This window comes from Flavobacterium sediminilitoris, from assembly GCF_023008245.1.
GTDB classification, from domain to species: Bacteria; Bacteroidota; Bacteroidia; order Flavobacteriales; family Flavobacteriaceae; genus Flavobacterium; species Flavobacterium sediminilitoris.
On record NZ_CP090145.1, the window covers coordinates 2,133,845 to 2,249,187 of the forward strand.

Annotated in this window: 111 protein-coding genes and 1 tRNA gene (1 of these 112 cut by a window edge); 57 read left to right on the plus strand and 55 right to left on the minus strand. The window is 28.4% G+C overall.

Annotation, left to right across the window (positions count from 1 at the left end; all coding sequences use genetic code 11):
• Positions 1-90 precede the first annotated feature (90 nt).
• From LXD69_RS09585 to LXD69_RS09605, 5 genes are all read right to left on the minus strand, one after another.
• Positions 91-450, minus strand: coding sequence for a nuclear transport factor 2 family protein (locus LXD69_RS09585; protein WP_045967798.1), 360 nt, complete (start codon positions 448-450; stop codon positions 91-93).
• 117 nt (positions 451-567) lie between these two features.
• A complete protein-coding gene (locus LXD69_RS09590) occupies positions 568-906 on the minus strand; it encodes a VOC family protein (RefSeq protein WP_246914903.1) in 339 nt (112 codons plus the stop codon).
• Between the two features lie 221 nt (positions 907-1,127).
• Entirely contained in the window at positions 1,128-1,964 is an 837-nt protein-coding gene (locus LXD69_RS09595) for a sigma-70 family RNA polymerase sigma factor (protein WP_246914906.1), read from the minus strand.
• A gap of 403 nt (positions 1,965-2,367) precedes the next feature.
• A complete protein-coding gene (locus LXD69_RS09600) occupies positions 2,368-2,586 on the minus strand; it encodes a hypothetical protein (RefSeq protein WP_045967802.1) in 219 nt (72 codons plus the stop codon).
• 15 nt (positions 2,587-2,601) lie between these two features.
• A complete protein-coding gene (locus LXD69_RS09605; RefSeq protein WP_200894130.1) occupies positions 2,602-3,099 on the minus strand; it encodes a DinB family protein in 498 nt (165 codons plus the stop codon).
• Positions 3,100-3,401: 302 nt separating this feature from the next.
• On the opposite strand from LXD69_RS09605, the gene LXD69_RS09610 reads away from it, so the two are divergent.
• The gene (locus LXD69_RS09610; RefSeq protein WP_045967804.1) at positions 3,402-4,364 is read left to right on the plus strand and encodes a helix-turn-helix transcriptional regulator; all 963 of its coding nucleotides are present in this window, start codon (positions 3,402-3,404) and stop codon (positions 4,362-4,364) included.
• Between the two features lie 77 nt (positions 4,365-4,441).
• Here LXD69_RS09610 and LXD69_RS09615 read toward each other — a convergent pair whose 3' ends face one another.
• Entirely contained in the window at positions 4,442-5,410 is a 969-nt protein-coding gene (locus tag LXD69_RS09615; RefSeq protein ID WP_246914909.1) for an alpha/beta hydrolase, read from the minus strand.
• An 86-nt stretch (positions 5,411-5,496) separates the two neighbouring features.
• Here LXD69_RS09615 and LXD69_RS09620 point away from each other — a divergent pair, with 86 nt between their 5' ends.
• The 11 genes from LXD69_RS09620 (at position 5,497) to LXD69_RS18085 (ending at position 29,991) form a co-directional block, all read left to right on the plus strand.
• Positions 5,497-6,327 carry an AraC family transcriptional regulator gene (locus LXD69_RS09620; protein WP_246914912.1) on the plus strand — a complete coding sequence of 277 codons (831 nt, stop codon included), beginning with the start codon at positions 5,497-5,499 and terminating at the stop codon, positions 6,325-6,327.
• Positions 6,328-7,424: 1,097 nt separating this feature from the next.
• Complete coding sequence (locus LXD69_RS09625) at positions 7,425-8,090, plus strand: response regulator transcription factor (protein WP_045967808.1); 666 nt, start codon at positions 7,425-7,427, stop codon at positions 8,088-8,090.
• 363 nt (positions 8,091-8,453) lie between these two features.
• A complete protein-coding gene (locus LXD69_RS09630; protein WP_246914915.1) occupies positions 8,454-9,119 on the plus strand; it encodes a response regulator transcription factor in 666 nt (221 codons plus the stop codon).
• A 302-nt stretch (positions 9,120-9,421) separates the two neighbouring features.
• Complete coding sequence (locus LXD69_RS09635) at positions 9,422-11,641, plus strand: hypothetical protein (protein ID WP_246914918.1); 2,220 nt, start codon at positions 9,422-9,424, stop codon at positions 11,639-11,641.
• A gap of 5 nt (positions 11,642-11,646) precedes the next feature.
• Positions 11,647-14,925, plus strand: coding sequence for a hypothetical protein (locus LXD69_RS09640; protein WP_246914921.1), 3,279 nt, complete (start codon positions 11,647-11,649; stop codon positions 14,923-14,925).
• A 21-nt stretch (positions 14,926-14,946) separates the two neighbouring features.
• Positions 14,947-15,585 (plus strand): hypothetical protein, encoded by a 639-nt coding sequence (locus tag LXD69_RS09645; RefSeq protein ID WP_246914925.1) that lies wholly within the window; start codon positions 14,947-14,949, stop codon positions 15,583-15,585.
• 3 nt (positions 15,586-15,588) lie between these two features.
• Positions 15,589-16,137 (plus strand): 3'-5' exonuclease, encoded by a 549-nt coding sequence (locus tag LXD69_RS09650; RefSeq protein WP_246914928.1) that lies wholly within the window; start codon positions 15,589-15,591, stop codon positions 16,135-16,137.
• A 236-nt stretch (positions 16,138-16,373) separates the two neighbouring features.
• Positions 16,374-22,631 (plus strand): hypothetical protein, encoded by a 6,258-nt coding sequence (locus LXD69_RS09655; protein ID WP_246914930.1) that lies wholly within the window; start codon positions 16,374-16,376, stop codon positions 22,629-22,631.
• A gap of 7 nt (positions 22,632-22,638) precedes the next feature.
• Entirely contained in the window at positions 22,639-28,617 is a 5,979-nt protein-coding gene (locus LXD69_RS09660) for a hypothetical protein (protein WP_246914934.1), read from the plus strand.
• Between the two features lie 17 nt (positions 28,618-28,634).
• Positions 28,635-29,561, plus strand: a complete 927-nt coding sequence (locus LXD69_RS09665; protein ID WP_246914936.1) for a hypothetical protein — start codon at positions 28,635-28,637, stop codon at positions 29,559-29,561.
• 349 nt (positions 29,562-29,910) lie between these two features.
• Positions 29,911-29,991, plus strand: coding sequence for a hypothetical protein (locus tag LXD69_RS18085; protein WP_394799755.1), 81 nt, complete (start codon positions 29,911-29,913; stop codon positions 29,989-29,991).
• A gap of 379 nt (positions 29,992-30,370) precedes the next feature.
• Here the strand turns inward: LXD69_RS18085 and LXD69_RS09670 are convergent, their stop codons facing one another.
• The 4 genes from LXD69_RS09670 to LXD69_RS09685 form a co-directional block, all read right to left on the minus strand.
• A complete protein-coding gene (locus LXD69_RS09670; RefSeq protein WP_246914938.1) occupies positions 30,371-30,544 on the minus strand; it encodes a helix-turn-helix domain-containing protein in 174 nt (57 codons plus the stop codon).
• A 351-nt stretch (positions 30,545-30,895) separates the two neighbouring features.
• Positions 30,896-31,342 (minus strand): hypothetical protein, encoded by a 447-nt coding sequence (locus tag LXD69_RS09675; RefSeq protein WP_052705148.1) that lies wholly within the window; start codon positions 31,340-31,342, stop codon positions 30,896-30,898.
• 301 nt (positions 31,343-31,643) lie between these two features.
• Complete coding sequence (locus tag LXD69_RS09680; RefSeq protein ID WP_052705150.1) at positions 31,644-31,856, minus strand: hypothetical protein; 213 nt, start codon at positions 31,854-31,856, stop codon at positions 31,644-31,646.
• Between the two features lie 279 nt (positions 31,857-32,135).
• Positions 32,136-32,209: transfer RNA gene (locus LXD69_RS09685), tRNA-Met, on the minus strand.
• A 148-nt stretch (positions 32,210-32,357) separates the two neighbouring features.
• On the opposite strand from LXD69_RS09685, the gene LXD69_RS09690 reads away from it, so the two are divergent.
• Both LXD69_RS09690 and LXD69_RS09695 read left to right on the plus strand, forming a co-directional pair.
• The gene (locus LXD69_RS09690) at positions 32,358-32,750 is read left to right on the plus strand and encodes an START-like domain-containing protein (RefSeq protein WP_045967892.1); all 393 of its coding nucleotides are present in this window, start codon (positions 32,358-32,360) and stop codon (positions 32,748-32,750) included.
• A gap of 52 nt (positions 32,751-32,802) precedes the next feature.
• The gene (locus LXD69_RS09695; protein ID WP_246914941.1) at positions 32,803-33,645 is read left to right on the plus strand and encodes an aminotransferase class IV; all 843 of its coding nucleotides are present in this window, start codon (positions 32,803-32,805) and stop codon (positions 33,643-33,645) included.
• Here the strand turns inward: LXD69_RS09695 and LXD69_RS09700 are convergent.
• The 5 genes from LXD69_RS09700 to LXD69_RS09720 form a co-directional block, all read right to left on the minus strand.
• Entirely contained in the window at positions 33,638-34,198 is a 561-nt protein-coding gene (locus tag LXD69_RS09700; protein WP_045967896.1) for a YqgE/AlgH family protein, read from the minus strand. The genes LXD69_RS09695 and LXD69_RS09700 overlap by 8 nt on opposite strands.
• A 105-nt stretch (positions 34,199-34,303) precedes the next feature.
• A complete protein-coding gene (locus tag LXD69_RS09705) occupies positions 34,304-34,579 on the minus strand; it encodes an HU family DNA-binding protein (protein ID WP_045967898.1) in 276 nt (91 codons plus the stop codon).
• A 177-nt stretch (positions 34,580-34,756) separates the two neighbouring features.
• Positions 34,757-35,704, minus strand: coding sequence for a methionyl-tRNA formyltransferase (gene fmt, locus LXD69_RS09710; RefSeq protein ID WP_246914944.1), 948 nt, complete (start codon positions 35,702-35,704; stop codon positions 34,757-34,759).
• Entirely contained in the window at positions 35,704-37,593 is a 1,890-nt protein-coding gene (locus LXD69_RS09715) for a RecQ family ATP-dependent DNA helicase (protein WP_246914947.1), read from the minus strand. The genes fmt and LXD69_RS09715 overlap by 1 nt, the downstream gene beginning before the upstream one ends.
• A gap of 38 nt (positions 37,594-37,631) precedes the next feature.
• Positions 37,632-38,171 (minus strand): AAA family ATPase, encoded by a 540-nt coding sequence (locus LXD69_RS09720; protein ID WP_045967904.1) that lies wholly within the window; start codon positions 38,169-38,171, stop codon positions 37,632-37,634.
• Between the two features lie 129 nt (positions 38,172-38,300).
• Between LXD69_RS09720 and LXD69_RS09725 the strand changes: the two genes are divergently transcribed.
• From LXD69_RS09725 to LXD69_RS09740, 4 genes are all read left to right on the plus strand, one after another.
• Positions 38,301-38,585 (plus strand): DUF493 family protein, encoded by a 285-nt coding sequence (locus tag LXD69_RS09725; protein WP_200894132.1) that lies wholly within the window; start codon positions 38,301-38,303, stop codon positions 38,583-38,585.
• A 2-nt stretch (positions 38,586-38,587) separates the two neighbouring features.
• Positions 38,588-39,286 (plus strand): DUF4290 domain-containing protein, encoded by a 699-nt coding sequence (locus LXD69_RS09730; protein WP_045967908.1) that lies wholly within the window; start codon positions 38,588-38,590, stop codon positions 39,284-39,286.
• A gap of 4 nt (positions 39,287-39,290) precedes the next feature.
• Positions 39,291-40,601, plus strand: coding sequence for a UDP-N-acetylglucosamine 1-carboxyvinyltransferase (murA, locus tag LXD69_RS09735; RefSeq protein WP_045967910.1), 1,311 nt, complete (start codon positions 39,291-39,293; stop codon positions 40,599-40,601).
• 76 nt (positions 40,602-40,677) lie between these two features.
• Positions 40,678-41,445: a sulfite exporter TauE/SafE family protein gene (locus LXD69_RS09740; RefSeq protein ID WP_045968298.1), complete on the plus strand. Its 768-nt coding sequence runs from the start codon at positions 40,678-40,680 to the stop codon at positions 41,443-41,445.
• Positions 41,446-41,504: 59 nt separating this feature from the next.
• On the opposite strand, the gene LXD69_RS09745 is transcribed toward LXD69_RS09740, so the two are convergent.
• From LXD69_RS09745 to LXD69_RS09760, 4 genes are all read right to left on the minus strand, one after another.
• A complete protein-coding gene (locus LXD69_RS09745; protein ID WP_246914950.1) occupies positions 41,505-41,927 on the minus strand; it encodes a hypothetical protein in 423 nt (140 codons plus the stop codon).
• Positions 41,928-41,981: 54 nt separating this feature from the next.
• A complete protein-coding gene (locus LXD69_RS09750) occupies positions 41,982-44,444 on the minus strand; it encodes a DUF5686 and carboxypeptidase regulatory-like domain-containing protein (protein WP_246914953.1) in 2,463 nt (820 codons plus the stop codon).
• A gap of 117 nt (positions 44,445-44,561) precedes the next feature.
• On the minus strand, positions 44,562-44,975 hold the full coding sequence (gene aroQ / locus LXD69_RS09755; RefSeq protein ID WP_045967915.1) for a type II 3-dehydroquinate dehydratase: 414 nt from the start codon (positions 44,973-44,975) through the stop codon (positions 44,562-44,564).
• Positions 44,976-45,051: 76 nt separating this feature from the next.
• Entirely contained in the window at positions 45,052-45,594 is a 543-nt protein-coding gene (locus LXD69_RS09760; RefSeq protein WP_045967917.1) for a porin family protein, read from the minus strand.
• 559 nt (positions 45,595-46,153) lie between these two features.
• Between LXD69_RS09760 and LXD69_RS09765 the strand changes: the two genes are divergently transcribed.
• The 4 genes from LXD69_RS09765 to LXD69_RS09780 all read left to right on the plus strand — a co-directional run bounded on the left by LXD69_RS09765 (position 46,154) and on the right by LXD69_RS09780 (position 50,231).
• Complete coding sequence (locus tag LXD69_RS09765; protein ID WP_246914956.1) at positions 46,154-46,741, plus strand: outer membrane beta-barrel protein; 588 nt, start codon at positions 46,154-46,156, stop codon at positions 46,739-46,741.
• Between the two features lie 146 nt (positions 46,742-46,887).
• Positions 46,888-47,661, plus strand: coding sequence for a hypothetical protein (locus tag LXD69_RS09770; RefSeq protein ID WP_246914959.1), 774 nt, complete (start codon positions 46,888-46,890; stop codon positions 47,659-47,661).
• An 80-nt stretch (positions 47,662-47,741) separates the two neighbouring features.
• Entirely contained in the window at positions 47,742-48,641 is a 900-nt protein-coding gene (xerD, locus tag LXD69_RS09775) for a site-specific tyrosine recombinase XerD (protein WP_045967924.1), read from the plus strand.
• Between the two features lie 87 nt (positions 48,642-48,728).
• Complete coding sequence (locus tag LXD69_RS09780) at positions 48,729-50,231, plus strand: PAS domain-containing sensor histidine kinase (protein ID WP_246914962.1); 1,503 nt, start codon at positions 48,729-48,731, stop codon at positions 50,229-50,231.
• Positions 50,232-50,303: 72 nt separating this feature from the next.
• Here the strand turns inward: LXD69_RS09780 and LXD69_RS09785 are convergent, their stop codons facing one another.
• The 4 genes from LXD69_RS09785 to LXD69_RS09800 form a co-directional block, all read right to left on the minus strand.
• The gene (locus LXD69_RS09785; protein ID WP_045967927.1) at positions 50,304-50,915 is read right to left on the minus strand and encodes a porin family protein; all 612 of its coding nucleotides are present in this window, start codon (positions 50,913-50,915) and stop codon (positions 50,304-50,306) included.
• A gap of 48 nt (positions 50,916-50,963) precedes the next feature.
• The gene (rny, locus tag LXD69_RS09790) at positions 50,964-52,526 is read right to left on the minus strand and encodes a ribonuclease Y (RefSeq protein ID WP_045967929.1); all 1,563 of its coding nucleotides are present in this window, start codon (positions 52,524-52,526) and stop codon (positions 50,964-50,966) included.
• 206 nt (positions 52,527-52,732) lie between these two features.
• The gene (locus LXD69_RS09795) at positions 52,733-53,026 is read right to left on the minus strand and encodes a cell division protein ZapA (RefSeq protein WP_045967931.1); all 294 of its coding nucleotides are present in this window, start codon (positions 53,024-53,026) and stop codon (positions 52,733-52,735) included.
• Positions 53,027-53,031: 5 nt separating this feature from the next.
• Positions 53,032-53,322: a hypothetical protein gene (locus LXD69_RS09800; protein ID WP_045967933.1), complete on the minus strand. Its 291-nt coding sequence runs from the start codon at positions 53,320-53,322 to the stop codon at positions 53,032-53,034.
• Between the two features lie 193 nt (positions 53,323-53,515).
• Here LXD69_RS09800 and LXD69_RS09805 point away from each other — a divergent pair, with 193 nt between their 5' ends.
• The 3 genes from LXD69_RS09805 to LXD69_RS09815 all read left to right on the plus strand — a co-directional run bounded on the left by LXD69_RS09805 (position 53,516) and on the right by LXD69_RS09815 (position 58,523).
• Positions 53,516-55,204 (plus strand): M23 family metallopeptidase, encoded by a 1,689-nt coding sequence (locus LXD69_RS09805; protein WP_045967935.1) that lies wholly within the window; start codon positions 53,516-53,518, stop codon positions 55,202-55,204.
• Between the two features lie 12 nt (positions 55,205-55,216).
• On the plus strand, positions 55,217-57,676 hold the full coding sequence (locus tag LXD69_RS09810) for a TonB-dependent receptor (RefSeq protein ID WP_246914965.1): 2,460 nt from the start codon (positions 55,217-55,219) through the stop codon (positions 57,674-57,676).
• Positions 57,677-57,803: 127 nt separating this feature from the next.
• Positions 57,804-58,523 (plus strand): hypothetical protein, encoded by a 720-nt coding sequence (locus LXD69_RS09815; protein WP_045967939.1) that lies wholly within the window; start codon positions 57,804-57,806, stop codon positions 58,521-58,523.
• 6 nt (positions 58,524-58,529) lie between these two features.
• On the opposite strand, the gene LXD69_RS09820 is transcribed toward LXD69_RS09815, so the two are convergent.
• The 5 genes from LXD69_RS09820 to LXD69_RS09840 form a co-directional block, all read right to left on the minus strand.
• Entirely contained in the window at positions 58,530-59,231 is a 702-nt protein-coding gene (locus LXD69_RS09820; protein ID WP_045967941.1) for a hypothetical protein, read from the minus strand.
• A 76-nt stretch (positions 59,232-59,307) separates the two neighbouring features.
• Complete coding sequence (locus LXD69_RS09825) at positions 59,308-61,137, minus strand: ABC transporter ATP-binding protein (RefSeq protein ID WP_246914968.1); 1,830 nt, start codon at positions 61,135-61,137, stop codon at positions 59,308-59,310.
• Positions 61,137-62,864, minus strand: a complete 1,728-nt coding sequence (locus LXD69_RS09830; protein ID WP_246914971.1) for a phospho-sugar mutase — start codon at positions 62,862-62,864, stop codon at positions 61,137-61,139. The genes LXD69_RS09825 and LXD69_RS09830 overlap by 1 nt, the downstream gene beginning before the upstream one ends.
• A gap of 88 nt (positions 62,865-62,952) precedes the next feature.
• Complete coding sequence (locus tag LXD69_RS09835) at positions 62,953-63,897, minus strand: glycosyltransferase family 2 protein (RefSeq protein ID WP_045967947.1); 945 nt, start codon at positions 63,895-63,897, stop codon at positions 62,953-62,955.
• On the minus strand, positions 63,898-64,428 hold the full coding sequence (locus LXD69_RS09840) for a DUF4199 domain-containing protein (RefSeq protein ID WP_246914975.1): 531 nt from the start codon (positions 64,426-64,428) through the stop codon (positions 63,898-63,900).
• A 231-nt stretch (positions 64,429-64,659) separates the two neighbouring features.
• Here LXD69_RS09840 and LXD69_RS09845 point away from each other — a divergent pair, with 231 nt between their 5' ends.
• The 4 genes from LXD69_RS09845 to LXD69_RS09860 all read left to right on the plus strand — a co-directional run bounded on the left by LXD69_RS09845 (position 64,660) and on the right by LXD69_RS09860 (position 68,022).
• Positions 64,660-64,914 carry a type B 50S ribosomal protein L31 gene (locus LXD69_RS09845; protein WP_045967951.1) on the plus strand — a complete coding sequence of 85 codons (255 nt, stop codon included), beginning with the start codon at positions 64,660-64,662 and terminating at the stop codon, positions 64,912-64,914.
• A 115-nt stretch (positions 64,915-65,029) separates the two neighbouring features.
• Positions 65,030-66,205: a GlmU family protein gene (locus tag LXD69_RS09850; RefSeq protein ID WP_045967953.1), complete on the plus strand. Its 1,176-nt coding sequence runs from the start codon at positions 65,030-65,032 to the stop codon at positions 66,203-66,205.
• Between the two features lie 256 nt (positions 66,206-66,461).
• Positions 66,462-67,616 carry a histidine decarboxylase gene (locus LXD69_RS09855; protein WP_045967955.1) on the plus strand — a complete coding sequence of 385 codons (1,155 nt, stop codon included), beginning with the start codon at positions 66,462-66,464 and terminating at the stop codon, positions 67,614-67,616.
• A gap of 49 nt (positions 67,617-67,665) precedes the next feature.
• A complete protein-coding gene (locus LXD69_RS09860) occupies positions 67,666-68,022 on the plus strand; it encodes a hypothetical protein (RefSeq protein WP_152640709.1) in 357 nt (118 codons plus the stop codon).
• An 8-nt stretch (positions 68,023-68,030) separates the two neighbouring features.
• Here LXD69_RS09860 and LXD69_RS09865 read toward each other — a convergent pair whose 3' ends face one another.
• Positions 68,031-68,297, minus strand: a complete 267-nt coding sequence (locus LXD69_RS09865; RefSeq protein WP_045967959.1) for a hypothetical protein — start codon at positions 68,295-68,297, stop codon at positions 68,031-68,033.
• A gap of 27 nt (positions 68,298-68,324) precedes the next feature.
• Positions 68,325-68,597 carry a hypothetical protein gene (locus tag LXD69_RS09870; RefSeq protein WP_246914979.1) on the minus strand — a complete coding sequence of 91 codons (273 nt, stop codon included), beginning with the start codon at positions 68,595-68,597 and terminating at the stop codon, positions 68,325-68,327.
• A gap of 158 nt (positions 68,598-68,755) precedes the next feature.
• On the opposite strand from LXD69_RS09870, the gene mtaB reads away from it, so the two are divergent.
• Positions 68,756-70,084 (plus strand): tRNA (N(6)-L-threonylcarbamoyladenosine(37)-C(2))-methylthiotransferase MtaB, encoded by a 1,329-nt coding sequence (mtaB, locus tag LXD69_RS09875; RefSeq protein ID WP_246914982.1) that lies wholly within the window; start codon positions 68,756-68,758, stop codon positions 70,082-70,084.
• A gap of 98 nt (positions 70,085-70,182) precedes the next feature.
• On the opposite strand, the gene LXD69_RS09880 is transcribed toward mtaB, so the two are convergent.
• Positions 70,183-70,656 (minus strand): hypothetical protein, encoded by a 474-nt coding sequence (locus tag LXD69_RS09880; RefSeq protein ID WP_246914985.1) that lies wholly within the window; start codon positions 70,654-70,656, stop codon positions 70,183-70,185.
• A 453-nt stretch (positions 70,657-71,109) separates the two neighbouring features.
• On the opposite strand from LXD69_RS09880, the gene LXD69_RS09885 reads away from it, so the two are divergent.
• The gene (locus LXD69_RS09885; protein WP_246914988.1) at positions 71,110-71,442 is read left to right on the plus strand and encodes a hypothetical protein; all 333 of its coding nucleotides are present in this window, start codon (positions 71,110-71,112) and stop codon (positions 71,440-71,442) included.
• 55 nt (positions 71,443-71,497) lie between these two features.
• Entirely contained in the window at positions 71,498-71,764 is a 267-nt protein-coding gene (locus tag LXD69_RS09890) for a hypothetical protein (protein WP_045967966.1), read from the plus strand.
• Positions 71,765-71,789: 25 nt separating this feature from the next.
• On the opposite strand, the gene LXD69_RS09895 is transcribed toward LXD69_RS09890, so the two are convergent.
• A complete protein-coding gene (locus LXD69_RS09895) occupies positions 71,790-72,146 on the minus strand; it encodes a winged helix-turn-helix transcriptional regulator (RefSeq protein ID WP_045967968.1) in 357 nt (118 codons plus the stop codon).
• 103 nt (positions 72,147-72,249) lie between these two features.
• Between LXD69_RS09895 and LXD69_RS09900 the strand changes: the two genes are divergently transcribed.
• Positions 72,250-72,987 carry an SDR family oxidoreductase gene (locus LXD69_RS09900; RefSeq protein WP_246914992.1) on the plus strand — a complete coding sequence of 246 codons (738 nt, stop codon included), beginning with the start codon at positions 72,250-72,252 and terminating at the stop codon, positions 72,985-72,987.
• 63 nt (positions 72,988-73,050) lie between these two features.
• On the opposite strand, the gene LXD69_RS09905 is transcribed toward LXD69_RS09900, so the two are convergent.
• The 10 genes from LXD69_RS09905 to LXD69_RS09950 all read right to left on the minus strand — a co-directional run bounded on the left by LXD69_RS09905 (position 73,051) and on the right by LXD69_RS09950 (position 82,118).
• Entirely contained in the window at positions 73,051-73,992 is a 942-nt protein-coding gene (locus LXD69_RS09905) for an AraC family transcriptional regulator (RefSeq protein WP_246914996.1), read from the minus strand.
• A gap of 172 nt (positions 73,993-74,164) precedes the next feature.
• Positions 74,165-74,356 (minus strand): hypothetical protein, encoded by a 192-nt coding sequence (locus LXD69_RS09910; protein ID WP_045967974.1) that lies wholly within the window; start codon positions 74,354-74,356, stop codon positions 74,165-74,167.
• 350 nt (positions 74,357-74,706) lie between these two features.
• Positions 74,707-75,492 (minus strand): hypothetical protein, encoded by a 786-nt coding sequence (locus LXD69_RS09915; protein ID WP_246914999.1) that lies wholly within the window; start codon positions 75,490-75,492, stop codon positions 74,707-74,709.
• Positions 75,493-75,567: 75 nt separating this feature from the next.
• Positions 75,568-76,131 carry a Crp/Fnr family transcriptional regulator gene (locus tag LXD69_RS09920; protein ID WP_246915002.1) on the minus strand — a complete coding sequence of 188 codons (564 nt, stop codon included), beginning with the start codon at positions 76,129-76,131 and terminating at the stop codon, positions 75,568-75,570.
• Between the two features lie 201 nt (positions 76,132-76,332).
• A complete protein-coding gene (locus LXD69_RS09925) occupies positions 76,333-76,485 on the minus strand; it encodes a carboxymuconolactone decarboxylase family protein (RefSeq protein WP_246915005.1) in 153 nt (50 codons plus the stop codon).
• Between the two features lie 344 nt (positions 76,486-76,829).
• Positions 76,830-77,174 (minus strand): hypothetical protein, encoded by a 345-nt coding sequence (locus LXD69_RS09930; protein WP_246915008.1) that lies wholly within the window; start codon positions 77,172-77,174, stop codon positions 76,830-76,832.
• 832 nt (positions 77,175-78,006) lie between these two features.
• The gene (locus LXD69_RS09935; protein WP_246915011.1) at positions 78,007-78,558 is read right to left on the minus strand and encodes a hypothetical protein; all 552 of its coding nucleotides are present in this window, start codon (positions 78,556-78,558) and stop codon (positions 78,007-78,009) included.
• A 1,076-nt stretch (positions 78,559-79,634) separates the two neighbouring features.
• Complete coding sequence (locus tag LXD69_RS09940; RefSeq protein ID WP_246915014.1) at positions 79,635-80,675, minus strand: hypothetical protein; 1,041 nt, start codon at positions 80,673-80,675, stop codon at positions 79,635-79,637.
• Complete coding sequence (locus tag LXD69_RS09945; protein WP_246915017.1) at positions 80,659-80,994, minus strand: helix-turn-helix domain-containing protein; 336 nt, start codon at positions 80,992-80,994, stop codon at positions 80,659-80,661. Before LXD69_RS09945 ends, LXD69_RS09940 begins: the two co-directional genes overlap by 17 nt.
• 143 nt (positions 80,995-81,137) lie before the next feature.
• Positions 81,138-82,118: a hypothetical protein gene (locus LXD69_RS09950; protein ID WP_246915020.1), complete on the minus strand. Its 981-nt coding sequence runs from the start codon at positions 82,116-82,118 to the stop codon at positions 81,138-81,140.
• 99 nt (positions 82,119-82,217) lie between these two features.
• Between LXD69_RS09950 and LXD69_RS09955 the strand changes: the two genes are divergently transcribed.
• Positions 82,218-82,451 carry a helix-turn-helix domain-containing protein gene (locus LXD69_RS09955; RefSeq protein ID WP_246915023.1) on the plus strand — a complete coding sequence of 78 codons (234 nt, stop codon included), beginning with the start codon at positions 82,218-82,220 and terminating at the stop codon, positions 82,449-82,451.
• On the opposite strand, the gene LXD69_RS09960 is transcribed toward LXD69_RS09955, so the two are convergent.
• Positions 82,448-83,599, minus strand: coding sequence for a site-specific integrase (locus tag LXD69_RS09960; protein WP_246915026.1), 1,152 nt, complete (start codon positions 83,597-83,599; stop codon positions 82,448-82,450). The two genes, LXD69_RS09955 and LXD69_RS09960, sit on opposite strands and share 4 nt — an antisense overlap.
• A gap of 228 nt (positions 83,600-83,827) precedes the next feature.
• Between LXD69_RS09960 and LXD69_RS09965 the strand changes: the two genes are divergently transcribed.
• The 3 genes from LXD69_RS09965 to LXD69_RS09975 are packed head-to-tail and all read left to right on the plus strand — an operon-like array spanning position 83,828 to position 89,619.
• On the plus strand, positions 83,828-84,826 hold the full coding sequence (locus LXD69_RS09965; protein ID WP_246915029.1) for a Hachiman antiphage defense system protein HamA: 999 nt from the start codon (positions 83,828-83,830) through the stop codon (positions 84,824-84,826).
• Positions 84,819-87,488 carry a DEAD/DEAH box helicase gene (locus LXD69_RS09970; RefSeq protein WP_246915032.1) on the plus strand — a complete coding sequence of 890 codons (2,670 nt, stop codon included), beginning with the start codon at positions 84,819-84,821 and terminating at the stop codon, positions 87,486-87,488. The genes LXD69_RS09965 and LXD69_RS09970 overlap by 8 nt, the downstream gene beginning before the upstream one ends.
• A gap of 37 nt (positions 87,489-87,525) precedes the next feature.
• On the plus strand, positions 87,526-89,619 hold the full coding sequence (locus LXD69_RS09975; RefSeq protein ID WP_246915035.1) for an RNA-directed DNA polymerase: 2,094 nt from the start codon (positions 87,526-87,528) through the stop codon (positions 89,617-89,619).
• A 232-nt stretch (positions 89,620-89,851) separates the two neighbouring features.
• Here the strand turns inward: LXD69_RS09975 and LXD69_RS09980 are convergent, their stop codons facing one another.
• From LXD69_RS09980 to LXD69_RS10030, 11 genes are all read right to left on the minus strand, one after another.
• Positions 89,852-90,409, minus strand: coding sequence for a hypothetical protein (locus tag LXD69_RS09980; protein WP_246915038.1), 558 nt, complete (start codon positions 90,407-90,409; stop codon positions 89,852-89,854).
• Between the two features lie 2 nt (positions 90,410-90,411).
• Positions 90,412-91,155, minus strand: a complete 744-nt coding sequence (locus tag LXD69_RS09985; protein ID WP_246915041.1) for a SinI family restriction endonuclease — start codon at positions 91,153-91,155, stop codon at positions 90,412-90,414.
• 39 nt (positions 91,156-91,194) lie between these two features.
• On the minus strand, positions 91,195-92,457 hold the full coding sequence (locus tag LXD69_RS09990) for a DNA cytosine methyltransferase (RefSeq protein ID WP_246915044.1): 1,263 nt from the start codon (positions 92,455-92,457) through the stop codon (positions 91,195-91,197).
• Positions 92,458-92,544: 87 nt separating this feature from the next.
• A complete protein-coding gene (locus LXD69_RS09995; protein ID WP_246915047.1) occupies positions 92,545-93,180 on the minus strand; it encodes a hypothetical protein in 636 nt (211 codons plus the stop codon).
• Positions 93,170-94,171: a cyclic GMP-AMP synthase DncV-like nucleotidyltransferase gene (locus LXD69_RS10000; RefSeq protein ID WP_246915050.1), complete on the minus strand. Its 1,002-nt coding sequence runs from the start codon at positions 94,169-94,171 to the stop codon at positions 93,170-93,172. Before LXD69_RS10000 ends, LXD69_RS09995 begins: the two co-directional genes overlap by 11 nt.
• An 11-nt stretch (positions 94,172-94,182) precedes the next feature.
• On the minus strand, positions 94,183-94,827 hold the full coding sequence (locus tag LXD69_RS10005) for a Cap15 family cyclic dinucleotide receptor domain-containing protein (protein ID WP_246915053.1): 645 nt from the start codon (positions 94,825-94,827) through the stop codon (positions 94,183-94,185).
• Positions 94,802-95,032 (minus strand): DUF2188 domain-containing protein, encoded by a 231-nt coding sequence (locus tag LXD69_RS10010; RefSeq protein ID WP_246915056.1) that lies wholly within the window; start codon positions 95,030-95,032, stop codon positions 94,802-94,804. Before LXD69_RS10010 ends, LXD69_RS10005 begins: the two co-directional genes overlap by 26 nt.
• A 534-nt stretch (positions 95,033-95,566) precedes the next feature.
• The gene (locus LXD69_RS10015) at positions 95,567-96,604 is read right to left on the minus strand and encodes a hypothetical protein (protein ID WP_246915059.1); all 1,038 of its coding nucleotides are present in this window, start codon (positions 96,602-96,604) and stop codon (positions 95,567-95,569) included.
• Positions 96,605-96,672: 68 nt separating this feature from the next.
• Positions 96,673-96,984 carry a hypothetical protein gene (locus LXD69_RS10020; protein WP_246915062.1) on the minus strand — a complete coding sequence of 104 codons (312 nt, stop codon included), beginning with the start codon at positions 96,982-96,984 and terminating at the stop codon, positions 96,673-96,675.
• A 3-nt stretch (positions 96,985-96,987) separates the two neighbouring features.
• Entirely contained in the window at positions 96,988-98,157 is a 1,170-nt protein-coding gene (locus tag LXD69_RS10025) for a site-specific integrase (RefSeq protein WP_246915065.1), read from the minus strand.
• Between the two features lie 173 nt (positions 98,158-98,330).
• A complete protein-coding gene (locus LXD69_RS10030) occupies positions 98,331-99,278 on the minus strand; it encodes a hypothetical protein (RefSeq protein WP_246915068.1) in 948 nt (315 codons plus the stop codon).
• Positions 99,279-99,359: 81 nt separating this feature from the next.
• On the opposite strand from LXD69_RS10030, the gene LXD69_RS10035 reads away from it, so the two are divergent.
• Positions 99,360-99,593, plus strand: coding sequence for a helix-turn-helix domain-containing protein (locus tag LXD69_RS10035; protein WP_088400787.1), 234 nt, complete (start codon positions 99,360-99,362; stop codon positions 99,591-99,593).
• A 282-nt stretch (positions 99,594-99,875) separates the two neighbouring features.
• On the opposite strand, the gene LXD69_RS10040 is transcribed toward LXD69_RS10035, so the two are convergent.
• Positions 99,876-100,232 carry a hypothetical protein gene (locus LXD69_RS10040; RefSeq protein WP_246915071.1) on the minus strand — a complete coding sequence of 119 codons (357 nt, stop codon included), beginning with the start codon at positions 100,230-100,232 and terminating at the stop codon, positions 99,876-99,878.
• A 130-nt stretch (positions 100,233-100,362) separates the two neighbouring features.
• On the opposite strand from LXD69_RS10040, the gene LXD69_RS10045 reads away from it, so the two are divergent.
• The 19 genes from LXD69_RS10045 to LXD69_RS10135 all read left to right on the plus strand — a co-directional run.
• Positions 100,363-100,614, plus strand: a complete 252-nt coding sequence (locus LXD69_RS10045; protein WP_246915074.1) for a hypothetical protein — start codon at positions 100,363-100,365, stop codon at positions 100,612-100,614.
• 67 nt (positions 100,615-100,681) lie between these two features.
• Entirely contained in the window at positions 100,682-101,266 is a 585-nt protein-coding gene (locus LXD69_RS10050) for a response regulator transcription factor (RefSeq protein ID WP_246915077.1), read from the plus strand.
• On the plus strand, positions 101,266-101,742 hold the full coding sequence (locus LXD69_RS10055) for a hypothetical protein (protein WP_246915080.1): 477 nt from the start codon (positions 101,266-101,268) through the stop codon (positions 101,740-101,742). Before LXD69_RS10050 ends, LXD69_RS10055 begins: the two co-directional genes overlap by 1 nt.
• A 145-nt stretch (positions 101,743-101,887) precedes the next feature.
• The gene (gene dnaG, locus LXD69_RS10060) at positions 101,888-105,241 is read left to right on the plus strand and encodes a DNA primase (RefSeq protein ID WP_246915083.1); all 3,354 of its coding nucleotides are present in this window, start codon (positions 101,888-101,890) and stop codon (positions 105,239-105,241) included.
• A gap of 12 nt (positions 105,242-105,253) precedes the next feature.
• Positions 105,254-106,090: a DNA adenine methylase gene (locus LXD69_RS10065; protein ID WP_246915086.1), complete on the plus strand. Its 837-nt coding sequence runs from the start codon at positions 105,254-105,256 to the stop codon at positions 106,088-106,090.
• 4 nt (positions 106,091-106,094) lie between these two features.
• On the plus strand, positions 106,095-106,328 hold the full coding sequence (locus tag LXD69_RS10070; RefSeq protein WP_246915089.1) for a hypothetical protein: 234 nt from the start codon (positions 106,095-106,097) through the stop codon (positions 106,326-106,328).
• 41 nt (positions 106,329-106,369) lie between these two features.
• Positions 106,370-106,630, plus strand: a complete 261-nt coding sequence (locus tag LXD69_RS10075) for a hypothetical protein (RefSeq protein ID WP_246915092.1) — start codon at positions 106,370-106,372, stop codon at positions 106,628-106,630.
• 115 nt (positions 106,631-106,745) lie between these two features.
• Positions 106,746-106,967 carry a hypothetical protein gene (locus LXD69_RS10080; protein WP_246915094.1) on the plus strand — a complete coding sequence of 74 codons (222 nt, stop codon included), beginning with the start codon at positions 106,746-106,748 and terminating at the stop codon, positions 106,965-106,967.
• A gap of 379 nt (positions 106,968-107,346) precedes the next feature.
• Positions 107,347-108,513 carry a DNA (cytosine-5-)-methyltransferase gene (gene dcm, locus LXD69_RS10085; RefSeq protein WP_246915097.1) on the plus strand — a complete coding sequence of 389 codons (1,167 nt, stop codon included), beginning with the start codon at positions 107,347-107,349 and terminating at the stop codon, positions 108,511-108,513.
• Between the two features lie 143 nt (positions 108,514-108,656).
• Positions 108,657-108,896 carry a hypothetical protein gene (locus LXD69_RS10090; protein ID WP_246915100.1) on the plus strand — a complete coding sequence of 80 codons (240 nt, stop codon included), beginning with the start codon at positions 108,657-108,659 and terminating at the stop codon, positions 108,894-108,896.
• A gap of 130 nt (positions 108,897-109,026) precedes the next feature.
• A complete protein-coding gene (locus LXD69_RS10095; protein WP_246915102.1) occupies positions 109,027-109,383 on the plus strand; it encodes a hypothetical protein in 357 nt (118 codons plus the stop codon).
• Between the two features lie 63 nt (positions 109,384-109,446).
• Positions 109,447-110,250 (plus strand): tyrosine-type recombinase/integrase, encoded by an 804-nt coding sequence (locus tag LXD69_RS10100; protein WP_317236288.1) that lies wholly within the window; start codon positions 109,447-109,449, stop codon positions 110,248-110,250.
• Positions 110,251-110,362: 112 nt separating this feature from the next.
• On the plus strand, positions 110,363-110,542 hold the full coding sequence (locus tag LXD69_RS10105; protein ID WP_246915106.1) for a type II toxin-antitoxin system HicA family toxin: 180 nt from the start codon (positions 110,363-110,365) through the stop codon (positions 110,540-110,542).
• Between the two features lie 36 nt (positions 110,543-110,578).
• The gene (locus LXD69_RS10110) at positions 110,579-110,968 is read left to right on the plus strand and encodes a type II toxin-antitoxin system HicB family antitoxin (protein WP_246915109.1); all 390 of its coding nucleotides are present in this window, start codon (positions 110,579-110,581) and stop codon (positions 110,966-110,968) included.
• A gap of 505 nt (positions 110,969-111,473) precedes the next feature.
• On the plus strand, positions 111,474-111,929 hold the full coding sequence (locus LXD69_RS10115) for a hypothetical protein (RefSeq protein WP_246915112.1): 456 nt from the start codon (positions 111,474-111,476) through the stop codon (positions 111,927-111,929).
• Positions 111,930-112,004: 75 nt separating this feature from the next.
• Positions 112,005-112,469, plus strand: a complete 465-nt coding sequence (locus LXD69_RS10120; protein ID WP_246915114.1) for a hypothetical protein — start codon at positions 112,005-112,007, stop codon at positions 112,467-112,469.
• 76 nt (positions 112,470-112,545) lie between these two features.
• Complete coding sequence (locus LXD69_RS10125; protein WP_246915117.1) at positions 112,546-113,886, plus strand: S49 family peptidase; 1,341 nt, start codon at positions 112,546-112,548, stop codon at positions 113,884-113,886.
• 6 nt (positions 113,887-113,892) lie between these two features.
• Positions 113,893-114,903 (plus strand): hypothetical protein, encoded by a 1,011-nt coding sequence (locus LXD69_RS10130; protein ID WP_246915120.1) that lies wholly within the window; start codon positions 113,893-113,895, stop codon positions 114,901-114,903.
• An 11-nt stretch (positions 114,904-114,914) separates the two neighbouring features.
• Positions 114,915-115,343 carry the 5' portion of a hypothetical protein gene (locus LXD69_RS10135; RefSeq protein WP_246915122.1) on the plus strand. 108 nt of this gene lie beyond the right edge of the window, so 429 of the gene's 537 nt are visible here — the first part of the coding sequence; it begins with the start codon at positions 114,915-114,917; the stop codon falls past the right edge of the window.

Below are 115,343 nucleotides of genomic sequence, written 5' to 3' on the forward strand. Positions count from 1 at the left end.
TGCACATAAAAGATCTGAGATGAAAGCAAGGATTATAATGAAAAAACAATTTTATGATTTGTTTTTTCATTATAATCTATTATTTTGGGCTTAATCAGTTACAACGATTTTTGGAATGTTGCTGATAACTTGCCATTGACCATTTTCAAACACACAAACTATGGTTGAATTGAATTTTAATTGGTCGCTTTCCAGCACTGTCTTTGCAAAGGCGATATTTTCTATTTGATGAATATCTTCGTACTTGATTGTTCGAGGATGACCACCGAATTTTTTAGTTCTAACCAAATCAATGTATTGTTCTTTTGAAAAAACAAAAATTCCTGTTTGCTCAAAATGTCCATCTTGAATGTTTTGGTAATTTGGATGCAATATTTGGTCTAGAAGTGTTACATCGTTGTTGTCGCCGCCTCTTACAAAAGTTTCGATAGCGTTTTTAATTTGTTCCATGAGTTACTTATTTAAAATTATTGTATTTCTTTATTAATCTTCGGGCATAAGTTTAGTATTGTAGACAATTTCCCAAAGATGTCCGTCAATATCTTGGAAATAACCTGCGTAACCACCTCAAAAAGTATTTGAAGCAGGTTTAATGATTTTTGCTCCTGCCTTTTCAGCAAGTTCCATTATCGTATCCACTTCATCTTTACTCACTACGTTATGTCCTAAGGTAAATTCCAAAGCAGAAGGATTTTGTTGAGGAATACCTGTGTCGTTTTCCATGCTTTTTCTTGACCAAAGTGCTAATTTTAAACCACTATGCATGTCAAAAAATGCGACAGCTCCATTTTCAAATTCTGTTCCTATAATCCCTTTTGTTGTTAATCCAAGTCTGTCGCGATAAAATTCAACTGACTTTTCTAAATCTGAAACTCCTGATGTTAATACTGATATTCTTGGTTTCATATTATATGTTTTGTTATAAGACAAAATCATGGACTGAAACGTGACAGTATAGTAAGATATATTTCTTTTTCGATGGTTTGTTCTATACTTTAATTAGGAAGAAATCAGGCATGTTTCAAATGGCTTTCTCAAAAAAAAAAGAATTGGCATATTAGTAGTAATCGCATTTGGTAAACCTAAGAGAGTAGTAGTAAATTATTTTTTGCATTCAGGAGAAAAAATCAATTTGGCAGTAATTTATCAGGATCAACGACCGAAAAAATGTTGATTATTTTTCCGTCTTTATTTAACTCAAAGACCTGACAATTCATTAATAGTGTATCATCATAGAATAAAAGTGCTGGTTGATGATTAATTTTATCAATCTCTATTCTAAAATCTTTTTGGTAGTGTTCAAAAACATACGTTATTAGCTTTATAGTATCGTTTATACCCGAGGTCAGTTGAGCAACTACATTCACTTTGGTTCCACCATCTGCCAAAACCTTCACTTCTTCCGAAAGCATTTGCTCCAAGGTTATGACATCTCTGTTTCGTATCGCTTCTATATATTTTCCTAAGTATATTCTATCTCTTGAAGTGGTTGTTACAACATTGGGCTTATTTTGTTTTAATTTTTTTTTAGCTCTGGATAGCAGTTTTCTTGAGTTTTCTACGGATACGGACAAGATGTTTGCAATTTCTTCGTGGTCGTAATCAAATGCTTCCTTTAGTAAAAAAACAGCTCTTTCCTTGGTGTTTAATACTTCGAGCAAAACAAGCATTGAATAGTTGAGAATTTCCTCAATTTCAATTTTGCTTTCTCCTTGATTGGTTATAATGGGTTCGGGAAGTGAGATTCGTTGATTTCTTTCTCTGTCGTTTTTCTTTTTCAGGTTTATAGCCTGATTAATAACCGATTTAATCAAATAGGCATTATGATTTGAAATTGAACTTGTTTCCTTTTCGTTGAATTTTATCAAAACATCCTGAATTACATCTTGGCTATCTGCGATATTCCCCAAGATGTTATACGCATAAGGAAACAATTTTTTAGTAAGTGTTTCTATATCATCCATTATTTCATTTTATCATTAGACAATTTTGCAATAGGAAATGTGACATAGTTTTCTTTCTATTATTTTTTGGTTAACTATCTTCTTTTTGCTTGTCGTTTATTTAGGCTTTAAATGATATTTTTTGAAGTTTAAGGTAATTAGGCATCAGGTGAATGACTCACTTTTTGCAAAATAGATATTGTTATTATTATTTAAATTGTGCAAATCAAAATCACTACTTGAGCTATACTTCCAATAGGTGTTTCAGGGGTCAATATTTCGTTTGTTTCAGCTATACATATAGACATTGTAGCAATCATTACAATCTAAAGCGATTATTAATTAAGGCTAATAATAACAATTAATACTGAATCAAAACAGACAACAATAGGTTTATTATTAATCACTTTTTTCAAGATTAAATTTAATACAATTCTTCACAATAAAAACCTTGGTTGTTTAATATTTTGCATATTGAGTCTGCTTTTAGTTCTTGGGTTTCAACTCGGAGGATGTTGTCACAATCCTCCAAATCAAAATTCCAATATTCATTTTTAGTAATTAGATTATTTAAAAATGGTTTTACTGTTTTAATATGACTTTTTTTAGAAATAGAAGTTTTAAATACTAAAACTGTTTTCATGATGTTTATAATTTGTTAGCGTTCGTAAAATGCAGGTGGTTCAATGCCTAATGAGCGTAAATAGACATAACCTTGTCCTCTGTGGTGTATTTCATTGTCTATAAAATAGAATATTGAAGAATATACAGTTCCTTCATATTGTCCAAATATTTTTATATTTTGTTGAAACTGTTCTGGTTTAATTTGAGCCCAATATGTGTCAATTTCTTTTGTTGCTTCATCCCATAATTCAAGTATTTTAGCTTTTTTGTTGCCATGTTCAAAATGTTCATTAAGAGGAGCTGATTTTCCTGTAGCGATTTCTTTGATACCTGGTCCGGCAATACCTAGAAGTTCCATAATCATTTCAGAGAATGGTCTCATTCCACCTATAGTGTGTTTAAAAAAAGCTTCTTCAGGAAAAGCTTCAATAGTTCTTCTCGTTAAGCCTCTGTGTCCTTGCCAGTGATTAATTAAATCTGTTGGCGTAATTACTTCATGTGATTTCATGCTTTTGTTTAATGTAGTGTCCATAATTTTTTGATTTTTAATTCTAATACAAAATTAGGATGGGTAAGTGACAGCCCTTTGTCAACAGTGAAAAATATTTTATTTTTTATTTGTAATTCTTTGTAAATCATTGTTTTATGTTTAAAAAAAATAGAAGTGTATATTAGAAAGGATTTTATTGTTGACATAGGGTTGTCATATTCAATGCTTTACTTTGTTCTATATTTATTTCATCACTAATATTGGATATTATGAATAAATTGAAGTCAAAATTTGATTTATACTTTTATTTTAAATCCTATCTTTGGGAGATATGTTATGCCATTATGAGTTTAGATTCAGTAAAGCGTTTTGATCGTATTGTAGCAATTTTGGTACAATTACAGTCGAAACGAATTGTTAAAGCGCAAGAATTAGCTGATCGATTTCAGGTAAGTTTGCGTACTATTTATAGAGATGTAAGAACATTAGAAGCTTCTGGAGTACCTATTGTTAGTGAAGCTGGAGTAGGCTATTCTATTATGGATGGTTATCGATTACCTCCAGTGATGTTTACTCGTGAGGAAGCTGGAAGTTTTGTTGCAGCAGAGAAATTTATGCAAAAATTTGTAGATAAATCTTTAGGTAGTTATCATGAATCTGCTATGTATAAAGTAAAATCAGTGTTGAGAGGAAGTGAGAAAGATTGGATTTCAGCATTAGAATCGCAAATAATGGTTGATCCGTCTCAAGAACTTTTTAATAAAGATTTACCAAATGCTTTAGAAATTCTTTTTGAGAGTATAGCGGAGAAAAAACAAGTCTTTTTAAAATATCATTCTTTGAATAGTGAAATGCCTTCTGAGAGAAAAATTGAACCTGTTGGATTGTTTCATGAAAATGGTTTTTGGTATGTACTAGGCTATTGTCTTTTTAGAAATGATTACAGACAATTTAGAACAGATAGAATGTTGCAGATTAATAGAACTCATACTCAATTTACTATGGAGCATGGTACTATTGACGAGCATAGACAGAAAAAGGAAACGTGTGAGAATACGAAGGTTGTTGTTTTAGTAGATAAAAGTGTAGCACGATATATAAATGGAAGTAGAAAGCATTATGGTTTTATTTCAGAAAAGATTAAAGGGAATAATGTAGAAATGACTTTTATGACTTCAGATTTGGAAAATGGTTTTCCAAGATGGTATCTTATGTTTTGTGATTATGCTACAATTATTGAACCCGAAAGTTTGAAACATCGCATTAGAGAGATATTGAAAGTTGGAGAATCGAAACTTTTAATTTAAGAGAGGTTTTTAAGCTCTTTTTTCTGTTACTTTAAAGTAATTTTTAGGTCTGTTTAATTCCTTGGATATGGTTTGTATTAATAATTTGTTTCATTTAAAATTGTATTGAATAACTCAACTTGTTTTTTATAAAAGTCATTTGATAATTTACAAGAAAAAAAATCAAAAGCATGTACGGCTCCTTTTATTTCTAATAGATTAATTGAAACACCTGCTTCTTGCAATTTTAAAGCATAATCCTTTCCTTCATCTTTAAGTGGATCAAATTCGCAAACTACAATAGTTGCAGGAGGTAAGTTTGTAAAGTTTTTTTCTAATAACGGAACAGCATATTTTAGAGGTTTTTTTATATTTTGTTTTAGGTAATGTTTCCACATCCATTTTGCACTTGTTCTGGTTTGCATAGGAGCATTTGCTAATTCTTTCATAGATGAGGTTTTTAAGCGATTATCCACAGGTGGATATAATAAATATTGATGCTGTATTTTAACGTTTTGATTGTCTCTTGCTAAATGACTAATAGAACTTGCAATTGTGGCTCCTGCACTGCTTCCGCCTATTAGTATATTGTTTTTATTTCCGCTTAAATTGTTTCCATATTCCGATAGCCATAAAAGTGCATCATATCCATCTTCCATTGCTGCAGGAAAAGGATGCTCAGGAGCCAGTCGATAGTCTACAGAAACGATTAAAGTGTTAATGTCTAATGATAGTTTGAAAAATATAAAGTCATATTGTTCAGGAGTTCCATAGATAAATGCACCTCCATGAAAATAAAGTAATATGGGTAATTTTCTTTTCTCTTTGGGTTTGTATATTCTTAATCTGATTTTTCTTGACTTATCAGAAGAAGGAATATAAATGTTTTCAACGTCAAGTTGCTGTGGAATATTAAGTGATTCGTCTATTAATGATGAATCCATTTCTTCTTTCCTTATTTTCACAGGATCATTTGCTAATAAGTTTTCATAATCAATATTATTAAAAGGACTATTTGTAACAGCTTCCCATAGCTCTTTATCTATATTTTCGATTAGTTGTTGCATAGTTTTATAATTTTATTTAGCAAAAATAGACTGATAAAAAACTAAAAAACAGGTACAATTAAAGGGTGTTTAGGTATTTTTGCAGTATGAGAGAAAATTTGTATCAATCGCTTGAGGTATTTTATGAAAGAGTAGATGAATGTCCATTACGAGATAGACAGTTTAATTTTTTTGAATTGGTTTATGTCATATCTGGTTCTGGAAGCTATTCTGTAAATGGAAATAAAGTGATTTATGCTTCTGAGGATTTATTTTTAACTACGCCCAATGATTGTCACGAATTTAACTTGGATGGGATGTGTGAGTTTATAGTAATTCGTTTTGGTGAAAATTATATTAAAGAATATCAGTGGAAGAGTATAGACCATATTGAATGTTTGTTGTATTATGCATCTCATTTATCAGGTTCTATTTTAGTTAACCATGATGATAAACAAATGGTTAATAAGTTAATGCAATATTTACACTGGACTATTGCGCATAATGCAATTTATAATGAAGACTTAAAACGGCATTTGGTAAACGCAGTTATTGTACTTGCAGCAAGAAATATAGCAATTATTAAACCTCAAAATATTTCTCCAAATGTAGATATGCGAATTTTAAATATTTTAGATTATATTCAAGAGTATATACGTCGCCCAGAACTTTTAAAGATTCCTATAATAGCTGAAAAATTTGGATTGTCACCCACTTATCTCGGAAGTTATTTCCGTAAACAATGTGGTGAAACTATTCAGCACTATATTTCTTCCTATAGAATTCGACTAATAGAACATCGATTGCATTTTAGTGATAAAAGGATTCATGAGATTGCAGATGAATTTGGTTTTTCAGATGAAAGTCATATTAATAAATTTTTCAAAAGACATAACACGATAAGTCTTAAAGCTTATAGAAATCAAAAAAAGAATTGAAAATGTTCTTTGTTAGAGTTTTAATATGATGATTTTTCCAAAATAAATATGATTCTTCGTTTTAGTCTTTATAGCTTTTGAAAAGGAGTAAGTTGTATGTGTGTTAATATTCGTTTATAATATTTGGCTTATAGTTGTTGCATGAATTTATAGCAAAAGATTAGAAGTATAAAATTCCTTGTAGAATTTTCGGAATCCTAAGTAAAACAGACAGACGAAGTAAAATTCAAAAATACAAGTAAAAACTAGCAATCGTAACGTTTGTTGGCAGATAATTTTATTTTTAGAAAAGTTGTGACAATTCTTTTTTATTTTTTTTGTTTTGTCACAAAACTGTGACAAAATTATTTTGATGAACATGAATTGTCACAGTTTTGTGACAAAATTATTTTAAGTTAATTGCTTTGTCACAGTTTTTGATTGGATATAATTTAGTAGCATTTAACTTATATAGTGAAAAGAGTATTATGATCGGATGGATTAAAAGCTTACTTACTATGCTAAGAAAATGTCAAGATTTTAAAGTAAAATAGTAGAACCTGTATTAGGTACATTGATTAACTTTCTTAGTATGAAAAAAATAAAGAGTAATCGCCCAAGTTCTATCTGTAAAGAAAGTAAAAGCAACTACTTTTCTAAAAACACAATTTTACAAGTTAAAAACTGCTTTTTTAAGCTATCCTATTTTTATGAAATTATACTTAACTAAAGTTTTGTGCAATGAGTATTTTTACTCAATATAGTTAAAAAAGTCACAAATGATGTCAATTGGAGGCTAACAAAAACTTTATTTTAATGTGGATGTTAATATAAGTTAAAATAGAGTGTTTTTAGGTTTTTTATCATAAATTGCTTTGTCTCTTTAACATTTTAAAGTATAATATATTCCTAGACTAAGCGTTTTATTTTTAAGATTAAACTCTTTTTATAAACGAGTTGATCTTTTCTAATTTATTAGATTACGGTAAAAAATATAATACATTTTAATACTATTAATTTAGTTTTCTTATTGGATTAGGTTTGTATGATAATATTTAATAAAGATAAGTATAGGGAGATTAAGAGTTATTGACCAAGATTTTTATTTACTTAATATTATGATTAAAATTGCTTTAATTGATGATCATGAACTTTTTAGAAAAAGTTTGTCTACACTATTGTCTTTTTCAACGAATTTCAATGTTGTTTATGATACAAACGATGGGCTAGCATTTTTAGAATATATAAAAGAGAATGATGTAGATATTATTTTGTTAGATATTCAAATGCCTATAATAAATGGCTTTGAGTTGTGTAAAATATTGAAAAGTATACAACCAGAAATTAAAATTTTGATTGTTTCACAACTCAATTCAAAAGAAGTGACACATCATGTTATGACATGTGGTGCGAACGGATTTTTTAGTAAAAATTCTTCTCCAAATCTTTTAGAAAATGCTATTGAAAACATAATGGAAAATGATTATTATTTTGATGATGAATTAGGGATTGTTATTAAAGATGCAATTTTATGGGAAAGAAGAGAGGGTTATACATTAGATTTCTCGGAATCAATTTATTTGTCTGATAGAGAGATTGAAATTATTAATATGGCTTGTGTTGAAATGAGTAGTAAGGAAATAGCAAATAAGTTGTGTATTAGTACTCGAACGGTTGAAAATCATAGAAAGCGTATAATGGAAAAAACCCGTGCCAAAAATTTTATTGGAGTCATCTTGTTTGCTTTAAAGATTAACGCTATTACTTTAGATAATTTTAGTTAATGGTTGTTCTTCAATGTACAATTTTATAATTAAAAGAGGAAATAAAGATTAATTTTTTTTAAATATAAATATCAAATTAGGTATAAATACTCATTGATTTTTAATTATAAAATATATAGTTTTGGAAGAGTCATATTAATAAATAAGTTGTTTTTTCCATGAAAAAAGTATCGCAATTTTTTTTCAAACTAAGCATACATAAAAAAATAAACTTATTCAAACACTTTTTATAGTCGCTTGAAAAAACTGATTTTTTTACCTACTAAATTAAATAAAGGTACGAAAATTGCAATAAAATTCATTACAATAAATTTTTATATAGTGTACTAAAAATTACTTCAATATTAAACCAAATAGCCTCTCATGATTAAAATTGCAATCGTAGACGATCATCAAATAGTTAGACAAGGACTTAAAAATCTATTAGAAGTAAGTAAGGATTTTGAAGTAATTACTCAGGCAGCTAACGGATTAGAGTTTTTAAAAATTTTGGCAACGGATGCAATACACCCTGATGTGGTATTGTTAGATTTACAAATGCCTACAATGGATGGATATGAAACTAGTATAAAGCTCAAAGAAAAATATTCTCAAATTAAAATTATTATTTTATCACAGCGTGAAACAAAAGAAAGTATAAAAAAAGTCTTTTTAGCAGGAGCTAATGGTTACCTTACAAAGGATACAGATTTTACATCTTTACATCTTGCTATAAATAGAGTTTACAATGAAGATTTTTATTTTGATATGAAATTTTCTAATGTTATAAGAGAGGCAATGGTAATTAAAGGAGAAATGTTAAATATTAATCACTTAAAGAAAAGTAGAGAAAAAATACTTTCAGAAAGAGAGATTGAAATTGTAGATTTAATTAGTAAGGAATATAATACTGGTGAAATTGCAGACAAATTATGCTTGAATTATAGAACGATTGAGTCACATAGAAAAAGAATAATGACTAAAGTAGGTGCTAAAAATTTCATTGGTGTCATTATCTTTGCAATTAAAAATGGTTTAATTACTATTTAAAGATTATATAGCTACTAATAAAAAGGTAACGATTATATAACTATTTTATTTGATAAGCGATTAAAGTCAAATCTATAAATTATAAGAGCAACTTATATTACTCTAAATTTTTCACAAAGCATTAAAACTAAAATGTAAATTCCATTAAATGTTTTTTCTTATTTTAAACCACCTTTTTGGTGGTTTTTTTATGCTTTATTTTTATGTATTACGTGTTTACACGTAACGCAAAATTCCGTGTAAATACGGATTGACAGGAATCATAATAGAAGTTAAATTTACTAATCTTTAAAATTCAATTCATGGCAGAAGTAATTTCCAATACACAAGGGCAAAATTTAACCACTTCCAATCAAGGAACCAATGTAAGAGCTGTGATTCAACCCGTTTCACATTTTGTTTTGCAAACCACTTCTGGAGCCATAACAATTTCTGAAAGTAACAGTTTTGGAGCGGTTAATCCAACACAATTTCGAACTACTTCAAAAATTACTTTTACGGGAAGCAAGAAAGTATATGCTTTGTGCCAAGGTCAGGTTTTGGTACAACCACAAATAGGAAATACGAGCAAAGTGAATCTTATTCTAAAGCCTTTTGCCCAACCTATTAAAGATTTAGGAATTAAATATATCATATATAGAGGACTAAATAAGAGTGATTTTGTTGCCAATGATGTGATTGTAGGAGATGAAAATAATGGTACAGAATTTATAAAACACATTTGGAAAGAATTCAATCAGTTTTATAGTACTGAAAATACAAACCAACCCAAGCCTACTTTTGCGGCTAATTTTATAGGTTTTCCCACAACAACAAACCCTCAAACCGATTTATCTGTTTTAATAGACACTTTTTTTTACAAATTATCTGAAACATTAGTAGATACTGTAACTGGAGAAGCTACTGAACCAAAAGAAAAAGCCTTTGAGTTACCTATGGTAAAAAGAGGCATGTATTTAGGAGATATTACAGGAGAATTAGGAATTGATATTGTTCTTAATTCTGGAGAATATTACATTGAAAACGATCCAACTCCTTTTAAATTCGATTTAAACTATGCAAGAGCTACAGATTTTATGCTAGATCTTGCCAGCGCTACAACTCCTTTTCAAGAAAAATTACTCAAAGAAGTTTGTACAAAATTTATTGATATAGTAGCATTCTATGGTTTACATGCTAACGGAAGTGGAAAAATATATGTAGATGAAACGGCAACACCTTTAACCACTAAAGACACTATCTTTGGTTTACTCACAAGTTTTTATACTAAAAATACACAATACATTTATTTGCAAGCAAACCGACAAAGAAGTTATAACTTTTATGAAAATTATAAGTATTCTGAAGACAATGCAAACAATATAAAAATTGGCACTACTTTAGCTAATGGAACAGAAACCATCTTTGGTCATGCAAGTTGGCCTATACATAAAGTAGCTAATAATGAAAACCTTTATATACAACTTACTACTGACAATTACAGTGAAGCCACTTTATATGTAAAGTTGGGCAACCTACAAACTAGTCATGAAAACAACTTTGTAAGAAATACAAACTTGTTGCAGCCAGCTTCTGAAGACCCTTCTATAACAATCGATTATAATTATACCCAAACTATTGGTTTTCAATTTGAAAAATCAGGTACAGAAGTTATAGCATCTATAGTACAACTCATTTATGAAGGTAAACAATTAACCGTTTCTGAATACATTGCTCCACCCATAGATCCTAATGCGGATCCTATTGTGCCGTCTATCTTTTATTTAAAAGACATAGACGACATTTTTGGATTATTAAATGCTAAGTCATTCATAGCTACTAAAAATGAAAACGAATTACCTTCAGTAATAGAAGAAGAATTGCAACTTATTCATTTTCCTAATGCGCTTAAAAAAACTGATGTAGCGGCTGTAAAAGTAAAAAAAATAGAAGATTTTATTAAAATTGATGAAGATAGCGATTTGCAAAGGGTAACTTTTGAAACGTTGTTAGTAGATTCTGATTTTGACGAAAGTACTTATATTAAAAACAATACGTCTTTAAAAGAAGGAAATACAGCAAAAACGATTAGTTATAGTAAAGAGCAAAATAATTATTACCAGCCTAAAAAACCTTTTTCATTTTCAACTGTATTATTTACCGATTCAGGAAGTACAATTACAGGAGTAATCTTAGAACAAGAACAAGGAAAACTACCAGCAAAAAAGATTTTAGGTATAACGAAAGAGGAATACCAACAATTAATTGCTATAATTGGGTCTAACAATTTAATAAATCCTAAAATTTATTTTAGAAACCTATTAGAAAATGAGGAAGATTATTTCCTTTCGATAGAAGATGTTCAATACAAATCATACACTTTGGATGTGATAGCTGAAAATGCTACAGGTGAATTGTTTTTGTTTTGTTTAAATGAAGATGTTAGATTATATAGTGTTGATGATAGGATATATGCATCAAAAAAGTATAGTGAAAGTATACCATTTACTAAAAATAAAAATATCTCTTTAGATTTAATATAAAACTTATGAAACAAGCTACAATTTTAAAAAATGGAGATGTTGTAACAACAGAAAATATTGTCCAATTACATTTTTATTCATCTGGTCATTTAGCATCTTTTAAAACAAAAGATACAAATATAGTTTTTCATCATTTTGTCGATTTTGATGGAATTGAAGAAGGATATTACGAAAAAGAAAAATATTTAGATTATAAAGCGGAAATTATTAAAGACAAATCAAAAATCATTAAGTTTAAAGATTGGGATTATGCAAATTATGGAGATGAAATTGTCTTAAAAAAAAGAGTTGTTTCTTATGTGGGCCAAGACTTGATTTCAAATAACACTTATTGTTGGAATGAATACAAACTGTTGTATTCTGAAAGTCATTTTTTCACTAATGATGAAATTAATATTGCTATTTTCGCAATAAATCCTTCAAATTCCTTTTGTAATTTCAATTCTATAACTCAAACGGGAGCAATTACATTAACTGCTTATAATTTTTTTGTAAACAACATTATTAATTCTAATATAGATGATTTTGAATTAATTAATACTATTGCAAATATAACCCAAATGATTAATAATATTGATGAAGAGATTTATGAAGCCTTTAGTTCTACGGATTTTGATGACAGTTTAAAGCAACATCAAAAAGATAAATGGGAACTTTCATTAATTATAAATCCTACCGATTATCAAGCCATAAGGAATTATTATACGGGCTATTATGCTGATTTAAAGAATTATTATAGTTCAGTATCAAATTATCTAAATTATATTAGTGACGGTTCTGATATAATTAAGGCTATTGCTTTGGCTTCATCATTACATCCAATAACTCTACAACAAATTGATGTAAATAAAAAAATTGAGATGCTCCATTTTATTGCAGATGAATTTTTAATTGTAGATGATATAATTGAACATAACAGTGCTTTTTATGATACTAATGGCAAAAGAGGTTATTTGTCAGAAACTGCTATTCAAAACTTTATAGTGAATCTTACCTATTCATTTGGTTCTAATGACCTTCAAGTTGACCAAAGTGGTGAATCAGCTGTCGATTATTTTCTTCAAGAGTTACTAAAAGATAAAAAAGATGGAATAATATTTAAAGAATCAATAACTCTTTATGAGGTAATATATAAAAATTTAAATCAATCCTATAATATAACAGAAGGTATAGTAGGAATAACAAATTGGGTTTTTGAAACTAATTACAAGCCCAATAATACTAGAGGAGCTTTTGTTCAAGGACTCTATTTTTTGTGGCAATTTAGTAGATTTAATCCTTATAATGAAAATGATGAAATAAAACCTGGAACATTAGGGTTTAAAATATTAGACGATTCAGAAAATTCAATAGCTAAATTTTATATTGATGATGATGATTTAGGTAATATAGGCTGTTTGTTTTATTACACAAGCGAAATAGGTTATGAAACTTATAAGGTAACAGAAAGTTTAACTATAGGAGATGTTCAAGAATTTACATTATACAAGCAAAAATACGAGAATGCTTCACCAATCGTGTTGCCCTATGAATCTCATAAGCTATTTGGTATTTTTAATGATAATTTTAATTTTAATTTTGAAGGAAAAAAAATAATTGCCACCCAGAATAAACCAACGGATACAAATTATAATAATGATTGGAATTCAAATTATAGAACTTATAGTAATCTAATTTATGGTGTTTATGATCTATACCAACCTGTAACAATTGTTAATACTGATATTGATACAAAATCACCTTTATTAACAACGTCAACAAATGAAACTCAAATAATAAATGGTCAAGCAATCAATTCATTAATTCCTGTTTTTGTTTTGAAATATATAGATGATGCAGGAGATCAGAGTGATGCTGAAAACATGCTTGGTTATTTAATTGATGGCATATTAACTTTTTCAGGAATAGGTAATTTAACCAAGTTGAAACACTTACGTTGGGCAGCTTTAGCTGAAGGGCAAATTGGTTTATTTACTAAGCAAGGATTGCGAGTGGTTTTTGGTGGAATTGAGTTTTCGTCTGGAGTAATAGGTTTTTTTGCAAACTTTGTCTCTTGTGACCCACCAAATGTACCAGAAGATAGTACCAATCCTGATGATATTGAAGCTTGGGAAAATTACAGGTTTTGTAAAAGTATGAAGACTTTCATCACTGTTTTTCAATTTGCCACTCTATCGATTACTGTGGGCGATACAATTACTAGTTTAGCATTAAAGAAGCAAGCCGCAAGAGTTATTAAAAATGCTGGCGGAGGTGTTGATGAAGTCGCTATAAAAAATAATTTACAAAATAGGCTTGAAAATGTATCACCTAATGCTACTAATTTAGATGAAGTAGCAGAAGTAATGACAGAAACTGGTAAAGCCAAATACTTAAATGCTGCCGCTGATCTTTTAATTAAGATTGATAAAATTTATGATAAAATCCAACCGAAGATTTTAAATCGAATTAGTAATGGTAATGGTGTATTTAATAAGAAGTTTTTTAATTTAAATTTTGATGAAAATAATTTAAAAATAATTATACAAGATTTTATTCAAAATGGAATAAATGATCAAAAAATAATAGAAGACTTTGTTATATTTGCATGTAGAGTTGATCAAAAAATAATAGACCCAGTTACTGGACAGCTTGTGGGTAAAATTATTAAAGGTTATACTTTTACTGAATCAAGAATTATTATTAATTACTACGCAAATGTAATTTTAAAAAGAGGATTCGTAACAGGTTTTTACAATTTGCAGGATTATAAATTATTCTCGCAGAAAGCAAAAGTTTTTTTAGATGATTTTTGTAAAAAAAGAGGGATTTCTAATGCAAAGTATGAAGTTCAAGGTTCGGTACAATTTAAATCACATGATTTAGATCCTAATGTAAATGATGTTCCAGTTTTAACAAGAGATGGTAATATCATTAAACCAGATGATTTTGATGGTAGAATATATATATCGAAACATCAAGCCAATATTTATTTAAAAGGTCTTGAAAGAGATTATAGAAAGCAGTTAAGATTAGAAAATCCTACATGGAATTCCAAAAACATTGAAAAAGAAGTTAATACAATTTTAATTAATGTAAAAAAAGGAATAAAAAAAGGAATGATTAGGAAAGATTATATTAAACCAGATGGATTTTTAGATGATTTAAAACAAGCCGTAAAAAGAGACGATGGAACGCATATTTTTTATATAAAAAACAGTGCTGATGAAACTGAAATTGGATTTTCAATTATTATCAAAGGATCTCCTTATGATGTTGATCCAGTAATGTCTTTAAAATATTAACTAATTTATACACAAAAGAAAATGAGTACATATAAAGAATTTAAAAATACTGACGGAATTTTAATTACGCCTCAACAAGCAAGTCAATTAGATGATTATAAAGAAATTGCTTTTGAGAATAATCGTATTAAAAAATCCATAAATTATTGGGACAAAGAAGTTCAAAATATAGATATATATATATATCCTGATGAAGATTTAAATACTGAACTCAGTAAACTAGACAATAATTTAACTTATACTATTGCAAAAGATTTAGAAATAATAAACGGTTATAAAGTTTGGAAATTTTATGAATATAAAAATGGAGTTTTAGGTCCTTTAATATTAACAGAAGTTATAGATATTAATAACAGATGTGTTGCCTATAAATCTGAAGAAAGTTCGGTTAGTATTCGTAAAGTTTATTATTTAGAAGGTAAACATGTGGTAAATGTTGAAGAAGAGTTGGATTTTGTTTATGAAGAAGACGATGAAATATTTTTTGATTTTGAAAACGGGAATTTAACGATTAACGTTTCTCATAATGTTGCAGAAGGAAATTTTACTAATATAAATTTATTTTACGGCACATATTATGAAAGATTACCTTTTATGACACCAGAAATTTTAGCATATTTTACAAATCCAGAACCTCTGGTTCCTCCAATGCAATTATAAATCATGGCAAAATTATTAGATAAAATAGTAGTAGTAGATATAGAAGCCACCTGTTGGGAAGGTAAAAACCCAGAAGGAATGGATAATGATATTATTGAAATAGGGGTATGTTTGTTAGATATAAATACTGGAGAGATAACAAATAACAGAGGTATTTTTGTTAAACCAGAACGTTCAGTTATAAGTTCATTTTGTACACAACTTACAACAATAACATCAGAAATGATAGAAAAAGAAGGAGTCACTTTTCAAGAAGCACTTCGCATTCTTAAAAAAGAATATGATACTCAAAGCAGAGCGTGGGCAAGTTATGGCGCGTATGATCTGAAACAATTTCAAAGACAATGTACCGATTTAGGCAAAGGTTATCCATTTAGTCCATCACATATTAATGTAAAAACGCTTTTTGCTTTAAAACAAAAATTACCTCATGAATTAGGTATGGACGGCTCACTTCAAGAATTAGGAATTCCATTAGAAGGTACTCATCACAGAGGTAAGGATGATGCTAATAATATTGCGAAAATTTTAAGGGAAATTCTAAAAAACTAAGTTTATAACTTTAAAACAATACTAAACCGCAAATCTCTTTTGGCTTTGCGGTTTTTGTTTAGTAGTATTTCATCTATTTAAAAGAATAGTAATTCACCATAAAAAGAGTGTTTTATATAAATATTACGTGTTTACACGCAATGTAAAATTCCGTGTAAATACGGATTGACTGGCAATGAATTTGGCGTTAAATTTACAAATGAATCTTAACATGATATTCATGTGGTTTTTACAAAATGAACACTATTAAGATTCTAGAAGCAATTAATTTTCGAAATATGCCAAATACACAAACACCTTCTGTTGCCGTAACAAAAAGATATTATCCTACTTTATCCACAATTTTGAATGAAGAAGATATTCCAGAAATATTAGGTTTCATAAAAGAAGGTTTAGTGGGTTTGCTAGGTAAAATTCACTATAAAGATTTACAATATACTAAAAGTCCTAGAGGAGATGCTGCGTTTTATAGCTTGAATATTGTTTCTCCAAAAAGATTAGCTATAGAATTACCAGGTTCAGGAATTTCATTAGTATTGAATCCAGATGTAACTGGAAATGATTTTAGCATTTCTTCTTTCCCTATTACAGTGGAGTATCAATGGAAAGTATTAGGTTATTTACGCTCTTTTAATATTGACTCCTTTTCATTCGCTCCCCAAGAGTTATTTGAAATGGCATTGTTAGTTCTAAATATATCAGAAGAACAAGTACTAGCAAACTTTATAAATTTATTTGTTACTCCATCAGATGCAAATATTACACCTTTGCAACAGTTTGTAATAGATATAAATGCAGAAACAACTATTGTTTTATCACCACCAACCAATAATACAACTCTCACAGAAATTGTTCAAGAAATATATACTCAAGGAGGCAATCAATATGCTTCTTTAACCGCTTTTGGTGTTTATCTACTAGATGATGATTTAAATACTACATTAAGTAGAGTTAAACTTTTTTTTAAAAGCTTTATACCTGATGATTTAGACGCGTTTATTAAAGATATTTTAATACCAAAATTTAGAGCAACACTAACACTTATAGCAGGAGTAGAATTTCCAAGAAGTTTACTACAACCAGTATATGATGAAAATGGTGTAAATCCATATAATCCAAGTGATGTTGCAAGCCCAAATAGCACGAGAGGACTGTCTGTAATACCAGCAGATGCAAATGGGTATCCAAAAGTGCTTTTTACTTTTGTAGAAGCCTTATTCTATGCCGATACTGAAAAGGGATTTGGTTACAATATGGAATTAGTTTTAAACACCATTGTTCCAGCTCAAATAGGAAATACTGGATTAATTATCAATATTCAAAATCTTAAATTAGACCTAAGTAAAGAAAATAATATCATAGAAGCTGAAGCGGATGGAAGACCAGATGATTTTATGGGGTTCTACAGTGATAAAATTGATATTTATTTACCAAAAAAATGGTTTTCAAAGGATAATTCCATTCAGCAAACAGTAAAACTAACAGGGAAAAGATTGTTAGTAGGAACAGGTGGAATTTCAGGAATTATAGGATTGGAAGCAGTAGCTTTGGGTAACCCAATAACAGAAAACGATTATTTCTGGTTCATAATTGGATCAGAAACTACAGGTTTCAAAATAGGTTTTAGTAAATTCGACATCACTTTCAAACAAAATCTTGTAACCAGTTCTAATATAGCAGCTGCATTAGAAATACCAAAATTAAAATTTCCAGATGATCATCCTGTTTCTCCAGGAGCACCTTTTAAAATAGATGTTTTAGGGCATTTAGACCATGAAGGTGATTTTAATTTAACTGCTGCTGCAAATGGTGGGATTGTTCATGCTCGCATAGGAGATTATGTAGATTTTAATTTTCTTTCCCTAGAATTAGGAAAACAAGATACTAATTTTTATGTTGGCACTTCAGTAGAAATAAGCTTCCCAAGTGGTTTAATAAACGAACTTTTAGGAGATCAAAAAATTATAATTCCAAGGCTTCGTTTTTATAGCAATGGTAAATTTGAAATTGTAGGAGGTAATGGTTTTTTACCTGTAAATATTAATTTGCCTTTAGGTCCAGTTAATGTTTCGGTTACAGGAATTCATATGGGTTCCATTCAAAGAGAGCATCAAGGAATACTGCGTAGCTACAATTATATTGGTTTTGATGGAGCCATTAGTGTAGACCCTTTTGCCTTAGATGCAAGAGGAGAAGGAATAAAATATTATTATACCAACGACGATGATGAAAATGGGGGTAATGGACATTCTTTTTTACACATTCAAACCATAGAGATTGATTTAGTAGTACCTGCAAAAACAAAAGCAGTTTCGTTACACGGTTTATTATCCATTCCAGAACCTGGAGCTTCTCAAGAATATGTAGGAGAAATAGATTTCAAATTAAAAAAAGGAAATATAACGGGACGAGCAGCTATGAAACTAGCTCCAAAATTCCCAGCTTTTATTGTAGATGCAGAAATAGAGTTACCAAAACCTATTCCGTTAGGTTCTTTTGCCATTTATGGTTTTAGAGGATTAGTAGGTTTTAGATATGTAGCAGAGAAGAAAGCAATTCCTGCTTTACCTCCAACTGCAACGTGGTACGATTATTATAAATTTCCTCCAAAAGGAATTCATGTTTCTAAATTTAGTGGCCCTTATCAATCAGAAGGCTATAGTAATCCTTTTTCTTTTGGTGCAGGAGCAGTTTTAGGAACCAGTTTCGATAGTGGAACTGTTTTATCGATGCGTGCGATGGTTTTGCTTTCTATTCCTTCTTTGTTTATGATTGAGGCAAGAGCATCACTTATTAGTTCAAGATTAGGTTTAACAGATAGTAAAGAACCTCCTTTTTGGGCAATGGTCGCTTGGGGCGATAATACAATTGAAGCAGGAATGGGGGCCGATTTTAAAATGCCAACTGCAACTGGAAAGGTATTGACGTTAAATGCTAATGTTGAAGCCTTATTTCCGCTAAATAATTCAAGACATTGGTACATAAATATTGGTACAAGAGAAAAACCAAACACTGCAACATTATTTAAAGATGTTGTTAATCTAAGAGCGCTTTCTTATTTGATGATAGCATCTGAAGGATTAGAATTTGGAGCTAGAATGGATTATGAACTGAAGAAGAACTTCTTTGGTATTAAAGTCAGGTTATGGGCTTTTGTAGAAATAGGAGCAAAAATAAGTTTTGAAAGACCACAATTTGGTGGCTATATTCATTTAGGAGGAGGAATAGAGGTCAATGTTTGGAGAGTGCTTTACATTGGTTTTTCATTAAACGCTTATTTATCAGGTGAAGCTGTAAAACCTTATTTGATTTATGCTCAATTACGCTTCTCAGGAAGAGTTAGAGTGTTACGATTTTTAAAAATTAGATTTAATATAAGTTTACAACTCAAATGGGAAAAAAATAGAGAAGTAGACACCTCTCCAATACCTGTTTTATCTGATGGAACTGCTGGAACGCCAAATATTTTAAATGATTTGGTTAAAGGAGTTCATATGCTGACCAATGAAGAGTTTAAAATTAAATATTTTAATACTGAGCCGACAATTGCTTTAATAGAAGATGTGATTCCTTTAGATACTTTTATTGATATTAAATTTAGTAAAGGAGTTGTACCAAATTTGGTTACATCAAAAATAGGTGGGCATACTTCAGGTGCAGAAAATTTTGTTGACTTAATTCCACCTCAAAAAACTGTTCGAGGTGGACATGTATTACGTCAAGTAAAACATAAATATTCCATTGAAAGTATTGCGATTAAATGTTGGAACGGTACAAGTTGGATAGATTATCATCCAGTAGAAGCTTTGGATCCAAATGTTCCAAGTTCAAGTTCAAAAAAAATAGGTTATTGGCAACGATCAGGAAATCAATATGACATGATTCGTATATTAGGAGGTGATCCATTTAGTTATACAGAACAAGGAGAACCAGGTTGGTTTATTCCAGAACAATATGGAATTACTGCTTCTAATTTATTTTGTGCTAATACTTCAAATGTTTGGCATTCCTCAAACGTATTGAATAAAAATATTGGTCATATATATCCGCTAACAGGTCAGCAAAATGGGCATTTTATTAATGGAGCTTATTTTTCTGCTATAGGAGAATTTGGAGCGGATCCTTATATTCCAAATTCCATTCAATATAATAATTTAGTAGTCTCTGATGTGCAAAATTCTTTTGGATTTGCAAAATCTTTAGTTTTTAATAACTTAAATGGCTTTATGATTTTGTTGCCAGAAGATGCTCCAAAAGTAAATTTGAAATTAAATAGTTATGCAGGTTTAGTTGTAATTAATTATTACAAAACGGTTATAGTTCCTAATTCTAGTTTTATTGGATATGAATTGGTTGAAACGAAAACCAAAACCGTACAAGAATTAGAAACAGAAGTTGTTTTTGATAATATAAACAATCCTATTTTAAAAATTGAAATAATTCCAGTTACGCCTCAATATGATGAAATTTTAGCGATTCAAGAAGAAATAGAAGCTTTGTTTACAGATACTTATGAGAGTTCTGATGATTATGTTAATGTAACATTGCCTAACGATAGAACTCAATATGATTATTTGATTCGTCAATTGGATCAATTATTAGAAACAGGTTGTGTTCAAATAAATTGTGAAGATAGAGATAATCTATTATGCGAATTATATGATAGTTTAATTGCTTTAGGGTGTTTTGAAAGAGTAGTTACAAGTTCTGCAGACTTGAATATGGAGTGTTATTGGAATTTTGTGAATCTTATCAAAAATATGATGGGTCAGTTTGCTTATATCCATCAATTAATTAGGAAAGACTATTATGATCCATGCTCTATTTTATTAAATTCATTACAAAGTGCCATTACTAATAATTATTCAGAGAATGAGATTTTATCTATTTATTCAAATTTAAATAATGCAGTAACTGTGTTATTGAATTTTTTACTTGAAGAAGGGAAATGTAAATGTAAAAAACAAAACTGTACTACTTCTTTCCAACAAGTGAGTTGGAAAACAGTTCTGGAATATGAATTTGAGGCAACCATCCCAAATCAAGCGGCTCAAGAAGCAGAAAATCAAGCTTTAATTGAATCGGTTTTAAATACAGTGCAACCTATATGGAGACCCAATACTAATTATTATATTTCTTTTAAACTGAAAGATGAGGTTAATAATGATGCTACTACTACTAGTTCAAAAGAATATTACTATGGATTTAAAACCGCAGGACCTTTAGGGCATTTCCATGATGCTGATGGTGTAAAATATGGAAATGAATATCAAAATGGAACTATTACTAATAGAAAAAATAAAGATGCAGTAGTTTCTTTACATGGGAAATTAATCAATCCAGATAAATACAGTTTAACAAGTTTAAGAAAATACTTAGATTATAATAAATCATATCCTAACATCGATGGGAATTTAATTTTGGCTAAACCTATTTATTATGAAAATAATCAATGTAAAATAACTTTGAATTTTGTGAAACCACTAGCTTTTCATATGTTCAAAAATTGGTCTTCTTATAAAGGTTTAACCGAAATAAAAGGAGCATTAAACATCCAAATAAAAGATCCAGTTACAGAGTTATTACTCAATTATCCATTAGCTATAACTGAGACAACTACTGAAGTTGTTCCTCAAACTACAACTAGTGAAGGACAACCAGAGTGGGTGGGCAATAATGATCCAAGATTACCATTAAATATTCAAATTTTACAAAATTTAATTGAAAACGGATCGATTCCTTGTAATTTCGAAGTAGGCCAACCACTAGTTCCTAAAAGTTATTCTTATTCCGTTGAGGTAACAGATTTAAAACCACAAAAATTATATACAGCAATCATAAACAACGCTTTTGATGTAAATGGAGATGGTAATTTTACGGATTACTTAAATACAACTAGAAATATTGGGGTTAGTGAAAACAAAGAAGTTCACAAATTTGTATTTCAAACTTCTCGTTATGGAAATTTCAAAGAACATATCGAAAGTTATATTCTTCATGAAGAAGAAGGAAATGTTGTTAAAGCGATTTATAAGCTAGAACATGATTTTTCTCAGCAAATGCTTAATGAGGCTTATGCAATTGTGTCTAATTTAAACGTAGATATAAATACAAGCATTTTAGGCTATACTGATTTATTTGATAGGGTCATTGAAGGCGTCTTTAAGTTGAAGCCTTTAGATCCAGCCCAAACTACTGAATTTAATATTCTAAAAGATTTAAATGGAGCAACAGTGGGGCTTTTAATTAGAAGTACAGAGTCATTTAATAGCCCAAATTTTGAAGCTTCGTTTTTAGAAGACACCATCTCAATTTTAAATAATAATAGTATCGATTATTCCATATTATATGCCAAAGATTATGCTTCCTGTTTAATTATGAAAAATGGCATTTTTATCGATGAAACAACGCTAGATATTAAATTCAAATATTTAGGTTGGAGCGGAACGCAACTTATGGAATTGGCTGTAGAAACAATTAGTATTGATTTATAAAAAAAGAATGATGACATTTATTAATAGATATACAAAACCCGATGCATTTAATTATTACTATTCAGAACAATTTTATGAGTATGGTAATTCATTTGTTTTAGCAATTGGTAAAACTAAAAATGAAGGACTAATTACTAAAGTTAATTTATCTGGAAATATAATTTGGGAAAAGACTTTTAATGCAGAAGGTTCATCTTCTTTTGAATGTAAAAAAATAATTCAAATTGAAGATCTTACTAGTGAACTTAAAACTATTTATGTTTTAAATGTAGTAATTGACAACATTAATTCCCTAATGGCTATTGATGCTTCTTCTGGGGAAATAATGTGGACAAAACTTTTAAACTGGAAAGATAGTGATGCTATTTGCAATCTAGTTACAACCAAAGAGGAAACTTCTTTTTATGTAGTGATTTCAGACAGAAGTGAAACGGATTATTCAATTAACCCTATACTATATAAGTTTGATTATAATGGAGAAGTTATTAATACTATAGAAGTAGTACATGGAAAACCACTACTTATTACCTCAATTGTTGCTGATAACGATCGAATAGCAATTGCTGGAAGAGTTATTTTAGAAAACTCAACAGGAATAATTATAAGTTTTAATAAAGACTTAAAATATATTGATACAATTTTAATAGATAAAATTTTCTGTAACATTCATGATTTTAAAATTATACCAGAAAGAGGATATTTACTTTCAGGATATTCAATTAATGATAAAGCTGTTTTTATTACAAAGATATTATATGAAGAAGAAGTAGTGGATTACAAAATTTTAGTAAATACCCAAAACTGTGGCTCACATATAGAAATAACTAATGATATTATCTATTTAGTTCATTATAATGAGCAAATGGGTTATGTTCATAAACTAGATTTTAACTTAAATGCTTTATGGACAAAAACAATTGAAATAGCTCCAAGTACAAATAATGGGATTCGATTTATAAAAGAAAAAAATAATAGGTTAACTAGTCTTTTTTTCAATCAAACAGAAGGTTCATTAATTGTTAATAGTAATACAAATTTAGACACCTGTAAGACTAAAGAATTAACCACCATTTTACTTAATAGTTCTAAAATATATTTAAAAACTATTGAGGTTGCTATTAAACAAGTTAGCCATAGACCTGAAGATATTGAAGCTAGTGAAAAAACAATTACGTCTCAAATAAAACAATACTGTAATAACACCTCGATTGATGGTCAAATTGTTATATCAAAAAATATAAGTCTACAATCTCCAAATTTCATTCTAAATGTAGCGGGTTCGACAGCTCAAGATGGATCTACTAAAGGAATACACTTAAGATGGTTTTTTGGAGGTATTTTAGGAGAAAAGCATTTACCTAAAGGCGATTATTATACAAGTGGGAATTTTATTTTCAATAAACCAAACGATTATGTAAGTATATATAGAGCAAAATATAGTCCTGTGATAACAACTATAGATTTTTCTTTGCCACCCAATGTTGTTAATCCTGCGCAAAGATTTTGGATATACAAAATAGCTGAAAAATTAATTTATGTGTATTTCAAAAATACAGCTCAGTATGATTCAGTAGCTAATGAAATAGATCCATTAACGCAAACCTATAGTTTTATTGAAGCTTATGGAGGTAACTTAATTGAAATTGAAAGTAAAAAAGATTTGTTTTTTGGAAGTAGTTTTGAATTTAGTAATGTGATTCAAACTTCTCAAATACTTACTGAAACCTTATCAGTAGAGAAAAATCTACAACTTGCTCCAAAAATAACTTCTTCAAGAGGAAAATATGGAAGTAATGATTTTGGAAATTTGAAAATTTTTAATGACAATTGTAAATCTATTCGTTTTAAAACTTCAGCGTGTTTGGTAGTAAAAATACATTTAGAGTTTTATGCAGACTTTATATTCAGTAAAAATGCATCTCAATCTTGGTATCCTTTAGGAAAATATGCTTTGTCTCTTGATGACACTAAAGTTTTAGCGCAGTTAGAACCTACTTCTGGACTTGTTAATTCAAAATGGCCAAGATTTAATGATGGTGAAAATGTAAATATTAATAATTATATAGATAAGTGGAATGGCACAATACAAGATGATGATAGAAATATAAAAGAAGTTGTTGCTAAGTTTTTAGCATTAAGTACTGATAGTAATAACCCAAATCCAACAGGTATTGAAACTATCAATTTTAATCTAAATATTGAAAATGAAGACGGTACTACTCCTCCAGTTTCTGAGGATGATTTCACAAGTTTACCTTTATTAGACATTCTTAATGTAGGGGCTTTAGATTATCATGTGGCAAGAATGTTAGGTCTAGGGATATTAGATATAAATGCAATAGTTTTAACAGGTGAAAAATATGTGTATTTGTCTGAATATACCACTTTTGGAGATTTGGAAGATGGTTTAGGAAAACGAGAATTGCAACACATTTCTATGAGTTTACCAACAAGTATTTATGATGAAAGACTTCCTTTACCCTATGAATTAAATCAAATTGTACCAGGAATTGTAACCCAGAATGATGAAGAAATTCCAGTAATGATGACTGATAATGAAGGGTATACACCTGATGGCAAATATCGCTTTGTTACACTAGAATCAAATCCATTACCTGAAGAATTAGTAAATATTCCATTCTATGATACCTCGGAATTATTTAATCAATCTGAATTTTCTTATGCTGTATCTGCTGGATTAGAATATAAAATGAACAATCAGCAAAACTGGGTAAAACCAGAATTGAGTCATGATATAAATTACAGAAATATTTTTCAGGGTAATCTTGGAACTAATGAAACCATTCCATTAATGCTACCAGAACAAAATAATGTACTTTACATTCATAAGCAATCAGATTCTGGTACTTATAATTATTTAACTTACGGTATCAATATATTTTCACGTTCCACTATAGGAAATGATATTTTAAGTATTAATACAATTATAAGACCCCAAAATCAATTACAACCACCACATAATATAAATGCTTTATTAATTAGAGAAGAGTCTCCTTTATTACTTACTTCAGAGGAAGAACAAGATAGAATAGGAACAATTTCTAATACAGATAAAACTTTAGTAAGACTTACCTTTGATTATCATACCAATCAAGAGTTAACAAATTATCAAATTGAAGAAAAGTATAACGACATTGCTATTACAACTATTGAAAGTGAAACCTTAAATGGTGAGCCCAATTATATTTATCCAGATGAGAAAGATATATTTGCAGAAGAAGTCGAAGTATTCTTTAGAAATCAAACACCTAATGTAATTGAGGGTAAAATAATTAGCCAAAATAATGATCCGATAAATGAGTTGGTTGTAACTTTAAATACAGGAGTTTTTAATCAATCAAGTACAGGCTTAAATTTATCACCATTAATTCCTCAAGGAAAAGAAAATAATTTTATTGGCGGAAAAGTATTGATGGGAACAAATGCATACTTTATTTATCAAATTGAAAACACATCAACTTATCCTACCCTAAAAGTTTTGAAAAATAGTGAATTAGATGATATAGTTATAGTTGAAGATGGTTATTTCCAATTGGTAGAAAACATGCAAAATATTACTAGTTGGAATACACCATTCAATACTATAAACTCTCTAGCAAATCCATTTGTATTTAAAATTCAATTAGGGCTTCCTAATAATCCTAATTGGCAATTAAAAAGAGAAGTAATTCATCTTATAGATGAAGAAGGAAATACTACACGGTTTTTAGAAAAAACAAAAGGTTTTTGGAAAAATGCTATTATAGAAGAAATTGCTGAACCTGTTAATGAAATAGAGCAAGCTGATGGCACATATTTATATGCTAATGAGTTTAATGGTCTCTATAAATTAACTTTTACAGGATTCCAATTAAACCAACATCCTCAGTTTTCTGGGAATAATAATTCGGTAGAGTGGTTTAGAGGTTTAGTTCGTCTAAGAACTGAAGCCTCTCACTTAATTACTGGTGAACGAAAATCACTGGAAGTAATAAGAATAGAAAATATAGGTACAGGGGATTTAGTACTTTATATATATGATAATAATTATCCTGGTTATAATGCGGATCAAAATATTTTAGATGCTTATGACAAACTTAAAACAGGTACTCAATTAGTCAACTATTATCCAAGTTATAAAGTGTATTTATACCAAAACCAGGCTGTTAATTTAACAGAATCAAAAATACTACCTCAACAAGGAGAAGGTAATAAATATTCAATCTTTGGACTAAGAAGTCATGATTTATCAATAGGGTTTACAGATTATTATTCAAAAATAAGTATCCCAGCTTTACTTTTTGCACAAGAAATAGTTGCTCCTATAAAACCGCAAACACCTTTAGGCGCAAAATATGCTACTCGACCTGATTTCTATGGAAAATCAACGTATACTTTTACAACCGCTTTTGGTTCAAATGCTAATCATAAACCACATGGATTACAATTTTTAAGAAGTAATGATGATAGTATTATAAATGCTCTTTATGATATTGATACTGTAAAAAATATTAGGCAAAACTTAAAAATTTATGGGGGAAATGATGAAGTTTGGTTAAAAAATAGGTGGGATAATTTTTTTGATTTTGAAAGCTACAGAAGTGCTCAATCAAATGGTTTGTATATGGAATATCCCGAAAACGAAATAGAAAAATATAGACTTCCTATTCCAAATAACCCAACATTTATTTCGAGTGTAAATGATTTTATTAAATGGCATAATAAAAATAATGGTTCAAATTCAGATGCTTCACTAGTAAATCAATTTAGTGCTTTAAATCAAGTAATTATCGCTACAACTAGTGGCGTGCAATATGATATTTTACTAATTGATTTTGTGGAACAAACAGTTAAAAATTCTTTTATTCCTCTAACAGAAATTCCAATTTTATATGATTATATAAAACCAAATACAATTTATCCAAATAATTATAAGCCTATTTACAAAAAGCAAAATGTTAGGGATAGCAATGGATATATGCTAAATCCAGATCATCCAGATTTTGATATTGCACCAATGGCTAAAAGAGTCTCACAAAATTCAAATGAAGTGCAATTTACTGATTTCACAATTGATGGAACTTCTAAAAACATCTACTTTTATTCAGTTAGAGAAATAGGGAACCAAATGAAAATGGGTGAGATGAGTGATATTTTAGGACCAATTAAACTCGTTAATACAAATTCTCCCGAAGCACCTGAGATAAAAAGAATTATACCAATTTTAGAAAATAGAATTCTTGGAATTAATGCTTGTGTTAAATTAGAAATCAATAGATATCCGGAAGAACAATTTATAAAGAAAATAAATTTATATAGAAGTTTTAATCGACTTGAAGCACAGTCAATTAGAACTATGCAATTGATTAAAACCATTGACTTAGAAATTGAAAATCTTGAAATTGAAGATATTTGGAACTTTGTTGATGATTTTTCTGATTTGGTAGAGGTACCATATGGAGATCCTCTATTTTACAGAATAACAGTTTCCCGAAAAGTAGAATATTCGGAAGATAACTCAAATGCAGTTATAGAATATGTACCATCAAATCCGTCTAAATTACTGGCTACAACAGTGGTGGAAAATTATATGCCAGAATCTCCATTGATGAGCTGTTACTCTGAACAAGAAGAAAATGGGTATGTGAATTTCATTACTTTAAAATGGAATAAAACATGTTATAATGGTATTTATCATTTATATAAGTTGAACCAGCAAGGAAATTGGATTAAAATTCATGAAGTAGCTTCAAATGAAGAAACAATTTTTGTTCAATTAGAAGAAACAAAGCTGAATAGTGCAAATTTAAGAGTACTATCTAGTGAAGGAGATAAATTATATCACCATTTCAAAGTAATAACAGAAAATACATCAGGAATGTTTAGTACTAAAGAGAATATTCTTACAATTTTCAATGAAGAGACATGGAATCAAGTAGGAGGAATTGGTGAAATGATTACAGGTAGTACATTTAGAGTAAGATAAATAAATAAAAATAAATTATGGCAACAAAAAATAGAGGAGAATTAAAATCATATTTTGAAACAGGTAAAAGACCAATTCAACAAGAATTTGAAGATTTAATCGATAGTAAACTTAATATTGAAGAAGATAAAGCTTCTGAGGCAGATGCTCAAAATGCTCAAATTGATAATAAATTTTTGACTCCTAAAACAGCAAAAAAAAGTGTTGAAACTTTTGCTCCTGTAAAACAAGTAAATAATATAACTCCCGATTTAAATGGTAATATTGTAGTCACAGATATTAATGGAACTGCTTCATCAATAACAGGTTCTATAAGTAAGAATCAGGTATTTGGATTAGAGAATGATTTAAATAATAAACAAGACGCTTTAGTAAGTGGAACTACTATTAAAACAATTAATGGAGAATCTATATTAGGTATTGGGAATTTATCAGTTTCTGGACCAGTAAAATTAATTGGGGTTTTATCTTCAAATTTTACACTTGCTAATTCAAATTTGTTACAAAATGCATTTCCTACTTCAAGCGATGCATTTAGTTTATCGGCAAATAAAACTTATTTTTTTAAAGGGAAATTCTTAATAGCAAATGGATCAACAAGTCATGCTACAGCAATGGGATGGCTTGTAACATCAGGGTTAAATATAACATCTATGGAATATGTAGCTAGACTTTTTTCATCTACATTAAACGGAATAGCTACTGCCAACTCAAATGTCCAAATTAGTGGAACAGGTAGTAAAGTTTTAAATGCTGCTAATACAGCAGTTACCACAACTATTGAATTTGAAGGAGTATTGAGATGTACTACAGGAGGTGTTTTAACTCCTCAATTAGCTTTTTCTACAGCACCTGGAGGTACCAATCAAATGAAAATGGGTAGTTTTATAGAATTTACAGAAATTGGTAGTAATACTGTTCAAACCGTAGGTGCTGTAAATTAAGAGTTATTTGTTCAAGCAAAAATTTAATTAATTTAGGAAACTAAATAATAAATGGAGTAAATAATTACTAACTTTATAAAAACTACTGCTAATATAAATTTTAACTTAATTTAACTTAAAAAATTACTCTTTATTTAATTTTTTATTGCAGGATTTAATTTAAGTGTGTATTGTCAATGTTGGAAATCCATTTTTCAGTTAATGCTATTTTTTCGCAATACCAGAAAATGTTACGTTATGAGTATGTAGAAGGATTATACATGTTAAACATGGAGACGTGACAAATAAGCAATGATTAACTCCAGTTCAAATTGGAACAGATGCTAATTGGATAGAAATTTCAACAAATATAAATCCAAGTAAATCTTTTACACTAGGTATAAAAACAGATGGGACTTTATGGTCATGTGGAAATAATGAAAGAGGGTAGTTAGGAGACGGGACATTAGTAAATAGAAATTCTCCTGTTCAGGTAGGATCAGATACAGATTGGGAAACAGTTACAGCTGGATTTACTCATTCCATTGGTATTAAACAAAATTGAATCTTTTGGGGTTTAGGAAGTTCAGAAAGATTTGCTTTAATTTGGGTTTCCAAGTAGTCCCAATATTTTAATTCTTGAACAAAGAAATATGTATACAGATTAGGTTCAAGTATCTGCTCATGATAGAGTAATATAATAATATTTAAGTGTTAAACTTATAAAGAGCTGTTTAAGAATAAACAGCTCTTTATAAGTTTAAAGCTCATTACATTTTTTTTTGGTTGAATTAAATTATTAAAATCAACTTCAAATAATTCAGCAAACTTCACAATAGTAGATAATTTGGGTTCTTGTAAACCTTTTTCATATTTTCTCTATCGATTCCTAAAGCTGCACCTACATCCATTTGGGACATTTTTTTTTCAATTCTCAATTGTTTTATTCTTTTTCCAAATAAAACTACAATTTCTGGTATAGGATTTTTTCTTTCTCTAGGCATTTTACAAAAATGAATAAAATGCATAGTTTATAAGTGATTGTATTTTAGGGGTTGTATGTATTGCATTTTTTATTATATTTGAAATGATTGGGATTTTGACGGTTTATTTATTATTTATCCTTTGGTAAAAGAAAAAATACCAAATATTCAACTACTTACACCAAATGGCATCCCAAAAAGGTATTATAGAAACAGATCATAATAGTAAATGGGAGAATATTCATGATAGAAGTATAGATATCTATTAACAGCCAACCAATTAGATATCTTAAATGAATTAATACAATATAATCAATGGATAATTGAAGAGTCTAATGATTTAGTTGAAATGTTAATTTCAAAATAAATAAACTACAAATACATCGAATAATCATCAGGAATATAAGCGTTTATCTCTCTTAAATATTTTCGTAAAGCAGTTTTTGTAGTGTGCCTTGTAATTGACATAATGGTTGATTCAGCTTCTTTAGGTGTCATTTCTTTTATGAAAGTATTGTAGGGCTTAGTTATGAAGGTATGTCTAAAGCTATATAATCCATAGTCTTTCCTTAATCCAAACTCCTTTTTTACTTCTAAGAAATAATCTGAATAATCATTTCTTCTGCTAGTTTCATTGGCTTCCCAATATTGTCCAAAATCTTTTCTACCAAATAAATAAGCATCTTTAGGATAATTAAATAAGTCTGGAATCTCATCAATTAAGAGTTGAGGAATTCTTTTTGACTGAAATCCAGTTTTGGGCTTAATTTTTAAAATTTTATCCTTTAAATCGATGTCAGCAATTATAATTCTATTCACTTCTACAGGTCTTAGAAAATTATAAGAAATAAATTGAACAAAAAGCTTTAAAGTAGGGTCGTCGTTTAGTTTTTCGAATATTTTGTTTTCTAACTCGTTAGAGTATGTTTTGTTTCTTTCTGGATTAGATTTTAAAATGGGTATGCTTTTTACAAAATTATCTTTAACAAGATCATCATCTTCAAGTGTTTTGAAAAAAGATGAAATTACAGAACGTGTATTGTTGCGGTTAATTGGTGAAGTTTTTTCTAGGACTTCATTTAAATAAGTGGCAACAATTTTTTTGTTAGATGTTCAATTTTTAGTAGCTTATCAAGTCCATTGTCTTTAAGCCATTTTTGAAACTTTGTAATTCTAATTCGAAAATCGGAATAACTACTTTCTGAAAGAATATTTTTTTTATATCTAAGCTAAATTGAAAAGTTTCTTTAATGTTGTAGTGCTTTTCAATTTCTTCAAATTTTGAATTTTCGTAAGGATTGAAACCGTTTTTTAATATTCTATCGACTGCCATTTAAGATTTTCAGCAGCTTCTTTTCTTTCTTTTAAAGTTTTATGTTTGTTAATTTCCTCATAAATAGGTGTCTGCCTTTCCATTTTTCCGTTTTCAGGATTTCTAAATGAAAAATAGACATATCATCTATCTTTTGGAAAGATCGTTATTTGAGGTATATATTTTTGGTGTCGAAAATAATTTCAAAAGTAATAAATCGTATGCGTTTGTTAAAATAAATGGATACGATTTTGATATAAAAAAACCCTAACTGTTTGATTAGTTAGGGTTTGTTTTTCGTAGCGAAGACGGGAGTTGAACCCGTGACCTCAGGGTTATGAATCCTGCGCTCTAACCAACTGAGCTACCTCGCCATTTTTTTGGTTATACATCCTTGTTGAATGCGGGTGCAAATATATAATTAATTCTCTTTAGTACAAATATTTTTTTAGAAAAATTCTCTTTTTTTCTTTTTGGTTTTTAAATTTATTCTCTCTATATTTCCAAAATAAATTTTTTAAAATGGAAGTAAAAGTAAAATACGAATTAGAATTCCCTTTTCATGCCTCACCATCGCTATTATATCAATATATTTCTACGCCTTCAGGATTGTCTGAATGGTTTGCTGATAATGTAAATTCTAGAGGAGAACTTTTTACGTTTATTTGGGATGACTCAGAAGAAAAAGCGAAGTTAATGGCTAAAAGAACAGGTGAACGAGTTAAGTTTAGATGGCTGGATGAAGATGATAATGACACGGAATATTATTTTGAGATAAAAATAATGGAAGACGATATAACAAAAGATGTATCACTTGTTGTTGTGGATTTTGCAGAAGAAGACGAAATTGAAGAAGCTAAGCTGTTATGGGAAAATCAAATTTCTGATTTAAAACATGTGTTAGGCTCTGTTTAAACTAAATTATAAAGATTATATTTGTCCCGATTTTTAATCGGGATTTTTTGTTATGGTAAATTTTAATGGAAATATACAGGAAACAAGTACTGTAAATATTGAGAGTAATAGAGGTTTTTTATTTGGAGATGCTGTTTTTGAAACAGTTAAGGTGTTAAATAATAAGGTTTTATTTTTAGAAGATCATTATTTTAGATTCATGGCTTCTATGCGTATTTTTAGAATGGAAATTCCAATGAACTTTACCATGGAGTTTTTTGAAGAACAAATTTTATTGTTGATTAATGCTGATGAAAACAAAAAATCAGCTTATAGAGTACGATTTTCTGTTTATCGTAAAGGAGATGGATTTTATTTACCAAAGACAAATGACGTTGAGTTTGTTGTAACTTTTTCTTCTTTAAATGAAGATTTATATGTTATAGAGAATCAATCTTATGAAGTGGAGCTTTATAAAGATGCTTATGTAACAAAACAATTGTTTTCCACTTTGAAATCTAATAACAAAATAATACAAGTTGCAGGAAGTATTTTTGCTTTTGAAAATGACTATGATAATTGTCTTCTTTTAAATGAGGAAAAGAATGTTATTGAAGCATTGCAAGGGAATATTTTTATGGTGATGAATAATGTTTTAATTACTCCTCCAGTTGTAGATGGGTGTTTAAACGGAATAATGAGAAAGCAAATCTTAGCTTTGGCAAAGAAAGTTGAAGGTTTGGAAGTAGTTGAAAAATCGATTTCTCCTTTTGATTTACAAAAAGCAGATGAGTTGTTTGTAACGAATGTAATAAAAGGAATTCAACCCATTACTAAATATAGAAAAAAAGAGTTTACTGTAAAAACAGCGACTATGTTGCTGACGAGATTAAATGCTCAGATTCGACTTAATTAAGCATAGGATCTGAAGGAGCATTTGAGAAAAGCACATATTCTCCACCTTGCTCTATTATTTTTTCTTTCCAAAAATGTTGAGAAGATTTTGAAAGTAGTTTGCTTTTTAATTTGTTTTCAGCAATTATCCATGAGTTTTCTTTAAGCTCTTTTTCAAGTTGGTTAGTTTCCCATCCACTGTAGCCTAGAAAAAAACGAATGTTATTTTTTGAAATTTCACCATTATTAATTAATGTTTTAGTGGTTTCAAAATCACCACCCCAATAAATTCCATTAGCAATTTCAATGCTGTTAGGTATTATATTAGGTACATTATGTATGAAGTATAAATTATCTTGCTCAACAGGCCCTCCATTGTAAACTTTAAATACAGCTTCAATTTCTGGCACTAAGTCATTGATGGAATAATTTAGAGGCTTATTCAGTATAAAGCCTACAGATCCTTCATTATTATGTTCGGCAAGCAAAACAACAGAACGATTAAATGAAAGATCTCCTATCGTAGAAGGTTCTGCTATCAGCAAATGTCCTTTTTTGGGTAAAACTGATATCATAAACAAGTTATTTTACTTTAAAATTATCAAAAATAAATTACAAAATCAAATTAATATAAAAAAATCCCGCAATTGCGGGATTTAAATTTTTATGTAAAAAATATATTATTTATTTACTGCCGCGTCTAATTCTGCACCAGCTTTAAACTTAACTACATTTTTAGCAGCAATTTTGATAGTTTTACCAGTTTGTGGGTTTCTTCCGTCTCTAGCAGCTCTTTTAGAAACTGACCATGAACCAAAACCTACTAATGAAACTCTTCCACCTTTGTTCAAAGTGCCTTCAACGTTGCTTAAAAATGACTCTAAAGCTAATTTAGCAGCTGCTTTTGTAATTCCAGCAGAAGCTGCCATTGCATCGATTAATTCTGATTTGTTCATAATAAAATGTTTATTAATTTGGTTAAACTTAATTATTTCTACACAAATTTACTCGTATAACTGGATTGTACAAGTGTTTACAAGGATTTTAGCTAAAAATGTTAATAAAATAGGTGTTTTGTTAATAACCTTATTTGTTTTTAAATAAATTTCACAAATATCACTGTTTATAAGGGCTTATAGCGCAATTGAATTATGACTTAATTGAATTCCGTTTAAAAGTTCTTGAGATGTCATTTTTCGTTTTGCAGGAAATTGTAAATTGTAAATATGGATGAAACCATCATTTGTAGCAATTTTAATTTCTTTTTTTGTAGCGATTACCTGTCCGATACTAAAATTGTGATCTGTTTTTTCAAAACTAACATCATATAGTTTAACATTCCATTCTTGATTTTCATCTTTTATATAGGTCCATGCTGCTGGATATGGATTTAACCCTCTAATTTGATTGTAAATTTCATTTCCGTTCTTTGTCCAATCAATTTTGCAATTTTCTTTATTGAGTTTATAAGCGGTTTTAATCTCTTCAGTGTCTTTTTGAATAGTTGTCTCCACTTTTCCTTTTGTAATTAATTCTAATGTTTCAATTACGGCTTCACAACCAATATTCATAAGTCTGTCATGTAGTTCTCCAACAGTTTCTTTTTCGCTTATATGTGTTTCTTTATGAAGAATCATAGCTCCAGTATCAATTTTATCATCAATAAAGAATGTGGTAACGCCTGTTTTGGTTTCCCCATTTATAATAGCCCAGTTAATTGGAGCAGCTCCTCTATATTGTGGTAATAGTGAAGCATGTAAATTAAATGTTCCTAGTTTTGGCATTTTCCAAACCACTTCTGGTAGCATTCTAAAAGCGACAACTACTTGTAAGTTTGCTTCTAAACTTTTTAATTCCGTTAAAAAGTCATCTGCTTTTAGATTAGTTGGTTGAAGTAAATGAAGATTTTTTTCAAGAGCATATTGTTTCACTGCACTCATACTTACTTTTTGACCTCTTCCTGCTGGTTTGTCTGGTGCGGTTATAACTCCTACGATATCATAATTGTTTTTATATATAGTGTCGAGAATACCAACAGCAAAGTCTGGTGTTCCCATAAAGACGATTTTTAATTTTTCCATTATTTTAAGTAATATTGATTGTAGTTATTGATAGCTATTTTATCCTTCTCAAGAAGGATTTGAATGGCAAAGATAGTATCTTCTGTTGTTATTGAAAGTTGACTTTCTATTTCTCTTGAAGTTAAGTTTGAATGTTTTAATAAATGAAAAACTTCTTCAACTAGTATAGAATTTGTACTCTTATTGTTTTTTTTAGAAATGCAGAATGAACAAATCCCACATTCGGTTATCTCTTTTTCATCAAAATATTCTAAGAGTAATTTACTTTTACAAGCATTCGTTTTTGCATAATGAATGATACTGTTTAATTGATTTGTTTTTAAATCATTCTGTTTTTCTAAAAATTTAGAAACTCTGTTAATGGTTAAGGCATCTTCTCTTACCTCATTAAATGTTATACTACTGTCATTATTTTGAACTTGAAGAGTAATGTAGTGTTCTTTTTCTAAATTGGTAACCACTTTTAAGACGTTGTCTTCTGTAGTATTTGCTTTTTTTGCAATGAGAGAAGTGTTTATTTGTGTCTCTAATTCGAAAATTCCAGAATAAGTTCTTAGTATGGTTGTGATAATGTTTTCTGAATGAGGATTTAAACTCATATAGCGTATTATTTCTTTACTTGGAGTTGTGAATTGGATGCTGATTTTTTCAGAGAATTCATTTTGAAGTGAAATAATAGCTTGTCTGTCTAAAAATTGAAGAGCATTATATGTTTTTAGAACAGGAAATTTATATTGTGTACAAAACTGATTTAGATTAAAAGAAAAGGTTTCGTTAAAGCCTTCTCCATAAGCAATTTGAAAATAATTGTTTAGTTTAATGTATACTTCTTTTAAGAAAGTTTTGTCGGGAAGAACAGAAATAAATTGATTTTTAGCTGCTTTGATGTCGTTTGAATCAATTAAAAGAATTCCAAATGCTTTTTCGTTATTTCGACCAGCTCTACCAGCTTCTTGATAATAATTTTCTAAGTTTTCAGGTAATTGTATATGAATTACTGTTTTAACATCGGGTTTGTCAATTCCCATTCCAAATGCATTTGTTGCTACTATAACTTGAACTTTGTTTTGCATCCAAAGTGCCATGTTTGTGTCTTTTTCTTTTATATTTAATCCTCCATGAAAATATGTGCTAGAAATGTTTAATGCTTTTAGTTGGTTTGATATTTCAATGCATGATTTTCTATTTCGAACATAGATGATACTCGATTGAGGATTTTTTGTAAGAATCTGCTTTATCTTATGAAATTTATCTTCAGTATTAATTACATGATAAGCTAGGTTTTCTCTGGCAAAAGACTTTTTGAAAACAATTGGATTTTCTAATGCGAGATTTTCTATTATATCTTTTTGAACACGTTCTGTAGCAGAAGCAGTTAAAGCAAGAAATGGAGTTGTTTTGAAATGTGCTTTAAGTAAATTTATTTTTAAATATGCCGGTCTAAAATCATGTCCCCATTGACTTACACAGTGTGCTTCATCAATGGCAATTAAGTTTATAGGCAATTGTTTTAGTCTTTCAATAATCCAGTCTTGTTGTAATCTTTCAGGTGAAAGGTATAGAAATTTGTAATTTCCAAACTGGCAATTGTCTAATAATTCTATAATTTCATTTTGGGAAATACCACCTAAAAGTGCAATTGCCTTAATGTTTCTGCTTTGCAAATTCTGAACCTGATCTTTTATAAGAGCAATTAATGGAGAAATAACAAGACAAATGCCTTCTTTTACCATTGCAGGAACTTGATAACAAACAGATTTTCCACCGCTTGTAGGAAGTAATGCAAATGTATCCTTATTTTTTAAAACAGAATTTATGATTTCTTCTTGCGGTTCTCTAAAATTTTCGTGTTTCCAGTACTTTTGAAGAATTTGTAAAGTTTCAGACATTTGGGTGGGTTAACTTAGAAATGCTAAAATTACAAAAACTATTTAGAAATATGTTTCATTACAAAGTCAACTCTAGTTTCTACTGAACCTTTTGGAACTTCAATTAAATCATATCCAAAACTAGTATACGTTTCTTTTAAGTGTTTATGAAGTAAAGTAGCCTGTTCATAAGTTTCATATCTTTCAGTATCACTTACATATATTTCTTTCCATGGAGGTAATAGAAAAACTTTAGTGTATTTATGTTCAGCACAAGCTTTGTGAAAAGATTCTGGATAGCTATCACCAATATAATGCATATAAGCCAAAACGTCGGGCAAACCTCTATCTATGAAAATAGTATTTTCTTCTTCTTTTATAGCTTGATTGAATTGTTTTATTCGTCCTTCTAATAAAAGTTCGCTAAATAGTAATGGTTTTTCTAGAAATAGTTGTTCAATTCCTTGTTTTTGAGCTTCTTTAATTACATCTCTTGAAATTTCAGGATAACATATATGCCCTTTTTCAATTAATGCGTTAATTAAAGTTGTTTTTCCAGAACTTGGTCCACCTATTAAAACTATTATTTCTTTATTCATGAGTTAATTAAATCTGAAATGCAAAAGTAGTTTTTTTTAAAAATGTATTCAACTTTTAAATTTTATGCTTTTTAAAATATTTATTCTTAACATAAAAAAGTATATTTGCTATTCAAAAAAAGAATGAGGATGGACAAGAAAACAGAAGACTTTTATTTGCGTTTAAAAGAAGAATTGGCTAATAATACATTATGGCCGTCAGAATACTTATATAAATTTATTGTGCCTTCAGAAGGGAATAAAACAGAACAAGTTGAAAAGGCATTTGATAAAATGGGCGCAGTAATTACAACAAAACATTCAAAAACGGGAAAATACACTAGTGTTTCAGTAAGTGTTCAAATGAAAGATCCACAAAGTGTCATTGATAAATATCAAGAACTTTCAGTAATTGAAGGTATAATATCATTATAATTATGGAAGTAAAATCTGAAGCTGTATCACAATTAGAATATAATTCAATAAGAGAACAATTAATTATTCCGGAATATGGGAGACATTTACAAAAATTAATTGATCAAATTACAGTAATTAAAGATAAAGAAGAGCGAAATAAAGCAGCTAAATATGTTATTTCGGTTATGGGGTCTTTAAATCCTCACTTACGAGATGTGCCTGATTTTCAGCACAAGTTATGGGATCAGTTGTTTATAATGTCTGATTTTAGATTAGAAGTAGATTCTCCATATCCAATACCTTCAAGAGATGTTTTAAATCAAAGACCAGATACATTAAATTATCCTCAAAATTTCCCAAAATATCGTTTTTATGGTAATAATATTACGTATATGATAGATGTTGCTATGAAATGGGAAGAAGGAGACATGAAGAGTGCTTTGATATTAGTTATAGCAAATCACATGAAAAAATGTTATTTGAGCTGGAACAAGGAAACAGTTGAAGACGAAGTTATCTTTAATCATTTATTAGAATTATCAGACGGAAAAATTAACTTGTTTAAATCAAATGAGGAACTTTCTAATTCGCATAACCTTATGAAGGTGAATAAGAAAATGTCTAATAAATCTCAATTTAATTCTAATAATAAGAATTCAAATACTAAGAACATTCATAAAAAGAAAAGTATAAATCCTAAAAACCAAAAACGAAAATAAGTTTATGGGAACATTCCAAATAGAAGGCGGAAAAGCACTTAAAGGAGAAATTACACCTCAAGGAGCAAAAAATGAAGCATTACAAGTATTGTGCACTGTTTTATTAACCACCGAAAAAGTTACGATTACTAATATTCCAGATATTATTGATGTAAATAAATTGATTACATTATTAGGGAATTTAGGTGTTAAAATTAAAAAGAATGGACATGGTTCTTATACTTTCCAAGCAGATGAAGTTAATGTAGGGTATTTAGAAACAGAAGCTTTTAAAAAAGAAGGAGGATCATTGAGAGGTTCAATCATGATTGTAGGACCTTTGTTAGCTCGTTTTGGAAAAGGATATATTCCAAAACCAGGAGGAGATAAAATAGGAAGAAGGAGATTAGATACTCATTTTGAAGGGTTTATTAATTTAGGAGCTAAATTTAGATACAATAGAGAAGATCACTTTTACGGTGTTGAAACGACAGAAAGATTGAAAGGTACTTATATGTTACTTGATGAAGCATCAGTTACAGGTACTGCAAATATTGTTATGGCGGCTGTCTTAGCAGAAGGAATAACCACAATTTATAATGCTGCTTGTGAACCTTACTTACAGCAATTGTGTACAATGCTAAATTCAATGGGAGCTAAAATAACTGGAGTTGGCTCTAATAAATTAATTATTGAAGGAGTAGATCAACTAGGAGGTTGTGAGCATAGAATTTTACCTGATATGATTGAAATCGGTTCTTGGATAGGTCTTGCAGCTATGACAAGAAGTGAAATAACAATAAAAGATGTAAGTTGGGATAACCTAGGACAAATACCAAATGTATTTAGAAAACTAGGAATTACAATTGAAAGAAGAGGAGATGATATTTTTATTCCAGCTCACAAAGATGGATATCAAATTAAAACAGATATTGATGGCTCAATATTAACTATTGCCGATGCTCCATGGCCTGGTTTTACACCTGATTTATTAAGTATCGTTTTGGTTGTAGCTACACAAGCAAAAGGAGAAGTTTTAATTCATCAAAAAATGTTTGAAAGTCGTTTGTTCTTTGTAGATAAACTAATTGATATGGGAGCAAAAATTATACTTTGTGATCCACATAGAGCCATTGTTATTGGTCATAACTTTCAGTCTCAATTAAAAGCTACAACAATGACTTCTCCAGATATTAGAGCAGGAGTTTCATTATTAATTGCAGCTCTTTCTGCTAAAGGAACAAGTACAATTCAAAATATTGAACAAATAGATAGAGGATATGAAAGAATAGGGGAACGATTAACAGCTATAGGTGCTAATATTGTTCGAGTTTAATAAAATTAAAATATTCTTTAATTTAATAATAAGCTAAACTTTAAAACTGAGTTTAGCTTTTTTTAATTCCATGGAAATAGAATTTTACGTTATACTATTACTCTGTTTAGCTTCATTTATAGCAGGTTTTATAGATGCAATTGTAGGAGGAGGTGGATTGATACAAACACCAGCGGCTTTAATATTATTGCCAAATATAAGTGTTGCTCATGTTATTGGAACTTTAAAAGTCCCTGCTTTTAGTGGAACAAGTATTGCAACCTATCAATTTCTTAAAAAGGTAAAAATTAATTGGAAGCTATTTGGAATAATGGCTTTAGTTTCTTTTGTTTTTGCTTATGTAGGTTCAAGTTTATTGAATGTGATGAAGAATGACTTTATGAAACCAGTATTGTTTATAATATTAGTTTTATTATTAATCTATACATATTTGAAGAAAGATTTTGGTCAATTTCAAATTAGTAAACTAAGTAAAAAGAGGCAATACATTTACACAATGTTAATTTGTGTTGTAATTGGTTTTTATGATGGATTTATTGGTCCAGGAACAGGGAGTTTATTGATTATGGCATTTATTGCTATTTTAGGATTCGATTTTTTAAAAGCATCTGCTTATGCAAAATTGGTTAATTTGGCAACTAATATTGGTTCAATAACATTATTTGTAATAAAAGGAAAAATTATTTGGGCAGTTGCTATTCCTATGGCAATTTGTAATGCATTAGGTGCTTGGATAGGAGCGAGATTAGCTATTTCAAAAGGAAATGGATTTATTCGTGTTTTATTCTTAGTTATTGTTGGAATTGCTTTACTTCGATTTGGATATGATGTTTTTCTAAAATAAAAAAATCACATTATCATTTTTGAAGATGTGATTTTTAATGTATTAAAAAGAATTATAGGCTAAGATACCCAATTCTTCTTTTGTACAAACTTAGAATACCAATATAAAAATAAAGCTACAATAAGAATTAGTATTGTCATAAACATTGCTCCAGGACCATAAACTGCTATAGATTTTATTACAAATAAGTTGTGATACATTTGTATGATTACACCTAATAGAGACAATCCAAAAAAGAATTGCGCCCATTTTTTTCTAAGTAATAATGAAATGCAACCTAAAACAGCAGAAAAAACAGCAACTGCGAAAGCAGCAATAGCCCAAGAAGGTGTATTTGTAATAGCTTGTAGTTGCTCTTCATTATACATTGCTTTAAAACTTTCAGTGTTGTACGCTTGTTGAAGGTATTGATTAACCCCCATTAAATTCCAGATTAATGCTAGAATGCTAATAATCCAAAAAGATTTGCTTGGTTTTGTCATGATTATATTTTTCTGGTTAGTTAAATCTAATTTAAGAAAAAAAATCAACAATTTTTAAAAACGTAGCCCAAACATGATTCCATCTCCTTGATAACCATTCTGATAAGCTCTAATGTAATCAATACGTAAAAAACGAAACTTTCCAAAACCAATGTTGTCAAATCCAACACTAAATTCTTGATATGGTTTAGTGTTTGGCACATTAATTTGATGAAAACCACCTACTAAATTCCATTGTAGTTTGTTTAATAATGGAATTTTATTCATAATATAACCTTTAAAATTATGCTGTAAATGAGTTTCTATATATGCATCATTTGTAGAATTTGAATAGTAAGGTAGAAGATTAAAAGAATTAATATAACTTCCTCTAAAATTTACATGTGTTTGATTTCCATTGAAATGTTTATAATCTATGAAAGAAATATTATCGGCGTTAAAAAACTTTCCGCCTCTAATATTTACAGAAAACTCTCCTTTGTTTCCAAATGTCTTATTATAATCAATTCTTCCAGCAATAAAATCGTAATTATAGTTTGAATTAGTACCTCCAAAACCTTTTTCATAAGCGAAACTTAAAACAGGATACTTGTCATCTTGAATATTGATTTTTCCATCAGGTCTTGAAATGTATTTTTGTCCAAACCGAATTCTAGTAGAAAGATTGAATTTAAAAATGCTATGCTTTTCAAATGCTGAGGTATAATTATAAGGTTGTAAAGGATTATTTGAAAAATAATCATCATTGTTTTTTATAAGTGTGTAATCAGTATTATTAAATAATGCATGTCTGTTTTCATAGGTTAATTTTCCATTTGCAGAAATACCATTGACAACTTCTTGACCGTATGCAATTTCTGCAAATTCTTTGTTGTATAATTTCATGAAGTTATTTTTAAAGAATAATGTACTTATAGAGTTTATAAAAGCAGAAATAGGCTCATTATCGTTAAACTGACTTATAGCGCTTCCACCAGAAATAATAAGATTAGCGTAATTTTTAGTATTGAAACGATGATAGAAACGACCATTAACTCTTAATCTATCTTCAGCAAAACCATAATTAAATGTAGTGTTTATTGAAGTAAATTTACCAGTTTCTTCATTCCATTTTCTAAATGAAAAACCACTATTTAAGTTCCATCCTTGAACAGTATTAAAACTTAACGATGAGAGGTCGGTAACGCCTTGATAACTAAAATTCCACTTTTTATGCGAATTTTTATAAGTATAACCATTTATAATGTCAAAGACTTTAAATTTATTTGATTTAGCGTCTATCGAGTCTAAATATGTTTTTGATTTTCTTATAGTTTGAATACTATCTTTCTTAATGTAGTTTTTTGTTTCTTCTTCAGTTAATGGAACAGGTCTAGTATTTTTCCAAAAAGAATCTTCTTTTTTGTTTGCATTTTCTGCAAAAGTGACAATTTCATTTCCAAACGTTTTCTTTTCAAAACTATCTTTGAATTTGTAATTGCTAAAAACATGAGTGAATTTTCCAGTAAACTTCATACCAAAAATTCCCGCATCAAAATCTAGTGATTGCACATTTTTAACCCAAAGTTTCGATTCTTTATTGTAACTGAAATTTTGAATTAATTTCATGGTTTCTAAAATAGGTTGTTGCATTCTATAACCTTTAATGTCTAAATCAATCCCATAAATTGCCCAACTATCTTCTACTATGTAGATGTAACCTTCAAAAACAGGTTCTTTATCTCTTTTAGGTGTTACTTGGATTTTGTTTATTAATTGATTTTTATCATCGTAAAAGGTACTTTCTAATTTATATTTATAATAATTAAAAGCATTATCTGCTATTGGTGAAATCATATTAATATCGAAATCCACATAGTTTTCATAAAAATCATAATTAGTGTTTAAGGCTGTATTGTAGCTAAACCCGCTGTCGTCACCTGCAATTTTAGAGGCTATTATTTCTTCTTTTAAATTATTAGGCTTTTCAAACTTAATTCTTGATACAGTTTCAGATAAGTAAATCACACCACTTCTAGTTGAATCCAAGCTTCCATCAATGTCACCTACTTCAAATCCCATAATTTTTTTCGGAATGTCTTTTACTTTAAAAATACCTCTCGAATAAAAATCAGCTTCAAATTTGTCTGTTTTTGCAGCATTTATCTTTTTTGATGCAATTGCTTTTTGAATAATTTCATTCGCTGGATTTATACCATTTTGAACTACAACTTCATTCAGTTGAAAATTTTCTTCTTCAAGTATAACATTAAGTTCTTGAGATGAAGAAATTGTATTTATTTCTTTTTTTTGAGTTTTATAACCTAAATATTGAAATAAGAGAACAGTATTTCCTGAATTAGTATAATTTAATTCATATTTTCCATTTTCGTTTGTAGTTGTACCTATATAGGTATCTTGAATATAAATGTTTACAAAAGGTAATACATTACCATTAGTGTCAGTAACAGTTCCTTTTATCTGCGAAACAATTATATTGGCAAATAGGAAGAACAATAAAGAGAAAAGTTGTTTCATTTGAATGGGTTTATTTAATAGACGAGTTTTCCCTGTAAAAGGTTGTATCAATTTTTCATAAATAAATATTTAATAAAAAAAGCAATATTATACTCTATAAAAAATATAGGGAGTAAATTATAAAAAAGACTGAATGGCTAACTCATAGCTTTTTAAACCAAAACCTATAACGATTCCTTTTACATTTGGTGAAATATAAGATTGATGCCTAAAAGATTCTCGGGAAAAAGTGTTTGAAATATGAACTTCAATAACAGGTGTTGTAATTCCTTTTATAGCATCACCTATGCCTATTGAAGTATGTGTATAAGCTCCTGCATTTAAAATAATTCCATCATAAGAAAAACCGACTTCGTGTAATTTATCTATAATTTCACCTTCAATATTACTTTGATAATACTCAAAAACAATATTGGGGAATTTATTTTTTAATTGTTCAAGATATTCCTCAAACGTTAAACTACCATAAATTTCAGGTTCTCGTTTGCCAAGTAAATTAAGATTAGGGCCATTAAGAATAAGTAATTTCATAAGATTCAAGAATTTGAGTAAAAATAAAAAAACCATTCAACTAATGAATGGTTTTATAGTAAGTTTATGAATAATTTTAAAAAAGGATTCCTGCTGACAATTGGAATACACTATTTTTTGCTTCAGCATTTTTAGAAATCTCTGTTAGACCAAGTGTGTATCGTGCTTGTGCAAAAAGGTTGTCTGTGATTCTTAATCTTAAACCACCATTAACTCCAAAATCGAAAGAATTATAATCGTTTAAATCAAATTCATCTTTTTTGCTTAGTAAGAACGATGCTTGCGGACCCACTTCTAATGCAAGACTTTTGCTTAAACCTATTTTGGCTAAAAGTGGAACAGAAATATAACCTAACTCATTTTTAAACTCATCTACAGCATTCTTATAGGATGCACCTTGAGTTGAATATAATAATTCAGGTTGAAAAGCAAACGATTCTGATATTCTTATTTCAGCTAATAATCCAGCATGATAACTTGTTATAGCATCTGTTTTTATAGATGTGTCTGTTAAATTAGCATAATTTATACCTGCTTTTATCCCTATTTTTAATGTTTGCGCATTAGTTATTCCTGTAACTAATAATAATACAATGACTAAAAAATGTGTTTTTTTCATAAGATTTAGATATTAAAATTATTTCTAAGACTGAATATGTTTATAGTTATAAACGATGAATGTGTAATAAAAATTGTGCTTAAAAATAATTTATTTATACAGTAAAGGTAGTAATATGAAGAATGTGTTCTTTAAAAAAATGCAATGTAAAAGATTATTGTGTAGGTTTTAAAGATTAAAAAGTTAATATTTTATACAGTGTGTATATTATAATTTTCTATTAAAATAATTTGTTTAAAGATATTTTTTTATTCATTTAATAAGATTTTTAATTTAAGAATCTAAAATCATAAGATTTATAATAAGAATAAGTTAGATTGATGTTGCATTTTAGCCTTTAAAAAAGTTAATTATTTGTGAATTTATAACTTAAAAATCATTGAAATGTTAATGTTGTAGTAACATGAAACATTTTTTTTAAAACATAAGTATTTGATTGTTAAAGTGTTTTGTTGTTTTTGGGGTAAAAGAAAGAAAATTAGCTAGATTTTATGATTTGTAGTTAAAGGAAAATAGCATAAATTTGCCCCGAATAACTAAAATTTAAATTAAAAATAGAATGAAAAAAGTATTATTTGCTGCTGTAGCAGTATTTGCATTTAGCTTTGCTAATGCACAAGAAGATGAGACTACTAATGGTGGTTTTTCTCAAGGTGATCTTTTCGTATCAGGAGGAGTTGGATTTAATTCAACAAAACAAGGAGATGCTAAATCTAACGAATTTACTTTTTCTCCATCAATTGGATATTTCGTAACTGAAAATATTGCTGCTGGTGTTAGATTAAATATTGTTAGTGGAGAAAATGAAGTAGAGACTAAGAATACTGAATTTGGTGCGGATATTTTTGGTCGTTATTATTTTACTCCTGCTTCAAAGTTTTCTCTTTTTGGTGAATTAGCTGTAGGTTTTGGAACAGAAAAACAAGAGACTGTTGCAAACGTAGAAACTAAATATAATAATTTCGGAGTTAATGCAGGTGTTGGAGTTAATTATTTTTTATCTAACAATTTTGCAATTGAAGCAAAATGGGCAGGATTAGGATATAATTCTAGAAAATTAGATGCAGATGGAGCAGATGCTAGAAACTCATTTGGATTAAATGTAGATTTATCTACAATTATTTTTGGTTTAACTTACAAATTCTAATTTGTAAATTTTATAGCATTAAAAATCCCGCAATTGCGGGATTTTTTTTGTTAATTATAGTACTTCTTTTTTTGTAAGCTTTTTTTCTCTTTTTCAGGTTATTTTTTTATAATTTTGCAGCACTATAAAAATTAAAATATAAAAAAATGAAAAAATTATTACTATCTGTAATTGCATTGTACACATTTAGTCTTGTTAATGCACAAGATGAAATCTTAGTTAATCCAATTCTTTCTAAAAAAGGAGAAAACTATTTACCAGAAATGGACGATTGGGCTATTAGTTTTAATGCTGATGGAATTTTTGAATATATAGGAAATGCTTTTAATGGTACTTTAGATAATAGAGCACCAGGTGTTGATTATATAAGAAGTAACACTTTTGTAGGGAAAAAATTTATTTCAGATAAAAAAGCATATAGAGTTGTAGCAAATTTAGGGTTTAATAATAACTCTAGAACAAGTATCAGTTCAGGATTAGAACCTGCTAATGCAAATAAAGAAGTTAAAACAAATGCATTTGATGTGGCTTTAGGTTTAGGAAAAGAATGGAGAAAAGGAAATACACGTTTGCAAGGTTTTTATGGAGCAGACGTATTGTTAACGGCTAATTCTTCAAATTCTGAGACTACTTTTAATGCTATTTCAGATGGTGAGTTTATACAAAGTACTGAAAACAAATCAGGTTTAGGTTTAGGTTTAGGAATCCAAGGTTTTTTAGGAGCAGAATATTTTATTTTCCCTAAATTCGCGATAGGAGCACAATATACTTACAGAGTAGGATTTGATATTCAAGGAAATTCTGAAACAACAACTACGGTTGGTACAGCAGATCCTGTAACTTCAGATAATGGGAAAAGTTCTTCGTTTGGATTAGGTAATGTAGGAATTGCATCAATTAATTTGACATTACATTTCTAGGTTTTAATCCCTATTTACAATATAAAATCCTGACAAACGTCAGGATTTTTTTATTATTATATTTTTGATACTTTTGAAGTATGAATAAATGGCAATCTTTTATTAAAGAATATCAAAATTACCTTAGATTAGAAAGAGGACTTTCTCTTAATACTATTGAGAACTATTCTTTTGATATTGAGAAGCTAGTGCTATTCCTTAAAGAAAATAATATTGATGAAACACCAATTACAATTCCAGAAGAGATTGTACAACAGTTTGTTTATGAAATATCTTCAAAAGTAAATGCAAGAAGTCAAGCAAGAATAATTTCTGGATTAAAAAGTTTTTTTAATTACTTAATTTTTGAAGATTATAGAACAGAGACTCCAATGGAATTGATAGAAGTACCTAAAACAGGTAGGAAATTGCCAGATACATTGTCTGTTGAAGAAATTGATAATTTGATAGCTGCAATTGATTTATCTACGCTAGAAGGAGAAAGAAATAGAGCTATTTTGGAAACTTTGTATAGTTGTGGATTGCGAGTTTCTGAATTAGTAACTTTAAAAATATCAGATTTGTTTTTCGAAGAAGGCTTTGTGAAAATTACAGGAAAAGGAGATAAACAACGATTTGTCCCTATTGGGAAAACAACAGAAAAATACATTACAATTTATAAAGAACAAATAAGAACTCAAATTAAAGTACAAAAAGGCTTTGAGGATACATTATTTTTAAATAGGAGAGGGAAACAATTAACTAGAGCCATGATTTTTACTATAATTAAAGATTTAGTACCAAAAATAAATTTGAAGAAAAATATTAGTCCTCATACATTTAGACATTCATTTGCAACACATTTACTAGAAAATGGTGCCGATTTACGATCTATTCAATTAATGTTAGGTCATGAATCGATAACAACAACTGAAATTTATATGCATTTAGATCGAAAATTTTTGGCACAAGTTTTGAACAAGTTTCATCCAAGAAAATGAAACATATCACAAAATATTTTCTGCTATTATTTTTGTTTGATTTTCAGTGTTTTTATTTGTACCTTTCTTAGATAACCGCTATTAACCATGATTTTTGTACCAAAGAATAAACCAGAAGACTTAAATAGATTATATGAAAGTCTAATTAAGCAATTGCCAAATATAATATTTCAAATTAGAGTAACTTCTAAAAAAGATATTCATGTAGATTTTATCAGTAAGCCAATTGAATTTATATATCAATTTTCTATTGAAGAAGTTTTACATGATTCTTATAAGTTTGCCAAATATCGTATTTATGAGAGTGATTTAAAAATATTTATTGAATCGTTCAATTATGCTGTTGATAATAATTCCAAATGGGAAGTCGATTTTCGTTTCTTATTACCTGATAGTAGTTATAAATGGATTCGAATAGAAGCTACTCCAAGAGGTATTGATAATGATGAGACTATTTTTTATGGTCTTTTGTCTGATGTGACAACCATAAAAGAACAAGAAATTCAGTTGCGAGTTGCAGATGAACGTTTTCATTTTGCTGTTCAAGCATCAGATCGAGGAGTTTGGGATTGGGATTTAATCACAAATAAAGTTTATTACTCTTCTGAATCCATGAAAATTTTAGAACTTACAGAATCCGATTTAGTGGGTTCTCCTGAAAAATGGGATGAACGAGTGCATCCTGATGATAGAGCAGAGTATTATGGAAATATTAATCGTCATTTTGATGGGGAAATTCCTTTTTATGAAACTTGTCATAGAGTTATGTGTAATGAAAAGTATAAATGGATTTTAGATAGAGGAAAAGTAATTGAAAGAGATGATAAAGGGAAACCACTTCGTATTGTAGGTACTCATACAGATATTTCAGCACAAAAGGAAAAAGAACAAGAGTTGGTAAAAATGCTGGAAATTGTTAATACGCAAAATAATAAGCTATTAAATTTTGCACATATTGTTTCTCATAATCTAAGAACACACGCAGGTAATATTAAAATGCTTTTAGCGTTTTATCACAATAATACTTTTGGTTATCAAGAGACAATAGGAAATATAGATACTGTGTCTAAAGAATTAAATGAAACGATTGAGAATTTAAATGATTTAGTTAAAGTACATACGCAAACTAATAAAGAATATGAATTATTAAGATTAACAGATTATATAGCTAGGATGTTATATATTTTAAATGATGATATTCTAAGTAAAAGAATTCATGTATTAAATGATGTTGATGTAGGTATTTATGTAAATTGTATTCCAGCTTATTTAGAAAGTATATTGTTGAATTTATTGACTAATGCAATTAAATATTCGGATGAAGGAAAAGAACAAATCATGATCTCGTTTTCTGTTGAAGAAATAGAAGGATATTATGTTTTAATTGTTAAGGATAATGGAGTAGGTATTGATATGAAATTGTATGAAACATCAATTTTTGGGTTATATAAAACATTTCATAATAGAGAAGATTCAAGAGGAGTTGGATTGTATATAACCAAAAATCAAATTGAGACTATGGGAGGGAAAATTGAAGTAGAAAGCAAATTAGAAGTAGGAACTACATTTAAAGTATATTTTAAGAAGTAGCGTTTTACGATTATATAAAAAAAAATACAGTGTAAATATTTACACTGTATTTTTTTTATAATTATGTTTTTTTTAAAAGTAAAACCCAATTCCAATTTGAAATACTGAGTTTTTTGAATCCGTATTTTTAATTACTTCATTAAAGCTATAAGTATACCTTCCTGAAATTAAAAAATCATCAATTTTGAGAGATAAACCAGCAGCTAATGCTGTGTCAAAGCTATTTACATCATCATTAGTAGAAGTGCTGTTTTCACTTTTTATCTTTTCATTAATTTTAAAACCAAATTGAGGTCCGGCTTCTACAGCAAGAACTCTACCTAAATGTATTTTTGCAAGAACAGGAACGTTTATGTAGTCAATTCTGTATTCTTGTTTGTAATTTGTGCCTAAAAGTCTAAAATTAGTTTCAAAACCTTGTCTTGAATATAGAACTTCTGGTTGTAATGATAAAACTTTGTTTATTAAAGGAATTTCGCTAAAAAAGCCAATGTAGTAACTTGTTCTAGGATCTGCTCCTTCATCAAAATTTCCTTTAGTAATCGTTGAAAAATTTAAACCACCTTTTATTCCATAAGTACCTTTATTATCTGATGAAGGTGAACTCACTGATGATTGAACTTCTTGTGCCGAACTATAATGTATTGAAAATAGTGTGAGGCATACATAAAAAACTTTTTTCATAAAAAATTAATTAAAGATTATACAATAATTTAATATTTTGTAAAGTAGTTATTTAGCAATATTAACAGCTCTAGTTTCTCTAATTACAGTAATTTTAACTTGACCAGGATATGTCATTTCGGTTTGAATCTTTTGTGAAATTTCAAACGATAAATTAGAAGCTAATTCATCTGAAACTTTTTCGCTTTCAACAATAACACGTAGTTCTCTACCTGCTTGTATTGCGTATGCACTTTTAACACCATTAAATCCAAAAGCAATATCTTCTAAATCTTTTAAACGTTGAATGTATGAATCTAACACCTGTCTTCTTGCACCAGGTCTTGCTCCTGAAATTGCATCACAAACTTGTATTATAGGTGAAATTAAAGATTTCATTTCAATCTCATCATGGTGAGCTCCGATAGCATTACAAACTTCTTCTTTTTCACCATATTTTTCAGCCCATTGCATTCCTAAGATAGCATGAGGTAGTTCACTTTCAGTATCAGGTACTTTTCCTATATCATGAAGTAAACCAGCTCTTTTAGCAAGTTTTACATTCAATCCAAGTTCGGCAGCCATAATTCCACATAGATTTGCTACTTCTCTAGAGTGTTGTAATAAATTTTGTCCATAAGAAGAACGATATTTCATTCTTCCTACAATTTTAATTAGCTCTGGATGTAAACCATGAATACCTAAGTCAATAACAGTACGTTTTCCTACTTCTATGATTTCTTCATCGATTTGTTTTTGTGTTTTAGCAACAATTTCTTCAATTCTTGCAGGGTGTATACGACCATCAGTAACTAATTTATGAAGAGCTAAACGTGCAATTTCTCTTCTTACAGGGTCAAAACAAGATAAGATAATTGCTTCAGGGGTATCATCAACAATAATTTCAACACCAGTTGCAGCTTCTAAGGCTCTAATGTTTCTTCCTTCTCTACCAATAATTCTTCCTTTTACATCATCAGATTCAATATTGAAAACAGATACGCAATTCTCAACTGCTTCTTCTGTTCCAACTCTTTGAATAGTGTTTATGATTATTTTTTTAGCTTCTTGTTGTGCTGTCATTTTTGCTTCTTCCATTGTATCTTGAATGAAAGACATTGCACTACTTTTAGCTTCTGCTTTTAAGCTTTCTACTAATTGATTTTTAGCTTCATCAGCAGATAAGCCCGAAATAACTTCTAATTGTTCAACCTGACTTTTGTGAAGTTTATCAATTTCTTGTTGTTTTTTCTCTAAATATTCAACTTTGTTGTTGTAGTCAGTGATTTTAGAATCGACTTCATCATTTAATTTTTTTGCCTTCGCTAATTCGCTAGATACTTGAGATTCTTTATCTCTAGTTCTTTTTTCAGCATCAGCCATCTTTTTATCACGAGACAAAATAACTTGTTCGTGTTCTGTTTTTAATTCTAAAAATTTTTCTTTTGCTTGAAGAATTTTATCCTTTTTTATTGACTCTGCTTCTGTTTTCGCATCTCTTAAAATTGAAGAGGCTTCTTTTTTTGCATTTTTAATTAAAGTGGAAACATTACTTTTTTCTAAAAATTTAGCAATTCCAAATCCTACTCCAATACCTACAAAAATTCCAATTATTATACTTATTATATCCATGTTGTTTTTAAAAATTATATATAAAAAAAGCCTACATTAGGTGTTTGTATAAACTCGTAAAGACAAGTTTTGAGCTAACTCGTATTTCAAGCTTCCCATTTAAGGGCTTGCTATAGTTACGAAGATTCACTCATTTTAATTTGTTAGTGTTGAGTTTATCAAATATATACTAATGTAGGCAGTATCTTTATTGTAAGAACGTATTTTTATTTTGAGAGTAACTCACTCAATTTCTTGTCTAAATTCTTTAAACGATTAAAGGATGATTCATAATCTTGTGAAACATCTATTTGCTTTTGTTCTGTTTGTGATGCAAATTGTAATGCACACATTGCCAAAACATCTTGTTTGTCTCTCACAGCATAGCTTTGTTCAAATTGCTTAATCATAGTGTCAATTTTTTTTGAAGCACTTCGCAAGCCTTCTTCTTGCGACTCTTTTATAGTTAGAGGGTAAACTCTATCAGCAATTGATATTTTTATTTTTAATTTTTCACTCATGCTTTCTAATCCGAAAGTTGTGCTATGCAATAATCGATTTCTCGAATTAATGAATTTATTTTGAGTTTTGTTTCTCTTTTGTTTTCTTCGCTGCCTAATAGTGAATTTACCATTTTTAAATTATCTAATTGTTTATTAAGAGCGACAATCTCATCAGACTGTTGTTTTTGAATATTTTCAGAAACCTTAATTTTTTCTAATAATTCTATATTTCTCTTTTCAAGTTTTACTAACTTTTGGTTGAGCTTGAAAAATTTAATTTCAAGAGAATCAATTAGTTCAGACAATCCATTCATTAATGATATGATTCATTTCTATTTCTACAAAATTAATATTACTATTGGATAATAACAATACTTTTTAAAAAAAATTATATAATATTTTGTTTTTTTTATAATAATTTGGTTTTTAAGTAGTTATGAAATGCGTTTTTTCTTACGTATATTTGTGAGTAAATTTTTATTATTTTTAGCATTTATACAAAAAAACATGAAGAAGGTATTTTTATTTTTATTTTTATCAGCCATATCATATAGTCAGAAAGATTATCCTAAAGATTTTATTTCTCCATTGTCTATTCCATTAGATGTTTCTGGTTCTTTTGGAGAGTTAAGAGGTAATCATTTTCATTCAGGATTAGATTTGAAAACAAATAAAAAACAAGGACTTGATGTTTTTGCAGTAGCAGATGGTTATATTTCTAGAATTAAAATTTCTACTTATGGTTATGGAAAAGCAATATATATAACACACCCAAATGGTTATACAACGGTTTATGCTCATTTACAAAAGGCAAATGGAGTAATTGAAGAGTATATAAGAAAGACACAGTATAATAAGAAATCATTTGAAGTTGAAATGTTTCCAAGCTCTTCAGAATTACCTGTAAAGCAAGGTGATATTATTGCTTTTTCTGGAAACTCAGGAGGAAGTGGTGGTCCGCATTTACATTTTGAATTTAGAGAAACTAAGACTGAGAAAGTAGTTAATCCTTTAAGTTTTGGATTTAATAAATTAGCAAACGATACTAGGAATCCCTTTCTACAAGGAATTGTGGCTTATCCAATAGAAAATGCAATTGTAAATAAATCTAAAAAACCAATAGCTATTTCTTTTAATAAGCAAGCAGATGGGACTTATTTAGGGACTAAAGTAGTTACTAATGGTAAAATTGCATTTGGGATAAATGCTTACGATCATTGTACTAATCCGTATAATAGAAATGGATTATATAAAGTGAATGCATACTTAAATGGAGTTCTATATTATCAATATGATTTTGAAACATTTGCTTTTGCTGAAAGTAGATATATAAATAACTTAATCGATTATAATAGAATGAAGGAAATGGGACAAAAAGTACAAAAACTGTTTCATTATTCGGATTATCCTTTATCGGTTATAAAATTTAGTAAGAATAATGGAATTGTAGATGCTCAGCCAAATACTAACTATAATTATAAAATTGAGATTTTTGATTATCACAATAATAAAGCTACAATTATAATTCCAATAGAATTTCAGAATCAGGAAGAAGTGATTCTTAAAAAAGAAGAAGTGAAACCTTATTTTTTAAAATCTAGAGTAGAAAATAATTACACAAAAGAAAATGTGTCGGTCTATATTCCTGAGAATGCTTTTTATGATGATTTTAGTTTTGATTTTGATGTAAAAGATGGAGTTCTATCATTTTCAGAAGAGAATATTCCAGTGCATAAGAATATAACGATTACTTTTAATGATGTTACTGGCTTAACAGAAGAAGAATTGAATAAAACATTTATTGCTTCAGTAGAAGGGTACAAATTAGGATACAATAAGACATATAGAAAAGGAAATACATTTTCAGCAAGAGTTCGTTCATTAGAAAATTATAAATTAGCTCAAGATTCAATTTCACCACGAATTTACAATGTGAACTTTGTAGAAGGATCTAATTTAAAAAATCAGAAAACACTAAGTGTTTCAATTTCTGATAATCTATCTGGAATAGATACTTATAATGCTTATTTAAACGGGGAATGGATTTTAATGGAATACGATTATAAGACTAAAAAGCTAATTCACATGTTAAGTGATAATAAATATAAAGAAGGTAAGAATGATTTCAAAGTTATTGTGACAGATGATATGCAAAATTCAACTACCTTTGAATCACATTTTTTTATAAATAATTAAAAATTTAGATAATTGAAAAAGCTATTTTTTTTAGTGATTTTTTGTTTTTTTGAACAATTTATTGTTGCTCAGACAGCCAGAATCAAAGGTGTAATACTAGATGAATTTAATGCTCCTGTTGAAAACGTAAGTATAAAAGTAGGAGAAACAGGAACCGTTTCAAATAAAAACGGATTTTATTTGTTAGAAGTTCCCGCAAACAAGGAAATCACAATTGTTTTTTCACATGTTACATTTAAAAATACAGTTATTACTGTAACTCTTAAATCAAACGAAGATTTTGAGCTAAATCCTGTTTTGAATGCTAGAGTTACACAAATAGGAGAAGTTGTTGTAACTGGAAATAATAAAAAAAGAGTAGAAGGAATAACTACAATTGACCCTGTTATTATTCGTAAAATTCCAGGAGCAAATGCAGGAATTGAAAATATTATAAAAACACTTCCAGGAGTTTATTCGAATAATGAACTAAGTACATCTTATGCAGTACGTGGTGGAAATTATGACGAAAATTTAGTTTATGTAAATGAAATTGAAGTATATCGTCCGTTTTTAATTAGGTCTGGACAACAAGAAGGATTAAGCTTTACAAATACCGATATGGTAGAAAATGTTGATTTTTCTGCTGGAGGATTTCAAGCAAAATATGGAGATAAAATGGCTTCTGTTTTAGATATTACATATCGAAATCCTAAACGATTTAAAATAGGGTTAGAAGCTAGTTTATTAGGAGGAAGTTTAACGGCTGAAGCAGTTTCTAAAAATCAAAAATGGAGTAATATTACTGGTATTCGATATAGAGATAATAGTTTATTGGTTAACAGTCAAGAAACAGAAACTAATTTCAGACCAACATTTGCAGATATTCAAACCTTATTAAATTATAATGCTTCCACAAAATGGAGTTGGAGTTTTTTAGGTAATATTTCACAGAATAAATATAATTATCAACCTTTAACACGTCAAACTAATTTTGGAACAATAAGTGATCCAATTGCTTTGCTGGTGTTTTATGAAGGACAAGAAAAAGATGAATATTTAACTTTGTTTGGTGCTGTTAAATCTGTTTATCAATACAATAATAAGAATAAATTAAAATTTATTGCGTCTACTTATCATACTCAAGAACAAGAATATTATGATATTTTAGCTCAATATCGTTTAGGAGAAGTAGATTCAAATATTGGTTCAGAAACTTTTGGAGATGTTGTGTTTTCAAGAGGAATTGGTTCTCAATTAAATCATGCTCGTAATGATTTAGATGCTTTAATTTTTAATACAGAAGTTAAAGGTTTTCATGAATTAAATGAAAAAACTCAGTTAGAATGGGGTTTAAAATATACAAGAGAAGATATTAGAGATAGAATTGTAGAATGGGAAGTTGTAGATTCAGCAGGATTCTCTTTACCAGCTCCTATTTTAGATTATCAAAACGACCAACCTTATAATCCATATACAGGTCCTTTGGCTCCATATAGAAATGTAAGAGCTACAAATTTTACTACGATTAATAGATTTTCAGGTTATGTACAGTGGAATTATAGAGGTGAAATAGGAGAACATAAATATTGGTTAAATGCAGGAATTCGTGGACACCAATGGCAAGTTTCAGGGGAAAATATCAATGGAGATAGTCAGTTTACTTTTTCACCAAGAGTACAATTTGCAATAAAACCAAATTGGGAGAAAGATATGTTGTTTAGAATTTCAGGTGGAATGTATAATCAACCTCCATTTTATAGAGAATTGCGTGATTATAATGGAGTTGTGCAACCAAATGTTAAAGCTCAGAAATCATTCCATTTAGTCTTGAGCAATGATTACAGTTTTAAAATTTGGAACAGACCTTTTAAATTACTGAATGAAGTTTACTATAAAAACATATCAGATGTAAATACATATACAATTGACAATGTTAGAATTCGATATAGAGCCGATAATAATGCAAAAGCTTATGTTTACGGGTTTGACGCTCGTTTAAATGGAGAATTTGTGCCAGGAACAGAATCGTGGTTTAGTTTTGGATTTTTAAAAACAGAAGAAGATTATAATAATCAAGGGTACATTGCTCGTCCTACAGATCAACGATTGAAATTTGGATTATTATTTCAAGATTATATGCCGAATATTCCAAATGTAAAAGTTTATTTGAACTTAGTTTATAATACAGGATTACCAGGAGGTTCACCATCTTATGCAGATCCTTATGATTACCAATTGCGTTTAAAAGACTATAGAAGAGCAGACGCAGGATTTTCTTATGTGTTTAAAGATGCAGGAATTGAGTCTAATAAAACATGGTTAAAACCTTTTAGTGAATTTTCATTAGGATTAGAAATTTTTAATCTGTTTAACAATCAAAATGCAATAACGAATACTTGGGTAAGAGATGTATATACAAAATCTCAATATGGAATTCCAAACTTTATGACTACTCGTGTTTTTAATATAAAGTTAATTGCTAGAATGTAAATTATAACCATTCAAAAAATTACTATATTTGACAATAACTTTCAAACTATGAAGTTGCTTTACGGAAAGACTATGAGTGTAATTTAAAGCAAAGCATAACGGTTGAAAAACAAATAATTAACAATATATGAAAACGATCTTGCGTAATATTCCTTTTTTGGTTATTCTCCTGTTGGTAAGTTGCAAAGAAGAAAAGCAAACACCAAAGGTAATTTATGAAGAAGTGAAAACGATTATTGAACCTAAAAAAGTAGATACATCTTCTATAAAAATTGCCGATTTACCAATACTTATGGAAGGAACTAATTATTTGATTCATCCAGTAGGAGATGTTAGAGTATATGATGATTATAGTAAGGTATATGGATCTAGTAAAACCAATCAAGTAAGTTATGCTATTTCAAATTACAATCGATTTGAATTAACAGGTTATTTTGAAAATTTAAAATTTCAACATATCGATTCTATAAATGTAAAACCATTAACAGAAGATAAAATTCAAATTCAAACAGTAACCTATTTGAATACAATTGCTGAAAAAACTAGAAAACAAATTTTAGTGTATACACTAGTAGATGATGATACAAATAAAGATGGGAAAATAGATCAAAACGATATTAAATCATTATATCTAAGCTTAATTGATGGTAGTGATTTTGTGAAAATTTCCGAACCACTTCAAGAATTAATAGATTGGAATATTATTGAAACTCAAAATCGTTTATATCTAAGATGTATAGAAGATATTAATAAAAATGGCGCTTTTGACAAGAAAGATAAAGTGCACTATCATTTTGTGAACCTTTTAGCAGACGATTGGAAAGTAGAAGAGTATATGCCGATTTAGAAATAGTTAAATCAAAATATCACTTTCTAAATCCGATTTTTCAATAGTAATGGCATAGCCCAACTTTTGAACCATTTCAATTACTAAATTTTTATACCAATTTTCACTTTTTGGATGAATGTAGATTTTTTCAATAAGTTGATTAATATCTACATCAATTTTTAAACCGTCATTGATTGAAATTTTAGAGTTGCTAACATCAGAAATTATTCTAATTTCCCTTTCATATTGAAAACTTTTACGTTTAAATAAAAAGGGAAAAAAAGTATCATCAAAAGGAATGTATTCTTTCTTATAATCAATATAATTTACTTCACCAATATATTGTTCAAAATGCTTTTCAGACTTTAAAGCTTCTTTAATTCTTCCTATTGTTGATTGAATTGCTAAACCTTCGTTATTTTTTGTAAAAATTTGCCACATGGCAAAAGATTCATATTCATTTGCGTGCCAACTGCTAATTACAACTTTTTCTCTGTGAGATTTGTAGTAGTCTAAAAACTTAGGATTATTAACTGCAATTTTCTTGATTTCTTCAAAAGTAGGCTCAGAAAAAGTACCTTCATATTGATCTTCAAATTTATCAGAGCGCGACATGAAAAGTTTTTTAGATAAGAGCATATCTAAAAATTTAGATAAATCTAAATATTTCCAGACTATGGTTTCTGGGTTATCAGTTAACTTTATATCTGGACTATTTAGAAACATAATTTTTAAAAATAAAAAATCTCAATCAAATTTAAGTAAATTTAATTGAGATTTGTCTTATAAAAACGATTAAGTTTTATTCAAATGATTGTAAATTAACTAAATTAGCATAAGTACCATTTTTAGCTAATAACTCAGTATGAGAACCTTGTTCTACGATTTGACCTTTTTGCATTACAACAATAGTATCTGCTTTTTGAATGGTTGAAAGTCTATGAGCAATTACAATTGAAGTTCTGTTTTGCATCATGTTTTCTAGTGCAATTTGTACTAATTTTTCACTTTCAGTGTCTAAAGCAGAAGTAGCTTCGTCTAAAATCATAATAGGAGGATTTTTTAAAACAGCACGAGCAATAGATAAACGTTGTTTTTGTCCACCTGAAAGCTTTCCACCTGCATCACCAATATTAGACTCAATACCATTAGGTAAATCTTTTATAAACTCATAAGCATTAGCAATTTTTAAAGCTTCAATAATTTCTTCATTTGTAACGTTTTCTTTTCCAAGTGTAATGTTGTTTTTTATTGTGTCATTAAATAGAATAGAATCTTGTGTAACTAATCCTAATAAGCTTCGTAGTGAATGAATATTTAAGTCTTTAATATTTACATCGTCTATTTTAATAGTTCCTTCATTTACATCATAAAATCGAGTAAGTAAGTTAGCAATTGTACTTTTCCCGCTTCCAGATTGACCAACTAAAGCAACAGTTTTTCCTTTCTCTACTTTTAAAGAAAAATCTTTTAATACGTTTTCTTCTTCATATCTAAAGTTGATATTTTCAATAGAAATAGCATTTTTAAATTCTTTTAAAACTATTGCATTTTCTTTTGAAGTAATTGTGCTTTCTGTTTCTAAAACTTCAAATACACGTTCAGCAGCAGCTAGTCCATTTTTTACGGAGTAAGAAGCTTTTGAAATAGCTTTTGCAGGTGTTAATATATTATATGCTAATCCAAGATATACAATAAAAAGAGCTCCGTTTAATGTTTTATCAACAAGCACTAGGTTACCACCATACCATAATAAAACGGATATAGTTACAATTCCCATGAATTCACTCATAGGAGATGCTAGATTGTTTTTTTTACCAATACTATTGTCTAGTTTAAGTAGTCGGTTAATAGAATTATTGAAAATACTTTTAAAATAACCTTCCGCATTATAGCTTTTAACAACTTTTAAACCGCTTAAGCTTTCTTCAACAATAGAGATTAAAAAACCATTTTCTTGTTGGGCTCTAGTGGATTTAGATTTTAAACTCTTCCCTATTTTTGAAATAATAAATCCAGAAACAGGAATGAATATAAAAACAAATAGAGTTAACTCAAAACTAATTTTTAACATTGCAATTATAGCAAATAGGATAGTTAAAGGCTCTTTGATAATCAGTTCTAATACTATAAAAAAGGAACTCTTCACTTCGTTAACATCACCTAGCATTCTAGCCATTACATCTCCTTTTCTTTTTTCTGAATAATACGATATAGGTAATTCAATTATTTTTGAAAACATTTTTTCTCTTAAATCTTTCAAAACACCATTTTTTATTTTCATTAAATGTTGTGATGCAAAGTAATTAAAGAGGTTTTTAAATAAAAAAGTAGTAATTACAAGTGAAACAGTTAATAATAGTGCATATTGCGCTCCGTTTTCAATTGAAAGTTTTGTTATGTAATATTGTAGATATTGCTTACCGTATGAACCTATTTCTGTAATGCCTTTGTATTTAGGTAGCACCATTACATTTTCGTTCATTTTAAAAAGAACTTCCATTAATGGAAATAAGGCTACGAAAGATAGTGTACTAAATAAAGCATACAATACATTGAATATTATATTCCAAACAATGTTATTTTTGAATTTTAGAGCAAAAGGGATAATTTTTTTTAAATTCTGATCCATTATATTAGGTTCATTTCTGTTATAATATTTTTAATTTTATTATCAAGCTCTTGCTCAATGATATTGTATTCTTCAATTGAAGGTAATTCGGTATTTACACTAAAATAAAACTTAATTTTTGGTTCAGTTCCACTAGGTCTTGCGCAAATTTTACTTCCATCTTCTAAATAATAAATTAAAACATTCGATTTTGGAATTGTAATGTCGTATGTTTCATTACTCATCAAATCTAGTGCTTTTGAACTTTGGTAATCTTCAATACAAACTACACGTTGTTCATTAATTTCTTTTAGAGGATTTTCACGCAAATTAATCATCATTTGCTTAATTTCATTAGCACCTTCAATTCCTTTTTTAGTAATTGAAATAAGGTGTTCTTTATAAAAACCAAAATCTAATGATAAATTGATTAATTCTTTAAATAGTGAACTTCCTGAAGCTTTTGCTTGAGCGGCAATTTCACATACTAATAAAATAGCAGCTACTGCATCTTTATCTCTTACTGCATCACCTACCATAAAACCAAAACTTTCTTCTCCACCACCTATGAATTGTTGATTTGGGAAATCTTTGATAAATTTTGCAATCCATTTGAAACCAGTTAATCCAACTTTACATTCAACACCATAAGCCGATGCTAACTCTAGCATTAATGGAGTGGATACAATAGTCGAGCCAATGAATTCATTTCCTGTTAATTTGTCAGTTCTTTTCCATTGTTCTAATAAAAAAGCAGTCATAATAACCATGGATTGGTTTCCATTAAGCAATTTCATCTTTCCATCTAAATCGCGAACAGCAACACCTAATCGATCACTATCAGGATCTGTTCCTACAACAATGTCAGCATTTATTTCGTCAGCTAAATTTAAAGCCATTGTTAAAGCTTCTGGTTCTTCAGGGTTTGGAGATTTTACTGTAGGGAAATTTCCATCTGGAACAGATTGCTCAGCTACAATATTTACATCGTTATATCCTGCTTTTGCTAAGACACTTGGAATTGCTTTAATAGAAGTTCCATGTAAAGAAGTATAAACAATTTTTAAATTATCTTTTGCTAATTGAGGAGTATTAAAACTTGCATTTTCAACTGTAGATTGCCAAAAAGCCTCATCAATATCATTATCAATATATTCAATTAAAGTTTCATTTGCTTCAAAAAGAATATCACTATATTTTAAGTCTTCAATAATTTGTATTATTTCTGAGTCTTGAGGTGGGACTAATTGACCTCCATCTTGCCAGTATACTTTGTATCCATTGTATTCTGGTGGATTGTGTGAAGCTGTTAAAACAATTCCTGCATGACATTTTAAATAACGAACAGCAAATGATAATTCGGGAGTTGGTCTTAATTCTGAAAATAAATATACTTTAATACCATTAGCGGAAAAAACATCAGCAACAACTTTGGCAAGAGTATCACTATTATGACGACAATCATAAGCAATAACAACTTTTAGTTCTTCGCCTACGAAACTTTTCTTTAAATAATCCGATATACCTTGTGTGTTTTTTCCTAATGTGTATTGGTTGATTCTATTTGTACCAACTCCCATGATTCCTCTCATTCCACCTGTTCCAAATTCTAGATTTTTGTAAAAGCAATCCTCAAGTTCTTTAGGAGAAGAAGTCATCATTTCAGTTATAGATTCCTGTGTTTCTTTATCAAAAACAGGAGTCAACCACTCGTTTACTTTATTTAAAATGTTTTGATTTATGTGCATAATCTATTTTTTGAAACTATCTCTGATTATTCATTAATATTCTTAACATATGAAAATAAAGTAGATTAATAAATAATCAGAGCTAATTTTATTCTATTGTTTTAGATATTTTATATCTTTCTTCGTTATTTTTTGTTCTTAAAATAATTTCTCCCAAAAATCCAGCTAAAAATAATTGAGTTCCTATTGTCATACTTGTAAGTGCTATATAAAATTGAGGTCTGTTCGTAATTAGTCTAGATTTTGTGTGAATAAAAACCTTGTCAATACCTAAATATAAGGCAAGACAAAATCCAATTATAAACATAATAGAACCTAATAAGCCAAATAAATGCATTGGACGTTTTCCAAATTTTGACAAAAACCAAATAGTTATTAAATCTAGAAAACCATTTATAAAGCGACTCATTCCAAATTTAGAACTTCCGTATTTTCTTGCTTGATGGATTACTACTTTTTCTCCTATTTTACTAAATCCAGCATTCTTTGCTAAAACAGGAATATATCGATGCATTTCGCCCGAAACTTCAATGTTTTTAACAACTTCATTTTTATAAGCTTTTAATCCGCAATTAAAATCATTTAATTTTACTCCAGACGTTTTTCTTGCTGCCCAATTGAATAATTTAGAAGGGATATTTTTAAATAGAACTGAATCATATCTCTTTTTTTTCCAACCCGAAATTAAATCATAGTTTTTATTCGTAATCAGGTCGTATAATTCAGGGATTTCATCTGGACTATCTTGTAAATCTGCGTCCATAGTTATAATAACGTCTCCTTTTGCTTTTGCAAAACCAGCGTGAAGAGCTTGACTTTTGCCATAATTTTTTAAAAAACGAATACCTTTTACACTATTATTGCTTTTTGAAAGTTGTTGAATAGTTTGCCAAGAATCATCTGTGCTACCATCATCTATAAACAATATTTCATAAGAAAAGTTATGACTAGTCATAACTTTCACAATCCAATTGTGTAATTCGGGTAACGATTCTTGTTCGTTTAATAAAGGAATAACTATGGATATATTCATTTAGAATTGTTCTTTTGGTTTATTTTTGAAAATTGCAGCTAAAATTAGTCCAAAAACTGAACTTACTGCAATAGCAACAGCTGAGCCTTTAAAAATTTGAAGAGCCTCATATGGGTTGTTTTCTTCTAACTTAGCAACTGTTTCTTTTATTACAGATGTTGGTGTGTTAAATTTTTTTAACATATCAACTTGAAATTCAATCAAGTTTTCTTGAATAATGTTTTTTGCTTCAGGGTCAATCAAGTTGAATAAAATTATTTCAAAAATTGTAGCTGACAATATACAGATTACAAAACAAATAAAATAAGTAGTAAAAGCTTCTTTAAAAGAATAATTATTGTTTAAGTTTTTTTTAGTCGTGTTAAGTAAAATTATGGATAAAACAATAAGTATTCCAATTTTAACGAAACCAATCCACATGTTAGTAAACAGTTTTAAATCTATAATATACATAGATAATGTTATCAATATTGAAATTGATGCTGCAATAATTCCAAAAGTAATCGCATTCTTTTTAATGATTTCGTTCATGGTTAGTTTGTTTTAATAGTTTACAAATATAGAAATAATAAAGTTTGTCTTATTAGTATAAAAAAAATAAAAAAAGTTACAGGAACGCTTGTAAATTAAAAATTTAGTGTAAATTTGCACTCTGAAAATAAAAGATTATAAACTAAAAGGTTATAAAGCGTTTACACCTTTTTTACTAAAATAAAAAAGCCGCGAAGCAATTTATAATCACAAATAAAAAAGATTTACAAAATGCAAAAAGGAATTCACCCAGAAAATTACAGATTAGTAGCTTTCAAAGACATGTCAAACGAAGACGTATTTATTACTAAATCTACAGTAGAAACTAAAGAAACTATCGAAGTTGATGGTGTAGAATACCCAGTATTCAAAATGGAGATTTCTCGTACTTCTCACCCTTTTTACACAGGTAAATCGAAACTTATTGATACTGCTGGACGTATTGATAAATTCAAAACTAAATATGCAAAATTTGATAAAAAATAATCGGATTTTTATAGATATAAAGGAACCTTCCAATTTGGAAGGTTTTTTTTATGTCTTAACTTTTCTATATTTACTTTCAAACTTTGTAACTTTGAGACTTTCAAACTAAATAATTATGAACTATATACTTTTTGACGGAACGGTTCGCAATGCATTACTTCCGTTTACTTTTACTCGACCTGTTGCTGATATTCGAGTAGGAATTTTAACCATTAGAGAAAAATGGGAAAAATATTTAGGATATACAACTACAACATTAACAGAGGAGTATTTAATGGAAAAGTTTCCAATGGTGGAAATGGAAGAGAATATTATGATTAATGCTTCTTTTTTGCCAAATGAAGTTTTAGTTGAAATGATTACTAATTTGGAAAAAAATCAAGCTGTTATTTCAGGAGAAGAGATTATTGCTTTTTATTCAAATGATACTCAAGAAGAAGTCGATTTTGATGAATATGAATTAATTGATTATGATGAAGATGTTTTAAGAATTGAAAATACATGGGATATTTTTGCTAAAAATGATACAGCTATTCGAGAAGATTTTCAACTTCTTACAGGAGATAGATATTCACAGCCAATTCCTAAAAGCGTAAATGTGATTTCTCCCGAAAATATTTTTATTGAGGAAGGAGCAAAATTAGAGTTTGTAACACTAAATGCATCAACAGGACCAATTTACATTGGTAAAAATGCAGAAATAATGGAAGGTTCTGTTATTCGTGGACCATTCGCATTATGTGAAGAAGCACAAGTAAAATTAGCAACAAAAATATACGGAGCCACTACAATTGGACCACATTGTAGAGTTGGAGGTGAAGTTAATAATTCTGTTATGTTTGGTTATTCAAACAAAGGGCATGATGGGTTTTTAGGAAATGCAGTTTTAGGAGAATGGTGTAATATTGGAGCGGATTCTAATAACTCAAATTTAAAGAATAACTATGAAGAGGTTCGCTTATGGAGTTATGAAACTGAAGGATTTGCAAGAACAGGATTGCAATTTTGTGGTTTAATGATGGGAGATCATAGTAAATGTGGGATTAATACTATGTTCAACACAGGAACTGTTATTGGTGTTTCTACTAATATTTTTGGTTCTGGTTTTCCGCGTAACTTTGTACCAAGTTTTTCTTGGGGCGGAGCTTCAGGCTTTACAACCTATTTAACTAAAAAAGCATTTGAAGTAGCAAAAGTTGTAATGAGTCGTCGTCATGTTGAATTTACAGAACAAGATGCAAAAATATTAGAACACGTTTTTGAAGAAACTAAAAAATGGAGAAAAGAATAAAAAGAGGTATTATTTAAAATAAAAAAGAGAAATATAACCATATATTTCTCTTTTTTTATACTTGTTTGTATTTAATAGGCTATAAAGTTATGAAATACAATCTTTAAATAATTAAGCTAAAGTAATATGTTGTATTGATTTTTGGTTTTATTTTCTATATTTTAAGTTATGATTAGATTTAAAAATTAATATTTATTTATTGAATAGATTTTAGAGTATTTAAAATTACTTTTGCAAAAAATATGAAATACAAATAATGACTGCAAAACCATTGTCAACTCAAGACAAACAAAGACTAAACAACTTACAAGACTACATAGAAAAAGCAAGAGATAATTTTTTAGGATATCCAGTATCAAAAGATTTCGATTATTCTGAAATTGCTCATTTCTTACAATATCCAATTAATAATCTTGGAGATCCTTTTGAGGATGGAACTTATAAAGTGCAAACGCATGAGTTAGAAAAAGAAGTTGTAACTTTTTTTGCTAAATTATTTCGTGCAAATCCTAATGATTACTGGGGATATGTTACTAATGGAGGTTCTGAAAGCAATTTATATGGTTTATATTTAGCACGCGAATTATTTCCAAAAGCAATGGTATATTATTCAGAATCTACACATTATAGCGTTCGTAAAAACATTCATTTGCTAAACATTCCAAGTATTGTTATTCGTTCACAAGAAAATGGAGAAATAGACTATGAAGATTTTGAAAATACATTGAGAATGAATCGTCATAAACCAGCCATTGTATTAACCACTTTTGGAACCACAATGAAAGAAGCAAAAGATGACGTTTCAAAAATTAGAAATATCTTGAAAAAATTAGCCATTCAAGATAGTTATGTTCATTGTGATGCAGCCTTATCAGGAACTTATGGCGCTTTTATGGAACCACGTCTTCCATTTGATTTTTTTGATGGAGCAGATAGTATTTCAATTAGTGGACATAAATTTATTGGTTCTCCTATTCCAACAGGTGTAATTATTGCAAAACGATCTAATAGAGATAGAATATCAAAAAGCATTTCATATATAGGTTCATTAGATACTACAATTACAGGTTCTCGAAATGGTCATTGTCCTTTGTTTTTGTGGTATGCTTTGAAAAAATTAAATGTTGATGGATTAAAAAAACGTTATTTACATAGTTTAGAAGTAGCAGAATATTGTGAGCAACGTTTAAAAGAGATAGGTGTAGATGCATGGAGAAATCCAAATGCTATAACTGTTGTTTTTCCAAAAACATCAAATGAAATTAAATTAAAATGGCAATTAGCTACTGAAGGAGATATTGCACATATTATTTGTATGCCAAATGTCACTAAAGAACAGATTGATCATTTTATTGATGATATGAAAAATTGTACAGAGGTAAAGGAAGAAATCTTTGAATTAAGTTTTTAAAAAAAGTTATATATTTGGAAAAATAAAAGCATTCAAATTTAAAAATTGGATGCTTTTTTGTATATTAAATTATCCAAGAGAAATTATGTTAGGATTCGTATTTATATTTATCATAGGAAAGTACTTTTATAAATTAGCAGAAGAGTATAATCAGAACAAGTGGTTATTTGCCATTTTAGGAATTATAGTTTATTATGCGGCCGGAGCAATTGGTGGTATTATTATAGGAGTCTTAAGTGTCGTTTTTAATTTTGAAGTTGATTGGGACAATTCTATTTTAATGGCAGCAATTGGATTACCAATAGGTTTAGCTTCTTGTTGGTTATTCTATTATCTATTAGAAAAGAAGTGGAAAAAAATAGAGATAAAACCAATTCAAGATATTAATAATATTGGCAAGGAATAAGAGTTTCTTTAAATAGTGAGTAAATAAAGTATTCCTATAGCAATTATAAGAGACAGAAATGCAAGTATAATTTGAAAAATATTCTTACGTTTTCTTTCTCTTTTATATTTAGTTCTAATTTGAGCTAATAATTCTGGTGTAGCTTTTATATGATCTTCTGTTGGTATATTTTTCATACCAATATAATCTTTCCAATCGGTTGGTTTCCGTTCTGTTCTACGTTGTGCTTTATTGTTCTTCATAACTGAAGCTGGTGAACCGCAATATCCTCCCATAATATGTTTTTTAGGTATTAGATTATTTTATAAAAATTGATTTAAAACTGTTAGTGTTATTATAATTAATACTAAAACAGCAGTAGTTATAATAATTTTTTTTCGCAGAATAATTTTATTTTCAACTTGAAGTTTTTCTCTAATTTCTGCTAATACTTCAGGCGTTGCCTTGTTTGGATCAACAAATTCAGTGTATCCGTTAGAAGTTGTATTTACAAAATTCTCAAGTCTTGATTTTCTATTTCTTCTATTGTTCTTTAAGCTAGTGTTAGCATGCATCATTGAACCTTCTCCAGCCATAATTGTAATATTTAGTTTATAGTTTTACGAATAAAGAACTAAAAAAGTTACAAAAACAAGTGCTTTTATTACAACATAATCATTTTATTTTCAGAAATAATCTGTGTAAATTTGCAACCTCAATTTTTTGACAACGATTTCATTGATTGAGTTACATTATGGAAAACAAAAAGAAAGTAGCCTTTTATACCTTAGGCTGTAAATTAAACTTCTCAGAAACTTCAACCATTGCAAGGAGTTTTCAAAATGAAGGTTTTGAACGTGTAGACTTTGAAGAAGTAGCCGATATGTATGTTATTAATACATGCTCAGTTACAGAAAATGCAGACAAACAATTCAAACAAATTGTAAAAAAAGCGATGAAGCTAAATGACAAAGCTTTCGTTGCAGCAGTAGGATGCTACGCACAATTAAAGCCAGAAGAATTAGCTGCGGTTGATGGAGTAGATTTAGTTTTAGGAGCAACTGAAAAATTTAAAATTACCGATTACATAAATGATTTGGTAAAAAATGACATGGGAGAAGTGCACTCTTGTGAGATTGAAGATGCCGATTTCTACGTAGGAAGTTATTCTATAGGAGATAGAACACGTGCTTTCTTAAAAGTACAAGATGGTTGCGATTATAAATGTACATATTGTACAATTCCTTTAGCTCGTGGAATTTCGAGAAGTGATACTATGGAAGGCGTTTTAAAAAATGCAAAAGAAATTTCAGCCAAAGGAATTAAAGAAATAGTGCTTACAGGTGTAAATATAGGAGATTATGGAAAAGGAGAATTTGGTAATAAAAAACACGAACATACATTCTTAGATTTAGTTACCGAATTGGATAAAGTAGAAGGAATTGAACGTTTGCGAATTTCATCAATTGAGCCAAATTTATTAAAAAATGAAACCATAGATTTAGTTTCAAAATCAAGAGCATTTGTGCCTCATTTTCATATTCCATTGCAAAGTGGAAGCAATGATATTCTTAAAAAAATGAAACGTCGCTATATGCGCGAATTATATATAGATAGAGTAGCAAAAATAAGAGAAGTAATGCCACATGCATGTATAGGAGTAGATGTAATTGTTGGTTTTCCTGGCGAAACAGACGAGCACTTCTTAGAAACCTATAATTTTTTAAACGAACTTAATATTTCTTATCTACACGTTTTTACTTATTCAGAAAGAGATAATACAGAAGCAGCTACAATGGAAGGAGTTGTACCAATGAATGTACGTTCAAAAAGAAGCAAAATGCTACGCGGATTATCTGTTAAAAAACGAAGAGCCTTTTATGAGAATCAAATAGGAACAAACAGAACCGTTTTATTTGAAAGTGAAAACAAAGAAGGATATATTCACGGATTTACTGAAAATTATGTAAAAGTAAAAACACCTTGGAATCCAGAATTAGTGAATACATTACATGATATTTATTTAACAAAAATAGATGAAGATGGGATGGTTCGTTTTGACTTTGTAAACGTAGAAGTATAAAAAAAATCATATATCACAAAAAAGTCTGCTAAATTATTTAGCAGACTTTTTTGTATAAATTATACTTTGAAAATAAACTGTACAAACTTGTATTCTTTTTAAATCTTAACCTTGAGTTTAACTAATTCATTAAACTTTTCCATGTTACTGATTCTCAATTCTAAGTTTTCAATAGTTTTTAAAAATGGTTCCAATTGTTTCTCTTGAAATTCAATTTTTTCTTTCAAGTTTTTAATAATATCATCTTTCAACATTATGCTTTCTCTTAAAGAAGCATAATTTTCAGATAAATATTCCTCATTAGGTTCTTGTAACTTGTTTGTAATTGATTCATTACTATATAGCAACATGTTTCCTTTTCCAGTGACTAACCAATGAATGTTTATATCGGGAAAATGTTTTGAAATATCCAATAAGATTTCAAGAGAAGGCTTATTTTTAGGATCTCTTAATCGATTTAATTTACTCGAACTATCATAGCCTAAGCCATTTAACGCAAAAACATTTACATTTTTAAATCCTTGATGTTCAATTATTTGTACTAATCTCTTGAAAAAAGTTTGCATTTTCATTAAAATAAATTTGTTTAATCAAAACTTGTTTGTATATTAGCTACATCAAAACGAGTTAAAAGCTACTAGAAAACGAATTGATATGGAGAGCTAATATAGTAAAAAAATACTATAGATGGTATAATTATGTCTTGAAATTGAATAGTAAATGCAATCATTTTTCTAAAGAATTAATAGTAAATGACTTCTGAAAAAAAACAAACAAAGATCTTCTTATTGAAGAATAGTAGTAGAATATTAAAATAACTTTTAATATAAAAGGATAATATGCATAAAATCAGAATGTTAAAATAGGTATTTAATCGATAATATTATCCAGTTGTTCTTGTTTTGAAAGAGAATGAAAGAAATAAACTAAGTTAGAACACTTTAAATGAAAATTTAGAAGCCGAAAAATAAAAATATTTAAACTAGCATTTAATATAAGATAATGAAATGCTTAAAAATGAAATTATGTACACAAATCACGAAATAGGAAAAATATTGCACGAAGCAACAACAATAGATGACTTTTTGCATATTCAAATAGAGATACTAGAAAACGTAGAAGGATATTTGAAACAATTCACATCAGACTATTTTAACTTTATAGGAGTATTTTGTATGGAAGCGGTGCCAAAGCTATTATTAGAAATGATAGACCAAATGGAAAAACTAGCATCATTTCATTTTTTAACCATGTTATTTTATGATTTTGAAATGTTCTATAAAAATGGAGGTGCTTTATATTTTAAAAATAGTGTAGCTTCAATTGAAGAAAAATTAAGTAATACAGTAAAATTTTAATTATACTGAAATAGTTTTCCTTTTCGAAAGAAGTTAGAATGATAAAAATAAAATCATGATAAAGCCATCCGAGAAAGAAATAATTGTGAAATACTTAGGAAAGCAACCTAGCAGATCTATAATTCCTGTATTAAATAAAAAACGGATTTTTAATGCTAGAGGAAAATCATTTTCTCCAAAATCGATACAAGACATAATAAACGGTAAAACTGAAAATTTCAAAGTAGAAACACAAATAGTAAAAATAGTTGAAGCTGCTCAGAAAATCGAAAATGATATTGAAAGCCTTAAACAAGAAGTCTTTAATAAAAAGTTTTTATAATTAAGTTTCTTCAATATTTAGACAATTAATGATTGTTTTCAAGGATGTTTTCGTTTGTCCAAGATTTCATAGAAGTTAAAATTGGCTCAAGCGATTTCCCTTTTTCTGTCAAACTATATTCTACTTTTGGAGGAATTACAGGATATGATTTTCTAATAATAACACCAAGTTGTTCTAAATCCTTCAATTGCTGTGATAACATTTTCTGACTAATTCCTTTTATTCCTTTATCTAATTCATTAAAGCGCATCACATCATTAATAAGTAGTAACCAAATAATAACAGGTTTCCATTTTCCACCTATTTGCTCCATAAAAATAGTTATAGGACATTCTTTAGCAACTAAATAATTTTCTTCAATTTTTTTTCTATAAATTTCCATAGTAAGAATAATATTCCGAGTTAAAAGTCAGTTACTTACCAAATGGTAAGTACTTGTTTCAAAGTTAGTAATAATATAGCTTTGCTCAAAAATAAATATAAAAATGAGTAAAATAATTGTTATTACAGGAGGAACAAGTGGAATAGGGCTAGCTTGTGCAAAATATTTAGTAAACAATAATTATCAAGTAATTATTACAGGTAGAAACGAGATGAATTTGAAATTAGCCATAGAAGAGCTGGGAGTAAATGCCTTCGGTTATAAATCAGATGCAAGTTCATTAAAAGAAATAGATCATTTAGTAAATCAAATTAAAGAGAACCATGGTATAATTGATGGATTGTTTGTAAATGCAGGAATTTTTAAATCATTTAGTTTTGAAGATACAAACGAAGCACTATTTGATGAAACAATGAATATTAATTTTAAAGGTGCTTTTTTTACAGTACAGAAGTTTATTCCCATTTTAAGAAATCCATCAAGTGTTGTTCTTAACACTTCAATAGCTGTTTTTAAAACATTTGTAAATACAAGTGTGTATACAGCAAGTAAAGCGGCTTTAGAATCAGTCTCTAAAGTATTAAATATAGAACTTGCGCCAAAAGGAATAAGAGTTAACGTAATTAGTCCAGGTGTAACAGAAACTCCTATTCAGAAAAAATCAGGAATGACAGATGAAGCGATTGATGGTTTATTACAACATTTTTCTAAAACATCTCCAATAGGTAGAATTGTGCAACCTACAGATATTGCTCCCATATTAGAATTTTTAGTTTCAGATCGTTCTTTAGTTTTAAGAAATGAAAAAATTGTTATTGATGGAGGTTCAACACTTTTTTAAAATAATAAAATAAATTATACAAGAGAACTAAGATTTCAAATTAGTTCTCTTGTGTAATTTTAGTTAAATAGGTTTCACAGGAATACAAAAATCGACAATAAATTTTCCATATTTTGGTTCTTCCGGATATGTTTCAAAATAAGGTTTGTCATCAGGTAAATAACCACTATTTGGGAACCATTGTCCATAAATCCAATCCCATGCTTTTTGAAATTCATGTTCGGTAATTTTAAAACGACAAATTACATATTTTGCAGTTTCAATTTCCATTTTACCTATTTCTCCATCTACTTTTGTGTCAGGAGAAACCGTAATGCACAAGCTCATTCTAAGATTATCACTAAGTGCAACATTCGGATTATCATGATACAATACTAGATATTTAAAATCTTTTCCACCTAATAATCCTCTTGCTCCAGCCCATGAAAATAATTTGTTTCTATGGTTTTGATACAGTTCTTGATCTCCGTTATACGGACCCAAATTTCTAATATAAGCAACGGTCATTTTAGGAAGTTCTTTTATTTCTACGCTTTTGTTTATTTCCATATTTGTCCTCCATTTAATTGTTTTTGAATCAGGACAAAAGTATATCTTGAACTTGTCTTTAGGTTGTTCTATATTGCTTTCTATTTGATTTATATTGCTATTTTGAAGTTTTTCATTTTTGTATTGAGATGCTGAAGTATTAAAATAAGCTTTAAAGTTTCTTGAAAAAATTGAAATATCAGAAAATCCACATTTTAACGCAATTTCTGTGATACTCTCCTTTGGATTTGCTAAAATTAAGGATGCAGATTTTTCGAGTCGAAGACGCAAAATAAATTGAAAAGGAGTTTCTCCTACTACAGAGTGAAAAATTCTATTAAAATGAAATTTAGAGAAATTTGCAATAGAAGCAAGTTCGTCTAAAGTAATTGTCTTTTCAAGATTCAATTCAATATAGTCAAATATCTTATTGACTCTTGAAATGTATTCAGCATTTTGTTGCTTTAGATTATTCATTGGCTTATTGCTAATAATCCAAATTTAAGCTAAAAGTGTTTAAAGGCTAATCTAAAAGTTTATTTTCTTTTAAATAGTAAGAGAAAGAATTAAGTGTTAAATAAAAACTAAGTGAAATAAAAAAGCCTACACATTTCTATGTAAGCTTTTCAAATTGTATTTTATTGATATATTATTTCTGTTTAACAAGATTATCAGGTACAACTTCCCAAGTGTTGCATCTAAGTCTCCTTTTAAAAGTATTAAAAAGATCATTTTTGCTAAAATCTTGATTTGGAAAATACTCTTTTAAAGTAGTAGTTAAAGCTTGCTTTATTTCGTCATCAAGATGATCAATTATTCCTTCAATTTTTACTGTAGTCATGTTATTCTTTTTTTAAAATTAAGTGTTTGTATGTCAAATATAAGGAATATAAAATGGTTATAGATTTAATTATAGTTTTATTATGATAACTTTTTATTTGAAGTTAAACTTATTCTAGAATAATTAATTGTAGAATTTCTTTTTAATTGTGATATTTAATATAATGGTGTTAAAACTTTATATTTAACTGTAAACTTTACTAAAGATCATATCTTTTTCATGTTTTTGAGTCGTTCTATTAATGACTATTAAATTTAAATACAAGTGTTTGTTTTAACTCAAAAAAAGACATACCTCTTTTAAATCACTTTAAAAGAGGTTGTGCAAACCACTATTGTTAGTAACAAGATTTATTTATTAGAGCTGTAAGATTGAATAATTTTATATAAGATGGGCTGAGCACCAACATTATTTACATAAAAATTGTCGAGCACATATTTTTTAAATGTTTTCTTAAAAATTAATGAAGGTAAAATATCTAAGTATTTATCCCATCTACAATGATTGATAATCGAGTATTTAGCAGTTTTATTATCTAAAGGAAGTAATAATGTTGAGTTATCCAAATTTGTTTCTTTTTCAAACCAACCTGCAGTATATTCCCATACACTTAGGTTTTGTTCTATATTTAATGCAGAGAAATAATTGAAAAGGAACACACCCTTTTTTTTATGATTAACATTGTGAATCCTTCTAATATTCAACGCAGGTGTAATGACTGTAAAATTAGAGATTTCTTGTATGTTGTCTATCATTAATTTAAAAGTGACATTGTTTTTTATTTCATCATATATTTTTTCTGAATGCATTTCAATCAATATTACAAAGTCAAATTTTGCTAAATGTATTTTACTACTATTTTCTTGAACATATTTACCTATTCCAGGAGGAATCATGGTTGCCTGAAAAAGACTAATTTCATTGATTCCTTTTATTTTTCCTAAATCGCTACACCAAGTTTTACAATTTGCAATTAGTTTTTTCTTTTTTGAACTAGTTGTTATAAAAAACGGGGTTGCTTTTTCATCAATTTCAGCTGCAATATGAATGTAATTTGATGTTGAAGGTGTTATTAAAGAAACCTTCTTATAATTTAGATGTTTATTAACCAACTTTATATTTAAGTCTTTAGTCATTTTGTTATTTTTTAAAGTTATGATTACAAAATTCTATATTAACTATTGTAATTCATTTAACAAATGATAAAAACGTTATTTAATAGCTCTTATTCTGCTTAAGGAAACCTGAGTAATGCCTAAATAATTAGCTAAATCTCCTAAACTGATTCTTTCTAATAATTTTGGATTTTGAGCTCTAAAATTAGAATATCTTTTTGTTGCATCCTCTTCTAAAATCTCACTAATCCGCTTCATCATGTTTAGGTTTGCTATTGTCATAAATTTTCGAAAAAATGTTTCTAATCTATGATGTTTAAGACAGAGTTGTTCAAATTCAAGAAAAGAAAAAGAGTAGTACTCCGTATCTTCAATAGCAACTATTTCATATTTGGAATGTTTTTTATGGACGTAGCTTTCAATATCTGCGAATAAGATATTTTCTTCAAAAAAACGCATTATAAATTCTTTGCCATTTCCATTAAAGCAAAGTTTAACAATTCCCTTCTTTATAAAAAAAAGTTCTTTCGAGTGGGAATTACTATCGGCTAAATATTCGTTTTTTTTTACACTTTTTGTTTTTAATATTGAATTTAAGTCGGCTGATGAAATCTCATCTAGTGTAGATATTTTATTACAAAATTCAATAAGTTCATTCATATATTATCTATCTTGTTGCTAATGTGGTTGTGTATGATTAGTGGCATGTTTTTAAGTATTAAAGTTAGTAAATAAAATACAGATAAAAAGTTCAAGAAGGCCTTCGTAAGAAAGTTAAAACTAGCCATTAATTATGTACGGTTTTTATTTCGTCCATTTATATTGTTCCATTATTTCATTCAATATGGCCTTTATTGGTCATCAACTTTCATGTAAAGTCTCCAATCTAGAATCAGCAATAGGCTTTCCGTTTCGTAAAGATTCTATAACATCTTTTGGTACTTTTGTCATTTTCATTTTCCAACTATGAACAGCCATACAATAAGGGCTATTATCTTCATAACTTACTGTCATTTTACAATTTGACCTTTTAAAAAAAACTAAACTAGATTTTCCAAGAAACAAATCAAATGATTGATTATAAGCTTTGTATATGGATGGAGAAATAGCAAGTATTTTATCTAAAGCTTTTTTAATAATTCCTTAGATTCTTCTGGTGCTGTTTTTGTCGTGTGTTTTGTGAATTTCATTCATAATTATTTTTTTAAGCTTGTGTATAATGGTTGGTATAACTGACAGTTATCGGCTTTAAATTACTTAATCTTTTGGTTTTGAATTAGCGTTAGTAATTCCGATTAGGTTCGGATATAGTCGAATCTGCCGTAATTACGATTATACATTGTTGTAGTACGCTTTTTCTATTTGGTCAAAGTATAAGTAGTAATGACTAAACCATCACCACTACCACTTGAAACAGAATGGAGTTTTAACCCAGTTGAAATTAATGAATTTATGTGTTTATTAATCGTCAGCAGATTGATGGTTAAATCTTTTGGTGATAGTTTTTCTAAATCAACTTTCTCTATTTTACCATCTGGGTAAATGGTTGTCATTCTACTGTCCCACGGTCCATTTATTCCTTCTGTTATGCGAACGGTAGTGAGTTTATTCTCAATTTGATCATTTTGTGAGAATCCATAAGCAAAAATTGATAGTATTCCAATAAAAGAAAGTATCATTAGTGGTCTTGCTAGTTTTTTCATGTTTAGGTAAGGTTATGATTGTTTTCAAATGTTTGCCAACGTCAGTTAGTCTAAAAACCTTCGGATGTATTATATATTTATTTAAAATTAAAGTAAAAATAGCTGATTTAAGCTACATAAGAAAACTTTTTTAGATGTAATGTTTTCGTCTTTACAAAAAAATAAATCTCGTTTAAATCACGTAAAAAAGGTTGTTTTTACTAATTATTAAAAAAATTAGTCGTAGAGAGGTGTTGTGCAACAGTTACGATTGTTAATAACAGTTATATTAAAAAATAAATCAACTTTACGTTCAACTCTTTTAGGTCTTCTAAATTGGATTAAAAAGGGAGGGATTTCTTGTCATTACAATTAAAGTAGCTAATTCTGTTTTATTTAAATCATTCAGATCTTTTTTTAAAATAAAATTTAGCGGCTGCTTTTATACCAATTTAATTGTAAAGAAAACCATAATTTTTCAATATTCAATTCAACTGCTCAATTGAAGTAGTTTTACTTTCTAATTTGAAGGCTAAAGAATAATCTGGTTTTAAAATCTTCTAAAATATTTTGTTTTTTGAGTATTTGATAAATAATAAATTAGCCACTCAAGTGCTTATAGGATTGTTATTTTGTGCATGAACAATTGAATTAGTTAGATAATTGATTACTCCGATATCTAGAGAGTTATAAGTACTCTTGTTATATAACTTATAAAATTCGACTGTGAGTTTTGAAGATTTTTTTATTTCTGTTGTAAATAATTTTAAATGATTCTTGTTGTAATAAATTTTCCAAAAATTTGATAAAATCAAGCACAGGCCACTGAGGTTAACTAGCTGTTATACACAGTTTATTTAATCCTTTCCCAACCGTTTAATGTTTTTCTATAGTAATAAAAATTATCTAATCCAGTTCCGCAATACAGAAAAGGTTTGTAATGATAATCTTCTATTACAGCAATTTTTGTTTTCGGGTTGTAAATAGGATAGGAGACATTATGTATATATTCATTATTAAATTTAGTACTCCACAACTTCTCCAAATCAATTGAATCGTTTTCTCTGAAAAATGAATCAAATTCTTTACAATCTATTACTCTTATGTTTTTTATATTATTAATTTTCCAATATTCTTTTGAGAATACAGGAATCGAAATTTTTCTAAATGGCATATTTACAATAGAGTCAGTTCCGAAATATGTGTGTTGATATTCGGGTTTTTTAAGAATTCTATTATTCAAATAAATTATAGAATGTGAATCGTATTGATTTAATTGTTCAAGAAAGTATGTATTTATTAATTCGTACGCATCTTCTTCAGAAAATTTAGAAATGTTTTTCCGCTTATTATCTTTACAGCTAAAAAGTAATAATAAAACAAATATGACTGTTAGTTTTTTCAAATTGTGTACAACTCTTAGTATACGAATATTTTTAAGCGTTTTTTGTTTAATTTATTTGATATTTAAAATGGTAATGCGTTAAAAAATATCATTTTATAAGTAGTATCAAATCTAATAAATATTTATAACATATTAAGGGATTAATAATTCTTTGAATAAATAGTATATCAGTCCGATTTTCTTATTAATTTTTGTTTTTTGTAATGCTTGTCTGGAAATTTGTTAATCTTGTTTGTATATTGACTATCGTATTGACCTTCAAATAAATATTCTTTTGGGTTGTATGTTCTGTAATATTCGCACAATTGTTTTAGTACATTTTGCAGTAAATTGACATATCTGTTTTTTTCTCTTTTGCTTTTTTTGTAGTAATGGTAATTAAAGTACTAGAGTTTAAAAAAAGAAAAAGGTTTTGATGTAAAAAAGATATAAATTAAAAAACCCTTATGTCTTTATTTAAAAGGATAAGGGTTTTTGTTTGTGACCTCGACAGGTTAGAAACATACTTATAAGAAGCGGAGTAGCAAGAGAAACAAGGGGTGAGTTGGTTTTTGTTGAGGTAACTCTGGGGGTAATTTGAGTAATTTGAGTAATTTGAGTGAAAAAATAATAACAATTTTTTCTTTTTTAATCTGGTAGAAGTGAAGTCTAATATAGACGATTTTAGCAATTAAAATTTTTACTTTAATACAAGTTAATAAATTACGATTTGATTCTCTTAAATTTATTGTTTAGCATATGAATATTGGCTTTGCTATTTATTTATATGTTATAAAAAAATAATAAAGGAAGGTAATTATGCTCTATTTATAGTTTATTATATGATTTGGTAATATTTATTTTTTTTAAAAATGTCTTACTTGTTGTATATGTAAGATTTGGTTGCTTTTGATATGAAATAATATGGTCGCCGAAAAAAAAATCGCTGTTAGTATATAGAGATATTGTATATTGATTTTATATGAGGTTATACTCTTATTTTAGATATAGATTACCTTTATTATTTAAAGAAGGAATTAAATTTTATAAAAAAAACAGGATATCTTAAAATTTGATACCCTGTTTCTTGTTATTTTTCAGACAATTAGTTTCTGCTTAGAAAGAATTAACTGTTCTAAAAATTCTTTGTTACTTGTTTTATTATGGACACGCCACTTTTCTAGATTCTTTTTAAATGCATTTTTTACAGCATACTTTTTTTTAGGATTATTTATAATAGCTAAATCTATGTATGCGTTCATTTTTTGCATTGTAATTAATTCTGCATATTTAGAGCTAGTAAATTCTACAAAATCTTTAGGAGTTAAGTTTTTTAGCATTATTATCTCTTCTATAGAAATATCTTCGTTGACTTCTATATTAAGCATTTGCGCTACCCAATAATTTAAAACATCAGTACTATTTTCCAATAAAGCTTTTAAGTTATACATATGCTTGTTAGCAAATTCAACACCAGCTCTTTTTGTTATTTTTAATTCTAACCGAAGAAAGAAAAATTTTTCAGATAGTTTATTGTAAACATTCTTAGAAATCTGGTTGTTATCGAACATTTTTTGTAAAACGTCATAGCAAATAACACCTATATTTTCTCCATTAAAATAAACACTACTGCAATTGTCGAAATGGCCATATTTTTTAAAATCTCTGTGACTACTTAGTTTTTGCAATAATAATTTATAATCTGAATCTATTTTAAATGTAATACCTAATTCTATTCGATAGATTTTGTATTGTAATAATTCTTCAAAATGAATGCCTAATATTTCTGATAAAATATTTAAACAGTCTAACAAACTTTCAGAATTAAAATCTTGCGTTGAATTAATGCCAAAATACCATTTTCTTAGACTATTTGTTATTCTTACTCTATAGAGTGTTTTAAAATGTAGAAATTCTAATCTTAGAAAAGCTTTTTTGGATTTCTCCTTTTTAGGGTAATTTTCTTTAGAATGATTTTCTTTATAAATTTTTAAAATTGCTCTAGTATGATTTTCGTGATGATGGTTATAGCTTTTAATAGATACTCTCTTAGAGTTTTTTTCTAATATTCCATCTAAATTTAATGGGCAACGATTATGAAAATCGTTGCCTATTCTAAGATTATCTAAGCCTACCATAATTTCTTCTATTTAATTTAGCTCTGTATTCTAGATAATCGTCTAATTCTGCCTTTAAAAACTTTCTACTTGTATATTTTCCTGTAGAATAAACTTTTAGACCATCTCTTATATAGCGTTCTAATGTAGTTGGGCTAATTTTGTAGATTTGGCAAACTTCGTTTTTAGTTAAATACTCTTTTTTAAGATTAAGTTCTTTAATTAACTCTTCTCTTAATTTTTGAATTTCTAATTTTAGAAACTCTTCATTTTGTTTTTGAATTGCTATGGCAAGAATAGATATTGCCATTTCCACTTTGGTTCTCTTTGAATTTTTCATCGTAATAAAAGTTTAAAATTTATATTAAGAGAAACTGTGTCGCGATACCGTTTTTCGGCGATTTTTAGTTAAAGTTTTGTTAAACTTTGTTAAAAAAACCTCCTTTTTGAGGGAGCTTTTGAAATGAAAAAGAATAAAATGTTTTAATCTCCCCAATATTCTTCGAAGTTACAAGTAGAATTTAAGTTTTCACAAATATACTTTTTTGATGTTTTAATTAGGTCTTCGCAGATTGCGTTAATTTCTTCTTTTTCGTTTGTATTTACGTCTTTTTTAAATTCTCTAACAAGATAGTTTTTGTTTTTTTCTTCATTTTGGTTTGTCTCTTGAAAATATACTATTGAAGTTATTTCTTTATTGGAATTAGAGTTGGATTTAATTAGTATTGTTATGTGGAAATATCCTTCTAGACTTAAATTATTTTTTAAGTAACCTTTTGTATAATAATCGTAAGGTAAATCGTTAGTATATTCTAAAATGCTTCTGTAACAATAATCTAAATCTGTTTTTAGCAACGGATAATTAGATTTAGTTCCTATTGTAACTAGGTCGTTGTTATCTTTATATTTATTTCGTATTCCTTGTTTAAGATGATTTTGAAATTCGCTACTATCTATTACCTTTTTTACTTCCTTAAAACTTAGATTATTTTCGTTAACAGTTAGCATTATTTTTTCCGATTCTTCATTTGCAATTATTGCTAAGTCTTTTTTTGCTTCTAATTTGTAAAACTCTTTTTCTTGATTTGTAATATTGGGAAATCTTACATTAATATATTCGTTATATGCTTCTGTAATTAGTTTATTTAAACTACCATCAACATATTCTTTGATTTGTTTAATTTCATTTGTTCTATTAGTAAAATTTAATTCTTCGTTTGTTTTGTTTGTAAAATTTAAACTTTCTCTTAATGGGCTTACAAATGCAATCAAACTTATTAGAAGAAATCCAACTATTGTAAAAATAATGAAGTAGTTTTTTTTTGTTTTTTCTTCATAGATAATAGGTTCTGTTTTATTTGTATCTTTTAAAGTGTTTGAATTTTGTTTGTAAAATTCGTGAATTGTACTATTTGGATTTTTTTCTTTCCAATTTTCGTAATAAGAACTGTTTTCTGTTGCCATTTGATGTTTTTTGAACAAATATAAGTAATTGTTACTTAAGTGCGGTATACATAAGTGCGGTAACCTTATGTGTGAATATTTAGGAATTTCACATTCATTATGAAACAAGAAGAAAACAAATATTTACCGCAAATAGAAAAGGTTGCAAAAAGATTTAAGCAGTTAAGAAAAGAAGCTGGTTATGAGAGTCAAGAAACCTTTGCTTTCGATAAAGAATTAAATAGAGTACAATATTGGAGAATAGAAAAAGGTAGCAACATTACATTAACTACCTTTTTTAAATTACTTGATGTTCATAACATTACACCAGAAGAATTCTTTAAAGACTTTTAATTAAAAATATTAATCTTATTTACAGAAGCCTCTAAAGAAATTGCAGAAGAATTGACGTAGGTCATTGTTTGTTTCATGTTACTATGTGTCATTAGTTTGGCAATATGGAATGGATTTACATTTTCGTCTGCTAATATTGTAGCAAAAGTATGTCTAGCCATGTGAAAAGTAATCTTTTTATCTATTTCGCAATACTCCGCAATTAATTTTAGATTACGATTAAGACATTCGTTTGTTCTCTTTGGAAAAACATATTCAGATTTATATTTTTTGTAACGCATCAAAATAAGTTTCGCTAAACGACTTAAAGGCATAACCAATTGTGCACCTGTTTTTTGGGTATCCATTTTAATATACTGCATATTAATTATGCTTGACCATTTAAGATTTTGTACATCGGAACAACGCATACCTGTATAACAAGAAAACAAAAACATATCTAAAGTTATACTTAGTCCAGTATTATTTTTATATCCTGTTAGATCTAGTTCTTTAATTTTTTTTAATTCTTGTTGTGTTATATGCTCGAACTTTTGTTTGCATTTTGGCATTTTGAAATCTTCATAAGGATTACTCTTTAAAAGATTTTGCTTAATTGCAAAGCGAATAAACGCTTTTAAGTTCTTGTGTCGGTTGAATAGTCCAGCATCAGATATTACGCTCTTATTCCTAAGAAAAGCGTCGAAATTTTCTATAAATCTTACGTCTATATCTTGGACTTTTAAATTTGGTCGATATTGTTCGATACGCTTTTTTAATAGTAAATAATGTTTTTGAGTTCCTAATGAAACCTCTTTAAATTTTCTTTTGCAAAATGTATCATATGCTACAAAGAAGTCATCTTTATCGTCTTTAGAATAAAATGCTTTTACTAAATCTGTAGATAGAGTAGTACTAATAGATTTTTGTTGTCTTAGAAAGTCTTTTAGCATTGCAACTTGACTATCTAAAAGACAATTAATTTGACTTGTTTTAGAGCCTTTTACAAGACCATCTTTTTTGTTCCAATTAGATTCTAATTCGTACTCTCCAGAAGTTAGTTTAATTGTTTTCTTATCTATAATTACTCGATAATGAATTGGACACAAACCGTCTTTTCTTTTTTTGTCGGTTCTTAGGATTGCTTTTACAGAAAAACTTTGATTCATAATTTTAATTTTTTTATTTGTACATACTTACTTAATAGCAGGCAGTCACATTTTCTTGAAGCAAAATTACGTTGTAAATTCTTACAAAAAAAGATAAGTATTTGATATTCATGTTTTTAAATTTATTTTTTAACATTTATTTAACGCTTTTTTTTGATAACATTTTGTGAATTATCTTACTAAAAAAGATAGAGATTCATTAAATTGTTGGCTTATTTTTTATTAAGAATGAAAATTGATTGGGAAAAAACAATAAAAATTGATTCTAGTTGGGTAGATAGACAATTAATGAGTCATTTTAAAAACAAAGATTTTAAAATAACTGTTAGAGGTTATACACCAAAAGTAACTGGTATAACATTTAAACCTGATGATTTAATTGATGAATTAAGCTATTTTCTGAAAGATTATGTGCATAGTGAATCTTCTAAAAAAACAGAATTAAAGTCTTTAAAAGCAAAGTTTGGAGAAGAAAGTGGAAGTAAAAGACTCGATGAATCTTTAAAAGATAAAGCTCTAGTTTTTTTTGGAGATAAAAACCCACAAACTGATGGCAAATATGGAGAATTATTACTGTTTGCATTAGTTGAAAGTATTTTAAAATGTAAAATGGTTGCCCATAAGATAAAATCTTTATCTAATAGTGTAGACCAAGTTAAAGGCGGAGATGGAATCTTTTTAGGATATTACGAAACAGAGGATGAAAATTTTACTAATGCTCTATTGATTGGTGAATCTAAAATAGAGCAAGGTTTTAGTAGTGCTGTAGATAATGCATTTGAATCGTTGTCTAGATTTTACAATTCTGAAGTGCAATCTGAAGTTAATACAATGGAGTTTATAGTTGCTAATGAAAATTTATTTATTGATGAAGATTCAACTGATATTGATTTTGAAGAAGTGTTTAATAGACTAACACCAGGAACAGATGAATTTAGGGATCAAGTATATGTACACCCTATTTTAATTATGTATAATACAGATAGGATTAATACTTTTGAAGAAAGAGCAACTTCTAAAGATAAATTAGAGGAGTTAATAAAAGATTTTATGGTTAATGAGGAAAAGAAATTTATAGAAAAAATTAAAGCTAAAGTTGATGAAAGTGATGCGATGAAAAAATGCTTTTTAGATTTCTTTATTTTTCCTTTTAACAATATAGATTCGTTTAGAGACGGAATGTATTATAAGATTCATAAAGCACCTTACAGAAAAAAAAGTGAATAAAAATTTAGAAAAAGTATATAATAATACATTTCTTAATGAGTCTATTGAAAAACTTGTTGTTAATGTATTTTATTCTAAAATAGGTAAAAAACCTATTTATAATTTTGAGAAAGTAGAATTAAGGAAATTAATTTGGCTCTCGTCTATTATTGCATTAAGTTATGATTTTAAACATCAAAAAAAAGCACAAGAAATTGCCATTTTACTTTTTTTAAATTTTGAAAATGATGTTGAAATTTTAAAAAGCTGTTATGTTTTATTTTCTAGAGTAGGGAATCTTACAGCTACAAAATTTTTAAAACCAATTTTTTCTAATGATAGCGATAATCCTTTAGAACAAATAGCAAATTTTAATGAAGACGTTTATTTAGAAAAAGAACTATTAAACAAGAGGGTTGAAAATTTAATTAAGATAAATGAAAATTATTACTTAGTTACAGATTTTCAGAGTAATCTTTTTAAAAATTTACTATCCTCTAATTATGTTTCTATATCTGCTCCAACATCATCTGGTAAGTCATTTATTATTAAAAAGTATATTGAAGAGCAATTCTATGAAAATGAAGAATATATTGTTTTCTATATAGTACCTTCTAGAGCATTAATTAACCAAGTTACAGAGGAGTTAAGATTAGATTTAAATAATGTAGAAATAAAAACAGCATACATAGAAGAAGAAACTGAAATTTCTAAAAAAGTAATTTATGTTATTACTCCTGAAAGGGCTATAAAAATAATTAATTCAGAGGAGGCTTTATTATTGCCTAATTTAATTTTTATAGATGAAATTCAAGGTGTTGAAGATGAATATGGTAGAGGAAATTTGTTTGAATATGTTTTTGAAGAATTTTCCAAAACTCTTCCGAAGACTAAAATTATTACTGCGGGACCAAACATTCTTAATCCTAACAAATTATATTCCGATTTATTTAACAAGGAAAGTGAAGTTGTATCTTCTGAATTATCTCCCGTTTTCCAATTAAAAACAATAATCAGTTTAGATGAAAATAGTTTAGGGTTTACTATTTATACATCAGAAAAAAGAACTTTTAAAGTTGAAAATGCTATTGAGATTAGTAGTATAAAAAAAATATTTAATTCTAATATCGGAAATGCTATCTCTTTAATATTATCTAATTTAATAAAAGACCCCAATTCAAGTAATTTAATTTATGCATATCGAGGTGATTATGCAGAAATATGGGCACTTAAATTTGCTAATGAACAAGTTGAACAAAATGAAATTGAACCTGAAATTAGAGATTTAATAAATTATTTAAAAGAAGATATACATCCAAAATATAATCTAATTTTATGTTTACAAAAAGGTATTGGTTTCCATCATGGGACATTACCAGAATTTGTTAGAAAGGAAATCGAAACATTATTTGAAAAAGGTCTAATAAAAACTTTATTTTGTACTTCTACTTTATTAGAAGGTGTTAATCTTCCTGCGGATAATTTATTTATTTTAAAACCTAATAAAGATAAAATACCGTTAAGTAATTTTGAATTTGGAAACCTAATTGGGAGGGCAGGTAGATTAAAAAATTCTCTTTATGGAAGTATTTTTTGTATAACTAGTGAAACTAATAGTTGGGCTGAGAATTATTATGAAGCAGATTATCACAAAGAAGTAGTAACTTCAATAACTAGAAATCTAAAAAACATTAATCTTGAAGATTTAGGTAGTTCGACCCTAAATATTGACGATGGGAAAATTAAAAATTTAGTAAATACATTAAGACATAAATATTTACATAATGAAGATAATTTAGTTAACTTTTTAACTAAAAAAGGTTTTTCTGAATCACAGATTAATAAAGCTGTTGAAATAATGAAAAACTCTTTTGAAGATTTTAAATTGCCACTAAGAGTTATAAAAAAGAATCCTTCTATTGACCCAATTTTACAAAATGAATTGTATAAAAAAATACAAAATGACGGAATAAAAAAATGGGTTATAAATGCAAAAAACAATTCTAATTTATTTGAAAAATATACAAGAGTTCGAGCAGTAGAAATTAATTATGAGAATAATAGTTTTTATTGGCAATTAGATTCTATTATTACTAGATTGAATGATATTTTTGGAATTACAGAGGAAATTTTTAGAAAGGATAGTATCTCTATATATCCATCTGGAATTTGTATAAATTCTATTAACTGGATACAAGGAAAGAGCATAAAAGAATTGATTATGTCTAGGATTGATTATATTTCTAGTGAAAGAGTACATGAAAATTTTAGAATTGATAGAAATGATGTTAGGGAAATTAATAAAGTTATAAAAGATGTTATAAAAATTAACTCTAAGATAATAACTTTTGTAATGTTAAAATATATAAAGTTACTTTCTGATATTTTAGAGGAGATTTTAAATGAAGAAGAAAAAGAATTATACAAACTTACTTTAGCATTGCCAATACATCTTGAACTTGGGACACAAGACAAGGTGACAATCAGATTAATTACAAGTGGAGTGCCTAGAACGATAGCTTTAAAAATTAATAAAATTTTTAGTAAAACAGAAGATGCTAAAAATGATATAGATGTTTTAGTTTGGATGAAAAATAAAGATTTTATAATTGGAATTGAGCCAATTTATAATAAGTATCTTTCTAGAAATAATTTTTTAAATCAAAACATTAATTTACAATAATAAATATTATCCTAGATAATTTTTAGAAACTAATAAAATGACACAATACCAAAAATTTCTTTCTAGCGATAATTTTAAACTTGCATTTGAAAGATTAAAAACTTCTGGAAGAAGTTTATACAAGACAATTTACTACGAAGATTTAAAATTATTTGAATTGTATCTTGATGACAATATAAACACCGTTATTAATAATATTAAACAAGATATTTATTTTCCTGAAAAATGTCATAAAATTTTTATTCCCAAAAAAGACAATTTTGTAAGACCTTTGTCTATGCTAAATTTTATTGATTTGTTGGTTTACCAATCATTAGTAAATATAATTGCCGACGTTTCTTACGATGTTATATCTCCTTATTATGACAAAATAATTTTTGGAAATGTTGTAAACCTATCCACAGCAAATAGTGAGGATAGAAAGTTTTTTTTTAAATCTTGGAAAAAGAAATGGAAGAGATTTAATGAAATTTCTAAGGAACATTTTGAAGATGGATATATATATTTAAGTGAATTTGATATTGCATCTTTTTTTGATACAATTGACCATAATATACTTTGTGAAATTTTAAAAAATATTTTTAAAATTGAAGAAGAAATTTTAGTCTTATTATCCAATTGTTTAGAAGCATGGACGGCAGATTCCAATCATAAAACATTTAAGAGTAAACACGGTATTCCGCAAGGTCCAATTAGTTCTCCTTTATTAGCAGACCTATATATGTTTTATTTAGATAGTGAAATAAAAAGAACTACAAAAAAGTTAGATTATAAATATCTAAGATATGTTGATGATATTAGAATTCTATCTAAAGATAAAATTACTTCCCAAAAATTAATTGCGGGTTTAGATTTAATATCTAGAGATATAGGTTTAATTCCACAAGGGAGTAAAATATTAATAAAAGAGGTTAAAGATATAGATGAAGAATTAAAAATTCAGAATAGTAAATTTTCTGACATTACAAAGGAATACAAAGAAGAAACCGAAGGAAAGGAAGCTAAAAAATTAAAAGCCAAAACGCATAAAAAATTAAAAAAAAGATTTTTAGAGTGTTTTGATAAAGCTTCTTCTGAACAATATTTAGATAAAACAGTAATTGGTTTTTCTTTATACAAACTTAATTTAGATGAAGAAATAAAGAAAAAGTTATTAGAAAATAGTAATTTAATTTTGACTCATTTTGAGGGGATTCTATTCTATTTTAAAAAACATTTTTCTAAAGATGCTGAAGTGTTAAACTTTATAAAGGAGATAATTACAAATGAGCATATTTTATTTAATCATCAAGTTGCATTATGTTTTAAATATTTTCCTGATTATCCTTTTGACGAGGAAATCTATAAAAAATATACATTTGAAAAACATAGGCATTGGTTAGTTAATTATTATATGGTTGCTTGGTTATCTAACAACAAAAAAACAGCTTTAATTCTTAGTGATAATTCTGAAAATTATTTTATACAAAGAGAGTTAAATTTCTATAAGTATTATACTTCTGATGATAATGTAACTAGAAAAATTATTGCTACTAAATTATTAGAAAATAAAAACCCAATGATTTCTTTACAAGGACTTAATTTATTGTTTGATAATCCATTTAATTTTATTGATTTTAAAGTAAATTCTGAGCAAAACCAATTTATTAGAGATATTTTTAACGACCAACCATCAGATATAATTTGTTTTACATTAAAAAACGAATGGGAAGTTGAAAACCCAGAGTCTTTTTTTAATAGAGGTTTTTGGTCAGACGACAAGGAATATGAAGAATTAAGAACATCTTTTTTACTTTTTATAAAAACAGTTAATAATGACCCATCTAAATCTTTATTAAACTTGAATAGTTTTAATAATTTAGTTTTTGATAAAATCTGTGAAAGGTTGTCAATAACAAAAAAAACAAAAGAATACGGTGTAAATTTAGATTCTAAAATTATAGATGATAAATTACCATTATGTAATACATATTGGATTGAAATTAATGAAAAGAGAAACCAAAAAACTGAAGCACACCCCTATGATAAACATGGTAACATTAGGATAAGAATTAATGTTTCAGAGTTTAAAGAATTATTTGAAAAGCAAAAATTAGCTATTAAAGAATTGTGTGAATTTAGGGGATTTTAAATTTAGGGGTAACAATGGGGGTAATAGAAATAACATTATTTGATAATATTATCTAATTAGATAAAATAAAAAAACCTCGGTAATCCCGAGGTTTTCTTGTCTTTAAAGACTCATTTTATGCCTTATGTTGTGACCTCGACAGGGTCGTAACTTTAAGCCTTCACTCCACAAATTTACTACATTTTTATAAATTGTAAATTATTCAAGGGGAATAATTAGGGGAAAATCAATTTTAAATTAATCTTTCAAAAGCATTATTTCTTATATCCAAAACAAAACTCCCTTTGGCATTACCTTTAGTGTCATTAACTCGTTGTTGATACATATGTTCAGGAGCTACTTTTAACAATTCAACCAAATCTAAAAATTTAATACTCCAAACTCCATTTAAAAATTCTACCTCCTTAACTAAATTTCCCATCTCAAATTTTACAGAATGCCATTCTACCCAAAAATATATAATTATTTCTCTGTAGTTTTTCCAATATCTTTCAGCATCTTTTCTATTAAATACTACCGCATAAGTAGGGTCAATACCATATAAATCATTAGCTTTAAAAAATGGAGTATTTTGAGTTTTTAAATCCGCTATGTATAAATTCGATTTTAATAAGTCAGGAGCATAAGGATTATTAACTTTTTCTGGGTTAATGATTAAATCTAATTTCTCCCCAAATTTATCTACAAAAGCTTCTTCAATTTTTTCACCATCTTTACACCAAAGTGTTTTATTTTGTAAATCTTGCGGGGTAATTTCAATACCATCTTTATTATATTGCTTGTACGCCATCTTCATTTATACATTTCTTCATTAGCGACATAAATACAAGCAGGATTTTTTTCTATTGTAGCACTTACGAACTTTACAAAATCCTCTTCGGAAATATTTTTAGCTCCAGTTAAAGCAATTAAATCTTCCCAGTAAAAAGTATTTTCTTTAGTAGATTTTCTTCTAGCCCATTTCATTATTTGAGTACCATTTCTTACTCTACTAGATGAACTATTTTCGGAATTATCACTATTTTTAATTTGAAGTAGTTCTCCTTTTTCATTACAGAAATCAACTGCATCAATAGAACTTCCCCAACAACAATACCAACCTAAATCGGCTAATCTCAATGATAAATATTCCTCAAGTAAATCCCCAACAATATTTTCAATAGACATTTGTAAACTATGTCCATCAACGATTTTTTTTAAATCATTGTTATTTATAGTATTTATTCTAATTGATAGTATTTTTCCAACAATTGGATCAGGAAAAGTTTTAGAACTATTTCCAGTTCTTACCGATGGTCTATTTTCAAAACCTTTAGTATATTTATCAACAAACTTTACAACGTATTCTTTTAAAGAAATTACATCGTTATAATCATTAGTTTTTTTGGCGTTATACCCAAGAGTTGGCAAATTTTTCACGTCACTAAAAGCCGTTTTTAAAACGACTTCAATATCTTTAGGTAAATTTCCTAAATATTCTTTAGCGTAAGTGAAAATTTTGTCTAATTTATCATCAAATTTTACTTTATTATCCATCGGCAAATATTTTTAGCCAATGTATGAATAATTCGATAATTAATCAAATAGGGAGTAAGTTACTTCTTTGGGAATATTCAGTTTTTCAAACTTTTTAATAAAGTCTTCATATTTAGTGTTAAGGTATCTTGAATGCTTAAAGTTTTCAAAATCTTTATTATCAATATTTTTTAAATGATTTTTTATTTCTCTACCAATAGCTTGACCTAATCCAACAGGAACGGCGTTGCCTATCTGTTTATATTTATCCGAAGAATTACCAGCCAAAATCCAATCAATAGGGAATTGTTGTATAGCTTTATATTCTTCAACACTCAAAGGTCTAATTTCGGTAGGATGACATAAATCCGTGGCTGGCATAGCAGGATTAGTTACTACAGTTGGAGATGGTTTATTCAAATCTAATCTTCTCATAAAACCTGTTTTACCTCCTCCTAGAAAAAAAGCTTTTCCTAAAGCTTCCATTTGTAAATCTAAAGGCAAATCTCTCCAGTTTTGACCACTTTTTAGGTTTTCGTATAATTTTTTTCTTTTATCAGAATAAGTAATAAACTCATGATTTTTAATACCATTAAGTGAATTAAAAGCGTCTTTTAAATTTTGCCATTTAGGTAATCCAAATTCCCCATTTTCTGTATGAGTTGGAGTTAATCTATTTATCTTTTTATCTCCTTTAGTTCCAATAATTACAACTCTTTCTCTAATTTGTGGAGTTCCAAAATTCGCTGAATTATACAAATCAAAATTAATGTTATATCCAGCACTTTCTAATCTCTTAATAACATAGTATAAAGAAGAACCTTTTTCGTTTAAAATACAATCAGGTATTTGCTCAATTATAGAATCTTTTTCATCAATTTGGAGAATAGAAGACATTAATCCTCTAACATTTTCTATTACAAAATATTTAGGTGAGATTTCTTCAATAACTTCTAAATATTTTAAGAAAACATTTCCACGAGAATCAGCAAAACCCAATCGTTTACCAGCAGTACTAAATGCCTGACAAGGTGGACCGCCTACTATAACATCAACTTGATTTTTATTTTTTAATCCAGAAAATTTAATTATTTCTTCGGCTGAATAGTTTCTTATATCTCCAATTAAACCAATTTCAGGTTTATTTAGCGTTATAGTATTTCTACAAGCTTTATCAAATTCACAAGCTAAAACAATATTGTAACCCTCTTTTTCTAAACCAATATCTAAACCTAAAGCACCTGAAAAAAATGAAAGTGTAGTCAATTCATTTTTATTCAATTTTATTTTAGAAATTCTATCTTCAATTACTTCTTTTACCATTCCGTAAAGGTATAATTTTTTTATTTTTTTAGAAAGCTCAACTTTTTTATTATCTTGATTAAAATAAAAGCCAAGTGAAAACTTGGCTTAATCTAACTTCAAAAACTCAATTATTTTAACTAAATCATTTGTTAAAGTATCAGAACTTATCAATTTAAAAGTTCTATATGCTTTTTCATGTTTACCATTTTTACACTTCTTTAATGGTAAATTTGAATTACAATAACACAAATCTTTAAATTTCAAATTTCTTCCTTCAATTCTATCCAAAATCAACCGAGCAATTTTATAATTATCATTAATCATTAAAATATCTTTATAAGATTCCATTACTCCTAAAGTTCCATGTGAATATTCATTACTAAAGTATTTGTTATGAATTTCATAATAAGAATTGTTTCTCAAATAAGGTATTAAAATATGATTAATAAAATCTTTTAATGTCTTTATTTTAGTCTTTAAAAGGATTTCAGCATTTGCTCTAGTCGTGAAACACAAACTTCCATTATCTGTATAGGTATGTCTATCAGCTTTTATAGGTATTCTTGTTAGTAATTCTTTAACTACAGGTAATGAATTTGGAAAATCAGTAAAATTAATTTCAACTTCGTAATAATCCTCATTTAGAATATAAATTCTACCAATAATTTTTTTTTCAACTTCATTATATGTTAAACCCTTAAAAAAAGTTAAAACTTCTTTTACTTGATTTTCAATATCCATACGGTTTTGGTGTTATTAATGAACTTCCCAAAGCACTATGTAATTTATTACTTTGATTTTCTTCATCTTTATCAGCGCCAAGAGGAAATCTATCTCCAAACTGATAACTCCTTAACCTTTCAGAAGCTTTCTTATAATTTTTCTCTTCTTTAGCTTTATCACAATCTTTAAGCAAACTTTCTAATGTAGTCAAGAAATCTTTTTTTCTAGTTTCAGAATAAGTTTCAAATACATTTTCATTCACTGGCGTTGTTGGTCTCAAACATTCAAATTTTTCATTTAATTTTGACAAAACCGTCCTAACAGTTTCTCTAAAGGAATCATCTAAATTATCTTTATCAACATAATTATTAGTTGCAAGAATAGTTAATTCAAATCCGCTAGGTAATTTTAAATTGGTATTATTTAATTCTCTAAAATTTTTCCAAGCTTTTAAACATCTAACTATTGACTCAAGTCTATTTTTATTCTTTTTCTCTTCATTAAACCATTCGTAAAATGATTTTGGGTCACTTAAACACCATCCTTTAGAACGATGAGCAATTTCAATTACATCTCCATTTTTGTAGTATATAGGTAAATCAATATGGTGTCCGTCAGAAAAAACTACTCTAATGCAAGTGTTTTTTCTAATAGGCTTTTGATTAGTATAATTTTCTACAGATTGATAAACCCAGTCATGCCAAGTATCAATATTACGTTTGTTATCTTCTCCTTCATTTTCAATAAAATATACTCCATAATCCAAGTCATATTTATAAATTTTATTTCCATCTGAATCATATTCAATAATTGGATTATTACCAGTGTTCATTTCAAAAGAACCTTGCCCATGAAATTTGGGTTGTAATTCATTAGGTTTATTATCTTTAAACCACTTTTGAATATTTTTTCTAATATTTTTTCTACTTCTTTTCAAATCAAGTTTTTTATTCTCATTTAACTTGATTTCTTTATCAAATTCTATGTATTCTTTATTTAAAGTTGCCATAATCTCTTAATTTAAAATTCATGTTCATTATCATTACTCTTCCAAACCATATCTTTAAAACTTCCTCTAGTTTGATATGGATGTCTATTTGTATAATATTCTCCCTCTAATGTTTTTACTCCATTCTTATTTAAAACTTTTATTATTTCTGTACCATAATGTGGAGGAAATCCTTGCTCTAAACTTCCATCATTCAAATAAGTATATATTAATCTAAAATGCTTTTCATCATCAGTTTTTTCAACAAACATACCCTTATTTACAGAAAGCGAAGATTTGGTTCCATCAGGCTTAATCGAAAATGAATAAACTGTAATTTTAGAACCGCTTTGGCTTATTATTTTCACATGTTTTAATTCTCCTGAATGTGATGCTCCTTTTTCATCAACATAACTATAAATTAAATTCCCTTCATAACGACCAGAAAAGTCATCAATCCAAAAAAGAAATTTAAATGGATTTTTATTCCACAAATATTTTGTAATTATTATTATAAAAAACGACAAAATACTTAAGACAGAAATTGAAAGCAGATATTTCTCTTTAACAATATATATTATAGCGAAAACACCAACAATCAAATAAATTAAGAAATTTGGTTTATAATATTTAAAGTAATCTTTTTCCATACTATCCTTTACTTTTTCTAGGGTCATTAGACTTTGGATAAGTTCTTTCTTCTTGAAATCCACCATCGTTTTTATGGATTTTCAAAGAACCACCACCTTGTTTAACAATAAAATCTCTCGATTGGCTAATAGCATCTTGCTTATTAGAATCAATTACTTTAGAAGCTCTTTCAGCATTCTCTCTTTTTAGTTTGTACACGCCATCTTCATGGACTAAATGAAAATTTTCCATCTTAAAAAATATTAAATTATATGGCGATACGTCGCCAAAATCGAGAAAGGAAAAAAGGATTTGCAGAAGTAAAAAATAGTAGTATATTTGCACCCACAAAACAAAGGACGATTTCCCTTTTCTTTAAAATCGTCCATAGTATATATTTCAAAAGTCCTTACGGTCAGAGGTTGGGACTTTTTTTATTAAGGTTTATTTAACAAGTATTATGCCAGTTAGATAAACAGGACATCTTGTCATATATTTTTCATAACAATTATTCCATTTAACAAAATGTCAGTTATTTCAATATTCAATTTATAAGTTTTGTCATATAAATAATTAGGCAGTTTAAACACAGATTTTTAATCATAAAGAGTATTTGTATCTTAAACCATAAGAAGTGCTTAAAAAATCATTTATTAATAAAATTAAATACAAATAAAGCGAAGAAAGTAATTGACCTTGTTTACTTATCTCCGCTTTGGCTTATTTTTCAATTTCGTTTGGCTCTAAAAAGATTTTTTATTTATTATCGTGTTTATTAAGTTTGGCTTATTCTTCTATTAAGGTTTTATTACTATTAGAATAACTATTAATCTTATTATAGAGTAAACTATTTATTTTGCTCTCAAATTCATATAAAAGTTCTTCTCTTAAAGCAATATTATCAGAAACAAAACTTCTTAAAAGACTAAAAATTTCATTACGATACTTTGTTTTATTTGTTCCAGTATCAATTTTATTAAACAATTCAAATACTTTTTGAAAACCTAATGATTTAATTGCGACAACCATTAAAAACTTCTTCAATTCTGAATAGGTCATATTTTCAAATTCATGTTTAGCATCTTCAAAATTTATGAATTCTATACTTTCAAAAAAGGATTGGATTTGTAATATAATTTCGTTCCAATTTTCAATTATTTTTTCAACGGTATTTGCCTTTTCTTTATAAAAAGAAACGCCACAAACAGAATTTACTTTTACTTCAAATCTTAAATATGTTTTTGTAAATTCAAGGGGTTTATCAGCTTTTATATATCGACCTTTTCTATAATGGCTTTTGGATTTAATTTCGATAGCTTTTTCATAAAGAATAAAGCTGTAGAATTTACCTCTAAAGTACAATGTTGTGTTGCTTTTTTCTTCTCTTTCAAAATCTTTATACCAAACAAAACATTTTAATAAATCTTTAAATTTAGCTTTCAAACAAATCGTTACTCCTGATTCAATTTTAGTATTTCTTCCTTGAAGCATATCATCGTATGAGATACCTGTTTCCAAAGCAATTCTTTTCATACAAATTTGGTATTGAGGTAGAGTTAAATTATCAAGGGTATTACCATTGAAATACCATTTTTTTAAACTTCCATTTATTCTTAATCTGAATATGTCTTCTTCGTCATCGTAGCGTAAAGACAATAATAAAAAGCTATTTCCTCTTTCACTATACAATCTTCTTCTGAAATAATTATACTTTTTAGGCAAAGGTTTTTTGCCTTCTTTCGGTTTAGGAAAATATTCAGTCCATTCTTTTACTCGATTTCTTGTTGAAATAAAATTATCTATATATGTTGTATTATTATCCATGATTTTAAATTTTAAATTAAATTGTTTTTCTTATTTTTTTATACTTACCAGTTTTGAAATTTTGAATATCATATATCATACATATCCTTTTTTAAAAAATCCTCTAAATCTTTTCTAACAATATGTACATAACCTTTCTCTGAACTTTTAGAATATTTTAGACCTTTACATCGGTATCTATAAATAGTTTTTTTAGAATATCCATATTGCTCCTTTATATCATCAAGATCCAAAATATCGGTTGGTAATTTTGGTTTCATTACCTTGACTATTTCAGCCATATTTTTACCTTTTTCAATATTCAGTTCTTTCTTTGTTTTAGCCAATTCAAGAATCTTTCTTTTTATCAATTTTTGATTTATTTGTATTTTAGTTTCCATAGATTAAAATTTTACATTTTTCATTAATTTGCTTAAAGTGTCTTTATCAGTATTCATATAAATTTGAGTAGTCTTTATACTTCGATGCCCCATAGCGACAGATATATAATTAATCGGAAATCCTTGTAAAGCAAGTATAGAACCAAACGTATGGCGTCCATCATGGAAATTAATTTTATTCTTAATTTTAGCAATTTTTCCAATGATTTTTAAATGTCTATTTAATACCGCATTACTCTTTAATTCAAATACTAAATCATCGTCTTTCTTTTTATCAAAACCATATTTTTTCAAGATTTTTAGCCAATAATTATTGAAAGGAATAGTAACTTCTGTCTTAGTTTTAATTTGCCTCTTTATTATTTCCTTATTATCAATAATGTCTTTTTTCTTCAAAACTTTTATATCGCAATCTCTCAATCCTGTATAGCAACTAAACAAAAACAAATCTCTAGTATATTCCAATCCTTTAGTTAAATTCCCTAGTTTTAAGTCGGCATTTCTTAATCGTTCTAAATCATCAGGATTTAAAAAGTTCTTTCGTGGTTCTTCGTGTAATTTTTTAATTTTTTTAGTAGGGCTTTCAGTAATTTTTTTTGCATCAATTAATAAATTTAATACAGCTTTAAAATTTTTTATATGATTATTAATTCCAGAATTACCAATCTCTAAATCTACTTTTAAGAAGTACATAAAATCTTCAATGAAAATTTTATCTATTTCATCAAGTGTTAGTTTTGGTCTAAACATTTTCAATTTATTTCTCAAATTTTTATAATGATTTTGTGTACCAATAGCTATATTTTCAATAGCAAACTTTTTATTAAGAACTTCATCAAAATGGAAATAAAAGTCGTTATTGATTATAATTTTATCTTCTCCTTTAATTTTCTTCAAGATAGTTTCCTTTGTAAATACTTCATCATTATTTTCCATCTCTAAAAGAATCTTGTAAATTCTACTTTCTTCTTTCATTAGAACATTTTTTAATAATGAATCTTTTGGGCATTTTTTCTTTTCGTCCCATTGACTAGGGTGAATTAATTTTCCAGAGGGTGTTTTAGTTTTTCCTCCACGATAAATAATCTGAAAGTAAATAGGACATCTTCCAGTTCCATCTTTTCTTGGTTGCTCTTTTCTTAAAATAGCTTTAACCGAAAACGAATTTTTCATTGGGTTTTAAAATTTAATAATTAATAATTCAAACTGTTTTCTTTACTTAATACTCGGAAATCAATTTTTTTTTTGGCGATTTTGCATATTTAACATTTCATTAACACTTTGATTTTGGGTAATAAAAAAGCGACCTAGTCAAAGTCGCTTATTTTACAGGGGTTAAGAGGATTTTACTCTTTCAAAGAAAAATTATAAGTTAAGTAGCCAAATTGTCTTTCAGGGGCATTTAAATCGGATTCCCATTTTGTATTTTTAGCATTAATTTTAGCAATATTAATTAAACAAGAACTGGCTTTAGTTCCATTACTATTAACAACATTTAATACATTACCATTTCTATCTACTATAACTTCAATGATAACTTTACCAAATTCATTACATGTATTTTCTACAACTGGCTTATATCTAATTTTTCGCCCAACTAAAGGACTTTCTTCCAATCCTTTATTAGGTTCGTTAACAGAGTTAGTTTTATCGTTATTAGATTTTAAGTTTTTTAAAGTATCGTTGTTTTTTTTATTCGATTGTAAAGTATCTTTTTCGGTTTGTTTTACTTTTAAATCAAATGCCTTATTTTTTTTACCAAATAATTTTTTTCCAATATTATTAACTACATAACTATTACTTGCTTCATACTCATAGTAATATACAGCATTACTTGTTTTTTCTACTAAATCTTCTGGATTAATACTTATTTCATTGTCACAAGAACCCCTATAAAAAGGAAATGGTTCAATTAAATAATAAGTTTCTTCTTTTTTTATAGTAAAAGTTTTTACAAGTCCCAAGCACCCATTCATTGGGTCTTCACGAACACTTAATTCGTCTGAACCATCATTATCTAAATCTCCTTCATTTATAAGTATAAACCAATAAAAATCATCTTTTATAGGTTTAATATTAGCATCAGAAAAGCAAACTTCATATACATCGGGAGAACCATCTTCTAAAGGATTTCCAACTCCTTTTTTTATTAGTTTTCTATAAGCATATTCAATTTTTTTATCTCCATTAAAATCTCCATAAATTGAATCACCAACTTTATTATTAACCTTTTGTCCAATTGTATTATTTACAAATAATATTACAAATAATGCTGAAAAGAATATTCTATCCATACTAAAAATTTCAGCTAATATAGTAATTTGTATAATATATGCGGTAAATTTTAAGCGACTTTATTTCCAATTTTCCACTCTATGGAAAATTTAGATAGAAATATAGATTTAAAAATCAAGGAAATATCTCAAAAACTTAAAGAACTCAGATTATCAAGAGGTTATACAAGTTATGAAACATTTGCCTTTGAAAACGAACTAAATAGAGTTCAATATTGGAGAATAGAATCAGGTCAGAATATTACATTAAAGACTTTGATTAAAGTATTAGAAATACATCAAATTTCTTTGGCTGAATTCTTCAAAGATTTATGAAAATTTACAAAGGGGAATAATTAGGGGAATAAAGTTGTCCAATATTGTCCTTTAAAGTCCATTAATGTCCAACAAAAAACCCGCAAATAGCGGGTTTTAATGTGGGTTAAGAGATTTTTACTCTTAAAAGTCGTGACCTCGACAGAAAAAAAACTTGAAGCGTGAGCCCTTTAAAATCAAGGAAAATTTTTCTTATTGGGGAGTTTTTGGGTAGTAAAAATTTTATTTAGCCTTTTAATGAGTTCCCCATTTTTATCAGAAAATATTAACTCTAATTCCAAACTATTTGTCTTTTTCTTTTGCGATTTCATTTATTTTTTCAATTACAGACTTCTTTTCTAAGTATTTCAAAAGTGTTTTTTCGAATGGATCGTTAGAACTGTATATTTCTGGATCTTCTGCAACCATTTGAAAATTTTCACTATTAAATTCAATTGTGCCTTCTCCGTATAACAACCAATGTACATTCAAATTTGGGAGTGATTCATGTAATTGGTTTAATATATTAATGCCAAGCGGTCTTTTATCTGCCATTACACTAACCAGATTATTATATTCAAATCCAAATTTTTCACAAAATTCTTTTTTCTTAAAACCTTGTTTTTCAATGTAGTATGTTAATCTTTTTCCTGTGCTCATAGCTTTTTATTAAAAAAACAATCAAAAATTATTGTATAATCAAAAATGATTGTTATTTTTGTATAGTTAAAGTATAAAAATGTATAGTAAATATACGCAATAAAAAGATAAATCTAAATAGCACTTTTATATGATAAAAAAAACTGAAAAAATAAAGTTAAAAAAAGTCCTTAAGAGTAAATGGATACCAGAAGTTATGAGTAAACTTGCTGAAAAAGAAATACTTAGTAAAAAAGGTGTTCCTTATACAAAGGCATATATATCACATGTTTTTAACGGTATAAATTCTAACGATGATATCGAAATTGCAATTTTTGAGGTATATAATGAGAGAAAAAATAAACAATCAAATTTGAGAGTTTTTAAAAAAGAGATATTATAAAATTAAAAAAACCCAGAAGGTGGCTCTTCTGGGTTTTAAAGAAATCATTAATTAAAACAATTCCCTTATGAACGACAAATTTAAAACAAGTCAATTAATCCACCAAATTCCTGCAGGATTATTAGTAGGCGATAATTCAACAGAATTATTTGCTTGTAGAGAAACAAAGAAGGTATATGCTTTGTCAAATGGTAAAACAATGCCTTTTGAAAAGCTAGAACCAAAAAAGATTTCATTATTATTTGAAAAATTATTGGATGATGAAAAGGCACTTAATGATTTAAAGCACCTTTCTCAACAAGAAGCTATAGAGCAATTTGCTTTTTGTATTTATGGAGCTGCCGATCATTTTCCTGATTTTGATCTAAATGGAAATTTATCTGAAGCTGACAATTTTATTTGTTCCAATGATTGTCAATGCTTGAAATGGAAATCAAAAACAATTACAGTTGATGGACAAAAATTAACCCCACGACAAATACAAATCATACAACTTTTAGCTTCTGATTATCCAGATAAGCAAATTGCAGATACACTGTCTATTTCAGAAAGCACCCTTAATACTCACAAAGCACAATTATTCTCAAAGTTTTCTGTGAGTTCTAAAACTGGCCTTATAAAAAAAGCTATTGAACAAAAAATAATACAATAATGAAATACTCTTTAAAATATTCGGCTAACGAAGCACTTGAAATGGTAAAGGAATTTTATCCTAATAATTGGCTTCAAAAAATAGAAACTAATAAACAACACCTTTTAAATCTTTCTAAAAGACATAAAATAAGTTGTAAAAAAGCATACGAAAAATTTATAATGCCATTGGCAGCAGAATATGAAGCCATATTATTTTTTGTAGCTCTTAACAAACTTCTAGAAATAGAAAATTCAACAAATCCAGAAAAGCTTTCAAAGTTGGAAGAATTACAAAAAACTAATCAAAAAGTCGCGGATCAACTTTTTTCACTTGAAAAATCAGAAACTATTAGTCATGGAGACAAAAAAATTATTAGATCCTTTTATAACAATAAACAAAAGGAACTTACCTCGCAAATTAATGAACTTATTAACTCCTTCGAAGTTATTGAACCCGAACTCATCATCTACCAGCAAGGATTGTTCAGTCAGTGAATTTTACGATAAATATATAAAACAGAAAAAATGACACGAGAAGAATTTAATAAATATGACAAAAGAATAACTAGAATTCTATGGTTTTCTTTTGGCTTCGTGGTTGGGGCATTAATAATGTTGTACTGCCTTTAAAAGATAATTTATGTATAAACAAGAATCAATAGATAGAATAAGAGAAGCAGATATACACACCATTATATCGAACTATGCCGTATTAAAAAAGTCCGGTTCTTTGTGGGAATGTAAATCTCCATTTAATCCAGAAGAGCGTTCTCCTTCATTCAAAGTTTCAACAGTAAAAAACAACTTCGTTTGTTATTCAACACAACAATCTGGTGATGGATTAAAGTTTGTGATGCTTATTGATAAATGCACTTTTATTGAAGCTGTTGAAAAGATTGCTTCAATATGTAATATTACTTTAGAAAGAGAAGAAGAGACAGAAGAAGTAAAAAGAAAGCGTTCAGAAAGAGAAGAGCATTATATATTAATGGAATGGGCTTCTAAACAGTATCAAAAATCGTTTAGAAATTTACCTTCTGAGCATTGGGTTAAACAAATGATTATCGATCGAGATATCAATGAGGAAACCATTATTTCTTTTGGTATTGGATATGCAAAAGATGATTGGAAATTTTTAACCAATATACTACTTGATAATGCAAAATTTGAATTAGGTAAAAGCTCAGGTTTAATTAGCGTAAAAGATTCTAATTCTTATGATTTTTTCAAGAATAGATTTATGTTTCCTATTCACGATGTGAATGGAAATGTAATTGGTTTTGGTGGCCGATGTGCCGAAGATGATCCTGCAAAGGAAAATGGTAGAAAGTATATTAATTCTAAGGAAACTTTAATTTATTCAAAATCAAAATCTTTATACGGTATTTTCCAAGCTAAAAATAGCATTGTTAAAAGTAGAACGGCTGTTTTAGTAGAAGGATATACAGATGTTACTGCTTTGCACCAAAATGGGTGTGACATGGCAGTTGCTTCTGGAGGAACTGCTTTAACTGATGATCAATGTAAATTGATAAAACGTTTTGCAGACCAAGTAATCATTTGTCGTGATAACGATGGTTTTAAAGAGAATGGAGAACCAAAGGCAGGAACAAAGGCTGCTCTTGAAGATATTGATAAATTATTATTTCATGGTCTAAAAGTAAGAGTAGTTTTATTTCCTGTGGGAGAGGACCCAGATAGTTATTCAAGGAAAATTAAAGAAGAATGTGCTTCGCCATCAACAAAGAGAAATGGAAATCTTGTAGCGTATGAAAATATCAAGGATTATATTTTCGATAATTCCCAAGATGCAGTTATTTGGAAAACTACTTTTCTAAAAAATCAAGCAGCTAATGATCCAGATAAACTTTCCGAGTGTGTAAATAAAGTTTGTGAAATGCTTTTTCAAATTAAGGATGATGTAAAACATAATGCTTACTTAGTAGAGTGTAAAAAACTACTGAAACAGCCTGTTGCTGTTATGAAAAGTATAATTACTGATTTAAGTGAAAAGGCAATAGAAAATTTTCAAAATGCTACTGGTAGAAATGATAGAGCTACTGCAGAAGATTTAGGACTTCCAGAAGGAGCAGATTTTGAAGAGTTTAAAAAGTTTAGGTTTTGTACAATTGAAAATGCGTGTTGGTTTCAAGGCCGTTCTGGTTCATTTTTTAAAGGAACTAATTATAGAATAACTCCATTATTTCACGTTTATGGGAAAAGTGACAATAAAAGGCTTTGTGAAATTATAAATGAGGTTGGTTCCAAAAAACTAATCGATTTTGATTCTTCGGCTTTTGTAAGTAGAAATAAGTTTGATGAAGCTTTAATTAATGAGGGGTTCTTCGTTTCTACTGAAAACTTTGATTCCAAACAATTTACATTAATGAAGAATAGAATCTTATCTGATTTTATTTTGGCTTTTGAATTAAAAACTTTAGGATGGCAAAAGGAAGGCTTTTTTGCCTTTGCAAATTGTGTCTATTACAATGGCATAATTAAAAATGTAAATAATTACGGAATTGTTCAAGTTGAAACAGATAGTCCTGATGAATCAGAATATTTTGAAGAGGTAAAACACTATTATTCTCCTGCATTTTCAGAAATATATAAACACACTAGAGAAGATGATGATCCATATGAAAATGATAGATATTTTGTGTACAAAATAAGTCCAGTAACTCTTAATACTTGGATGGCTCAAATGAAGCTCGTTTATAAAGAAAAATGTATCGAAGGCATTTGTAGTGTTTTCTTTGCTTTATTTAGAGATCTTTTTATTAAAACTCATGCGGTTTCTCCTATTTTGTTTTTATCAGGAGAAAAAGGTTCTGGAAAGTCTAAATATGCTGAAAGTTTAGCTTCATTATTTACCTATAAACAACCTGCTTTCGATTTGAATGCTTCCACAATTCCTGCATTTTCAAGAAGAATTGCAAGAACTAAAAATGCCATTACAATATTAGAGGAGTTCAACGATAATATTCATGTAACTATTCTTCAAAGTTTAAAAGGTTCTTATGATAACAGAGGTCGTGAAATAGGAGCATATTCTTCAGACAATAGAACAAAGGTTGGTAAAGTAAACTCTTTCATAGTAATGTTAGGACAATATTTATCTACTTGGGATGATAACTCTATTACTTCAAGAAGTATTATTCAACATTTTATTAAGCCAACTGAAAACTTTACTCAAGAAGAAATAGGTCATTATGATTTATTAAAAAAATGGGAAGAACAAGGTTTAACAAGTTTAATTATTGAAATTCTTAATTATAGAAAAGAAGTAGAGGAACATTATATAAAGACCTATACAAAATTATATTCTAAGTATAAAAAAGAGCTTAAAAACTTTGATTATCAAGAGAGAATGCTTCAAAATTATGTCGTAATAATGACACCATTAACTGTTCTTTGGGAAAAATTCACTTTCCCGTTTTCTTTTGAAGAAATGGAAAAACAATTTAAAAACGCAATTCTGGATTCATCAGATATGATTGTTGAAAGTGAAGGATTAGCTGAATTCTGGAGAACTTTAGAATATCTATTAGATAGACAACCTTTCGCTTTACTAAAAAGTGGGTACCACTTTAAAATTGACACACCACTTTCATTAAAACTTCAAGGTAGAAAACAAGAAAAAGATATTGAATGGACAAATGATGGTAGAAAAAGAATTTTGTATTTACGATTAAATGCAGTACACCAACTATATCACAAAGAAGTTTCAACAAGAGAAGGTGTAGATGTAATAGGAGAAAATACACTTCGTAATTACTTTAAATCTAAAAAATACTTTATTGGTTCTAAGAAAAGTGAACGTTTCGAAGATACTGCTACATCTGCTTATATTTTTGACTACGACATGATGGAAAATGCAGGAGTAGTAAACCTTGTTAGACAAAAAGATGATCCATTTAAAAAAGAAGGAGAACCTACAAAAGAAGAGAATGTAAATACTAACTCTGGAGATCAGGATGATTTACCATTTTAATTTAAAACCAAAATGAGCGGAAACACAAAAAAAACAATAGCATTTAATTATTTTGGAGGAAAGTTTACTTGGTTAGATCACTTATACCAAAACTTCCCAGATGATTTTACACATCTTATAGACTTATTTGGAGGTAGCTTTTCAGTTTCTTTAAATTATAAAGGGAAAGTAGTTAAAACTGCTAATGAACTAAATGAAGATATTACAAATTTTTTTGAAGTTCTGAGAAATAACGAATCTGATTTAATCCGATTATTATTATTAACTCCTTGTTCAAATCTTGAATATAATAACTGTTGGAAAACTTCTTCTGACAAAATAGAACAAGCAAGAAGATTTTATGTAAGAGTTCGTCAGAGTTTTTTTGGATTAGGTGCTCAACATAAAAATAAAGGATGGCACATGGCAAAAACTCAAGTAAATGCAAATGGAGGGGAAACTGTAAGTAAGTGGAATAATGCTATCGAAAAACTTCATGATGTTGCAGAAGTTATTAGATCTAATTTTCAAATTACAAATTTTGATTTTTTAGAATGTATTGATAAAATTGATTTTGATAAAGCTTTTTTTTATTGTGATCCTCCATATCCAAAAGAAACTAGAGCATCTTTTAATGATTATAAATTTGAATTCTCAACAGAGAAACATATCGAATTAGCAAATAAACTTCATAAAATTAAAGGCCTTGCTATGGTAAGTAGTTATAATTCTAAATTATATAATGATTTATATAAAGATTGGTATAAAATCGAATTCCCAATTAAATGTAACAACATAAGATCAGGGATTGTTCAAGAAGTAATATGGACTAATTATAAACCAAATAAAACTGATTTATTTAATATTTAAAACTATGCCAAAAGTAGCAATACATATAAGAGTGGCTGTAAAATCAGATTTTTTTGCACTCGATAATACACCACATTATGGGACTGTATATTTTCTGAAAAACAGTGCAGGAAATTTTGAACTACAACCCTATTATTTAACAAAAGATACAGATAAAAAGGAGTTTAACCAATGGTTCAAAAACAAACAAATATATGTTTTTAAACGTCTTTTTGAACCAATAGAAATAATAGAATAACACAAAAATTAAGTTCAATTTATTAAAACCAATAATTAATTATGAGTAAATCAGAAACACCAAGAGCTAAAAAAAACCAAGTTTATGTAGCAAACGAATTAAAATTTGAAAGCAACAAAGTAGAAGAAGCAGCTGCTGAAGTTCAAAAACTTCAAAAAGAAGCAACACCTTCAATTACTCTTGTTAACCACGTAGCTCAAGTAACGCACCTTTATAAAAAAGAGCGATACGATAAAAACTACAAAATTACAAAAGGAGTTTATCCAATGGAGTTTCCTGTAGCCGTACAAGAAACTGTATAAACTCTTTACAATTAAAACTCTAACGTTCTTACCGTAATGAAAAACGCCTTTTCAGTTCACAACTAGGTTGAGAGTTAACCTAGTTTATTTTTTATTAATTCTAAAAATTACAATTATGGGTAAAGCTTCTAAACAATTTGCAAATAAAATGATTCGATACCAGGAGAAAATGAAAATGGATATCGAAGACAATAAAGATGATCCAGATTTTATTGAAATGGTTAAAGCTATGGATCCTAAGAAATCATACAACATTAAAAAAAACGATACAGTACTTTTTTTAGGAAATAAGCTTCTAGGCTCAAAATGGAAAAGTATTTTTCAAATTACCGAATAACAAAATAAATAGCAATGTGGCCAGAGCTATTATTTATTAATAATTAAAATGTAAACCTTATGAAAACAAAACCGATTTTATTTAGTACAGAAATGGTGCAATTATGTGGCGTTAATTAAAATGGCAAAAGAACGATATTCCATAAGATTTGATAAAAAAACGAACCTTTATAATATTTTTTTATCGGGATTTGTACCAATGTATTGTGCTACATACGACACACGGCAAGAGTGCGAGGAGCATATTAAAAACCAAAAAAAATATTATAAATCTCTTAATGCCACATAACGGTGTGCATATGGCACGTATCCCGAAGGGTATGGGCTATATGCGATGTTGTACATCTGTATGGCGGACTTAACCCACAAACTTTGATTAAATGAACGACAGTAGTAATAATATTTTTTTGAGCGATGGCAAAAATGCCGCCACAAGCGGCAAACTAACTCACGGCTCTTTGTTTAGCGGAATAGGTGGATTTGACCTTGCGGCTGAATGGATGGGCTGGGAGAATGTATTTCATTGTGAATGGAATGAGTTTGGCCAACGAATACTCAAATACTACTGGCCTAAAGCAATATCTTATGAAGACATTACCAAAACAGACTTCTCTATTCACAGAGGAAAAATCGACATACTTACAGGAGGATTCCCCTGCCAACCGTATTCATCAGCAGGTAAAAGACTTGGTAAGGAAGACGATAGACATCTCTGGCCGGAAATGCTTAGAGCAATTCGAGAGATTCAGCCCAAGTACATCGTGGGAGAGAATGTTTATGGACTCACTAATTGGAATGGGGGATTGGTTTTCAACGAGGTGCAAGTTGACTTGGAAAATGAAGGGTACAAAGTACAACCGTGTATTCTTCCAGCTTGTGCCGTCAACGCTCCCCATCGAAGAGATAGAGTTTGGTTTGTGGCCTACTCCGACAAGTGTACAGCGGGACCACCCCGAACGAGTGGAGAAACTGAAAGCGACTGGGGCAAAAACAATGATGAGCAGAGCAGCAGGAGAAAACAGACCGAACAGCGTACTGGATGCAGCAATGTTTTACGGTCTGATACAGACGCCAACCACAATAGAACGAGCCGAACCGCCCGAAAAAATGAGAGAACGAGCGGAGAAAAACGGCTACAAGAACGGAACGAAGTACAACAGCTTAAAAAGCCAAATACTTTACGACCCGAAAATCCAGAGCTTTCTACCAACACCGAACACAAGCGACAACAGGAACAGGGGCAACCCGAACGACCCTTGCATACAAAAGAGAATAGAGAATGGAAAGCAAGTTGGGCTTACGATGATGGTAGATGGCCAACTCAATCCCCAATTTGTAGCGGAGATGATGGGCTTTCCAACCAACTGGACGGAATTACCTTTCCAAAATGGAGGCAGGAATCAATAAAGGCTTACGGGAATGCGATTGTACCGCAAGTGGCCTATCAGATATTCAAAGCTCTAATGATTACGGAATCAAAAGCGAGGGAAGAAAAAAATATTATTACGGGCGATATGGACGAACCTATCCAAAAGACGGGAACTTAGCCATATTGTGTACAACGTGACGCAACTATGCGTGGTTTTTCGGATAGGTATAAAACCATATTCCGGATAAGCCCAAATTAAACACAATGCCGAAAATCCCGCATAATTGCTGTTATGCGTTCGGCTTTTTAACACCAAACAAAATGGATTTACAAATTATCTATTCGCTTTTTAGCGATTCAATTAAAAAACAATTGAAAAATCACGGTTTAAAATTCGACAAAGAAGAGGTTAAACTTATTCAAGAACTTTCTTTTGCAAATATGAATTTACAATTTCACAAAATTATTTCAGAAACGGAAGCTGAAGAAATTCATAAAAAAATACACAAGCGACTTCTTAAACATATTGATAAGCATAATGTTGCTCAAGCTGACGCATAACGGATTACGGCTATGAATTGTTGCCGATTAAAACACAATTCTAATTAAGCACAAGCCACAGTTAGGCAATAATTTATAGCCTTTGTTATGTGGCGAAGCGAACTGTTAATTTTTTATTATGATATACTCAATGCCTATCGAAAAATTTCCCAATACGGAACAATATTTAGAATGCCATACTTACCAAGACGAAAATGACTTTGACTGGAAAATAGCGAGGGTTCAAAATGGTTTTTTTGTAGCTTATTTTGGCGACTCTTACTTTAAAGACAAGTACTTTGATTTAGAAGTAAACGGACAAAGCAAATTATTACTAAACTCTGGATGCTTTTTTATACAATGTACAGACTTTGAAACTTTTTACGAATTTAGAACCATTTTGAAAGAGGGATGGACTGATGATATATGGGAAAGTATTGGGGAATTTTTAAGCGAAAGGTTAGCAAATGATGACGGGCTTATGGAATGCGAAATCGTAAAAAATTAATTGCACATAACTACTATATGTAAAAATCGTATGTAAAGACCAACAAACTTAATACCTAAGCCTATGAATATCGGAAAGTATGTACAAATGTATTCCGAAGATTTGAAGTTGAAAAACTATGCTAAGAATACGATTGAAAACTATTGTAGCCAAGTAAGATTATTTTTGGAACATTTTAATAATGTGGCTACAAAGCCTTCTGAAATATCAGAAAAACAAATAAAAGAATGGTTACTTTTGTCTAAATCAATTAACGGCAGAAAACATAGAATTTCTGCTGTTAAATTGTTTTATAAATTAACAGGTAAGCAACCTTTAAAATTTAAGCATATTGAATATCCAAGATCAGAAAAAAAACTTCCAAAAATAATAGATAAAGATTTTCTACTGTATAAAATTTCAAAAATTCAAAATAAAAAACATAAAGCAATTATTTCTTTAGCTTATTCAACAGGAATGAGAGTTTCAGAAGTTTGTAATTTACTTCTTGAAGATATCGATAGCAAAAGAATGATTATTAATATTCGCCAATCTAAAGGAAGGAAAGATAGAATTGTAGCTTTGTCTGAAAATATTTTGGAAATACTTCGAGAATATTTTAAAGAATTCAAACCAAAAGAATATTTATTTAACGGACAATTCAATTTAAAGTATTCTCAAACAAGTTGCAATCAAATTGTGAAGAAGTATCTTGGTAAAGAATATCATTTTCATTTGCTTCGACATTCTAATGCAACTGCACTATTAGAAGCAGGAACAGACATTAGAATTATCCAGAAGCATCTTGGGCATTCTAGTAGCAAAACAACTGAAATATACACCCATGTAAGTACTAATATCATTCAAAGAATGTCTTTACCAATATAATATTTATATAAAAATGTTAAATTTTAGTGTAGAACATCGATTTTCTTAAAAATACTTTTTTAATGATAGTAAATTTACTATCTTTGAAAAGTCAAATAATAACAACGTTCTTATGAAATACAATGAGTTTTTTAAGTTAGCCAAGCGCAACGGTTGGCAACTGCTACGACAGGGCAAAGGAAGCCATGAGATTTGGATTAAAGAAATCAAAACAGTAGTAATTCCTAATCACGGGTCAAAAGAAATGCCCACAGGACTAGAAAAAAGTTTAAGAAAAGAAATGGGGTTGTAAAACCTCATTTCTTAAACAATTAAAAATTAAAAAATAATGAATGAAATAAAAATTATAATCGAAAAAAGTAAAGATTCATTTGGAGCTTATTCAGAAAATGTACCTGGTATTTTTGGAGCTGGAGACACAGCTGAAGAATGTAAACAATCTATTTTGGATGCTGTTGAAACTTTAAAAGGCTTAAAAGCTTGTCCTAAAGAATTATTAGGAGATTATGTTATCAGTTATCGATTCGATACAATCTCTCTTTTAAATTACTACAAAGGAATTTTTACTAATTCGGCATTAGAAAAAATGACAGGGATTAATCAGAAACAGATACAACATTACACAACTGGACATAGAAAGCCACGACCTGAACAACGTAAAAAAATAGAAAAGGCTTTTCACTCTTTAGGTCATGAACTTTTAGCTGTAGAACTATAGTTATTATTTGACGTTATAACTTTTTACAGCAACCACTCTTCGGAGTGGTTTTTTTATTTATAATGTTATGTATACTTATTTAACATCATTATTCCCCAGACCCCTATATTTTAAAAAAAATTTGCAAATTTTTTTTTTAGCATAAAAATAAGGGGTTTTTGCTCCACAAGTTCCACAATTCCACAATTAGTATTCTATAATAGATATAATATATTGTATATATTTAATAATCAAAGTATTAAGTAATAAAATGACTTGTGGAACTTTTTGAAAAAAACGTGGACTTTTTGTGGAACTTGTGGAGCTTTTTTTTTAAGTTCCTACAAAAAATTAATGTTTCCACAAGTTCCAACGCTTTTCGGAACTTTAAAACGTTGATTTTCAGTGTTGTGGAACTTTGGAACTATTTTTTTTAAAATTAGCTAACATATTTGATTTTTTTACAAACTTTTTTGTTTGTAAATCAGTTAAAAATTGGTATTTTTACTATTAATATATTGAAAATATGATAGTTATCAATATTCCTGTAAAAGTTCATGTAAAAAAATACCTTGTAAAGAGGTATGGTTCTAAACATACCATTACAAAAAAAAGCTTTATTGGCTTATTTATTTTAGAGCTTTTAGAAAGAAAAGTTGAACCACATATGAAAAACACTTCGAAAGAGTGTTCTTATGATATTGAGGTCTCAGAATTTTATTTTAATAAACGTGGCTTTTATGTGGATCATGTAAAACTTAAATTCTTAGGTATTTGTTTAGAAAAATTATTTTTGGAGGATTTTTTCAATTTTATAGATTTAGAAATGCGCAAAGAAAACGCAAATGCTAGAAAATCAATTAAGTTTTTTCTTTCAATTAATGATATTCAAGAAGATGAACTTAAACTGGAAAGTATATACAGAAGTTACCAACGATATTCTAACGAGAATATTAAAAATAAAAAAATAGTAAAAATATAGTTTGAAAATAACGTTAAGCCTTGTTATTGTTGGCTTTAAAAAACGACAGTTTTATAAAAATAATTCAAAATAATTATGACATTTGATTGCAAAGAAATATTAGGTGGTTTTGCTGAGATTGATTTCTACTTGCTTACTGAAGTAAGTAACTTTCCCAGAATACTTACAGACCAAAATTCGAATCAATTGGTTTTTACACCAGAAGAATTTTCAGTTGATGCCAGTATTAAACCAGATAGCATTTCGGTAAACGTAAATAAGAAACAAGGTGCTTCTGGAATAATCCATCAAATTACTATTAAGATGGAATTCTTTACCAGAAGTGAAGCATTGGAACAACTACTGGAACAATATGAGAAGTTACCAGGAATCGTTCACGCAAAACTGAATACTAATTTCCAAAAAATTTATGGATCTGATTTAGAACCTTTATATTTAGTTTATGAAGTAAACGATGGCAAAAAAATTGATGATGATGCCGTTACAACCATAGAAATAAAAGGAGAAACCGCAAAAAGACCAGTGTTTTACACGGTTTAAAAAAACTGTCCTATTTTAATTATAGGCATTCTTATAATATTGTATTGTGAAATAATAGTAACAATACAATATTTTTATGAATTCAAATTTAGTAAGCTTATTAAATTCTCCTTGGATGATTACCGATTTAGGTGCTTCTTCATTGATGCCTAATTTATTATCTATTGTAAAAGGAACGAAAATTGAAGCTATTGAAAATAAAATTCCAGTTGTATTCAATTCAATTGATGATGATTCCTATTATGAAGACCTTCCAGAATCATCTTCAAATTCTCAATACATTTCTGTTTTATCGATAAAGCAACCTCTTTTTAAATACGATCAAATGTGTGGACCAATAGGAACCAGAACAATGATGCGTGTTTTAAAGGAATGGGAATCTAATGATTCTATTATTGGAGTTGTTTTTGATATTGATTGTCCTGGTGGACAGGTTTCTGGATTAGCTGAATTTTGTGAATTTATCTTCAACTATTCAAAACCTACCGTTTCTTTTACTGATGGTACACAGGCTTCTGCAAGTGAGTATGTTGCTTCTGCTTGCAATTATAAAATAGCTCATAAATATGCAGAATATTTGGGAAGTATTGGAACAATGCTCAAATATGTTGATTTAGATGGAATTCTAAAAAATGAAGGTGCAGTTATTGAAGATATTTATGCAACTGGTTCGTCAAGAAAAAATGAAGAACATAGAAAAAAGCAAAATGAAAATTCAAATGAATTGATTATTCAAAACATTTTGAATCCAGCTAGAGAACAATTTGTTTCCGATATTAAAAAGTTTAGAAAATCGATAGATGAAACTTTATTTGAAGGTCAAATTGTAAGACCAGAAGAAGCTCTTTCAAAAGGATTAATAGATGAAATAGGTACTATGCAAACTGCATTTGATAAAGTAGTTGAACTTTCAAAAGCAAAAAAACCAAGTAATAATTTAAATTCAAATAGTAATATGAACCAAAAATCTCTTCCAAAAGTGGAAGCAGTTTTGGGTTTAGATGCTCCGTTAGCTCTTAGTGAGAATGGGAGCTATTTAAACACGGAACAGTTAGACACTATCGAAAATCGTTTGGATGCATTGGAAACTGAAAATTCTACTTTGCAAACAACAGTAGCAAATGCTACAACTGAAAAAGATACTGCTGTAAAAGCAGTAACTGATCAATTAACAGAAGCAACAAATAATGCAGCTGCATTTGAAACTTCTGTAGATGCTGTACTTACAAACTTAGGTATGGAAGTAAAAGGCACAATCACTGAAAAGCTAACTGCTTTAAATACTAAAACGCAAGTTTTAGGAAAAGGAGATGGAGCTAATCATACGAACGTTAAAGCAGATGGAAATGCAACACCAACATTAGATTATGTTGATGCAACTGCTTCTCATAATCAAATTGCTAACTCTATTAAATAATAACCAATGGCAACAATTAATGTACAAGATGTCGCTAAAGAAGTAGGCGAATATGTAAAGAATAATACTGAAGTTATTTCTGCAGGTGTTTATTCGGCAGAAGTTACCCTTAATAAATACTGTAAAACGCTAACAGCTATTAAAGGTAAGTTTCCTCAGTTTCATTCTATCCTTACTAGAGTAGTTCAAGGATTTAAAGCAGAATGGCAGGAACTTGGTGATGCTCAATTCAAGCACAAAATGCTTCAAAATTATCATCACAAAGTTAATTTTCCTGTTATCCCTGCAGAAATTTTAAATAGTTGGTTAGCAGAATTGTATACTACTGGTAAAACAGCTGCAGAACATCCTATTTCAAAATATATCATGACTGAATTATTAGCTAAAGTTGCTGATGATTTAGAAGATTTATCTCAAACAGGAGTTAGAGATGATTTAAATGCTGATGGTCAATTTGGTGCTTCACTTGATGGAATTGCACAACAAATTGAAAATGCAATTGCAAATGCGACACATCCAGCATTTAGAATTCCATTAAACGCAATCACTCCTTCAAATATTTTAGATGAAATAAAATCATTTGAAAAGCAATTACCAAAGAAAACACGTAGAAAGTGTAAACACTTATTTATGAGTGATTCATTAGCTATGACATTTGCAGATCAGTATGAAAAAGAATACGGTACAAATGTAAACTATACTGCTGAGGGCAATATGAAAACACCATTGACTAAAATGGAAATTGTAGGTTTACCAAGTATCCCAGATGATATTATTTGGACAACGGTAGATGGGAACATGGTTCGTTTAATCGATGTGCTGGATAAACCAGCTGTAACTGAAACACAAGTTTTAGATTACAAATTAAAAATCTTTATGGAGTTCTTCCTTGGATATGATTTCTTAATCAATCAGTTGGTTTATGTAGCTGTTTTTGATGGTTCTGAAAAAGGATTGGAAAATGCAGCACAAAATACATTATACTATGATTCTGAAACTTTAGCAGTAACTCCTTAATTTTAGTAATTATGGCAAAAAATAATAAAAATGCTCCTTCTACGGAAGGAGCTACTCCAGAAGAATTAGAAGCTGCTAGATTAGCAGAAGCAGAAGTCAAAGCCAAAGCAGAGCAAGAGGCTAAGGAAAAAGCGGATGCAGAAGCTAAAGCCAAAGCAGAGCAAGAGGCTAAGGAAAAAGCGGATGCAGAAGCTAAAGCCAAAGCAGAGCAAGAGGCTAAGGAAAAAGCGGATGCAGAAGCTAAAGCCAAAGCAGAGCAAGAGGCTAAGGAAAAAGCGGATGCAGAAGCTAAAGCCAAAGCAGAGCAAGAGGCTAAGGAAAAAGCGGATGCAGAAGCTAAAGCCAAAGCGGATGAAGAAGCAAAAGCTAAGGAAGAAGAAGAAATTACACCATTTGAAGTAAATGGAAGAAATTACACTTTTTCAAAACGTTGTCCCAAT

Bases quoted from the DNA above. Each gene is read 5' to 3' on its own strand.
- LXD69_RS10065 (WP_246915086.1), top strand. From the start codon at position 105,254: ATGAGCGGAAACACAAAAAAAACAATAGCATTTAATTATTTTGGAGGA.
- LXD69_RS09990 (WP_246915044.1), bottom strand. From the start codon at position 92,457: ATGGTAAAAGAAGTAATTGAAGATAGAATTTCTAAAATAAAATTGAAT.
- LXD69_RS09630 (WP_246914915.1), top strand. From the start codon at position 8,454: ATGATTAAAATTGCAATCGTAGACGATCATCAAATAGTTAGACAAGGA.
- LXD69_RS09605 (WP_200894130.1), bottom strand. From the start codon at position 3,099: ATGGACACTACATTAAACAAAAGCATGAAATCACATGAAGTAATTACG.
- LXD69_RS10045 (WP_246915074.1), top strand. From the start codon at position 100,363: ATGATAAAAAAAACTGAAAAAATAAAGTTAAAAAAAGTCCTTAAGAGT.
- LXD69_RS09730 (WP_045967908.1), top strand. From the start codon at position 38,588: ATGGAAGTAAAATCTGAAGCTGTATCACAATTAGAATATAATTCAATA.
- LXD69_RS09780 (WP_246914962.1), top strand. From the start codon at position 48,729: ATGATTTTTGTACCAAAGAATAAACCAGAAGACTTAAATAGATTATAT.
- LXD69_RS09750 (WP_246914953.1), bottom strand. From the start codon at position 44,444: ATGAAACAACTTTTCTCTTTATTGTTCTTCCTATTTGCCAATATAATT.
- LXD69_RS09950 (WP_246915020.1), bottom strand. From the start codon at position 82,118: ATGGCAACAGAAAACAGTTCTTATTACGAAAATTGGAAAGAAAAAAAT.
- LXD69_RS09700 (WP_045967896.1), bottom strand. From the start codon at position 34,198: ATGATATCAGTTTTACCCAAAAAAGGACATTTGCTGATAGCAGAACCT.
- LXD69_RS10070 (WP_246915089.1), top strand. From the start codon at position 106,095: ATGCCAAAAGTAGCAATACATATAAGAGTGGCTGTAAAATCAGATTTT.
- LXD69_RS09645 (WP_246914925.1), top strand. From the start codon at position 14,947: ATGAGTACATATAAAGAATTTAAAAATACTGACGGAATTTTAATTACG.
- LXD69_RS09800 (WP_045967933.1), bottom strand. From the start codon at position 53,322: ATGAATGGATTGTCTGAACTAATTGATTCTCTTGAAATTAAATTTTTC.
- LXD69_RS09615 (WP_246914909.1), bottom strand. From the start codon at position 5,410: ATGCAACAACTAATCGAAAATATAGATAAAGAGCTATGGGAAGCTGTT.
- LXD69_RS09715 (WP_246914947.1), bottom strand. From the start codon at position 37,593: ATGTCTGAAACTTTACAAATTCTTCAAAAGTACTGGAAACACGAAAAT.
- LXD69_RS09895 (WP_045967968.1), bottom strand. From the start codon at position 72,146: ATGGAAATTTATAGAAAAAAAATTGAAGAAAATTATTTAGTTGCTAAA.
- LXD69_RS09590 (WP_246914903.1), bottom strand. From the start codon at position 906: ATGAAACCAAGAATATCAGTATTAACATCAGGAGTTTCAGATTTAGAA.
- LXD69_RS10130 (WP_246915120.1), top strand. From the start codon at position 113,893: ATGGCAACAATTAATGTACAAGATGTCGCTAAAGAAGTAGGCGAATAT.
- LXD69_RS09655 (WP_246914930.1), top strand. From the start codon at position 16,374: ATGAACACTATTAAGATTCTAGAAGCAATTAATTTTCGAAATATGCCA.
- LXD69_RS09945 (WP_246915017.1), bottom strand. From the start codon at position 80,994: ATGAAAAATTCAAAGAGAACCAAAGTGGAAATGGCAATATCTATTCTT.
- LXD69_RS09870 (WP_246914979.1), bottom strand. From the start codon at position 68,597: ATGGCTGGAGAAGGTTCAATGATGCATGCTAACACTAGCTTAAAGAAC.
- LXD69_RS09680 (WP_052705150.1), bottom strand. From the start codon at position 31,856: ATGGCAGTCGATAGAATATTAAAAAACGGTTTCAATCCTTACGAAAAT.
- LXD69_RS10005 (WP_246915053.1), bottom strand. From the start codon at position 94,827: ATGACCCTAGAAAAAGTAAAGGATAGTATGGAAAAAGATTACTTTAAA.
- rny (WP_045967929.1), bottom strand. From the start codon at position 52,526: ATGGATATAATAAGTATAATAATTGGAATTTTTGTAGGTATTGGAGTA.
- LXD69_RS09965 (WP_246915029.1), top strand. From the start codon at position 83,828: ATGAAAATTGATTGGGAAAAAACAATAAAAATTGATTCTAGTTGGGTA.
- LXD69_RS10080 (WP_246915094.1), top strand. From the start codon at position 106,746: ATGGGTAAAGCTTCTAAACAATTTGCAAATAAAATGATTCGATACCAG.
- LXD69_RS10100 (WP_317236288.1), top strand. From the start codon at position 109,447: ATGAATATCGGAAAGTATGTACAAATGTATTCCGAAGATTTGAAGTTG.
- LXD69_RS09975 (WP_246915035.1), top strand. From the start codon at position 87,526: ATGACACAATACCAAAAATTTCTTTCTAGCGATAATTTTAAACTTGCA.
- LXD69_RS09610 (WP_045967804.1), top strand. From the start codon at position 3,402: ATGAGTTTAGATTCAGTAAAGCGTTTTGATCGTATTGTAGCAATTTTG.
- LXD69_RS10095 (WP_246915102.1), top strand. From the start codon at position 109,027: ATGCCTATCGAAAAATTTCCCAATACGGAACAATATTTAGAATGCCAT.
- LXD69_RS10035 (WP_088400787.1), top strand. From the start codon at position 99,360: ATGGAAAATTTAGATAGAAATATAGATTTAAAAATCAAGGAAATATCT.
- LXD69_RS09995 (WP_246915047.1), bottom strand. From the start codon at position 93,180: ATGGATATTGAAAATCAAGTAAAAGAAGTTTTAACTTTTTTTAAGGGT.
- LXD69_RS09840 (WP_246914975.1), bottom strand. From the start codon at position 64,428: ATGAACGAAATCATTAAAAAGAATGCGATTACTTTTGGAATTATTGCA.
- LXD69_RS09890 (WP_045967966.1), top strand. From the start codon at position 71,498: ATGATAAAGCCATCCGAGAAAGAAATAATTGTGAAATACTTAGGAAAG.
- LXD69_RS09640 (WP_246914921.1), top strand. From the start codon at position 11,647: ATGAAACAAGCTACAATTTTAAAAAATGGAGATGTTGTAACAACAGAA.
- LXD69_RS09835 (WP_045967947.1), bottom strand. From the start codon at position 63,897: ATGAATATATCCATAGTTATTCCTTTATTAAACGAACAAGAATCGTTA.
- LXD69_RS09880 (WP_246914985.1), bottom strand. From the start codon at position 70,656: ATGAAAATGCAAACTTTTTTCAAGAGATTAGTACAAATAATTGAACAT.
- LXD69_RS09885 (WP_246914988.1), top strand. From the start codon at position 71,110: ATGTACACAAATCACGAAATAGGAAAAATATTGCACGAAGCAACAACA.
- LXD69_RS10000 (WP_246915050.1), bottom strand. From the start codon at position 94,171: ATGGCAACTTTAAATAAAGAATACATAGAATTTGATAAAGAAATCAAG.
- LXD69_RS09915 (WP_246914999.1), bottom strand. From the start codon at position 75,492: ATGACTAAAGACTTAAATATAAAGTTGGTTAATAAACATCTAAATTAT.
- LXD69_RS09985 (WP_246915041.1), bottom strand. From the start codon at position 91,155: ATGGATAATAAAGTAAAATTTGATGATAAATTAGACAAAATTTTCACT.
- fmt (WP_246914944.1), bottom strand. From the start codon at position 35,704: ATGGAAAAATTAAAAATCGTCTTTATGGGAACACCAGACTTTGCTGTT.
- dnaG (WP_246915083.1), top strand. From the start codon at position 101,888: ATGTATAAACAAGAATCAATAGATAGAATAAGAGAAGCAGATATACAC.
- LXD69_RS09860 (WP_152640709.1), top strand. From the start codon at position 67,666: ATGCTTTTTTGTATATTAAATTATCCAAGAGAAATTATGTTAGGATTC.
- LXD69_RS10030 (WP_246915068.1), bottom strand. From the start codon at position 99,278: ATGGATAGAATATTCTTTTCAGCATTATTTGTAATATTATTTGTAAAT.
- murA (WP_045967910.1), top strand. From the start codon at position 39,291: ATGGGAACATTCCAAATAGAAGGCGGAAAAGCACTTAAAGGAGAAATT.
- LXD69_RS10110 (WP_246915109.1), top strand. From the start codon at position 110,579: ATGAATGAAATAAAAATTATAATCGAAAAAAGTAAAGATTCATTTGGA.
- LXD69_RS09920 (WP_246915002.1), bottom strand. From the start codon at position 76,131: ATGAATGAACTTATTGAATTTTGTAATAAAATATCTACACTAGATGAG.
- LXD69_RS09660 (WP_246914934.1), top strand. From the start codon at position 22,639: ATGATGACATTTATTAATAGATATACAAAACCCGATGCATTTAATTAT.
- LXD69_RS09855 (WP_045967955.1), top strand. From the start codon at position 66,462: ATGACTGCAAAACCATTGTCAACTCAAGACAAACAAAGACTAAACAAC.
- LXD69_RS10090 (WP_246915100.1), top strand. From the start codon at position 108,657: ATGGATTTACAAATTATCTATTCGCTTTTTAGCGATTCAATTAAAAAA.
- LXD69_RS10120 (WP_246915114.1), top strand. From the start codon at position 112,005: ATGACATTTGATTGCAAAGAAATATTAGGTGGTTTTGCTGAGATTGAT.
- LXD69_RS10040 (WP_246915071.1), bottom strand. From the start codon at position 100,232: ATGAGCACAGGAAAAAGATTAACATACTACATTGAAAAACAAGGTTTT.
- LXD69_RS10025 (WP_246915065.1), bottom strand. From the start codon at position 98,157: ATGAAAAATTCGTTTTCGGTTAAAGCTATTTTAAGAAAAGAGCAACCA.
- LXD69_RS09785 (WP_045967927.1), bottom strand. From the start codon at position 50,915: ATGAAAAAAGTTTTTTATGTATGCCTCACACTATTTTCAATACATTAT.
- aroQ (WP_045967915.1), bottom strand. From the start codon at position 44,975: ATGAAATTACTTATTCTTAATGGCCCTAATCTTAATTTACTTGGCAAA.
- LXD69_RS09665 (WP_246914936.1), top strand. From the start codon at position 28,635: ATGGCAACAAAAAATAGAGGAGAATTAAAATCATATTTTGAAACAGGT.
- LXD69_RS10115 (WP_246915112.1), top strand. From the start codon at position 111,474: ATGATAGTTATCAATATTCCTGTAAAAGTTCATGTAAAAAAATACCTT.
- LXD69_RS10105 (WP_246915106.1), top strand. From the start codon at position 110,363: ATGAAATACAATGAGTTTTTTAAGTTAGCCAAGCGCAACGGTTGGCAA.
- LXD69_RS09760 (WP_045967917.1), bottom strand. From the start codon at position 45,594: ATGAAAAAAACACATTTTTTAGTCATTGTATTATTATTAGTTACAGGA.
- LXD69_RS09865 (WP_045967959.1), bottom strand. From the start codon at position 68,297: ATGGGAGGATATTGCGGTTCACCAGCTTCAGTTATGAAGAACAATAAA.
- LXD69_RS09620 (WP_246914912.1), top strand. From the start codon at position 5,497: ATGAGAGAAAATTTGTATCAATCGCTTGAGGTATTTTATGAAAGAGTA.
- xerD (WP_045967924.1), top strand. From the start codon at position 47,742: ATGAATAAATGGCAATCTTTTATTAAAGAATATCAAAATTACCTTAGA.
- LXD69_RS09930 (WP_246915008.1), bottom strand. From the start codon at position 77,174: ATGAAAAAACTAGCAAGACCACTAATGATACTTTCTTTTATTGGAATA.
- LXD69_RS09650 (WP_246914928.1), top strand. From the start codon at position 15,589: ATGGCAAAATTATTAGATAAAATAGTAGTAGTAGATATAGAAGCCACC.
- LXD69_RS09695 (WP_246914941.1), top strand. From the start codon at position 32,803: ATGGTAAATTTTAATGGAAATATACAGGAAACAAGTACTGTAAATATT.
- LXD69_RS10020 (WP_246915062.1), bottom strand. From the start codon at position 96,984: ATGGAAACTAAAATACAAATAAATCAAAAATTGATAAAAAGAAAGATT.
- LXD69_RS09585 (WP_045967798.1), bottom strand. From the start codon at position 450: ATGGAACAAATTAAAAACGCTATCGAAACTTTTGTAAGAGGCGGCGAC.
- dcm (WP_246915097.1), top strand. From the start codon at position 107,347: ATGAACGACAGTAGTAATAATATTTTTTTGAGCGATGGCAAAAATGCC.
- LXD69_RS09600 (WP_045967802.1), bottom strand. From the start codon at position 2,586: ATGAAAACAGTTTTAGTATTTAAAACTTCTATTTCTAAAAAAAGTCAT.
- LXD69_RS09795 (WP_045967931.1), bottom strand. From the start codon at position 53,026: ATGAGTGAAAAATTAAAAATAAAAATATCAATTGCTGATAGAGTTTAC.
- LXD69_RS09705 (WP_045967898.1), bottom strand. From the start codon at position 34,579: ATGAACAAATCAGAATTAATCGATGCAATGGCAGCTTCTGCTGGAATT.
- LXD69_RS09720 (WP_045967904.1), bottom strand. From the start codon at position 38,171: ATGAATAAAGAAATAATAGTTTTAATAGGTGGACCAAGTTCTGGAAAA.
- LXD69_RS09770 (WP_246914959.1), top strand. From the start codon at position 46,888: ATGAAAAAATTATTACTATCTGTAATTGCATTGTACACATTTAGTCTT.
- LXD69_RS09845 (WP_045967951.1), top strand. From the start codon at position 64,660: ATGCAAAAAGGAATTCACCCAGAAAATTACAGATTAGTAGCTTTCAAA.
- LXD69_RS09825 (WP_246914968.1), bottom strand. From the start codon at position 61,137: ATGGATCAGAATTTAAAAAAAATTATCCCTTTTGCTCTAAAATTCAAA.
- LXD69_RS09815 (WP_045967939.1), top strand. From the start codon at position 57,804: ATGAAAACGATCTTGCGTAATATTCCTTTTTTGGTTATTCTCCTGTTG.
- LXD69_RS09765 (WP_246914956.1), top strand. From the start codon at position 46,154: ATGAAAAAAGTATTATTTGCTGCTGTAGCAGTATTTGCATTTAGCTTT.
- LXD69_RS09940 (WP_246915014.1), bottom strand. From the start codon at position 80,675: ATGGTAGGCTTAGATAATCTTAGAATAGGCAACGATTTTCATAATCGT.
- LXD69_RS09725 (WP_200894132.1), top strand. From the start codon at position 38,301: ATGGACAAGAAAACAGAAGACTTTTATTTGCGTTTAAAAGAAGAATTG.
- mtaB (WP_246914982.1), top strand. From the start codon at position 68,756: ATGGAAAACAAAAAGAAAGTAGCCTTTTATACCTTAGGCTGTAAATTA.
- LXD69_RS09745 (WP_246914950.1), bottom strand. From the start codon at position 41,927: ATGACAAAACCAAGCAAATCTTTTTGGATTATTAGCATTCTAGCATTA.
- LXD69_RS09820 (WP_045967941.1), bottom strand. From the start codon at position 59,231: ATGTTTCTAAATAGTCCAGATATAAAGTTAACTGATAACCCAGAAACC.
- LXD69_RS09980 (WP_246915038.1), bottom strand. From the start codon at position 90,409: ATGGCGTACAAGCAATATAATAAAGATGGTATTGAAATTACCCCGCAA.
- LXD69_RS09900 (WP_246914992.1), top strand. From the start codon at position 72,250: ATGAGTAAAATAATTGTTATTACAGGAGGAACAAGTGGAATAGGGCTA.
- LXD69_RS09625 (WP_045967808.1), top strand. From the start codon at position 7,425: ATGATTAAAATTGCTTTAATTGATGATCATGAACTTTTTAGAAAAAGT.
- LXD69_RS09690 (WP_045967892.1), top strand. From the start codon at position 32,358: ATGGAAGTAAAAGTAAAATACGAATTAGAATTCCCTTTTCATGCCTCA.
- LXD69_RS09925 (WP_246915005.1), bottom strand. From the start codon at position 76,485: ATGACAGTAAGTTATGAAGATAATAGCCCTTATTGTATGGCTGTTCAT.
- LXD69_RS09670 (WP_246914938.1), bottom strand. From the start codon at position 30,544: ATGCCTAGAGAAAGAAAAAATCCTATACCAGAAATTGTAGTTTTATTT.
- LXD69_RS10010 (WP_246915056.1), bottom strand. From the start codon at position 95,032: ATGGAAAATTTTCATTTAGTCCATGAAGATGGCGTGTACAAACTAAAA.
- LXD69_RS09635 (WP_246914918.1), top strand. From the start codon at position 9,422: ATGGCAGAAGTAATTTCCAATACACAAGGGCAAAATTTAACCACTTCC.
- LXD69_RS09850 (WP_045967953.1), top strand. From the start codon at position 65,030: ATGAACTATATACTTTTTGACGGAACGGTTCGCAATGCATTACTTCCG.
- LXD69_RS09955 (WP_246915023.1), top strand. From the start codon at position 82,218: ATGAAACAAGAAGAAAACAAATATTTACCGCAAATAGAAAAGGTTGCA.
- LXD69_RS10015 (WP_246915059.1), bottom strand. From the start codon at position 96,604: ATGGATAATAATACAACATATATAGATAATTTTATTTCAACAAGAAAT.
- LXD69_RS09910 (WP_045967974.1), bottom strand. From the start codon at position 74,356: ATGACTACAGTAAAAATTGAAGGAATAATTGATCATCTTGATGACGAA.
- LXD69_RS09905 (WP_246914996.1), bottom strand. From the start codon at position 73,992: ATGAATAATCTAAAGCAACAAAATGCTGAATACATTTCAAGAGTCAAT.
- LXD69_RS10055 (WP_246915080.1), top strand. From the start codon at position 101,266: ATGAAATACTCTTTAAAATATTCGGCTAACGAAGCACTTGAAATGGTA.
- LXD69_RS10075 (WP_246915092.1), top strand. From the start codon at position 106,370: ATGAGTAAATCAGAAACACCAAGAGCTAAAAAAAACCAAGTTTATGTA.
- LXD69_RS10125 (WP_246915117.1), top strand. From the start codon at position 112,546: ATGAATTCAAATTTAGTAAGCTTATTAAATTCTCCTTGGATGATTACC.
- LXD69_RS09595 (WP_246914906.1), bottom strand. From the start codon at position 1,964: ATGGATGATATAGAAACACTTACTAAAAAATTGTTTCCTTATGCGTAT.
- LXD69_RS09960 (WP_246915026.1), bottom strand. From the start codon at position 83,599: ATGAATCAAAGTTTTTCTGTAAAAGCAATCCTAAGAACCGACAAAAAA.
- LXD69_RS09830 (WP_246914971.1), bottom strand. From the start codon at position 62,864: ATGCACATAAATCAAAACATTTTAAATAAAGTAAACGAGTGGTTGACT.
- LXD69_RS09805 (WP_045967935.1), top strand. From the start codon at position 53,516: ATGAAGAAGGTATTTTTATTTTTATTTTTATCAGCCATATCATATAGT.
- LXD69_RS10050 (WP_246915077.1), top strand. From the start codon at position 100,682: ATGAACGACAAATTTAAAACAAGTCAATTAATCCACCAAATTCCTGCA.